Origin of the sequence: Streptomyces sp. V2I9, from assembly GCF_030817475.1 — a bacterium.
Taxonomy (GTDB): Bacteria; Actinomycetota; Actinomycetes; order Streptomycetales; family Streptomycetaceae; genus Streptomyces.
The window spans coordinates 6666122-6778613 of sequence record NZ_JAUSZJ010000002.1 but is presented as its reverse complement, the minus strand read 5'-3'; the positions used below and the strand labels follow the sequence as shown (position 1 = coordinate 6778613).

General features: G+C 73.7%; 99 protein-coding genes and 5 pseudogenes (2 of these 104 cut by a window edge). 49 read left to right on the top strand and 55 right to left on the bottom strand.

All coding sequences use genetic code 11. The features are described 5' to 3' along the window. Together QFZ71_RS29350 and QFZ71_RS29345 are read right to left on the bottom strand one after the other, a co-directional pair. Nucleotides 1-2049, bottom strand: the 5' portion of a protein-coding gene (locus QFZ71_RS29350; RefSeq protein WP_307671175.1) for a SpoIIE family protein phosphatase. Its footprint begins 486 nt before the window's first position; only the first 2049 of its 2535 coding nucleotides appear in the window; it begins with the start codon at nt 2047-2049; its stop codon lies off the left edge, out of view. Nucleotides 2050-2219: 170 nt separating this feature from the next. Next, entirely contained in the window at nt 2220-2840 is a 621-nt protein-coding gene (locus QFZ71_RS29345; RefSeq protein WP_307671174.1) for a hypothetical protein, read from the bottom strand. Nucleotides 2841-3123: 283 nt separating this feature from the next. Here QFZ71_RS29345 and QFZ71_RS29340 point away from each other — a divergent pair, with 283 nt between their 5' ends. Then, nucleotides 3124-4596, top strand: coding sequence for a transcriptional regulator (locus tag QFZ71_RS29340; protein WP_307671173.1), 1473 nt, complete (start codon nt 3124-3126; stop codon nt 4594-4596). A 117-nt stretch (nt 4597-4713) separates the two neighbouring features. After that, entirely contained in the window at nt 4714-5721 is a 1008-nt protein-coding gene (locus tag QFZ71_RS29335; protein ID WP_307671172.1) for a PHP domain-containing protein, read from the top strand. A gap of 306 nt (nt 5722-6027) precedes the next feature. Here the strand turns inward: QFZ71_RS29335 and QFZ71_RS29330 are convergent, their stop codons facing one another. Next, nucleotides 6028-6219, bottom strand: a complete 192-nt coding sequence (locus QFZ71_RS29330) for a DUF6381 family protein (RefSeq protein ID WP_307671171.1) — start codon at nt 6217-6219, stop codon at nt 6028-6030. A gap of 146 nt (nt 6220-6365) precedes the next feature. Continuing rightward, complete coding sequence (locus tag QFZ71_RS29325; RefSeq protein WP_307671170.1) at nt 6366-7571, bottom strand: aromatic acid exporter family protein; 1206 nt, start codon at nt 7569-7571, stop codon at nt 6366-6368. A gap of 125 nt (nt 7572-7696) precedes the next feature. Here QFZ71_RS29325 and QFZ71_RS29320 point away from each other — a divergent pair, with 125 nt between their 5' ends. Next, nucleotides 7697-7879 (top strand): DUF6480 family protein, encoded by a 183-nt coding sequence (locus tag QFZ71_RS29320; RefSeq protein WP_307671169.1) that lies wholly within the window; start codon nt 7697-7699, stop codon nt 7877-7879. Further along, nucleotides 7876-8547, top strand: a complete 672-nt coding sequence (locus tag QFZ71_RS29315) for an endonuclease (protein ID WP_307671168.1) — start codon at nt 7876-7878, stop codon at nt 8545-8547. Before QFZ71_RS29320 ends, QFZ71_RS29315 begins: the two co-directional genes overlap by 4 nt. Before the next feature lie 84 nt (nt 8548-8631). Here QFZ71_RS29315 and QFZ71_RS29310 read toward each other — a convergent pair whose 3' ends face one another. The 5 genes from QFZ71_RS29310 to QFZ71_RS29290 all read right to left on the bottom strand — a co-directional run bounded on the left by QFZ71_RS29310 (nt 8632) and on the right by QFZ71_RS29290 (nt 11404). Further along, the gene (locus tag QFZ71_RS29310) at nt 8632-8811 is read right to left on the bottom strand and encodes a hypothetical protein (protein ID WP_307671167.1); all 180 of its coding nucleotides are present in this window, start codon (nt 8809-8811) and stop codon (nt 8632-8634) included. 76 nt (nt 8812-8887) lie between these two features. Further along, nucleotides 8888-9277 (bottom strand): hypothetical protein, encoded by a 390-nt coding sequence (locus tag QFZ71_RS29305; protein WP_307671166.1) that lies wholly within the window; start codon nt 9275-9277, stop codon nt 8888-8890. Between the two features lie 121 nt (nt 9278-9398). Beyond that, nucleotides 9399-10139 carry a hypothetical protein gene (locus QFZ71_RS29300; protein WP_307671165.1) on the bottom strand — a complete coding sequence of 247 codons (741 nt, stop codon included), beginning with the start codon at nt 10137-10139 and terminating at the stop codon, nt 9399-9401. Between the two features lie 69 nt (nt 10140-10208). Further along, nucleotides 10209-10403: a hypothetical protein gene (locus QFZ71_RS29295; protein WP_307671164.1), complete on the bottom strand. Its 195-nt coding sequence runs from the start codon at nt 10401-10403 to the stop codon at nt 10209-10211. A gap of 125 nt (nt 10404-10528) precedes the next feature. Next, the gene (locus QFZ71_RS29290) at nt 10529-11404 is read right to left on the bottom strand and encodes a phosphatidylinositol-specific phospholipase C/glycerophosphodiester phosphodiesterase family protein (RefSeq protein ID WP_307671163.1); all 876 of its coding nucleotides are present in this window, start codon (nt 11402-11404) and stop codon (nt 10529-10531) included. A 212-nt stretch (nt 11405-11616) separates the two neighbouring features. On the opposite strand from QFZ71_RS29290, the gene QFZ71_RS29285 reads away from it, so the two are divergent. Continuing rightward, on the top strand, nt 11617-12819 hold the full coding sequence (locus tag QFZ71_RS29285) for an IS110 family transposase (RefSeq protein WP_307671162.1): 1203 nt from the start codon (nt 11617-11619) through the stop codon (nt 12817-12819). 543 nt (nt 12820-13362) lie between these two features. Here the strand turns inward: QFZ71_RS29285 and QFZ71_RS29280 are convergent. Continuing rightward, nucleotides 13363-13509 carry a hypothetical protein gene (locus QFZ71_RS29280; protein ID WP_307671161.1) on the bottom strand — a complete coding sequence of 49 codons (147 nt, stop codon included), beginning with the start codon at nt 13507-13509 and terminating at the stop codon, nt 13363-13365. 322 nt (nt 13510-13831) lie between these two features. On the opposite strand from QFZ71_RS29280, the gene QFZ71_RS29275 reads away from it, so the two are divergent. From QFZ71_RS29275 to QFZ71_RS29265, 3 genes are read left to right on the top strand one after another with little or no spacing between them, the layout of a single operon-like run. Further along, entirely contained in the window at nt 13832-14248 is a 417-nt protein-coding gene (locus tag QFZ71_RS29275) for a phage holin family protein (RefSeq protein WP_307671160.1), read from the top strand. Then, nucleotides 14245-14610: a DUF3618 domain-containing protein gene (locus QFZ71_RS29270; RefSeq protein WP_307671159.1), complete on the top strand. Its 366-nt coding sequence runs from the start codon at nt 14245-14247 to the stop codon at nt 14608-14610. Before QFZ71_RS29275 ends, QFZ71_RS29270 begins: the two co-directional genes overlap by 4 nt. Further along, nucleotides 14607-14873: a DUF4235 domain-containing protein gene (locus tag QFZ71_RS29265; RefSeq protein WP_307671158.1), complete on the top strand. Its 267-nt coding sequence runs from the start codon at nt 14607-14609 to the stop codon at nt 14871-14873. Before QFZ71_RS29270 ends, QFZ71_RS29265 begins: the two co-directional genes overlap by 4 nt. 214 nt (nt 14874-15087) lie before the next feature. Here QFZ71_RS29265 and QFZ71_RS29260 read toward each other — a convergent pair whose 3' ends face one another. The 3 genes from QFZ71_RS29260 to QFZ71_RS29250 form a co-directional block, all read right to left on the bottom strand. Continuing rightward, on the bottom strand, nt 15088-15645 hold the full coding sequence (locus tag QFZ71_RS29260) for a hypothetical protein (protein ID WP_307671157.1): 558 nt from the start codon (nt 15643-15645) through the stop codon (nt 15088-15090). 117 nt (nt 15646-15762) lie between these two features. Further along, the gene (locus QFZ71_RS29255; protein WP_307671156.1) at nt 15763-16665 is read right to left on the bottom strand and encodes a serine hydrolase; all 903 of its coding nucleotides are present in this window, start codon (nt 16663-16665) and stop codon (nt 15763-15765) included. Beyond that, nucleotides 16662-17558: a LysR family transcriptional regulator gene (locus tag QFZ71_RS29250; RefSeq protein ID WP_307671155.1), complete on the bottom strand. Its 897-nt coding sequence runs from the start codon at nt 17556-17558 to the stop codon at nt 16662-16664. The genes QFZ71_RS29255 and QFZ71_RS29250 overlap by 4 nt, the downstream gene beginning before the upstream one ends. 163 nt (nt 17559-17721) lie before the next feature. Here QFZ71_RS29250 and bla point away from each other — a divergent pair, with 163 nt between their 5' ends. Continuing rightward, complete coding sequence (bla, locus tag QFZ71_RS29245; RefSeq protein ID WP_307671154.1) at nt 17722-18657, top strand: class A beta-lactamase; 936 nt, start codon at nt 17722-17724, stop codon at nt 18655-18657. Nucleotides 18658-18748: 91 nt separating this feature from the next. Continuing rightward, on the top strand, nt 18749-19453 hold the full coding sequence (locus QFZ71_RS29240; RefSeq protein WP_307671153.1) for a GPR1/FUN34/YaaH family transporter: 705 nt from the start codon (nt 18749-18751) through the stop codon (nt 19451-19453). 75 nt (nt 19454-19528) lie between these two features. Here the strand turns inward: QFZ71_RS29240 and QFZ71_RS29235 are convergent, their stop codons facing one another. The 11 genes from QFZ71_RS29235 to QFZ71_RS29185 form a co-directional block, all read right to left on the bottom strand. Beyond that, complete coding sequence (locus QFZ71_RS29235; protein ID WP_307671152.1) at nt 19529-20203, bottom strand: ABC transporter ATP-binding protein; 675 nt, start codon at nt 20201-20203, stop codon at nt 19529-19531. Further along, nucleotides 20196-21125 carry an ABC transporter ATP-binding protein gene (locus QFZ71_RS29230; RefSeq protein WP_307671626.1) on the bottom strand — a complete coding sequence of 310 codons (930 nt, stop codon included), beginning with the start codon at nt 21123-21125 and terminating at the stop codon, nt 20196-20198. Before QFZ71_RS29230 ends, QFZ71_RS29235 begins: the two co-directional genes overlap by 8 nt. 65 nt (nt 21126-21190) lie before the next feature. Beyond that, entirely contained in the window at nt 21191-22048 is an 858-nt protein-coding gene (locus tag QFZ71_RS29225) for an ABC transporter permease (protein ID WP_307671151.1), read from the bottom strand. Then, on the bottom strand, nt 22041-23006 hold the full coding sequence (locus QFZ71_RS29220; RefSeq protein ID WP_307671625.1) for an ABC transporter permease: 966 nt from the start codon (nt 23004-23006) through the stop codon (nt 22041-22043). The genes QFZ71_RS29225 and QFZ71_RS29220 overlap by 8 nt, the downstream gene beginning before the upstream one ends. A gap of 23 nt (nt 23007-23029) precedes the next feature. Beyond that, the gene (locus QFZ71_RS29215) at nt 23030-24646 is read right to left on the bottom strand and encodes an ABC transporter substrate-binding protein (protein WP_307671150.1); all 1617 of its coding nucleotides are present in this window, start codon (nt 24644-24646) and stop codon (nt 23030-23032) included. A gap of 156 nt (nt 24647-24802) precedes the next feature. Continuing rightward, nucleotides 24803-25318: a hypothetical protein gene (locus tag QFZ71_RS29210; RefSeq protein ID WP_307671149.1), complete on the bottom strand. Its 516-nt coding sequence runs from the start codon at nt 25316-25318 to the stop codon at nt 24803-24805. A 147-nt stretch (nt 25319-25465) separates the two neighbouring features. Beyond that, the gene (locus QFZ71_RS29205; protein WP_307671148.1) at nt 25466-26584 is read right to left on the bottom strand and encodes an acyl-CoA dehydrogenase family protein; all 1119 of its coding nucleotides are present in this window, start codon (nt 26582-26584) and stop codon (nt 25466-25468) included. Next, nucleotides 26581-27774 (bottom strand): acyl-CoA dehydrogenase family protein, encoded by a 1194-nt coding sequence (locus tag QFZ71_RS29200; protein ID WP_307671147.1) that lies wholly within the window; start codon nt 27772-27774, stop codon nt 26581-26583. The genes QFZ71_RS29205 and QFZ71_RS29200 overlap by 4 nt, the downstream gene beginning before the upstream one ends. Beyond that, complete coding sequence (locus QFZ71_RS29195) at nt 27771-28736, bottom strand: NADPH:quinone oxidoreductase family protein (protein WP_307671146.1); 966 nt, start codon at nt 28734-28736, stop codon at nt 27771-27773. The genes QFZ71_RS29200 and QFZ71_RS29195 overlap by 4 nt, the downstream gene beginning before the upstream one ends. A 127-nt stretch (nt 28737-28863) precedes the next feature. Further along, the gene (locus QFZ71_RS29190) at nt 28864-29463 is read right to left on the bottom strand and encodes a helix-turn-helix domain-containing protein (RefSeq protein WP_307671145.1); all 600 of its coding nucleotides are present in this window, start codon (nt 29461-29463) and stop codon (nt 28864-28866) included. 72 nt (nt 29464-29535) lie between these two features. Beyond that, nucleotides 29536-30270, bottom strand: coding sequence for a PIG-L deacetylase family protein (locus QFZ71_RS29185; protein WP_307671144.1), 735 nt, complete (start codon nt 30268-30270; stop codon nt 29536-29538). Nucleotides 30271-30553: 283 nt separating this feature from the next. Here QFZ71_RS29185 and QFZ71_RS29180 point away from each other — a divergent pair, with 283 nt between their 5' ends. After that, the gene (locus QFZ71_RS29180; RefSeq protein WP_307671143.1) at nt 30554-31126 is read left to right on the top strand and encodes a rhodanese-like domain-containing protein; all 573 of its coding nucleotides are present in this window, start codon (nt 30554-30556) and stop codon (nt 31124-31126) included. A 53-nt stretch (nt 31127-31179) separates the two neighbouring features. Here the strand turns inward: QFZ71_RS29180 and QFZ71_RS29175 are convergent, their stop codons facing one another. The 3 genes from QFZ71_RS29175 to QFZ71_RS29165 all read right to left on the bottom strand — a co-directional run bounded on the left by QFZ71_RS29175 (nt 31180) and on the right by QFZ71_RS29165 (nt 35225). Beyond that, the gene (locus QFZ71_RS29175) at nt 31180-32475 is read right to left on the bottom strand and encodes an alpha/beta fold hydrolase (RefSeq protein WP_307671142.1); all 1296 of its coding nucleotides are present in this window, start codon (nt 32473-32475) and stop codon (nt 31180-31182) included. A gap of 210 nt (nt 32476-32685) precedes the next feature. Next, nucleotides 32686-34251 carry a serine/threonine-protein kinase gene (locus tag QFZ71_RS29170; RefSeq protein WP_373465216.1) on the bottom strand — a complete coding sequence of 522 codons (1566 nt, stop codon included), beginning with the start codon at nt 34249-34251 and terminating at the stop codon, nt 32686-32688. A 239-nt stretch (nt 34252-34490) separates the two neighbouring features. Continuing rightward, nucleotides 34491-35225, bottom strand: a complete 735-nt coding sequence (locus tag QFZ71_RS29165) for a hypothetical protein (protein WP_307671140.1) — start codon at nt 35223-35225, stop codon at nt 34491-34493. Nucleotides 35226-35447: 222 nt separating this feature from the next. On the opposite strand from QFZ71_RS29165, the gene QFZ71_RS29160 reads away from it, so the two are divergent. Further along, on the top strand, nt 35448-36611 hold the full coding sequence (locus QFZ71_RS29160) for an ABC transporter ATP-binding protein (RefSeq protein WP_307671139.1): 1164 nt from the start codon (nt 35448-35450) through the stop codon (nt 36609-36611). 69 nt (nt 36612-36680) lie between these two features. Here QFZ71_RS29160 and QFZ71_RS29155 read toward each other — a convergent pair whose 3' ends face one another. Further along, nucleotides 36681-36986: a DUF2087 domain-containing protein gene (locus QFZ71_RS29155; protein ID WP_307671138.1), complete on the bottom strand. Its 306-nt coding sequence runs from the start codon at nt 36984-36986 to the stop codon at nt 36681-36683. A 380-nt stretch (nt 36987-37366) separates the two neighbouring features. Here QFZ71_RS29155 and QFZ71_RS29150 point away from each other — a divergent pair. Then, nucleotides 37367-37870 (top strand): annotated as a pseudogene (locus QFZ71_RS29150) (hemerythrin domain-containing protein); the annotation flags it as partial. A 12-nt stretch (nt 37871-37882) separates the two neighbouring features. Here the strand turns inward: QFZ71_RS29150 and QFZ71_RS29145 are convergent. From QFZ71_RS29145 to QFZ71_RS29135, 3 genes are read right to left on the bottom strand one after another with little or no spacing between them, the layout of a single operon-like run. After that, nucleotides 37883-38839, bottom strand: coding sequence for an ABC transporter substrate-binding protein (locus tag QFZ71_RS29145; protein WP_307671137.1), 957 nt, complete (start codon nt 38837-38839; stop codon nt 37883-37885). Continuing rightward, a complete protein-coding gene (locus tag QFZ71_RS29140; RefSeq protein WP_307671136.1) occupies nt 38836-39507 on the bottom strand; it encodes an ABC transporter permease in 672 nt (223 codons plus the stop codon). Before QFZ71_RS29140 ends, QFZ71_RS29145 begins: the two co-directional genes overlap by 4 nt. A gap of 37 nt (nt 39508-39544) precedes the next feature. Continuing rightward, nucleotides 39545-40222 (bottom strand): ABC transporter permease, encoded by a 678-nt coding sequence (locus QFZ71_RS29135; protein WP_307671135.1) that lies wholly within the window; start codon nt 40220-40222, stop codon nt 39545-39547. 146 nt (nt 40223-40368) lie between these two features. Here QFZ71_RS29135 and QFZ71_RS29130 point away from each other — a divergent pair, with 146 nt between their 5' ends. The 14 genes and pseudogenes from QFZ71_RS29130 to QFZ71_RS29065 all read left to right on the top strand — a co-directional run bounded on the left by QFZ71_RS29130 (nt 40369) and on the right by QFZ71_RS29065 (nt 55149). Then, nucleotides 40369-41061: a hypothetical protein gene (locus QFZ71_RS29130; RefSeq protein WP_307671134.1), complete on the top strand. Its 693-nt coding sequence runs from the start codon at nt 40369-40371 to the stop codon at nt 41059-41061. Continuing rightward, entirely contained in the window at nt 41058-41738 is a 681-nt protein-coding gene (locus QFZ71_RS29125; protein ID WP_307671133.1) for a DUF4166 domain-containing protein, read from the top strand. The genes QFZ71_RS29130 and QFZ71_RS29125 overlap by 4 nt, the downstream gene beginning before the upstream one ends. Further along, nucleotides 41735-42400, top strand: coding sequence for a TetR/AcrR family transcriptional regulator (locus tag QFZ71_RS29120; RefSeq protein ID WP_307671132.1), 666 nt, complete (start codon nt 41735-41737; stop codon nt 42398-42400). The genes QFZ71_RS29125 and QFZ71_RS29120 overlap by 4 nt, the downstream gene beginning before the upstream one ends. Nucleotides 42401-42623: 223 nt before the next feature. Then, nucleotides 42624-43739 carry a tetratricopeptide repeat protein gene (locus QFZ71_RS29115; protein ID WP_307671131.1) on the top strand — a complete coding sequence of 372 codons (1116 nt, stop codon included), beginning with the start codon at nt 42624-42626 and terminating at the stop codon, nt 43737-43739. Next, nucleotides 43736-44785, top strand: a pseudogene (locus QFZ71_RS29110) (polyprenyl synthetase family protein). Before QFZ71_RS29115 ends, QFZ71_RS29110 begins: the two are co-directional and overlap by 4 nt. 393 nt (nt 44786-45178) lie before the next feature. After that, the gene (locus tag QFZ71_RS29105; RefSeq protein WP_307671624.1) at nt 45179-46336 is read left to right on the top strand and encodes a glycosyltransferase; all 1158 of its coding nucleotides are present in this window, start codon (nt 45179-45181) and stop codon (nt 46334-46336) included. Then, entirely contained in the window at nt 46333-47814 is a 1482-nt protein-coding gene (locus QFZ71_RS29100; protein WP_307671130.1) for a sugar transferase, read from the top strand. Before QFZ71_RS29105 ends, QFZ71_RS29100 begins: the two co-directional genes overlap by 4 nt. A 2-nt stretch (nt 47815-47816) precedes the next feature. Then, nucleotides 47817-49175, top strand: a complete 1359-nt coding sequence (locus QFZ71_RS29095) for an O-antigen ligase (RefSeq protein ID WP_307671129.1) — start codon at nt 47817-47819, stop codon at nt 49173-49175. Beyond that, nucleotides 49172-50977 carry a murein biosynthesis integral membrane protein MurJ gene (murJ, locus tag QFZ71_RS29090; RefSeq protein ID WP_307671128.1) on the top strand — a complete coding sequence of 602 codons (1806 nt, stop codon included), beginning with the start codon at nt 49172-49174 and terminating at the stop codon, nt 50975-50977. The genes QFZ71_RS29095 and murJ overlap by 4 nt, the downstream gene beginning before the upstream one ends. Then, nucleotides 50967-51779 (top strand): polysaccharide deacetylase family protein, encoded by an 813-nt coding sequence (locus QFZ71_RS29085; RefSeq protein ID WP_307671127.1) that lies wholly within the window; start codon nt 50967-50969, stop codon nt 51777-51779. Before murJ ends, QFZ71_RS29085 begins: the two co-directional genes overlap by 11 nt. Next, nucleotides 51776-52912: a glycosyltransferase gene (locus QFZ71_RS29080; protein ID WP_307671126.1), complete on the top strand. Its 1137-nt coding sequence runs from the start codon at nt 51776-51778 to the stop codon at nt 52910-52912. Before QFZ71_RS29085 ends, QFZ71_RS29080 begins: the two co-directional genes overlap by 4 nt. After that, the gene (locus QFZ71_RS29075) at nt 52909-53580 is read left to right on the top strand and encodes a lipopolysaccharide biosynthesis protein (protein ID WP_307671125.1); all 672 of its coding nucleotides are present in this window, start codon (nt 52909-52911) and stop codon (nt 53578-53580) included. The genes QFZ71_RS29080 and QFZ71_RS29075 overlap by 4 nt, the downstream gene beginning before the upstream one ends. Further along, nucleotides 53577-54725, top strand: a complete 1149-nt coding sequence (locus tag QFZ71_RS29070) for a GNAT family N-acetyltransferase (RefSeq protein ID WP_307671124.1) — start codon at nt 53577-53579, stop codon at nt 54723-54725. The genes QFZ71_RS29075 and QFZ71_RS29070 overlap by 4 nt, the downstream gene beginning before the upstream one ends. A gap of 139 nt (nt 54726-54864) precedes the next feature. Then, nucleotides 54865-55149, top strand: a complete 285-nt coding sequence (locus QFZ71_RS29065) for a chaplin (RefSeq protein ID WP_307671123.1) — start codon at nt 54865-54867, stop codon at nt 55147-55149. Nucleotides 55150-55216: 67 nt separating this feature from the next. On the opposite strand, the gene QFZ71_RS29060 is transcribed toward QFZ71_RS29065, so the two are convergent. Continuing rightward, nucleotides 55217-56080 (bottom strand): tyrosinase family protein, encoded by an 864-nt coding sequence (locus QFZ71_RS29060; RefSeq protein WP_307671122.1) that lies wholly within the window; start codon nt 56078-56080, stop codon nt 55217-55219. A gap of 19 nt (nt 56081-56099) precedes the next feature. Beyond that, on the bottom strand, nt 56100-56573 hold the full coding sequence (locus tag QFZ71_RS29055) for a tyrosinase family oxidase copper chaperone (RefSeq protein WP_307671121.1): 474 nt from the start codon (nt 56571-56573) through the stop codon (nt 56100-56102). Nucleotides 56574-56805: 232 nt separating this feature from the next. Here QFZ71_RS29055 and QFZ71_RS29050 point away from each other — a divergent pair, with 232 nt between their 5' ends. The 3 genes from QFZ71_RS29050 to QFZ71_RS29040 all read left to right on the top strand — a co-directional run bounded on the left by QFZ71_RS29050 (nt 56806) and on the right by QFZ71_RS29040 (nt 62104). After that, entirely contained in the window at nt 56806-58095 is a 1290-nt protein-coding gene (locus tag QFZ71_RS29050; RefSeq protein ID WP_307671120.1) for a cytochrome P450, read from the top strand. Between the two features lie 122 nt (nt 58096-58217). Continuing rightward, nucleotides 58218-59426 (top strand): glycoside hydrolase family 26 protein, encoded by a 1209-nt coding sequence (locus QFZ71_RS29045; RefSeq protein WP_307671119.1) that lies wholly within the window; start codon nt 58218-58220, stop codon nt 59424-59426. Nucleotides 59427-59638: 212 nt separating this feature from the next. Then, nucleotides 59639-62104, top strand: a complete 2466-nt coding sequence (locus QFZ71_RS29040) for a SpoIIE family protein phosphatase (RefSeq protein ID WP_307671118.1) — start codon at nt 59639-59641, stop codon at nt 62102-62104. 69 nt (nt 62105-62173) lie between these two features. On the opposite strand, the gene QFZ71_RS29035 is transcribed toward QFZ71_RS29040, so the two are convergent. The 11 genes from QFZ71_RS29035 to QFZ71_RS28985 all read right to left on the bottom strand — a co-directional run bounded on the left by QFZ71_RS29035 (nt 62174) and on the right by QFZ71_RS28985 (nt 75877). Then, on the bottom strand, nt 62174-64021 hold the full coding sequence (locus QFZ71_RS29035; protein WP_307671117.1) for an ABC transporter ATP-binding protein: 1848 nt from the start codon (nt 64019-64021) through the stop codon (nt 62174-62176). Further along, entirely contained in the window at nt 64018-65757 is a 1740-nt protein-coding gene (locus QFZ71_RS29030; RefSeq protein ID WP_307671116.1) for an ABC transporter ATP-binding protein/permease, read from the bottom strand. The genes QFZ71_RS29035 and QFZ71_RS29030 overlap by 4 nt, the downstream gene beginning before the upstream one ends. A gap of 85 nt (nt 65758-65842) precedes the next feature. Continuing rightward, entirely contained in the window at nt 65843-67510 is a 1668-nt protein-coding gene (locus QFZ71_RS29025; protein WP_307671115.1) for a nitroreductase, read from the bottom strand. A gap of 14 nt (nt 67511-67524) precedes the next feature. Next, nucleotides 67525-68892: a YcaO-like family protein gene (locus QFZ71_RS29020; RefSeq protein WP_307671623.1), complete on the bottom strand. Its 1368-nt coding sequence runs from the start codon at nt 68890-68892 to the stop codon at nt 67525-67527. After that, nucleotides 68889-70487 carry a CocE/NonD family hydrolase gene (locus tag QFZ71_RS29015; RefSeq protein ID WP_307671114.1) on the bottom strand — a complete coding sequence of 533 codons (1599 nt, stop codon included), beginning with the start codon at nt 70485-70487 and terminating at the stop codon, nt 68889-68891. Before QFZ71_RS29015 ends, QFZ71_RS29020 begins: the two co-directional genes overlap by 4 nt. Then, nucleotides 70484-71464, bottom strand: a complete 981-nt coding sequence (locus tag QFZ71_RS29010; protein ID WP_307671113.1) for a hypothetical protein — start codon at nt 71462-71464, stop codon at nt 70484-70486. Before QFZ71_RS29010 ends, QFZ71_RS29015 begins: the two co-directional genes overlap by 4 nt. 150 nt (nt 71465-71614) lie before the next feature. Continuing rightward, nucleotides 71615-71749, bottom strand: coding sequence for a streptamidine family RiPP (gene amiA / locus QFZ71_RS29005; RefSeq protein WP_307671112.1), 135 nt, complete (start codon nt 71747-71749; stop codon nt 71615-71617). 68 nt (nt 71750-71817) lie between these two features. Beyond that, nucleotides 71818-72753, bottom strand: coding sequence for an ABC transporter ATP-binding protein (locus tag QFZ71_RS29000; RefSeq protein ID WP_373465215.1), 936 nt, complete (start codon nt 72751-72753; stop codon nt 71818-71820). A 27-nt stretch (nt 72754-72780) separates the two neighbouring features. Then, a complete protein-coding gene (locus tag QFZ71_RS28995; RefSeq protein ID WP_307671110.1) occupies nt 72781-73836 on the bottom strand; it encodes an iron ABC transporter permease in 1056 nt (351 codons plus the stop codon). Then, on the bottom strand, nt 73833-74879 hold the full coding sequence (locus QFZ71_RS28990) for a FecCD family ABC transporter permease (RefSeq protein WP_373465214.1): 1047 nt from the start codon (nt 74877-74879) through the stop codon (nt 73833-73835). The genes QFZ71_RS28995 and QFZ71_RS28990 overlap by 4 nt, the downstream gene beginning before the upstream one ends. A gap of 11 nt (nt 74880-74890) precedes the next feature. Further along, nucleotides 74891-75877, bottom strand: coding sequence for an ABC transporter substrate-binding protein (locus tag QFZ71_RS28985; protein WP_307671108.1), 987 nt, complete (start codon nt 75875-75877; stop codon nt 74891-74893). Nucleotides 75878-76069: 192 nt separating this feature from the next. Here QFZ71_RS28985 and QFZ71_RS28980 point away from each other — a divergent pair, with 192 nt between their 5' ends. From QFZ71_RS28980 to QFZ71_RS28965, 4 genes are all read left to right on the top strand, one after another. Beyond that, entirely contained in the window at nt 76070-77347 is a 1278-nt protein-coding gene (locus QFZ71_RS28980; protein ID WP_307671107.1) for a hypothetical protein, read from the top strand. A gap of 111 nt (nt 77348-77458) precedes the next feature. Next, complete coding sequence (gene rpmG / locus QFZ71_RS28975) at nt 77459-77623, top strand: 50S ribosomal protein L33 (RefSeq protein ID WP_307671106.1); 165 nt, start codon at nt 77459-77461, stop codon at nt 77621-77623. 61 nt (nt 77624-77684) lie between these two features. Continuing rightward, nucleotides 77685-77939, top strand: a complete 255-nt coding sequence (locus QFZ71_RS28970) for a type B 50S ribosomal protein L31 (protein WP_307671105.1) — start codon at nt 77685-77687, stop codon at nt 77937-77939. Then, nucleotides 77936-79090 (top strand): GTP-binding protein, encoded by a 1155-nt coding sequence (locus QFZ71_RS28965; protein ID WP_307671104.1) that lies wholly within the window; start codon nt 77936-77938, stop codon nt 79088-79090. Before QFZ71_RS28970 ends, QFZ71_RS28965 begins: the two co-directional genes overlap by 4 nt. A 140-nt stretch (nt 79091-79230) precedes the next feature. Here the strand turns inward: QFZ71_RS28965 and QFZ71_RS28960 are convergent, their stop codons facing one another. Continuing rightward, nucleotides 79231-79674: a subtilase-type protease inhibitor gene (locus QFZ71_RS28960; RefSeq protein ID WP_307671103.1), complete on the bottom strand. Its 444-nt coding sequence runs from the start codon at nt 79672-79674 to the stop codon at nt 79231-79233. A 581-nt stretch (nt 79675-80255) separates the two neighbouring features. Between QFZ71_RS28960 and QFZ71_RS28955 the strand changes: the two genes are divergently transcribed. From QFZ71_RS28955 to QFZ71_RS28945, 3 genes are read left to right on the top strand one after another with little or no spacing between them, the layout of a single operon-like run. Continuing rightward, nucleotides 80256-81053 (top strand): ABC transporter ATP-binding protein, encoded by a 798-nt coding sequence (locus QFZ71_RS28955; RefSeq protein WP_373465170.1) that lies wholly within the window; start codon nt 80256-80258, stop codon nt 81051-81053. Nucleotides 81054-81061: 8 nt separating this feature from the next. Beyond that, the gene (locus tag QFZ71_RS28950) at nt 81062-82036 is read left to right on the top strand and encodes an iron-siderophore ABC transporter substrate-binding protein (protein WP_307671102.1); all 975 of its coding nucleotides are present in this window, start codon (nt 81062-81064) and stop codon (nt 82034-82036) included. 2 nt (nt 82037-82038) lie between these two features. Further along, complete coding sequence (locus QFZ71_RS28945) at nt 82039-84210, top strand: iron ABC transporter permease (protein ID WP_307671101.1); 2172 nt, start codon at nt 82039-82041, stop codon at nt 84208-84210. Between the two features lie 162 nt (nt 84211-84372). On the opposite strand, the gene QFZ71_RS28940 is transcribed toward QFZ71_RS28945, so the two are convergent. The 6 genes and pseudogenes from QFZ71_RS28940 to QFZ71_RS28915 form a co-directional block, all read right to left on the bottom strand. Then, a complete protein-coding gene (locus QFZ71_RS28940) occupies nt 84373-84912 on the bottom strand; it encodes a TOPRIM nucleotidyl transferase/hydrolase domain-containing protein (protein WP_307671621.1) in 540 nt (179 codons plus the stop codon). 204 nt (nt 84913-85116) lie between these two features. Next, nucleotides 85117-86243, bottom strand: a pseudogene (locus tag QFZ71_RS28935) (MFS transporter); the annotation flags it as partial. 71 nt (nt 86244-86314) lie between these two features. Beyond that, nucleotides 86315-86788 (bottom strand): nuclear transport factor 2 family protein, encoded by a 474-nt coding sequence (locus QFZ71_RS28930; protein ID WP_307671100.1) that lies wholly within the window; start codon nt 86786-86788, stop codon nt 86315-86317. A gap of 115 nt (nt 86789-86903) precedes the next feature. Next, nucleotides 86904-87522 (bottom strand): annotated as a pseudogene (locus QFZ71_RS28925) (type VII secretion system-associated protein). Nucleotides 87523-87938: 416 nt separating this feature from the next. Beyond that, on the bottom strand, nt 87939-89105 hold the full coding sequence (locus QFZ71_RS28920) for a lonely Cys domain-containing protein (RefSeq protein WP_307671099.1): 1167 nt from the start codon (nt 89103-89105) through the stop codon (nt 87939-87941). A 145-nt stretch (nt 89106-89250) separates the two neighbouring features. Beyond that, nucleotides 89251-90567 carry a YncE family protein gene (locus QFZ71_RS28915; protein WP_307671098.1) on the bottom strand — a complete coding sequence of 439 codons (1317 nt, stop codon included), beginning with the start codon at nt 90565-90567 and terminating at the stop codon, nt 89251-89253. Nucleotides 90568-90842: 275 nt separating this feature from the next. Between QFZ71_RS28915 and QFZ71_RS28910 the strand changes: the two genes are divergently transcribed. Together QFZ71_RS28910 and QFZ71_RS28905 are read left to right on the top strand one after the other, a co-directional pair. Then, a complete protein-coding gene (locus tag QFZ71_RS28910; protein ID WP_307671097.1) occupies nt 90843-91214 on the top strand; it encodes a helix-turn-helix transcriptional regulator in 372 nt (123 codons plus the stop codon). A gap of 28 nt (nt 91215-91242) precedes the next feature. Continuing rightward, nucleotides 91243-91749, top strand: coding sequence for a GNAT family N-acetyltransferase (locus QFZ71_RS28905; RefSeq protein WP_307671096.1), 507 nt, complete (start codon nt 91243-91245; stop codon nt 91747-91749). 83 nt (nt 91750-91832) lie between these two features. On the opposite strand, the gene arsB is transcribed toward QFZ71_RS28905, so the two are convergent. After that, a complete protein-coding gene (arsB, locus tag QFZ71_RS28900; protein ID WP_307671095.1) occupies nt 91833-92945 on the bottom strand; it encodes an ACR3 family arsenite efflux transporter in 1113 nt (370 codons plus the stop codon). Next, the gene (locus QFZ71_RS28895; RefSeq protein ID WP_307671094.1) at nt 92942-93250 is read right to left on the bottom strand and encodes a helix-turn-helix transcriptional regulator; all 309 of its coding nucleotides are present in this window, start codon (nt 93248-93250) and stop codon (nt 92942-92944) included. The genes arsB and QFZ71_RS28895 overlap by 4 nt, the downstream gene beginning before the upstream one ends. 96 nt (nt 93251-93346) lie before the next feature. Between QFZ71_RS28895 and QFZ71_RS28890 the strand changes: the two genes are divergently transcribed. From QFZ71_RS28890 to QFZ71_RS28875, 4 genes are all read left to right on the top strand, one after another. Next, nucleotides 93347-93769: an arsenate reductase ArsC gene (locus QFZ71_RS28890; protein WP_307671620.1), complete on the top strand. Its 423-nt coding sequence runs from the start codon at nt 93347-93349 to the stop codon at nt 93767-93769. Between the two features lie 212 nt (nt 93770-93981). After that, nucleotides 93982-94782: an alpha/beta fold hydrolase gene (locus QFZ71_RS28885; RefSeq protein ID WP_307671093.1), complete on the top strand. Its 801-nt coding sequence runs from the start codon at nt 93982-93984 to the stop codon at nt 94780-94782. Further along, nucleotides 94779-96032, top strand: a complete 1254-nt coding sequence (locus tag QFZ71_RS28880; protein ID WP_373465169.1) for a PP2C family protein-serine/threonine phosphatase — start codon at nt 94779-94781, stop codon at nt 96030-96032. Before QFZ71_RS28885 ends, QFZ71_RS28880 begins: the two co-directional genes overlap by 4 nt. Before the next feature lie 607 nt (nt 96033-96639). Then, nucleotides 96640-98151 carry a hypothetical protein gene (locus QFZ71_RS28875; protein ID WP_307671091.1) on the top strand — a complete coding sequence of 504 codons (1512 nt, stop codon included), beginning with the start codon at nt 96640-96642 and terminating at the stop codon, nt 98149-98151. 113 nt (nt 98152-98264) lie between these two features. Here the strand turns inward: QFZ71_RS28875 and QFZ71_RS28870 are convergent. Next, nucleotides 98265-98429: pseudogene (locus tag QFZ71_RS28870) on the bottom strand (pirin family protein); the annotation flags it as partial. Between the two features lie 1304 nt (nt 98430-99733). On the opposite strand from QFZ71_RS28870, the gene QFZ71_RS28865 reads away from it, so the two are divergent. The 4 genes from QFZ71_RS28865 to QFZ71_RS28850 all read left to right on the top strand — a co-directional run bounded on the left by QFZ71_RS28865 (nt 99734) and on the right by QFZ71_RS28850 (nt 106437). Next, nucleotides 99734-100483 carry a type VII secretion system-associated protein gene (locus tag QFZ71_RS28865; RefSeq protein ID WP_307671619.1) on the top strand — a complete coding sequence of 250 codons (750 nt, stop codon included), beginning with the start codon at nt 99734-99736 and terminating at the stop codon, nt 100481-100483. Continuing rightward, entirely contained in the window at nt 100480-101733 is a 1254-nt protein-coding gene (locus tag QFZ71_RS28860; protein ID WP_307671090.1) for a ricin-type beta-trefoil lectin domain protein, read from the top strand. Before QFZ71_RS28865 ends, QFZ71_RS28860 begins: the two co-directional genes overlap by 4 nt. A gap of 133 nt (nt 101734-101866) precedes the next feature. Then, entirely contained in the window at nt 101867-105172 is a 3306-nt protein-coding gene (locus QFZ71_RS28855; protein WP_307671089.1) for a right-handed parallel beta-helix repeat-containing protein, read from the top strand. A 68-nt stretch (nt 105173-105240) separates the two neighbouring features. Continuing rightward, nucleotides 105241-106437 (top strand): S8 family serine peptidase, encoded by a 1197-nt coding sequence (locus QFZ71_RS28850; protein WP_307671088.1) that lies wholly within the window; start codon nt 105241-105243, stop codon nt 106435-106437. A 217-nt stretch (nt 106438-106654) separates the two neighbouring features. Here QFZ71_RS28850 and eccCa read toward each other — a convergent pair whose 3' ends face one another. Beyond that, nucleotides 106655-110587, bottom strand: a complete 3933-nt coding sequence (eccCa, locus tag QFZ71_RS28845; protein ID WP_307671087.1) for a type VII secretion protein EccCa — start codon at nt 110585-110587, stop codon at nt 106655-106657. 417 nt (nt 110588-111004) lie between these two features. Between eccCa and eccD the strand changes: the two genes are divergently transcribed. Then, complete coding sequence (eccD, locus tag QFZ71_RS28840; RefSeq protein ID WP_307671086.1) at nt 111005-112405, top strand: type VII secretion integral membrane protein EccD; 1401 nt, start codon at nt 111005-111007, stop codon at nt 112403-112405. Between the two features lie 51 nt (nt 112406-112456). Further along, nucleotides 112457-112492 carry the 5' portion of a type VII secretion protein EccB gene (eccB, locus tag QFZ71_RS28835; RefSeq protein ID WP_307671085.1) on the top strand. Its footprint extends 1488 nt past the window's final position, so 36 of the gene's 1524 nt are visible here — the first part of the coding sequence; the start codon lies at nt 112457-112459; its stop codon lies beyond the right edge, outside the window.

The following is a 112492-nucleotide window of genomic DNA, read 5'->3' as shown; positions in this document are numbered from 1 at the left end:
GGCGATGTAGCAGCAGCTCGCGAACTGGCCGGGGTCGAGGTCGATGAGCAGCCGGTTGGTCCCGCTCATCACTTCCTGCGGATCGTGATTGCTCAATGCGAACGCCCTTACCGCACTGCGGAGTTGCCCCATCGTCGCGGCGGCGGAGACTCCGTGCCCCTGTACGTCGCCGATGATCAGGGCGAGTTCGTGTCCGGTCTCGATGACGTCGTACCAGTCGCCGCCCACGTCCATGCCCTGGGTGCCGGAGAGATAGCGCCCCAGGGTGTCCACCCCGTCCACCTCGGGCAGCCGGTGCGGCAGCAGGGCGTCCTGGAGCCCGCGGGCGAGCGCCGACTCGCTGTCGTAGCGCTGGGCGCGCTGCAGGGCCTGCGCGATGAGCCCGGCCAGGGCGGTGAGGACCGTACGCTCCTCCGGGCTGAAGCCGCGCGGCCGGTCGAAGCCGAGGATGCAGGAGCCGACGGGCCGCCCCGAGGCGATCAGCGGCAGGAACGCCCGTGCCCCGACGTCCGCGTCGATCGGGATGCCCGGATACGCCTCGGCCAGGCGTTGCATGGACTCGAAGAAGATCGGCCGGCCCGTGGTCAGGGTCTCCACGCCGGGGATGCTGACGTCGAGCCCGACCCCGTCGAAGCGGTCGAGGAACCCCTTGGGGAACCCCGTCTCCCAGGCCAGGTGGAGATGGCGGTCGTTCAGCAGGTAGATGGCGAGCTGGCGACCGCCGAACGCGGGAAGCAGTTCCTCGGTGACCACCGCCGAGACCTGGCGGGCCGTGACCGCCTCGGTCAGCGCGATGGCGAGGGCCACCGGGCGGTACAGGGCGGAGGAGCGGTCGGCGGTCGATCCGATGCCCAGCCCCGGCACGGTGATCGAGCCGGGGGCGTAGGCCGGCCGGTCGGTGTCCTGGAGGACGACGCTCACCCCGTCGTGGCTCGGGTACAGCGACACCGACAGCCAGTGCGAGGGCGGGCGGCGGGCGAGGAAGTGGACGGGCTCGTCGGCGATCATGGCGGCCCGGTAGTGGTCCGCGTACGCCTCGTGCCCGAACCACGGCAGGGCCCGCCACACGAGGTGGCCCACCAGCTCCGTACGGGAGTGGCCGAGGAGTTCCTCGGCGGGGGCGTTGGCGTACGTGATCCTGCCCAGCCGGTCCAGGGAGAGAACGCCACGGGGCAGCCGGTCCGCGGCCTCGGCCACGACGGGCCCCGTTCCGAGGTCGACCAGGAAGCCGGCCAGATGGGCGGCGGACGCCTCGCCGTCCGGGTGGGTCCAGCGGCCGGAGAGCTCCAGCAGATGGGACCGGCCGTCGGGGCCGCGCAGCCGCATCCGGCGGACGACCGGTTCGGCCGACTCCACCGTCTGCCGGGCCAGGGCCCAGAGCCCGAACACGTCCTCCGGCACCAGCCGTTCGGCGAGCGCGTCGACGGTGCCGGGGAAAGCGGCGGGCTCGAAGCCGAGGATCGCGCAGAGTTCGCCGTCGGCGGCGACCCGTCCGGAGTGCAGGTCCCAGTCGAAGCGGCCGACCCGCACCGGGGGCGCGGTGGCCACGGGCAGCTGCACGGGGACCGGCTCGCCCTCCCACACGCACGCGACGCCCCGTCGCTCCAGGTCGGTGAGCGCACCGCCGAGCCGGCGACCGAGCCGGTGCAGCCGGTCGCCGTCGGCCGGCGCGACGGGCCGCCCCGGCGTGGAGGCCCGCAGGACCACCAGGACGCCCACGCTGTCCCGAGTCCCGGTGACCGGCACCCACAGCGAACCGAACGGGAACGGCAGTCCGGCCATGAGCTGCGGAAACCGGCGCATCGCCTCCTCGGCGTCGGACAGCAGCACGGGCCGGCCCGAGCGGTACGCCTCGGAGACCGGGAAGGGCCGGTTCACGTGCATCCGCCACCAGGGCCGGAACAGCGGGCCCGGCAGTCCGGCCAGCACCGCGAGCCGCAGGAGCCCCGGCGTACCGCTGCGCAGATAGATCCCGCCCGCGAAGCCGTCGCTGGACTCGACGGCGCCGACGAGGGCCTGCGCGAGGACGAGGGAGAGCTCGTCGGGCACCCGGCCAGCACCCTCCGCCCCGGCCGCGGTCCCGTTTCCGGCGGGCGGGGGGTGCCGGGTCGTATCGTGCCGGGTCACCTTGTCAGGATGCTCCGGCCGGAGGTGCCCCGCACCTCCGGCGACCGGCCGCCCCCCGACGGCCGGTCGGGGGGCGCTGGGGCCCGGCGGGGTCAGTACAGCTTGGCGACGGCGGTGCGCGTCGTCTTCCTGAACCCTTCCAAGGGCGCGCCGTCCAGCTCGCCCATCTGCCCCCACTCGACGACGGTGACCGCACGGCCGTCACGGCCCACGGAGTACAGCCCGATGTCGGTGGAGCCGACCTCCGGGTAGGACGTGTCGATGCTGTACAGGTACGCGCCCTCCTCGACGTCGATCCTGCCGTGGTGGAACGCCTCCCCTTCCAGACCGGGGTCCTGCTCCTTCATCCGGTCGAGGCAGGTCTCCAGAGCGGTGCGCAGATCGGCGGCGAGCTTCCTGGCCCGCGCGGTCGTGGTGGCGACCGTGATGGTCTGGCGGGCGCCGGTGTCCAGCTCGGTACGGAAGTCGCGGTGGCGGGTACCGGCCGCCGGTGCGATCCCGGCGGTGCACACGGATCCCTCCTGCGGTGCTCCCTGGCGTACCGGACCGGCCGTCCAGGGGGTGAGGGAGGCGGGCAGCTGGCCCGCGCTCAGGAACTTCGGCGGGACGGGAGCCGGGGCCGGAGCCGCCGCGGCGGGTGCCGGTGCCAGGGCGGTGAGGGCGAGGCCGGCCGCCGCGGCGGCGGTCAGGAGTGCGGTACGGAAGGTGCGCATGGTGAGGTTTCCCCGTTTCGGACGGTGCGTCGAAGGGCGCGGTCGGACGGTGTTGCGTCGGGTCGGCCGTACGGCCCGGCGCCGGGCGTACGAAGCCCGCTCAGGAGCTGTACGGCGGCGGTGCGGAGGGCGGTACGGGAACGGGGTACAGCCTGGGCCGCCGTGCCGGACCCGGACAAGCCCGACACGGCTTCCCGCCGGGGTGGAACCGTCCCACCCCCGGTGACGTGGGTGTTCTCAGGGGGCTGGAACGCCCTGGAACGGCACGGGGGAGGTCGAGCGGGTGGTGGGTGGGACCGGGGGCACGGCACGGGCGGCGCTGGCGGCACGGCTGAGCGCACTGCGGGAGGGATCGGGCCGGACGTACGCGTCGCTGGCCCGGCGGATCGGGGTCAGCGGCTCGACACTGCACCGGTACTGCACGGGGCGGACGGTCCCCGCGGAGTTCGCCCCGGTGGAGCGGCTGGCCCGGTTGTGCGGCGCGTCGTCCGGCGACCGGGCGGCCCTGCACCGCCTGTGGCTGCTGGCGGACGGGGAGCGGGTGGACCGGCAGGGGATACGGGAATCGGCGGACGACGGCGCGCCCGGCCCGGTGCGGGACGGCAGCGGTCCCGCGGACCCGGCGGACGGCGGTGTGTCCGGCCCGGTGCGGGAGGACAGCGGTCGCGGGGCGGCTGCGGACCGGCGCGGGGCCGGGCCGTCGTCGCCCGCCGCCCTCGGGCGACCGGGCGAGGTGACGACCGGCCATGGGACACCGCGGGAGACGGCCGCGGTGGGGAAGGGCGGGGCCTCCCGGGATGCGGCGCTCCGGCCCCGTCGAGCGCGCCGGTACGGGCACGCCATCGGCGGCCTCGCCGCCGCCTCCCTCGCCCTGGTCGCGGCCCTCGGTGGGACGGCACCCCCCGGCCCGGACAGGAGCCCGGCCATCGCCCACCGTCCGGGCCCGCCCCCGGTGGAGGACCCGGCTCCCGTCCCCTCGGGCTCCCCCACCCCCGTCACGCCGCGCGCCACGCCGCGTACGGCCCCGAGCGGGACCCCACCCGGCGGCGGCACGGGGTCGCCCGCGCCGCCCGGTGTCGGGACGCGCGACGAGGCCGGGACCGGAGCCGCCGGGCGACCGGCGGCCGGGTCCGCGCCCTTCACCTGGACCGGTGACGACCACGTCTGGAAGAACGGCTGCGACCACGCCTACCGCGTCGACCGGGTCCCCACCGCCGTACCGCCGCCGCCGACGGAAGCCGACGCGGCCCCCTGGGCGGCGGCGCTCGGCGCGGTGCACGCGGGCGAGACCGGGGTCCGGATCACCGTGCAGGGCCGGGACGACCGGGCCGTGGTGCTGGAATCGCTGCGCATCCGGGTCGTCGAGCGGCGCCCGGTGGCTCCGGGCCGGATCTACCGCATGAGTTCCGGCTGCGGCGGGTCCCTCACCCCGAGGATGTTCGACGTGGACCTCGACGCGCCGCGCCCCGTCGCCCGCTCGGTCGCCGGAAACGACTCGGGCGAGGCCATCGGGGCGGTCGCCTTCCCGTACCGCGTCTCCGTCACCGAGCCCGAGGTCTTCCTGATCACCGGCCGGACGGCCGGCTGCGACTGCGACTGGTTCGCGGAACTGGGCTGGAGCGGCGGCGGGCGGTCCGGCACCGTACGGATCGACGACGAAGGGCGGCCGTTCCGTACGGGAGGGACACGGGGGCGGGCCCTGCTCGACTACGACACGGCCACCCGCCGCTGGGTGTTCGCGGAGACCGGGTCGTGAAGCGGTGGGCCGCCGCGCGGAGGCGGCCGGGGGCGGATGCGCCCATGCTGGGGAAACGGGCGGCGTGCCCGGCGGCCCGGTCCGATCCGGCCGCAACCGCTCCTGGTGGAGGTGCCGATGGATCCCGTCACCGCCCTGCGGCGGATCGCTTTCCTGCTGGAACGCTCCCAAGCCGCCACGTACCGGGTGAAGGCGTTCCGTACGGCTGCCGCCGCCGTGGACGCGATGGCTCCCGGTGAGGCGGCCGAGCGGGTGGCCGCGAAGTCACTGGAACGGGTCTCCGGGATCGGACCCCGCACGGCCGAGGTGATCAGCGAGGCGCTGGCCGGGCGGACACCCGGATACCTGGAGCGGCTGGAGCGGGAGGCCGCGGCGGAGCCTCCTCCCGAAAGAGGCGAGGAGCTGTACCGGCGCCTGAGGGGCGACTGCCATCTGCACTCGGACTGGTCGGACGGAGGCAGCCCCATCGAGGAGATGGGCAGGACCGCGGCGGAGCTGGGGCACGCGTGGGCCGTTCTCACCGACCACTCGCCCCGCCTGAAGGTGGCGGGCGGCCTGTCGCCGGATCGGCTGCGGGAGCAGCTCGCGGTGGTGGCGCGGCTGAATGAGGAGTGGGCCCCGTTCCGACTGCTCACGGGCATCGAGTGCGACATCCTCCCGGACGGTTCCCTCGACCAGGAGGACGCGTTGCTGGAGCGCCTCGACGTGGTGGTGGTCTCCGTCCACTCCAAGCTGCGGATGGACCCGGAGCCGATGACACGACGTCTGGAGGCGGCGGTCCGCCATCCGCGGGCGCATGTGCTCGGTCACTGCACGGGACGCCTGCTGTCCGGACGGGGCAGGCCGGAGTCGCGGTTCGACGCGGAACGGGTCTTCGCGGCCTGCGCGGAGGCCGGGACGGCGGTGGAGATCAACTGCCGCCCGGAGCGGCGCGATCCGCCTCTGCGGTTGCTGCGCGCGGCCGTCGCGGCGGGAACGCTGTTCGCTATCGACACGGACGCACACGCTCCGGGGCAGCTCGACTGGCAGCGGTCGGGATGCGCCCGCGCCGAGGAGTGCGGGGTGCCGGCGGACCGGGTGGTGACGACCTGGAGCGCGGAACGGCTCCTGGAGTGGGCCGGCTGACGCGGGGAGCCTCTCGGCGGGGTCGGCCACGATCCCGCCCTCGTACGGAGGCGCCGTGTCCTCCGGACGGAGGGCGGGGCCCGTCGGAATCGACGGGGACTTCGCCGGGCCGCGTCCGGGTACGCGGTCTCCTCCGGGCCGCAGGCTCCTCCGGCTCCTCCGGCCCGCAGGATCACACCCGCGCGTTCACGCCTCGGGCGCGCCCACCGGCTCCGCTCCCGCTCCGCAGGGTTCACTTCCCGGTCCGCGGGTTCCTTCCCGGTCCGCAGGCCCGCCTGCCGGCCCGGCCCGCTCCCCGGCCCCGGCCTACTTCTCGGGGTAGACGTCCCCCGCCGCCATCGCGCTCTGCTGTTCGCTCCGGTCCCGGATCGTCCGGGACTTCTTCTCCAGCCGCTCGCGTTCGTGCGGGTCGCTCGTGTGCTCCGCGGCCTCCGCGAGCTGCCGGGCCTTCTCACGCATCTGCCGGGCCAGGTCGGCCGGCTCGTCCGAACCGCTCATCATTACTCCTTGGACGCAGGGAACCTCTGTCCCCCAGCGAACCAGCGACCGGCCGCTTCCGCATCCCACGCGGCCGCGGCGCGGACGGTCCCGCCCACCGGGGCACGTAACAGCGCGATCGGGGTGCCCGGACCTCCGGGACGCGCTCAGGCGGGCTGCCGACCCAGTCGGCGCATCAGTGCGCGCAGCCGGGGATGCCGGGCATGCGCCTCCGCCGAGCGCCGGTCCAGCTCCTCACCGAGACGCTTGGTGCGCTCCTCGATGTCGAGTTCGTCCAGGATCCGGTCGATCTCGGCGAGCAGAGCGCCGTGCAGCTGCCACTGGCGCGGGTGCTCCTGGACGTCCTCCAGCAGCAGGTCGGCCACCAGGTCGCGGGTGGCCCGGCTCCGGGCGAGCGCCTCGGCGAGCCGCTCCTCCGCCGCGTCGGCGTCGGCGGCGAGCTGGGTGGTGACCAGCACGGCGAAGCTCTCGATCGCCTCCGCGAGGCGTCCGAAGAGCTCCTGGAGCAGTTCCGTCACGTCGGACGGGAACAGCGCCTCCTCGGTACGGGCCTTCGCCAGGTCGGTGAGGGTGCGGGACAGGACGCGCAGAACGACGGCGCAGATCTCCAGCGTGTCGAGCCCGGTGCGCAGGACGACCCGGTGGAGCAGCCCATGCCTCACCCTAGGGTTGAGGGTGAGACTCTCTTCCGCCTGGCGCAGGGAGGCGTCCACCTCCACGATGTCGTGGTCGAGTCTGCGGGCCTCGTGGAGCCGGGCGGCGGCCCGTGGGACGGGGTTGTGCCCCACGACCTCCTCGCCCATGCCGCGCAGCATGCTCCCCATCCGCGCCGCCAGCGACTCGATGGAGGAACCCGCGGACCCGACCCAGACGGGCGGTGCGAGGAGCAGGTTGAACAGGAGCCCCACGACGGCCCCGATCAGCGTCTCCCACACCCGGTCCCAGGCGGTGTCCGCGACCTGGGAGACGCCGAGGACGAGCATCGCGCTGATCGCCACCTCCGGGACGAACTCGTTGACCCGTACCAGGCGTCCGATCATCAGTGCGGTGAAGATGGTCAGGCCCAGGCTCCACCAGCTCAGCCCCACGAGGGAGCTGAAGCCGATGGCGATCAGGACGCCCACGACGACCGAGTTCACCCGCCGGATGCCGGTGGTGAGGGTCGCGTAGAGGGTCACCTGGACGACCAGCAGCGCGGTCAGGGGTGCGGTCAGCGGGGCAGGTTCGGGCAGGAACCAGACGGCGACGGAGTAGGCGATGACGGCGGCCGCCGTCGAGCGCAGCGTCTGCACACCGACGGGTTCGGTGGTGCGCTGTACGAGTTTGACGACGGGGGCGGAGACTCGGGGCATTCCTTGACGGTGCCCCGAATCCCCCGGTGCGGCACTCCCCTTGTTCGGGCTCCGCCATACGGCCCTGCCCTCGCGGCGGTACGCGACGGGGTGCGCCGGGGCGCGGTCGGAGAGACGCTGGAGGTATGGCTGTTCTGCTGAATCCACCGGGAGAGACACCGCCTGCCGAAGGTTCCATCGGCGAGGCCCACGAGGAACGTGCGGACGGAGGGCTCTGGGAGCATCCGGGCGTATGGACCGGGCTGATCGTGCTCGGAGCGCTCATGGTCGCCGGGTTCTTCCTCGCGCGCGTCTTCGGTTTCGGATGAGCCGCGAGGTGTCCGCTTCGGCGCACCGGACCGCCGACGCGCTGGTGGAGGAGTGCGGGCGGACGTACGCGGCGGAGGCAGGCATCCGGCTGCGTGACACGCCGCAGCCGCTCTACCAGCTTCTGGTGCTGAGTCATCTGCTGAGCGCCCGCATCCGCGCCTCGGTCGCCGTGGCCGCGGCGCGGGCGCTGTTCGAGCACGGGATGCGCACGCCGCGCCGAATGACCGACGCGAGTTGGCAGCAGCGCGTGGACGCGCTGGGCGAGGGCGGCTACCGCCGCTACGACGAACGGACCTCCACCCAGCTAGGGGAGGGCGCGGAGCTGGTCCTCGATGTCTGGAAGGGCGACCTGCGCCGGTTGCGCGCGGAGGCGGACGGCGACGGGTCCGCGTTGCGGGCGGGCCTCCAGCAGGTCACGGGGATCGGACCGGCCGGAGCCGACATCTTCGTACGCGAGGTGCAGGGTCTGTGGCCGGAGACCGGGTTCCACGTCGGAGCGAAGGGCCTTCAGGGGGCCGAGCGGGTCGGTCTGCCCGCCTCCACCGCCCGGCTGGCCGAGGTGGCCGGGGACCGGGATCCGGCGGTGTTCGCCGCGGCACTGGTCCGGGCGGCCCTCGACCAGGAGATCGCCGAGACGGTCCGGGAAGTGGCACGAGCCCGGAAGTGAGCCACGTGAAGGCCGGGGGTCGGCGGACGTACGAGGGCGCCCGTGCCGTGTACAGCGGCGCGGGCTCCCTCGTACGTCCTCGGCTCAGCGGTCGGAGGCCGTCCGCGACGCGCGTGCCAGGGCCTCCTCGCGGCGGGCCTCGGCCTGTTCCTTCCGGCCCTCGGTCTTCAGCCGCTCGTTCTCGAGGGCGATGCCGTCCGATTCCTTGATCATGCCTTTGAGCCTCCGCGCCTTGGCGCGGGCGATATCGGTGCTCTTTGCCACAGCAGCCTCCATGCCGCGAGGGGGATACGCGCCTTCCCCCTCCACTATGCCTATCCGCGCGGCGGAACGCAGAGCCCTACAGCACCGGGTCCTCGCCCTCGTCCGTACCACCGCCCTCGACCCGCAGGGCGAGGTCCTGGAGGATGTCGGCCGAGGACACGTCGGTCTGTCCGGAGTCATGGACCTGGGCCAGCATCGTGAACGCGAGGGTGAAGGCGCTCACCAGTTGTTCGACCGCACCGCCGACCTCGCGTCCGACGACGGCGACCACCTCCTCGACGGTGAAGTCGTCGGGGATGGTGATGTGGGGCATCGTCTCGTTCAGCAGGGCGGTGACGGCGCCCGCTCCCGCGTCCAGATCTTCCCGTTCGAGGTCCGCCTCCAGCAGACGCTGCATTTCGCGCGCCTCTGTGAGGATGCCGATCACGCGCTTCACGACTTCCCGTTGCTCCATGGGCGCGAGCATAGGCCGTACGGGCCGTTCGCAGCGTCCGGTCGCGGTGACTCACATCCGGTTGTCGCGGTGCCGGCGCGGCCGGGAACGGCCAGGTCCACGGGGTGCGGCCAGAGATCGCCCAGCCGTCCGTTCAGCGCTGCGGACGCTTCGGCCGGGACCGGTTCTCCCGCATCGCCCGGCGGATTCCGGCCGCCGCGGAGCGTGCGTGCTCCGTGGTCGCCGTGCGGTCGGCGACCGAGGTGACGAAGCGGTGCAACGGCTCCCGGCAGTGGACGCACGGGGTGTCGGTCGTGATGTGGTAGCCGTCCTCGCACTGCGGGTCGGTGCAGGAGCCGGGCCGCAGGAGCTGCTCGGCGATGTCCTGGGCGCTCCACCGGCGGCGGCCGTCCTCGTCCAGTTCACCCAGCGCGTGGGACCAGCGCAGGTTCCAGCGGCGTTCGACCCGTTCGCGGAGCTGGGCGGCGCTGCGGACGGCGATCTCCTGGTGGATGAGGTCGTGGACGGTGCTCGGGACCCGGCCTCCGAGAGCCTGGAGGAGCTGGGGCGGCAGGGCCTGGAGGACGTAGCCGCGCGGGTTGCTGCGGGCGCTCTCCCGCCAGCGGTCGCAGGCACACGAACCGTCGGGACGCTTCGGAGCGTGGCAGCGGCCGCACAGTCCGCGGCACTCGGCACAGAGCCCGCCGTCGAGCCCGTCCAGATGGGGCGCGGGCGCCCGGCCGCAGGCGTGGCAGCAGGCGGCGCACGGTCCGCAGAGCCGTTCGTCGCCCGCCTTGGTCGTCCAGGTCCGCATCTGGCACCGGCAGCACAGGGAGGTGTTGCAGTACTCGTGGTGGGCGGCGCCCGAGTGCCGGCCGGGGGACGGAAAAGACATCTGTCCATTGTGCGTGATGACCGGGGTGGGTGCGGCCGGTCCCGCGCTACGGGACGGCCGCCGGATCCGTCAGGGGTTCAGGCTGCTGACCAGGTCGGCGGTGGCGCCGATGCCGTCGTGGATGGTCGGGGCCATGCTCGTACTGGCCATGAGGAAACCCAGCAGGCCGCAGACCAGCGCGTGCGAGACCTTCAGACCGCCGTTGCGCAGGAAGATCACCGCCAGGATCGTCAGAAGCAGCACCAGTGAGATCGAAATGGCCATGGCCAACCTCCTCCGCCGCGCCGGATCTGCGGCATTCGGCCGCCAGTGTGGCGCAGCGGGACGGCCGTTCGGCGCACTGGCGTGTCCGCCGAACGGGTACTCCCGGAAGGTCGCGCGTCAGCGCGTCAGAAGGTCGCGGCGACTTCTTCGCGGGTGCGCAGGAACGCTTCGAGCCCGGCCAGGTCGTCGGTGTTGAGGTGGTCGACCCCGGCGGCGAGCAGTTCGGACCAGACGGCCTCGCGTTCGGGGCCAGGCCGGTCGGGCGTGGCCCAGAAGCGGATGCGGCGGCCTTCGCGGTGGGCGGTGGCGACGAGGGTCCGCAGCCGGTCCCGTTCGGTCCGGGGGAAGGGGCCCGCGCCGAGCCAGCCGAAGCTCTGGGTCCAGTTGGCACTGACGAGCGGGGCGAAGGAGGCGGGGGCAGGGGTTCCGAGGTCGTCGAGGCGGCCGTCGTAGAAGGCGAGGCGGGTGGGCTGGGCCTCCATCGGCGTGCGGGCCGCGCGGTCTCCCGAGACGACGACGGTGACCGCTCCGGGCCGGACGCGGCCGTGCCGGTAGCGGGTGAGGTAGCGGTGGTGGCGCAGCTGCCGGTCCAGTTCGCGGTAGGCGGCGACGCCGTCGGCCTTGATGTCGACGAGAAGGTGCAGCGGTTCACGGTGGTGGGGGTGGACGCTGCCGTGGCCCGCGCGGACGAGGGCGGCGAGCGGGTCGAGGTAGAGCGAGGCGAGGGTGCGGGTGGGGTCGAGGGTGGCTGGCTCATGGGCGACGAGGAGGTCGCCGTCGACGAGGAAGACGTCCGCCTCGACGCTGGTGAACCCGTGGGAGAGCGCGTCGTGCAGCGGGCGCGGGTGGAGGTAGTCGTTGTGCGCGTGTGCGTGGCGTAACGGACGCGGGCGGTGCGGGCGGGCGGGTGCGGCGACCGCGGTCGCGGTGGGGACGGCGATGCCCGCGGCGGCGGCGGCAAGGGTGACCGTGAGCGCGTGGCGGCGGGTGGGATGCGTCATGGGGGCTCCGTAAGTTGTTGGGTGGCCCGGGAGGGCCGGGTGTGGCTTATGGGTCTCTGCTATCAGTGGCTTCGAAGGAGTGGCCGTCCGGCTCTCCGGGGCGCCCTGGCTGCTGATTGAGATGTGCGCGCTGTGTGCGGTCGCTGATTACGGAGATGACAGCGGGGTGTTCCTCGGGCCGACGGCATGCGGAACGGTGCGAGGAGGGGCGAGTGAGCGAGCGACGGGCCCGGGTATGGGCCGGAATCGATGCGGGCAAGGGGCATCACTGGGCGGCTGTGGTCGATGGGACCGGTGCGACCCTGTGGTCGAAGAAGGTCGACAACGACGAGTCGGCGATCCTGACCGCGCTCGGCGAGATCCTCGATCTGGCGGACCAGGTCCACTGGGCGGTGGACATCTCCGGTACGTCCTCCGCGCTGCTGCCGGCCCTGCTCGCGGCCCACGGCCGGCGGGCCGTCCACGTGCCCGGGCGCACGGTCAACCGCATGTCGGGGGCCTACCGGGGTGAGGCGAAGACCGACGCCCGCGACGCCTGCGTCATCGCCGAAACCGCCCGCCACCGCAGCGACTTCGCCGCCATCGGCGTGCCGGCCCAGCCGGCCGCCGACCTCGCGCTGCTGACCGCCCACCGCTCCGACCTGGTGGCCGACCGGGTCCGGATGATCAACCGGCTCCGCGACACGCTGACCGGCGTCTTCCCCGCCCTGGAACGGGCCTTCGACCACAGCTCGCAGAAGGGCGCACTGGTCCTGCCGACGGGCTACCGGACCCCGGCCGCGATCCGCCGCCGCGGCCGGGCGCGGCTGACGGCCTGGCTCGCCAACCGCAGCGTCCGCGGGGCCGACGCGGTCGCCGCGACCGCGCTGGAAGCCGCCCACGCCCAGCAGACCGCGCTGCCCGGCGAGGACGTCGCCGCCCAGATCGTCGCCGACCTGGCCACGCAGATCCTGACCCTGGACGACCGCCTGAAGCGGATCGACCAGCAGATCCGCGACACCTTCCGCAGCCACCCGCAGGCCGAGATCATCGAGTCGATGCCCGGCATGGGCCCGATACTCGGCGCCGAGTTCGTCGTCGCCGCCGGCGACCTGGCGGCCTACGCCGACGCCGGCCACCTCGCCTCGGCGGCCGGGCTCGTGCCCGTCCCGCGCGACTCCGGACGCCGCACCGGCAGCCTGCACCGCCCCAAGCGCTACAGCCGCCGCCTGCGCCGGGTGTTCTACCTGTCCGCACAGACCAGCATCATCCGCGAGGGACCGAACCGGGACTTCTGCCTCAAGAAGCGCGGCGAAGGCTGCAAACACGTCCAGGCCGTCATCGCCCTGGCCCGCCGACGGGCCAGCGTCCTGTGGGCACTCCTGCGCGACAACCGAGTCTTCACCCCCGCGCTGCCGGTCGCGCAAGCGGCTTGACTTCATCATTGAGACTCCCTGAGCGGCGGACGGGGTCGCCCGAGTATGGGGGCACGGCGGCCGCCTCTGGCAGGTGCCTGACAGGTTGTTCGATGATGTTTCACACCCCGGCCACCTCGGAGGCGTGCGGCCGGGACGGCACGACGCCACCACCCGTCCGCCCGTCTCCTGCTCCTGCTCCTGCTCCTGCTCCCGCCAGCGGCGACAAGGACGTCGCCGGAGGGGAAGCCTGCTCTCGCCCGCGCCGGGCAGGCACGCCTCGACGATGGGCAGCATCGCCGCTACCGGGAGCGCTCGTGATGGATCACACGCCGGACTGTCCGCCGAGGACGGCCGCATGATGTGGGCGGCACTCGACCTGGAGGACACGCAGTCTGCGGAGCTCGTCCTCAGGGGTGCGCGCTGGGCTCCATGAGCGGGCCGCAGGGGAGGTGGGTCCTGGGCCGTACGGCCGGGGGAACAGCCTTCTGTGACCAGCGGCTCCGCTCGGAGACGGTGTGGGCGCGACCGCCGGTGCTTCCTCTCGGGCGCCGAACCCGGCGGTCACCGGCGGCCGCGGAGCCGGCCGAACAGGCTGCGAGCCCGAGCGCGTTTGCGCGGGTCGGCCGCGGCGCGTCGGGCCGACTCGATGGTCCGCCGCCCCTGGGGGCTGCGAGTGAACCGCGTGATGCGGGCGATCAGTCCGGACATGGTTCCTCCTCGAAGGGGATATGTCCTCCGCCTACCCCGAGGAGGCGCGTCCGCACCTGCGCGGTAGGGCGCGGCACCGCCCCGAGATCCGGGGGTGGACGAACGGCCGGACCGGGGCGGTCCCCAGGGGGCCGGGGGGTGTCCGGCGCAGCATGCCGGGCGCGCGCCGGCGGGTGTGTTCCGCGATACCTCGCCGCAGGACGGGTGGGGGCGCGATCGGTGGGTAGCCGGGCGGCAACGGATCACATCCGGATGCGGAGGTTCCGCCACAGCGGTCCGCTTCCACGGGACGATCCCGCGAGAGAGAAGAGGTGAATGCATCATGAGCACGGCAGGACGGCAGGCTTCCGCCACGGGCGATGAGCCGGTGGGGATTCTCGTCTCGCGTGCCTCGCAGCAGATCTCGGAGCTGGTCCGCGAGGAAATGCGGCTGGCGCGTGCGGAGATGACGCAGAAGGGCAAGCGGTTCGGGAGGGGCGGCGGCCTGTTCGGCGCGGCCGGGCTCGTCGGCGTCCTGGCGGCGCAGGCGCTGGTGGCGACGTGCATCGCCGCACTCGCGCTGGCCCTGACCTGGTGGGCGGCGTCCCTCATCGTCACCGCGGTTCTGGCGGCGGTGGCCGGGGTGACCGCCCTGGCCGGGAAGAAGCAGATCGCCCGCGCCGGGACCCCCGTACCGGAACAGACCATCGACAGCGTCAAGGCCGATCTGGCCGAGGTCAAGGAGAAGGCTCACCGATGAACGACGCATCACAGAACGAGCTGGGAACGCCCACCCCCGAGGAGCTGCGGGAGCAGGTCGAGCGGACGCGCGACGAACTCGGGCAGACCGTCGAGGCGTTGGCGGGCAAGGCCGACGTCAAGGCACAGGTGAAGGAGAAGACGGCGGCGGTGAAGGAACAGGCCGCGTCGGCCTCCGCCCAGATCCGGGAGAAGTCCGGGCAGGCCGCGCGACTGCTGAAGGACAGGACCCCGGACCCCCTGGTGGAGAAGGCCGAACAGGGGGCGAAGGCCGCCCGCGCCAACCGCGTTCCGCTCCTCGCCGGTGGCGCCCTGCTGATCGCCTTCCTGCTGGTACGCCGCGGCCGGGGGCGCAACCGATGAAGGCGTCCAAGATCGCCTACAAGCCGGTGGGGTTCGCCCTCGGCGCGGTCAGCGGCATGATCGCGAGCGCCGTGTTCCAGCAGACATGGAAGCTCATCGAAGGCGAGGGCGACGCGCCCGACGCTCTCGACGAGGACCGCTCGTGGCGGCAGATCATCCTCGCCGCCGCCGTGCAGGGCGCGATCTTCTCCGTGGTCAAGGCCACGGTCGAACGCTCGGGGGCCAAGGCGACCCGGCGCGTCACAGGCGCCTGGCCGGCGTGACCCGTCTGCGGGTCCGCGACCGCCCGGCCACGACCGCCGCGCCGGGCGGTGCGCCGCCCGGCCGGACCCGCCGTCACGCGTCGGACCCTGCCCGGCAGGACGTCCAGGCGGAAGGATCCGGAAGAAGCGCCCTCCGGTGAACGTCCCACGGCCGAACCGGCCCGCCTGATCCGCACCGGCGGCCACGCCCCGGACCGGGACCGGGAGTGTGCGGTCAGGTGGCCGTGCCGGCCCGTTGCGCGGGCGCTCGCACCAGCTGTTCCACCAACGACCACCTGCCGTCCGCCGCGGAGTTCGGGGCGCCCGGAGGTACGGTCCTCCACAAGGAGCCGTCGTCCGCGACGAACAGCAGGCCCCGCGCGTGAAGCGCGTGCGCCCGGGCGCGGACGTCGTCATCGGTGAGGCCGCCCTCGGGGGAGAGCCGGGCCGCCAGGTCCGTCTCGTTCAGCAGGAGTTCCAGTTGACCGACGGCCTTCATCGGGATGCTCGGTCCGTAGGTCTCCCGGTAGTGCAGCAGGACCCGCATGACGGCGACCGCGTGGGAGTCGGCTCCGAAGTCGTCGACGACCTTCGCCAGGAACCGTTCGCCCGCGCCGGTCGGCTGCTCCCAGTCGGTGTAGAAGGCTCCGGGCGGCTTGAGATCGAAGAGGTACTCCGTCCGCCGGGGACGCGGAGTTCTGGGCGGTCGGGGGCCGATGCGCTGCGCGGCCGCGGCGCGACGGGTCGCCTCGCGGGCCCGCCGGACGGCCGGATCTGCTTGTCTGCGTGCCATACCCGGCCCAACGACCGCGCGCCGACCAGGTTTCGCCGCTCCGCCGGAGCCGGCGGGAAGCGCCGGGGCGGGGCCGGTACCGACCGTGCCGGCCTCCGGCTCGGGACATCCACAGTCCTAGAACTGGCGGAGGTGGTCGCGCATCCGCCGGGCGGCCTCGGCCATCAGCGCGTCGACACCGGGCTGCGCGCCGGCGGGGACCGATGACTCGGTGAGCACGGCGATGGCGAAGGTCTGTCCGTCGGCGTGCTCCACGACACCGATCTCGTGGCGCAGGTTCAGCAGGGTGCCCGTCTTGGAGGACCATCGGCTCGCGTCGGAGCTGAAGTCGGGGGCAAGCCGGTGGCGCAGCACGTTGTGGGCCAGGAGGCCGCGCATGCGCTCGGCCACCTCCTGGTGGATCTTCGACGGGGTCCACACGGCCTGGAGGAGGTCGACGAAGGAACGTGCGCTGCCGGTGTTGGCGCGGGTCGTGTCGAGCTGCGCCACCCGGTGGCCGCGCCCGCTGGTGCCCGCGTCGATGGCCAGCGCGTGGGCGAGGTGCACCTGGTCGGCGTCGAAGCGCTCGACGGGCGTGTCGGACAGCTCCTCCGTCCGGTGCCGGACGGCGATGCCGCGCAGACCGGCTTCCCGGAGGAAGCCGGCTACCCGGTCGGGCGGGGTGAGGGCGAACAGCGCGTCGGCGGCCGTCCCGTCGCTCAGGCAGGTACTGAGGTAGAGCAGATCGTCGACCGCGATCCGGGCGGGGTGCCGGAAACGGCTGAGGCCGGTCGGTCCCGGCGTGGTGACGCGACCGGGAGCCACGTCCAGCGAGGTCGCCCCGTCCAGTTCGCCGCGCCGGATGCGTTCGAGCGTGGCCAGCGCGAGCGGGACCTTGACCAGGGAGGCCGACGGCAGCTCCGTGTCCGGGTCGATGCCCAGTTCCTCACCCGTGTCCAGGTCCCGCACCAGCAGGCACGCCCGCAGGCCACCGTCGTGCAGCCGTTCCCGCACATCCCGCAGCAGGGCTTCGGTGTTCATGCCGCCGTCCCTCCCCCGGCCAGGTCGTCCGCGCCCAGGCAAAGGGCGACGGCGTCGCCCAGGCGTGCCTCCACGGGCAGGGGGTTGCCGTCCGCCGCGACCGTGAGAGCGTAGCCCCGGATCGGGGTCAGCTCGCCGATCGGCCGCCAGGTCAGGGCGAGTTCGTCCGCCTGTGCGCGGGAGCACAGCAACAGGTCCTCGGAGCAGAGGACTTCGGCGGTGGCTGCCGTCAGATCGGGTGCGGTGACCACCTGCGCGGGCCGCAGGCCCACCGCGTCCCGCAGCCGTGTCAGCGGGTCGCGGATGTGCGGCACGTCGTCCTCCGGCTGGATCCAGATCCGGCGGGCCGGCCCGTGCGGGGCCCGTCCGAGCCGCAGCGTCTCGACGTGGATCCGCCGCATGCCGGTGTCCCGTACTCCGGCCAGCCCCAGCGGGACGGCCCAGGACGCCTCCCCCGACGGCACGGCGAGCAGAGCGGCCCGCACCTGGTGCGCGTGGAGCAGTTCCTTGCGCCGTGCGGGCCCGGCGGTCCGGACGTCGAGCCGGACACCGTGCCCCCGCGCCTCGGCGACCAGGCGGGCCAGGGCGGCCGGGGAGCAGGTGGCGGGGACGGCCAGCCGCCAGGGCTTGTGCTTGACGGCTTCGGCCTCCTCCAGCAGGACGTCCGCGGCCTGGACGAGCTGTGCCGCGGCGGTCAGCATGTCGCGGCCGAAGGGGGTGAGCACCGCCCGCCGCGAGGTGCGCTCGAACAGCCGCTCGCCGAAGCGCTCCTCCAGTGCCGCGACACGCCGGCTCGCCACCGACTGGGACATCCCCGCCGCGGCGGCCCCGTCGGTGAAACCGCCGTACTCGCTGACGCTGACGAACGCCCGGCATGCTCCGACCAGATCCACCCCTCGACCCTATGCGGTTTCGGCATGGAAACGCGCACAACCGTATTGGACCGCATGCCGACGGGAGACGAAGGTGGCTTCGGCACGCACGACCACGTACCGGTACGGCCCGTGCCGCCCGTCCGCGATGCGCTCCGGTCCGGGGCGCGAGGAGGTTTCGCCCATGCATCACCCCCGTGTCAGGACCGCCGTCGCCGGTGCGCTCGCCGCACTGTCCCTCGTACCGCTGGTGGCCTGCGGGCAGAACGCCTCCACCTCGCCGTCCACGTCCGCCGGGCCCGGCAGGCGCACGCCGGCCCCCGCGACCGCGCAGCCGTACACCGCCGACTTCACCGCGCTGGAGCGCGAGTTCGACGCGCGGCTGGGCGTGTACGCGATCGACACGGGCACCGGGCGCGAGGTGGCCCACCACGACCGGGCCCGGTTCGCCTACAACTCGACCTTCAAGGCGCTCCAGGCCGGGGTCGTCCTCAGCACCTTCTCCCTGGACGGGCTCGACAAGCGGGTGACCTACACCCGGAAGGACCTGGTCGCCAACTCCCCGGTGACCGAGAAGCACGTGGACACCGGGATGACGCTCGAGGAACTGTGCGACGCCTCCGTGCGCTACAGCGACAACACCGCGGCGAACCTCCTCTTCGACCACATCGGCGGGCCCGAGGGGATGGACGCCGCGCTGGAGAAGCTGGGCGACGGCGTCACGCGGATGGACCGGGAGGAGCCGGAGCTGAGCCGCTGGGTCCCCGGGGAGAAGCGGGACACGTCCACACCTCGGGCCCTGGCCGGGGATCTGCGCGCGTTCGTCCTGGGCAAGGCCCTGCCCGCGCCGGAGCGCCGGCAGTTGACGACGTGGCTGCGGACCAACACCACCGGGGACGCGGTGATCAGGGCGGGCGTGCCGGAGAACTGGGTCGTCGGCGACAAGACCGGGACGGGCAGCCACTACGGGGCCCGCAACGACATCGCCGTGGTGTGGCCTCCGGACTCCGCGCCCATCGTGATCGCCATCCTGTCGCACCGCGCCACGAAGGACGCCGAGCCGTCCGACGAGCTGATCGCCGAAGCGGCCTCCGTGGTCGTCGACTCGCTCTCCCCCTGAAGTCCGGCCACGGCTCGGGGCGTCGGACCGAGCCGACGCACCCGATCGTGTCGGTCGCCACCACCCGGTCCGGACCTCGTACGCTTGTGCGGTGACCCAGCAATCCGGCCCGAACAGCCCCGCAGAACCGCTGACGACCGATGCCGTGACACGCATCGTGCTGCGCCCGATCGCCAGCCCGCTGCCGCTGGGCTTCTTCGCTCTCGGCATGGGCAGCACGGTTCTCTCCTCCCTCCAGCTCGGCTGGGTACCGCCCGCGCAGAGCGGCATCCTGCTGCTCCTCGTCCTCATCTTCGTCGTCCCGCTCCAACTCGTCGGCGGGATCTTCGCCTTCCTGGCCCGTGACGCGGGGGCCGGTACGGCGCTGCTGCTGCTCGGCGCCGCCTGGGCCGGGACGAGCGTGACCTCCCTGGACTCGCCGCCCGGCAAGCCGGTGGTGGCCCAGGCCGTCTTCCTCCTGGCCCTTGTGCCGTTCGTGCTGGCCCTGGCCGGGGCGGCCGCGCAGTCCAAACCGCTGTTCGCCGTCCTCCTCACCCTCACCGCGGGGCGCTTCGCCCTCACCGGTCTCTACGAGGCGGGTCTCGGGAACGCCTTCCAGACCGCGGCGGGCTGGACCGGTCTCGGCATCGGGGTCTTCGCCCTCTACGGCGGGCTCGCCCTGCTCGTCGAGGACGGGAAGCAGCGCACCGTCCTTCCCCTCTTCCGGCGCGGCAAGGCCCGCGAGTCCATCGAGGGCGATCTGCGCGAACAGCTCACCGAGGCCCAGCAGGAGGCCGGGGTCCGCCACCAGCTGTGACGGCTTCCGCCGGGCGCACCGGACCGGGCGGACGCGCCGGAGGAGGCAGGAGCGGGACGCTCCGGCCGGGACCCGTCACCCGGCCGGAGCGTTCTCCGTCTCGTGCCCGCCCCACCGGACCGTACGGTCGCACCAGCGCTCCAGCAGCACCCGGTCGTGGCCCACGGCCAGCAGTGCCGCCCCGGACTCCGCGCGGTAGCGCTCGACGACCGCGACCAGCGCGGCGGTCGTGGAGGCGTCGAGCATCGCGGTCATCTCGTCGCAGATCAGCAGCCGGGGCCGCAGGACCAGCGCCCGCGCCAGGCAGGCCCGTTGCAGCTGGCCGTCGCTCACCGCGTGCGGGCGGCGCTCCAGCAGTTCGCCGGAGAGGCCGACCAGCCGGGCCAGCTCCGCCACCCGCGCGGGGACCTCCCGGCGGCGGCCGGTGGACCGCAGCGGCTGGGCGATCAGTTCGCGCAGGCTGAGGCGGGGGTCGGCGGAGAGCCGGGGCTGTTGGAAGACGACGCCCACGGCGGTGCGCTGCTCGCGTGGGGCGCGATGGCGCCAGCCGCGTACCGCCGTACCGTCGAGGGTCATGGTTCCGGCGTCCGGGCGGTGCAGGAGGGCGGCGACCTTGGCCAGGGTGGATTTGCCGCAGCCGCTGGGGCCCAGGAGCCCGACCGCCTCGCCCGCCGCGACGTGCAGGGACACTTCGCGGACGACGGGAGCGCGGCGGTCGTATCCCGCGGTGATCCGGTTCAGCTCAAGCATCGGCGGCCTCCTTGAGCGGGTGGGTCCGGCCGGCCGGCGCGTGGTGGCAGGCCAGGTCCGCGTCGAAGGCCGGGCGTTCGGCGGTGCAGCGGCCGTCCGCGTACGCGCAGCGGGCGGCGAAGGCACAGCCCTCGGGCAGGGCGCCCAGCTCCGGCGGCATGCCGGGGATCGGGAGGAAATCGCGTTCGGGCAGGGCCGCCAGCAGGCCACGGGCGTACGGGTGGCGGGGGCCGGGCGCTCCGAAGAAGCCCGCCGCCTCCGCGATCTCGACGATGCGTCCCGCGTACATCACGGCGACCCGGTCCGCGATGCGTTCGGCGGCGGCCAGGTCGTGGGTGATGATCAGCAGCGCCCGGCCCTCGTCGGTGTGGCGGCGCAGTTCGTCCACGGTCCGCTCGACGAGGTCCCGGTCGAGGCCGGTGGTCGGTTCGTCGGCGAGCAGCAGCGGGGCGTCGCCGATCAGGGCGAGGGCGGTCGCGGCGCGCTGGGCGAGGCCGCCGGAGAGCTCGTGCGGGTAGCGGTCGAGGTGTCCCTCGGGGAAGGAGGCGCGGGCGGCGGCCGCGACGGCGGCCTTCGGCAGCGCGTTCCCCCGCACCCCGGTCAGCTCGCGCAGGCTCTCCTCCAGTTGGGCGCGGACGGTGCGCACGGGGGTGAGGTGGGCGGCGGGGCTCTGCGGTACGAGGCCGATGCGCCGTCCCCGTACGGTGCGGGCGAGGGTGCGTTCGCCGGCGGTGAGCAGGTCCGTGTCCCCGCCGAGGACCGCGCTGCCGGTGGTGGCCGCGTTGGCGGGCAGCAGGCCGAGCAGGGCGGAGGCCAGGACGGACTTGCCGCAGCCGCTCTCGCCGACCAGGGCGAGGCACTCCCCCGGCGCGACGGAGAAGCGGGCGTCGGTGACGGCGGCGATGTCGCGGCCGCCGCGCATGCGGAAGCGCACGGAGAGGTTCCGGACGTCCAGCACGGGGGTTCCGGCGGGTTCGGGGGCGCGGGTCACAGCATCAGCTCCGATTTCCGGCGCGGGTTGATCCGGTCGCGCCAGGCTCCGGCGAGTCCGGCGAGCGCGAGGGTCGGGATGATCAGGAAGAGGCCGGGGAAGAGGGTCGGCCACCAGTCCCCGGCGAGCAGCGAACCGCGTGCGGACTGGACGAGGTTGCCGAGGCTGGCCTGGTGGGCGGGGAGTCCGAGTCCGAGGAAGGAGAGCGCCGACTCGTGCCACATCGCGTGCGGCACCATCAGCACGGCGGCCAGACCGGCTTGCGGGAGCACGCCCGGCAGCAGGTGGCGCACGGCGACGCGGGTGCGGGAGGCGCCGCCGGAGACGGCGGCGTCGACGAAGGGGCGCGAGCGCAGCGAGAGGACCTCGGAGCGGACGATGCGGGCGGTGGAGATCCAGTGTGTCAGGGCGACCGAGATGATCACCGGCCAGACGCCCGGCCGGAACATCGCGACGATGAAGATGCCGAGCAGCAGGTGCGGGATGGAGGACAGGGCGTCGACGACGCGCATGACGATGCGGTCGGTCCAGCCGCCGACCGCCCCGGCGAGCGCGCCGATCGCGGTGCCGACGACGGTGGCGGTGAGGGCCGCGACCAGGCCGACGAGCAGGGAGACGCGCAGGCCGTAGACGCAGCGCAGCAGGAGGTCGCGGCCGACGTCGTCGGTGCCGAAGGGGTGGGCGAGCGACGGCGGGGCGAGCTTGTCGGCCAGGTCGACGGCCTGCTGGTCGAGCTGGGTCAGCGGCGGGACGACGAGGACGGCCAGCGCGACGGCGATGACGATCGCGGCCGAGGTGGCGACCCGGACGCGGCGTGTGGCGCGGCCCGGCAGGGCGATCGCGGTGTCAGCCATCGAAGGCCACCCGGGGGTCGGCGAGTCCGTAGAGGAGGTCGGAGAGCAGGTTGCCGAGGAGCACGGCGGCGGTGGCGAGGACCGTGAGCGCGGCCAGCAGGGAGAAGTCCACGGAGGTGGCGGCCCCGACAGTGGCGGCGGCGATGCCCGGCCAGCTGAAGACGGTCTCCACGAGCAGGGCGCCGGTGATGAGTTCGGGGACGCGGGAGCCGATCAGGGTGAGCATCGGCAGCATCCCCGAGCGCAGGGCGTGGCCGAGGAGCACGGTGCGCTCGCTCAGTCCTCGCGCGCGGGCGCCGCGTACCGGGTCCTCGGCGAGGGCGTCGGCGACTCCTTGGCGTACGTACAGGAAGAACCACGGCAGTTGCGAGACACCGAGCACGGTGGCGGGCAGGACCAGGTGGGAGGCGACCTGGCCGAAGGTGACGACCTCGCTGGCGGCGTCGGTCAGTCCGCCGGCCGGGAGGACGTCGAGTTTCAGGGCGAAGAACCAGATGGCGAGCAGCCCGAGCCAGAAGGCGGGGGCGGCTTCCAGGGTGTACGCGACGGAGCTGACGCACCGGTCGAGCCAGCCGCCGGGCCTGCGGGCGGCGAGGACGCCGAGGCCGGTACCGAGCAGGATCGCGACCAGGAAGGCGGTGGCGGCGAGCAGGACGGACCAGCCCATGCGCTCCGCGATGACGTCGGCGACCGGCTGGCGCATCAGGCTGGAGTCCCCGAAGTCACCCTGGAGGGCGGAGGTCAGCCAGTCCCACCAGCGGGCCACGAGCGGCTGGTCGACGCCGAGGTTGGCGCGGAGCTGGTCGAGGTTCTCCTGCGAGGCGGTGAGTCCGGCGGTGCCCGCGTAGGCCTTGACCGGGTCGAAGGGGGAGGCGGCGGCGACGGCGAAGACGCCGAAGGTGACGACGCCGAGGACGGGGACGGCGAACAGGGCCCGCCGTCCCGCCATCCGCGCCATCGGCCCCCAGGGGAGGCGTCGGCTCACTTCTCCGAGCCCCCGGCGCTCTCGGTGGACCACTTCTCGACGTTCCACCACGGGCCGGAGGCCAGCCCGTGGTCGTGCGGTTCGACCTGGGTGGTGAGGGGGCCGAAGCGGTCGTCGACGACGTAGAGGTGGTCGATGTGGGTGAGGAAGGTGTAGCCCGGATTCTTCACCAGTTCGCGCTGGACGGTGTCGTACGCCTTCTTCCGCTCGGCCGCCTCGCCGCTCCTGCGGCCCGCCTCGATGGCGGTGTCGACGGCCTTGTTGTCGTACCAGGCCATGTTGTTGAAGCCGTCGCCCGCGAGGGAGGACTTCAGCAGCGTGTACTGGTCGAAGTCGGGATCGGCCGGGGAGCCGCCGCCCGCGAGCACGGCGTCGTGCTTCATGCGGGGCTCGATGACCTCCCAGGTCCCGGCCTCGGTGCGGATGTCGATGCCCGCCTTCTTGGCGTCGGAGGCGTAGGCGAGGGCGTGCTCCTGGCGGAGCTTGTCGCCGCTGAGGTACCAGAGCGGGAAGGAGGCGCGGACCCCGTCCTTGACGCGGACGCCGTCCTTGCCGGGCTTCCAGCCGGCCTCGTCCAGGATCTTCCGTGCGGCGGCGAGGTCGTGCGTGCGCTCGGTGCCGCGGGTGAACCACTCGCTGTCGGTGGGGACGGGCCCGTAGGCGGGCTTGCCCGCGCCGTTGAGGATGGCCTTCACCATGGCCTCCCGGTCGACGGCGATGTCGAGGGCGCGGCGTACGGCGGTGTCTCCGGCGACCTTGTTGTGGGTCGGGAGCGTCACCGTGCGGTAGTCGTAGCTGGTGGCGGCGTAGGTCTTCCTGTTCTTGTCGTCCGCGAAGCCCTTGGCGAGGTTGGGCGGCAGGATCGCGCCGTCGAGGTCGCCGGAGCGCAGCCGGGTGGCGCGCACGTCGTCGTCCTTGATGATCGCCATGGTGAACTTCTTCACCTCGGGTTCGCCGCCCCAGTAGTGGGGGTTGGCGGTGAAGCTGATCTTCTCGCCGCGGGACCACTGGGTGAGGACGTAGGGGCCGGTGCCGATGGGCCGGGTGGTGAAGGCTCCGGTGTTGACGTCCTGCTTGCCCGCGATGTGCTCGGGGGCGATCGGCAGGACGGTGCGCTGGGCGAACGGCGCGTAGGGGTACTTGAGGGTGAAGACGACCGTGTCCTCGCCACGGGCGGTGATGTCCTCGACGGCGTCCAGTTCGGTGCGGGAGGCGTTGTTGGTCTTCTCGTCGAGGATCGTGCGGTACGTGAAGACGACGTCCTTGGCGCCGAACGGCTTCCCGTCGCTGAACTTCACGCCCTGGCGCAGCTTGTACGTGTAGGTCAGGCCGTCGGCGCTGACCTCGGGGAGTTCGGCGGCGAGGGCGGGGCGGAGCTTCATGTCCGCGCCCAGGGTGAGCAGTCCGTCGAAGATCTTGGAGTTGCCGTCCTTGCCGTAGCCGAGAAGCGGGCTCAGGCTGTCGGGCTCGTAGGCGATGCCGACGACGGCCGAGGCGGAGGACGATCCGGAACCGCTGGTGGCGCTGTCCGGATTCGAGCAGGCCGCGGCGGTGAGGGACAGTGCGGTCACCAGTGTGGTGGCGACCGCCACCCGTATCGATCGGCCCGTCATACGCTGCACATCCCTGTCCAAGATCGACTGTAATTGCGAACGGGTTGCAATTAAACAGCACATAAAAGACCCCGGTACACCCCGCCTCGACCGGCGAGACGGGTGCACCGGGGCCGGCCCGTACAAGGACGCGCTCGCGGGGGGCGAACTCGCCCTCTACGGCGCGGCGTCGGCCAGGTCGAGCGTGAGCACGTCCTCGTCCCTCGTCCGGTGGTCGATCGTGATCGAGCCGGCTGCTCCGGCGTAGGCCCCCGTCCCTCCGGTGACCGCGAAGACGTGGGACCACGGCCGTGCGCTGACCGGGGACTCGGTCACGGCGGGAAGCGGCCGCCGGAAGGCCGTGGCAGCCGTGATCAGGCCGTCGTCGAGGCTCAGGACCAGCGTCGCCAGGACGAACGAGCCGTCCAGGTCCACGGCGACGGGCAGGCAGTGCGCGTTCTCGGTGCCCACGATCTCGCCCTGCCCGTCCGACAGCTCGTACCGGACGAAGTACGGGACCCCGGCCGTGAGGACGTCCGGGATGTTCGCGCCCGTGCGGCGACCGGTCAGGACGATCCGGCGGGCCGCCCTCCGCGCCCCGTGGGCGGCCCCGCCGGCTCCGACGACCAACCCCCCGGCGACGGCCGCCGCCGAGCTCAGCTGGAGAACACTCCTGCGATCCATGTCCGTCATCGCCTGCCTCACACCCTTGTCGCTCGTGTCCCGGGGGCGCACGCGCGCCCCCGGGGACAAACGCCCACCGGGGCGGAACGGGTCGCCTCGCTCGCGTACGTCACCGGATCGGACCAGCGGGCCGATGCGCCCGAAGGCGGCCACGGGCTACGGCGCCGGCAGCTCCGCCAGCTCCGCGACGGCCTGGCGGTGGCTTCCCGCCGTGCCGTACGCGAGGGAGTCGGCCTTGGCGCGCTTGAGGTACAGGTGCGCCGGGTGCTCCCAGGTCATGCCGATGCCGCCGTGCAGCTGGACGCACTCCTCGGCGGCGTGGACCGCGACGCCCGAGCAGTACGCCTGGGCGACCGCGACGGCGAGCGGGGCGTCCGGGCTGCCGGTCGCCAGCGCGTCGGCCGCGTTGCGGGCGGCGGCGCGGGCCGAGACGACCTCCAGCCAGAGCTGTGCCATCCGGTGCTTGAGCGCCTGGAACGACCCCACGGGCCGGTTGAACTGGCGGCGTTCGCGGGTGTACCGGACCGTCTCGGTCAGGCACCATTCGGCGATGCCGAGCTGTTCGGAGGCGAGCAGACCGGCTCCGGCGAGCAGACCGCGCCGTACGGCGGCGGCGCTCGCGCCCGCGTCGGCCAGCGGGCTTCCGGCCGCCCCGGTGAGGGTGACGGAGGCGAGGGGGCGGGTCAGGTCCAGCGGGACGAGCGGTTCCACGGCTACGGCCGGGTCCGACGCCTCGACCGCGTACAGCCCTTCGGAGGTCGGCACCAGCAGCACGTCCGCGGCCCGCGCGTCCGCCACGCCGCGTACCGTCCCGCCGAGCGGGCCGAGCGCCGGGCCCGGACCGGCGGGCGGGGTGGCGAAGGGCACGGCGAGCACGGCCGTACGCGCTCCGGAGGCCAGCTCACGCAGGAGGGCCGCGGCGGGGCCGTCCTCGCCGGCCAGGGCGAGCAGGGTCTCGGTGGCCACGACGGAGCTGGTCAGGTACGGAGCGGGGGCCACGCTGCGGCCCAGCTCCTCCAGGACCACGGCGGCCTCCCGGTGGGACGCGCCCTGTCCGCCGAGCTTCTCCGGGACGAGGAGCCCGGCAGCGCCGATGGAGCCGGCGAGGGAGGCCCACAGCTGCGGGTCGTACGGCGTGTCGGACTCGGTGGCGGCGATCACCGTCGGCGCGGCGGCCCGGTCGGCGAGGAGGGCGCGGACGGCGGAGCGCAGGTCCTCCTCGTCCTGCGAGTAGAGCAGGTCGGGGGTGGCGGGAGGCTGGACGGGGGCGGTCATCGGCTCAGGTCCTTCCAGGCGGCGTCCTTGTCGTTGCGGGGTTCGGCGGGCAGCCCGAGGACGCGTTCGGCCACGATGTTCAGCAGGACCTCGCTGGTGCCGCCCTCGATGGAGTTGCCCTTGGAGCGCAGATAGCGGTAGCCCGCGTCCCGCCCGGTGAAGTCGACCAGCTCCGGGCGGACCATGGTCCAGTCGCCGTACAACAGACCCTCGTCACCGAGCAGTTCGACCTCCAGGCCGCTGATCTCCTGGTTGAGCCGGGCGAACGCGAGCTTCATGCCCGACCCTTCGGGCCCCGGCTGTCCGGCGACGAGTTGCTGGCGCAGCCGCTCACCGGTCAGCCGGGCGACCTCGGCCTCCACCCAGAGCTCCAGAAGGCGCTGATGGGTGTCGGGGGTGCGCAGCTCGGGCCGTTCGCGCCACGTTCTTGCGACCGGGCCGATCATGCCGCCCTCGCGCGGGATGCGGGAGCCGCCGATGGAGACGCGCTCGTTCATCAGGGTGGTCAGGGCGACCTTCCACCCCTCGCCGACGGGGCCGAGGCGGTGGCTGTCGGGGATGCGCACCCCGGTGAGGAAGACCTCGTTGAACTCGGCCTCGCCGGTGATCTGGCGCAGCGGCCGGACCTCGACACCGGGGTCGGTCATGTCGCAGATGAAGTAGCTGATGCCCCGGTGCTTGGGCTGGTCGGGGTCGGTACGGGCGATGAGGATGGCCCAGCGGGCGAGGTGGGCACTGGACGTCCAGACCTTCTGGCCGTCGACGATCCAGTCGCCGGTCTCGTCCTGGACGGCGCGGGTGGCGAGGGCCGCGAGGTCGGATCCGGCTCCGGGTTCGCTGAAGAGCTGGCACCAGACCTCCTCCCCCACCCACAGCGGGCGCAGGAAGCGGCGCTTCTGCTCGTCGGTGCCGAAGCCGAGGATGGTGGGGGCGGCCATGCCGAGGCCGATACCGATGCGGCGGGGGTCGTTGTCGGGTGCGCCGGCGGCGGCGAGTTCGGCGTCGACCACCTGCTGGAGGGAGCGGGGCGCGTCCAGTCCGCCGAGGCCGACGGGGTAGTGGACCCAGGCGAGACCGGCGTCGAAGCGGGCCCTCAGGAAGTCGGTGCGGCCGGTGGTGGCGGGCGGGTGCGCGGCGAGCAGGTCGCGGGTGCGGCGGCGCAGTTCGGCGGCGTCGGTCGCGGGCTTCATCGGGCGCCTCCCGGCAGGACGACGATCCGGCCGGTGCTGGTGCCGTCCGCGACGCGCTGGACGGCGGCGGCCGCGCCCGCCATCGGAACGCGCTCGCTGACCAGCGGTTTGACGAGGCCCTGCTCGGCCAGCTCGGTCAGCTCGTCGTGGCAGGCGCGGACGGCCGCCGGGTCCTTGGCGTTGTAGAGGCCCCAGTGCAGCCCGAGGACGGAGTAGTTCTTGACCAGGGCATGGTTGAGGGCCGGGGTGGGGATGACGCCACTGGCGAAGCCGACGACGAGAATGCGCCCCTCGAAGGCGACGCACTTGGTGGACCTGGTGTAGGCGTCGCCGCCGACCGGGTCGTAGACGACGTCCGCGCCGCGCCCCCCGGTGGCTTCCTTCACGGCGGCGGCGATGTCCTCGCTCCGCCGGTCCACGACCACGTCGCAGCCGAGTTCGCGGGCGACGGCCGCCTTCTCCGGACCGCCGACGACCCCGATGACCTTCGCCCCGGCCGCCCTGCCGAGCTGGACGGCGGCGCTGCCGACGCCCCCGGCCGCCGCGTGGACGAGGAGGGTCTCGCCGGGCTGGAGGCGGGCGCGGCGGTGCAGGCCGAACCAGCCGGTCTGGTAGCCGATGTGCAGGGCGGCCGCTTCGGCGTCGTCGAGGGCGTCGGGGGCGGGCAGCAGGGCCGCCTCGTCCGCGACGACGTGGTCGGCGAAGCCGCCGTGCGGCAGGGTGGGGGTGGCGAGCACGCGTCGTCCGTCCTCGGTGGTGCCGCACACCTCGACGCCCGGAGTGAACGGCAGCGGGGGCCGCACCTGGTACTGGCCCCGGCAGAGCAGGGCGTCGGGGAAGTTGACGTTGGCGGCGCGGACCTCGACGAGCACCTGCCCGTCGCCGGGTGTTGGCCGGTCGGTCTCCTCCAGCCGCATCACCTCGCCCGGCTCGCCGTTCCGGTGTACTCGCCATGCCTGCATGAGGGGCCTCCACAACACTGTCGGCGTCAACCGCCGGAGCGGTCGGCATTACCACTGCCGCCCGCATACTAAGCGGTCGCTTGCCTGTCTGGGAACACCTCGATCCGCCCGTGGAGCGGTACGGCCGTCAGCCGCGCCTGGGCTTCGCCCGTACGTGCATGCGCTCGCCCTGCGGCCCGAACAGGCTGAGGAACTCCACCGTCTCGTCCTCGGCCGGACCGAACCAGTGCGGCAGCCGGGTGTCGAACTCGGCCGCCTCGCCCGGTTCCAGCACCAGATCGTGCTCGGCCAGCAGCAGCCGCAGCTTTCCGGAGAGCACGAACAGCCACTCGTACCCCTCGTGCGTGCGCTGTTCCGGCGGGCCTCCGCTGCCCGGCTCCTGGATCAGCTTGTACGCCTGGAGGCCGCCGGGCCGGGCGGTCAGCGGCAACATGGTCCGGCCGTGCTGAACGATCGGCTTGGCCCGCACCCGTGGGTCTCCGACCGGCGCGGCTCCCACGAGGTCGTCGAGCGGCACCTCATGGGCGCGGGCGATCGGCAGCATCAGTTCCAGGCTGGGGCGACGGCCGCCGGACTCCAGCCGGGAGAGGGTGGAGACGGATATGCCGGTGGCGGCCGAGAGGGCGGCGAGGGTGACCCCGCGGTCCTTGCGCAGGCGGCGCAGGCGGGGTCCGACCCCGGAGAGGACGGCGTCCAGGTCCGGGTCGCCCCGGTCGTGTTCTTTCATGCGGACATTGCAGAATCGGCAATCCGGTTTGTCAACCGGCCGACGCGCGCGACGGCGGACCGCCCGGCCGCCTCAGTGGGAGAAGACCTCGAAGGTGACCGCCGGACGGCCGCCGAACCGGTCGGCGGCTGCCTCCACCATGCCCGTCAGGAAGGTCCGGCAGTACCGCTCCGGGTCCTCCCGGGTCAGTGCCCGGATGTATGTGCGGTGCTCCAGGAGCGACCGGACCGAGCGTTCGAGACCGGCGGTCGCGTCGACCGCGTGCGTGGGCCGGTCGCTGCCGGCCACGGCGGTCCACCGCACCCCGCCCCACGGCCGGAGGCCCCGCTCGGTGAGTTCCGGGAAGATCCATCGGTTGCCCGCGTCGGCCACCGCGTCCAGGGCGGCACGCCCGACCGCGCGGTGGTCAGGGGTGTTCCAGGCGGTGCCGCCCCAGGTGTCCCGGTGGTTGAGGGTGACCACCAGCTCGGGGCGATGGCGGCGGACGGCGGCGGCGATGTCGCGGCGGAGCGCGGTGCCGTACTCGATCACCCCGTCGCGGTGGTCCAGGAACTCCACGGTCCGTACGCCGACGACGGCGGCGCTCGCCCGCTGCTCGCGCTCGCGCACCTGGGCGCACTCCTCGGGCGGCAGGGTGTCGATCCCGGCCTCGCCGCGGCTGGCGAGCAGGTAGACGACCTCGCGCCCGCCGTCGGTCCACTCGGCCACGGCGGCGGCGGCCCCGTACTCCAGGTCGTCGGGGTGGGCGACCACGGCCAGGGCGCGCTGCCAGTCGGAGGGCATGGGTTCGAGTCGCTGCGAGCTCATACCGGCAGGCTACCCACGTACCGTCACGGCGGCAGGCGCGCCGGTCCGGGCCGGGCGGCCACCCCGGCACGGCACGGGGGACGGCCGGGCATGCCTGGCACGGGTACGGGGAACGCGTCCGGGACAGGTCCGGGGCCGGAGGCGACCCTCCGGGACCCGGCAGCGCTCCCGGACGTGCGACGCTGGAGGCCGGTGACGGTCACCGCGCACCCGCCCGGCCCGTCCGGGTCGGACGGGAGGCCCCCCTCTCCCCGCCGCCCCGGCGAACGAAAGGAAACCGCTCGTGCCCATCCCCGCCTCCCTCTCCCCCGCCCAGGCCGCAGCCCGTCTGGAGGAGTTCACCGTCATCGACGTACGGGCGCCCGGTGAGTACGCCTCCGGGCATGTGCCCGGCGCCCTCAACATCCCGCTCGACAAGCTGCCGGACGCGCTGGCGGCGCTCAAGTCCGCCTCCGCGCGCGGTTCGCTGCTGGTGGTGTGCGCCTCCGGGGTCCGGTCCACGCGGGCCTGCGAGATCCTCGCCGGCGCCGACATCGAGGCCGTGACGCTGAGCGGCGGCACGTCGGCATGGGAGGGCGACGGCCGCGGCCTGGACCGCCCCGAGGGCGCCCGCACCACCTGGCCCCTGGAGCGTCAGGTGCGCCTCGCGGCGGGCTCGCTGGTGGTGGCCGGGCTGGTGGCGGGCGTCCGCTTCCCGGCGGCCCGGTGGCTCTCCGCGGGCATCGGAGCGGGCCTGGTGTATTCGGCGGTCAGCGACACCTGCGGGATGGCGGCGGTCCTGTCGAAGCTGCCCCACAACCGGACCCCGCGCGCCGTGGGCGACCTCGACGCGACCCTGGCGGAACTCCAGCGCTGATCCGCCCGCGCCGGCGCCGGTCCGGCCCCGGCGAGCGCGCGCGGCCCGGCCCGTCACACCTCGTCGCGCACCAGCGCCAGCAGCCGGTCCAGGACACGGGGGCCGCCCGCGCGCACCCCGTCGTGCTCGTACTCGTTCGTCACCCAGGTCCGCAGTCCCCTGATGGCCGCCGCCGTGCGCAGCGAGTCCGCCGTGTCGACGTACATGTCGTCGTGGTAGACGGCCGCCGCGACCGGGACCTCGTTGGCGGCCAGCCGCTCGGGGTCGTACAGCACGGGCCAGTCGGTGCGCCGCGCCAGCAGTTCGGCGGTCTCGCGGAGCGGGCGCAGGGCCGGGTCGACGTCGAAGTGCCAGGGGTGGATGGTCTCGCCGGTGAAGAGCACGGGGCCCTCGCCCGCCAGCGCGGCCGCCGCGTCGAACTGCGGGAACTCACCGCGTACGCGTTCCGCCGCCCAGGCAGTGGCGCGTTCGCCCTGCCCGTAGATGGCCTCGTGCAGCAGGGCGTAGAGCGGGTGCCCGGCGAAGGAGGAGGCGGTGCGCATCGCTTCCCGGAAGACGTCGGAGAGTTCCGTGCCGTGCGGGGTGCGGACGAAGGCGTTCTCCAACAGGTAGTGGAGCTGGTGGCTGCCGCTGCCGGAGCCGAGCAGGATGCCGAGCGACTGGAAGCCCTCGGGGGTGAGCCGGTGGCCGGCGCTCTCGGGGCGGTGCTCGCCGAGGTACGCGGCGATGGCGCGGGCGCGCTCGATGTCCTGCGGGTAGCGGGCGTAGTGGGCGGCGACCTTCCGCTCGATGCGCGGGTACGCGGCCCGGTAGACGTCGTCGGCGTGAGCGTCCAGGGAGGGCAGCCCGCCGGTGATCAGGACCGCCGCGAGGCCCTCGGGCGCCGAGGAGAGGTAGCGGACGGCACAGAAGCCGCCGAAGGACTGGCCGAGCACGGTCCAGGGCGCTCCGCCGGTGAGCCGCGGCCGGATCAGCTCGCAGTCGCGGACGATGGAGTCGGAGCGGAAGTGGGCGAGGTAGTCGGCCTGTTCGCGCGGGCCGCCGCGGAGCGGGAGGGTCTGCCGGTTGGCCGGGGTGGAAAGACCGGTGCCGCGCTGGTCGAGCAGGAGCACGCGGAAGTCGCGCAGGGCCCGGCCGAGCCAGGCCTCGGCGCCGACGAACCGGCGCGCGCCGAAGCCGGGGCCTCCCTCCAGGTAGACCAGCCAGGGCAGTTCCTCACCGGCCCGCGAGGCGGCGACGGCTTCCCGGCCGAACACCTCGATCTGCTCGCCTCCGGGGTCGCTGTGGTCGAGGGGCACGGTGAAGCGCCGGTCGGTGAGGACGACACCGGGCTGCCGGTAACTGTGCACGGGGAACTCCTGAATCCGGGGTGCGGGCTGATCCGAGGGAAAAGCCCAGTTCAGCACATGGCCGCGCCCGCTGGAGCATTCGCGGACCTGTTCCTGTCACACCCGAGGAAGCAGCGGCTCCACGCACACCGACCGGTGTTGCCCAGGGGCGAGGCCGGCCGCCGGTGCCGACCGAGGCGATCCGGCGGCGGCATCCGGCGGGGGAGCCGTTCATGGTGCGGACCCGCCGGGGGTCGCAGTCCTCCTGGCGTGCCGGAACCGCAGGACGGCACCGAACAGCACGACGGGGGTCGCCACCAGGCACGCGATCTTCGCCGGTGCCACCAGCGAGGCGGAATGCCAGCTGGTGATGAAGAGTCCGGTGTAGCGAAATGACTCGACGTCCCCGGACTCCTGGACGACCGGCTGGATCGCGTCGTCCAGGGCCGTGAAGCGGGCGGCGTGCAGCCACCAGGCGGCACATACGGTGATCCAGAAGACCCCCACCGCCACCGACCAGGCACGGGTGAGCGCGGTGTCTGCCGCGTCGAGGCGGAGGCGGACGTACAGAAGAGCGGCCGCGGCAGCCGGCAGCAGCCCGTACAGGGGAAGGCCCCACCAGTCGTCCTCGGCCCAGGCAGGGATCGCGGTGCGAATGTCGCCGAGGACCTCCGGCGCGAGGACGGGCGTCCGCAGATGCGTGTCGTAGTGGTCCAAGACCATCCCGTACACCCCGAGCGGGACGAAGGCGAGCAGCCACAGGAGGGGGTGGCCGAGCCCTCGTTTCATCCGGCGGAGGACGTCCCCCGAACCGGCGGGTGCGGGAGGCGGTCCCGGCGGAAGGGGTGGGACGAAGGCCGGCCGGTTGAGGACGGCAGCCGCGGGACCGGTGGGCGCGTTCGCTGCGGCGGCGGCCGGGGCGGGCAGTACCGGGCCCGGAGGGACGGGGTGCCCGGAGGACGGACGGTCGACGACGGTGACCGGATGTCCGGTGCCGGGCGTACCGGCGGAAGCCGCCGTGCGGCTGACGCTCAGCACCTGGTCGCGCATGGCCCGCGCGTTCGGGAAGCGCTCAGCAGGATTCTTGGCCAGCGCTCGGGTCAGCAGCGCCTGCACCTCGGCAGGGACCCGGGCACCGAGGGTCGTGAGGGCCGGCGGGTCGGCCGTGACGTGGAGGTAGCCGATCCGGAATCCCGAGTCCGCGGTGAACGGTACGGAGCCGGTGAGGAGTTGGAAGAGGATGATGCCGACGGCGTACAGATCGCTGCGGGCGTCGACGAGGTTGCCGGACTCGAATTGTTCCGGGGCCATGTAGTGCGGCGTTCCGACGATGAAACCTGTGCCGGTCAGTGCGGTGTGCTGCGCGTCGAGGGCCCGCGCGATGCCGAAGTCCATGACCTTGACGGACCCGGTCGCGGTGACCATCACATTGGCCGGTTTGACATCCCGGTGCACCAGTCCGCCGTCGTGGCTGGCCGCCAGCGCGTCCAGGATCTCCGCGGTGTACCGCAGAGCCTCGCCGAGCGGCAGCCCTCCGGGCGCGGAGGGCACGAAGCGGCTGAGGGGCCGGCCCTCGACGTACTCCATCACCAGATAGGGCACCCGCGTGCCGGCCACCTCCTCCTCCAGCACGTCATGCACCGCGACCACATGCGCGTGGCTGAGCGCCGCGGCAGCACGTGCCTCACGACGGAACCGTTCCCGCCCGGTCGGATCCCCGGTCGATGCCGCGTTCATGGTCTTGATGGCCACCGTTCGACCCAGCACGGTGTCCCGGGCACGATGAACGGAAGCCATGCCTCCGGTTCCGAGCAACTCCTCGATCACGAATCGCCCCTGAGCGAGGCGCACGCCGCGTGCGATGACCTCGGTCATCGGCCGGTCCCCGTGCTCCGTGCGCCTCGACGGACGTTCCGGTACCGCGCGCCCCGCGACCTGATCATCGGTCCTCCCACTTCGTATGTTCTTCCCGCGGCCCTTGCCCTCTCACGCTTCCGCCGTACCCGGCCGCGGCGGGTCCGGCCGGTGTCCGGCCGTCAGGACAGGCGTGCGGCGACGGTGCGTGTGACCTCCGCCAGGACCTCTTCCGTCCACAGTCTCCTGCGCTCCGCCGCGGCGGCGAGGTTCTCGGACGCCTTCGCGCCCGGATCCGGCATGTCCACCACGCCGGCGGCACTGGTATCACCGTCCACTTCGAACAGATAGGCCCCTTGAAGGCACGTCACCTCGTCGTCCCCCGTCGCGGCGGTGAGGTAGCAGTCCTCGGCCCCCCAGGAGCCGGCCAGGTCGGTGTAGCCCTTCTCGGTGCCGTCCTCGTCCTTGTCCTCCCGATAGTTCTTCTCCACGAGAGCGGGATCCGCGATCGCGGTCACGACGACGGTGAAGTGGCTGTTGGCGAACTCGTCGTCGCCGTGGTCGGGGAGGTGGAAGTCGTAGGTGCAGCCGCCCCGGTCCACGTCGCCGGTGGTACCGGGTACGGCCTCGGCGAGCGGGTTGAAGTTCATGATCGTGACCTTCACCGGCTCATGCTCCAGGGCCTTCGCCCGGGGCACGATCGCCCGGAGCTCCGCCTCGGTCACCAGCTTGCACGCGTCGGGCCATTCCGCCAGGGGGAGCGCCGATCCCTCGGGCGGCCGCAGGCCGAGCGTGTCTCCCGCGGGCCGGGCCGCACCGTACTCGACCGGCGTCGGCGGCTCGTCCTCTCCGCATCCCGTCAGCAGCGCCGCTCCCGCCACCACGGACAGCAGGAGTCCACCCGTTCGGAACATCATGCTTCCCCTCGTTCCTCCGCACCGCTGCCGTTCCGCCTTCGCCCGGCAACTCCTGAATCCTGGAAGGCCCTTGGCCGGGCCCCGGGCGGCCACAGTATGCACGACGCACATGAACCCCTCTCGGGTTGCCGCGATCACGCGCGGGCCCGGACCGTGGGCTCGGTGAGGCGCCCGGCGGCGGCCGGCAGGCGGGAAGGCGACGACTGGGCCTATCGTTCAGAAATGATCCGGTTCGAGCAGGTCGGGAAGGTCTTTCCGGACGGGACGACGGCGGTGGACGGGCTGTCCTTCGAGGTGGCGGAGGGCGAGCTGGTCACCCTGGTGGGGCCGTCGGGCTGCGGCAAGACGACCACCATGATGATGGTGAACCGGCTGATCGAGCCGACCTCGGGCCGGATCCTGGTGGACGGCGAGGACATCGCGGGAATCGACCCGGTGAGGCTGCGCCGCCGGATCGGTTACGTGATCCAGCAGGTCGGCCTCTTCCCGCACCGGACCGTCCTGGACAACACCGCGACCGTCCCGGCGCTGGTCGGCTGGAAGCGGTCGCGGGCACGGGAGCGGGCTGCGGAGCTGCTGGACCTGGTGGGCCTGGACCCGGCGACGTACGGATCGCGCTATCCGGCGCAGCTCTCCGGCGGTCAGCGCCAGCGGGTGGGCGTGGCGCGGGCGCTCGCGGCCGACCCGCCGGTCCTGCTGATGGACGAGCCGTTCGGCGCGGTGGACCCGGTGGTGCGGGAGCGGCTGCAGAACGAGTTCCTGGCCCTCCAGCAGCAGGTGCGCAAGACGGTGCTCATGGTGACGCACGACATCGAGGAAGCGGTGCGGATGGGCGACCGGATCGCGGTGTACGGGGAGGGGCGCATCGAGCAGTTCGACACCCCGGCCGCCGTGCTCGGCGCCCCGGCGACGCCGTACGTGGCACGGTTCGTGGGCTCGGACCGGGGGCTGAAGCGGCTGTCGGTCACCGCGATCGAGCCGGAGGACCTGGAGGAACCGCCGGTGGCGCTGCTGGAGGAGCCCGCCCGCGAGGCGGCGGCCCGGCTGGCGGCGGCGGGGGCCCGGTGGGCGGTGGTGCTGAACAGTACGGGCGAGCTGCACGGCTGGGTGTCGGCGGACGCGCTGCGACCGGCCGGGGAGGGCGAGAGCGTGGGCTCGCTGGCCCGCCGGATGGACGCGTGGGTGCCGGTGGGCGCCCCGCTGAAGCAGGCGTTCAGCGAGATGCTCCAGTACGACGCGGGGTGGGTGGCTGTGCTGGACGGGAACCTCTTCCTGGGCGTCCTCACTCCGGCGAAGCTGCACGAGGCGCTGCGCCGGTCGGTCGACGCGGACGCCCAGGGGGTGGGGCGCGAGGAGGTGGACTTCGACTCCGTGTCGGACGCCTGAGCCACGGAGCCACCGCCGCCCGCCGCTCCCGCGACCGGCGCGGGGGTCACGGGCGGCGGAACCGCCCGGTCAGCGTCCGCGCCGGTAGTCGGCCCCGTCGCGGGTGCGGACCATCAGACCCGCGACGACCAGATGGCGGCGCAGGGCGGAGCAGTCCTCGTGGACGGTGAGCAGCGCCTCGTTCACCTCGCGTTCGGTGTACGAGCGCTCGCGCTCGAACAGCGTCTCGGCGAGGTGCGTGAGCAACTGCTCGCGCCGGGCCGGCTTGCGCGGGATGGCGACCAGGCGGCCGCGCGAGAAGAGCGCCTCCACGGAGCGCGTACCGGAGGAGGATGACGGCGTCCGGGACGGCAGGGTGTCATGTGCGGTGGGCATGACCGGAAGAGTCGCAGGCTTCCCGAGGGCGGGCAACGCGTTTTCCGCGCCTCCCCCGTCGTCCCGGCGGCCGCCCCTGCCCCTGGCCCGGAGCGCGTTGACACAGGGGCGCCGCCCAGGTTGTGATGGGCCCGTGCAGCGCGGCGTCGGCCAAAGAGATCTGGGCCGGCCGGCAGTCGAGCCGGCACCTTCATCCAGGGAAGCCGCCATGAGCCGACTCATCGCCCCCTGTCTCTGAACAGTCCGCTCGGGACCGCGCACATCGACGCGTCCCCCCGCCCGGACCACCGTTCCGTCCGCGGGCCCTCGTGCGCCCGCTCTCTTCCAGGAGACCCAGAATTCCCCTGCACCCTGCCACCCGGCCCACCGCTTCCGAGGAGGCGGCCCCCGCGGTCACCAACCTCGCGGACAAGATCGTGGAGGTACACACCTGGCTCCGCGACCAGCTGCGCCACGTGCACGCCGAGACCGAGGCCCACTTCGCCGCACGGGCCGCCCGCCACGACCCCGGACATCCGGACGCCGGACAGCCACCCGCGCCGCCGCTCGGCCTCCAGATCAGGCAGCGCTGCCTGGAGTTCTGCCAAGCGCTGGAATTCCACCACACGGCCGAGGACGGCCATCTGTTCCCCACGGTGGAGGGCTACCATCCGCACCTGGCCCACGTCTTCGACCGGCTACGGGAGGAGCACAGGTCGATCGGGGCCGTGCAACGGGCGCTCTCGGCGCTGCTGGCCGATGTCGCCATCGCGGAGCCGGACCGATTCCGCAGCGAACTCACTCGCCTGACCGAGGAGTTGACGGTGCACCTCGCGTACGAGGAGGAACAGCTTCTGCCGCTGCTGGCCGATGTGCCCTGGCCGCCCGCGCCGCCCGCCTCCTGACCCCGGAGAGGCTCAGCCCTTCGGGAGGAGCTTCTTCGACTCCAGGTAGGCGCGCGCGACGTCCTCGGGCAGCCTGCGCCAGCTGTCGACCTGCTCGTTCATCGACGCCAGGTCGGCGGTGGTCAGCACGGTGTTGAGCCGCCCCAGGGCGTCGCGCACCCCGACGCTCCCGGCGCGGGCGCGGTTGACGACGGGGACCACGTAGTCGGCGTTCTGGAGCTTCTTGTCGTCCTCCAGCAGCACCAGACCGAACCGGTCCAGGGTGGCGTCGGTCGTGGTGGTCAGGACCATCTGGTCCTGACCGCTCCGGACCGCCTGTTTGGCCTGGGTGGTGCCGACGCCCTTCGGGTCGACGGCGACCACGTCGATGCCGTACGTCGCACGGAGGCCGGGGGCGCAGTAGGGGCGCTGGACGCACTCGTCGCCTGCCGCGAGGCGTACGGGCAGCTTCGCCGCGCCCACGTCGCTCAGCGTCCTGAGCCCGTGCTTCTCCGCGTACGCGGCGGTGACGGCGAAGGCGTTCTGGTCGACGGCCCGGCCGGGGTCGAGGACGGCCAGCCCGCGGGGAGCGGCGAGCGCGCGGAGCGCCTTCATGGTGGTGGCGAGGTCGGGCGATCCGACCGGGTCCGCGTCGTCGCCGGCGGCCTTGGCGTTCAGCCAGTCGGCGAAGGTCGCCGCGTACTCCGGGGCCACGTCGATCTGCCCGTTCTCCAGGGCGGGTTCGTAGATCTCCCGGTTGGTGACGGAGATGACGTCGGCGGAGTATCCGGCGTGCTCCAGGAGCAGCGCGTACAGCTGGGCCAGCAGGTCGCTCTCGGTGAATCCGGCCGAGCCGACCGTCAGTTCCCTGCTGTCGCCCGGCGGGGCGGTGACCTCGCCCTGGTTCTCCAGGGACGGGCCGGTGGCGCAGCCGGTGGCGGTGGCGGCGAGGAGGGCCAGCGCGGTGAGCACCCGGCGGACGCGGCTCATGCCGCCTCCCGGCCGCGCCGCGGAGCGAGGCGCAGACCGGCCTCGAAGGCGCATTCGACGAGGAGGGCGAAGGCGGCCACCAGGATCGCCCCGGCCACCACCTGCGGGGTGGAGGCGAGGTTGAAGCCCGCGGTGATGATCCGGCCCAGTCCCCCGCCGCCGGCCAGCGCGGCGATGGTGGCCGTGGCGACCAGTTGGACGGCGGCGATCCGCACGCCGGTGAGGATCATGGGGAGGGCGAGGGGGAGTTCGACGCCCAGCAGCATCTGGCGTCCCGTCATGCCCATGCCGCGAGCCGCCCGGACGACGTCCCGGTCGACCTCGCGCATCCCGACGTAGGCGTTGGCGAGGAGCGGCGGCACGGCGAACAGGACGAGCGCGATGATCGTGGACCACGGGCCGTACCTGCCGATGGGCGTGAGCAGCAGCAGGACCAGGACGGCGAAGGTGGGCACGGCCCGCCCGATGTTGGAGAGGTTGACGGCGAGCGCGCCGCCCTTGCCGAGGTGGCCCAGGACGAGGGCGACGGGCAAGGCGATCAGGCAGCTGATGAGCAGGCAGACGACGGTGAGGAAGAGGTGCTCGCCGAGCCGGTGCCAGACGCCGTCGGGACCGGACCAGTGGGCCGCGGTGGTGAGCCAGGACCAGGTGGCGGAGACGGTGTTCACCGCACCCTCCCCTTCCCGGGCACCCGCGCGCAGGCGTTCACGCCCGCCTCCGGGTCCAGGGGGTCAGCAGCCGTCCCGCGCCCAGGAGCAGCAGGTCGGCGGCGACGGCGATGAGGACGCACAGCAGGGAGGCGGTGAGCACCTGGGCCTTGAAGTAGGTGTTCATGCCGGAATAGATGAGGTTGCCGAGTCCGCCGTGGCCGACGATCGCGCCGATGGTGACCAGGGAGACCGCGGAGACGGTGGCGATGCGCAGCCCGGCCATCGCGGCGGGCAGTGCGAGCGGGAGTTCGACGGCGAGCAGCAGGCGCAGCGGCCCGTACCCCAGGCCGCGCGCGGCCTGCCGGGTCTCCTCGGGGACGGCCCGGAGCCCGGCCAGGATGTTGCGGACGAGCAGTGTCAGGGAGTACAGGACGAGCCCGGTGATCACCAGAGCGGCGGAGAGCCCGTAGAGGGGCAGCAGCAGCGAGAACATCGCCAGCGACGGGACCGTGTAGAGGATCGTCGTCAGTCCGAGCACCGGCCCGGCCGCCCAGCGCCATCGGCGTGCGGCGAGCGCGAGGGGGACGGCGATCAGGACGGCGACGGCCACCGACGCGCCTGTGAGCTGGAGGTGTTGCAGCACCGCGTCGACGAGGATCTCGCGGCGGCTGGAGAGGTAGTCGCCGCAGATCCACTCGTTGCGGGCGAGGCAGTCGTCCGGGGGCGCCGTCATCCGTCCATTCGAGCGCGGCAGTCCTCCCCCCGCCTGCCGCGGGCCGCCGTTCGGGGGGGTGTTTGAGCGGTCGCTCAACCCTCTGGTAGCGTCCCGGCGCAGAGGTTGAGCAGTCGCTCAACCGCTCGCGCCTACCGGGGACACGCATGCGGCTGTACATAGAGGCCTTGATCCGCACCGATCCGGAGATCCTGTGGGAGCGGACCCAGGAGCCCGCGCAGCACCAGCGGTGGGATCTGCGGTTCACCGAGATCACGCCTCTGCCCGGCCCACCGGAGGGCCCTCAGCGGTTCCGCTACGCGACGCGGGTGCTGCCCTTTCTGACCGTGTCGGGGACGGGGACGAGCGCGGGCGAGCGGCTGCGGGCCGACGGGGAGCGGGTCTCGGCCCTGCGTTTCACCTCCGCGCAGCGACTGTCCCCGTTGGCCGAGGGCAGCGGGTACTGGCGCTACGTCCCCACCGCCGAGGGGATTCGCTTCCTCACCGGATACGACTACCGGCCCCGGTGGGGGCGTTGCGGCGCGGTCGTGGACCGGCTGGTGTTCCGGCCGCTGATGGGCTGGGCGACCGCCTGGTCCTTCGACCGGTTGCGACTGTGGTGCGAACGCGAGGTCGGCCCGGCCCGTTCGCTGGCGTACGCCCTGGCGGAGGTGGTGGCGCGGGCCCTCCTGGTGGTGGCGGCCCTCCCCTTCGGTCCGGCGGCCGTGCTGCCGGCCGCCCTGGCCGCGCTGCTCCTGCCCCCTTCCCCGCGCACGCCCGCCGCCCGGCGCTGTCTGCGCCGCCCGCCCGGCCGTCCGGCCGCCACCCCGTCCCTCCTCACCCGTCTGGAGCGCCCGTGACCTCGATCTTCGCCCGTGCGATGGGAGCCGACTTCGAGCGGCTCCATCCCCAGCTGCGACGGCGCTTCTCGGTCGGCCTGGAGAGCGGGGAGGCGTGCGTGGGACGCGGTTCCATGGACCGGATCTGGCACGGCCGCGCCTTCGTGAAGCCGTTCCTCGCTCTCGGGGCCACCCGCAACATCCTGGTACCGAAGACCGGCCGGAACGTTCCGTTCACCATCGAGAACGTGCCGTACACCGACGCCTCCGGCCGGGAGACGGTCACCTTCGTCCGGACGTTCGCGCTGCCGGGCGGCCCGCGCCGCTTCGACGCCACGATGGTGCACAGCCCCGAGCGGTCCTGCGTACTGGACTATCTGGGCACCCACCAGCATCTGGCCACCGATCTGCGGCTGACGGCCGAGCCCGACGGTTCGCTGCTGATCCGGTCCGGGGAGCACCGCTTCCGCGAGGGCCCCGTCGACGTTCGCGTTCCCGGCCTGATCGGGGGTGACGCCGAGGTGCGCGAGTCCTTCGACGACGCCACGGGCCGCTTCCGCATCCGGGTCTCGGTGACCAACCGCCGCTTCGGCCCGCTGTTCGGGTACGAGGGGACGTTCCGCGCCCGCTATGTCGACGCCCTGCGTCACGGCGTACGGGCGGGCCTGCGCCCGGTCCGCGAGGAGAGCCGGGCATGACGGGGAGCGCGGGTGGCGCGGAGACCGCGGGGGCGGCGGACACCCGAACGAAGCTTCTGGAGGGTGCGCTGCGGACCCTCGCCGCGCAGGGCATCGCCAAGACGTCGGCCCGCTCGGTGGCGGCCTCGGCCGGGGTCAACCAGGCCCTGGTCTTCTACCACTTCGGATCGGTCGACGAGCTGTTGGCGGCGGCCTGCCGGTACGGCGCGGAGCAGCGGGTGGCCCGCCACCGCGACCGCTTCGCCGCCGTCACCACCCTCGCCGAACTGTTGCGGTTCGGGCGGGAACTGCACGAGGAGGAGCGCGAAGGCGGCCATGTGGCCTTCCTCGCCCAGCTCCTGGCGGGAGCGCAGACCCAGCCCCGGCTGGCGCCCGCGACGGCGGCCGGGCTCGACCTGTGGACCACCGAGATCGAGAAGGTCCTGGTGCGGGTGCTGGCGGACTCGCCGCTCGGCGAGTTCGCCGACCCGGTGGGGCTGGCGCGAGCCGTGACCGGGGCGTTCGTGGGTCTGGAGCTGTACGAGGGGGTGGACCCGGAAGGGGCGGGGCGGGCCTTCGAGGCGCTGGAGCAGCTCGCCGCGCTGGCCGGGGCACTGGACGAACTGGGCCCGATGGCCCGGCGTGCGGTACGCCATCGGCTGCGGCGCACGGAACGGATGTGACGGCAGATGTACGGGCGGCCCGGAACGAGCCGGGTCGCCCGAGCAACCCCCCGCGCCCGGCCGCCACCTTGATCGCCGACAGGACGGTTCGCCGCGCACGACGAGCGGCGGCCCCACACCCCCCTATGTTCCGGGCCTGCACGACCGGCCAGCTATACCACCCGTGTATACATGGAAGGCATAGTCTCTCCGCTCCGGGCCCGGCACCGCGCGGAAGGCGCCCATGCAGACCAAGGCACTGGCGCCCGAGTACCAGGGAGCTCTCACCAAGATGTCGGTGAACGCCTCACTCACCGACGCACTGGCCGAAGGCGTACGCCACTTGAGGCAGGCCGAACGCTCCGGATCACAGGAGGAGGGGGCACGGGCGGGGCTCGCCGTGGCCGAGGCGCACCTCAGGCTCGGACAGGTGGCGGAGGCCGACCGGGCCTGGAAGGCCAGCTACCGGGCCGCGCGGGCGGCCGGGAACACCGGGGCGATGGCCTGGGCGCTGTGGAGCGGCGGCACGCTGGCGCGTCAACGCGGTTCGCTGCGCCTCGCGTTCCGGCTGCTCGGGCTCGCCGCCGAGGCGGGAAAGCAGGGCGGCGACGTGGTCGCCCGCGGCTATTCGCTGGCCGGGCTGGCCGAGACCGGGCGGATCCAGGGCGACTACGCGACCGTCGCCACACTGCACGAACAACTGCTCGCCGAGGCTCGCGCCCGCGGCGAGGCCCGGCACACCGTCTGGGCGCTGGAGGGCATCGCACAGATCCACCGCAACACCGGTTCGCTGGACTCGGCGTTGGAGATGTTCGAGGAGGCGGCGGCACTGGCGGGCGAGGCGGACGACCGCCGGGGCCGGGCCTGGGCATTGCGCGGCATCGCCGACATCGTCTCCCTCCGGGACGGCGCGACCGCCCGCGCTCTCGACCTCCTCGCCGAGGCCGAGGTCGCCTGCCGGGAGATGAACCTCTCCAGCGCGCTGGCGTACAACCACAAGATGCGGGCCAATGCGCTGTTCCGCGCCGGGCGGTACGAGGAGGCGCACGAGGTCTACGAGCAGGCGCTCGGCGAGTTCCGCGCCATGGACGAACCCCGCGGCGAGGCGCTGGCCTCCCTCGGCCTGGTGAAGGCGCGGGCCCGGCTCGGCCGGGACCGCGGCGCCACCGCCGCCGAGCTGGACGAACTGCGCGGCAGGCTCGACCGGATCGGGCTGCTGAACGCCCGCGAGATGGTCGAGAGGGCCTACACCGAACTGGGCGTGGAACCGGCGTCGGCCGGTGCCCGGAGCGCGGGGCCCGCATCGGCCGACGCCTGCGGCGCCGAGCGCGCGGCCGGTGGCCGGGACGGCCGCCGATGACGCTCTCCACGACCCGCCGGGCGAGCGCCCCGCAGATACTGGACCGGTGCCGCGAGCTGGTGCGCCCGGCCCTGGTGGAGTCGGTGGGGCGGTTGCACCCCTTGCACGCGGAGACGGCCGCGTTCTCGCTCGGCTGGCGAGGAACGGACGGTGAGCCGCTGGCCGGGTCGCAGGGGAAGGGGGTCCGCCAGGCGCTCGCGGTGCTCGGCGCGGAGGCCGTTGGCGGCAGCGCCGCGGACGCGGTCCCCGGCGCGGTGGCCGCCGAACTGATCCACACCTTCTCACTGATCCACGACGACATCATGGACGGCGACGAGACCCGCCGCCGCCGGCCGACGCTCTGGAAGGCGTACGGCACCGGCCCGGCGGTGCTCGCGGGGGACGCGCTGTTCGCCCTGGCTCGTCTCCACGCCGGCGGAGGCGCCGGGTGCCGGCGGCGCGACGGCGGTACGCCACCTGGCGCGCGCCCTGGGTGACCTGGTGCACGGCCAGGCGCAGGACCTGCTCTTCGAGTCCCGGCCGTGGACCGGGCCGGGGGCGGTGATGCCGCAGGAGTACCGGTCGATGGCCACCCACAAGACGGGCTCCCTGCTCGGCTGCGCGGCAGCTCTGGGCGCGGCGCCGGCGGGGGCCCCGGCGGACACCGTCGAGGCGTTGGACCTGGCGGGCCGTCATGTGGGCGTGGCGTTCCAGGCGGTGGACGACCTGCTCGGGCTCTGGGGCGATCCGCAGGTGACCGGCAAACCGGTGCGCTGCGATCTGCGGCGGCTCAAGAAGACGTACCCGGTGCTCGCGGCACTGTCCGCCGACCACCCGGCGGCACGCCGCCTCGACGTGCTGCTCTCCTCCGCCGTACCGCTCGACGACCCGGCGGCACGCCGTGCGGCCGCCTGATCGAGGAGGCCGGCGGGCGGGCGGCCGCGGTCGCCGAGGCGCATGAGCAGCTGGCCGCCGCCCGCGCCCGCCTGGACGGGGTGCCGCTGGCCGGGAACGCGCGGGAGGAATTGCTCACGCTGATCCCGTACCTCGTGGACCGTACCGGCTGATCCAGGGCCGAGGCCCGACGCCGGGGGGCGTCGTGGCGGGAGGACCGCGACCGCGAGGCCGGTGGGTGCGGCCGGGCGGTGGATGGTGTGGCCATCGATTGCGGCGAACGGTGGCGCGTGCTCGCCGGAAGGGCTGACGGTACGCCCGGCGCGGATCGTCAGGGCCACCCGTCCCGATCCGCCAGGAAGCCCCCGGAACGCCTCTCCCCCACCGGCTCTCGAAGGGTCCCACCCTGCGCCGCGCCCCCGCGCGGCCACCCGGAAGGCCCTCTGCACACGCAATCCCCATGTGGTCGTATGAGCGAGTCAAACGCACGATTTCGCCACATATCTGTCAAAGTGCACCTCGGCTTTACTCACCGGATTGAGCGAAGAGAGCCGTGCGTGCTGCACATGCGTCGTACCGAAGAAAGACAACTGACGGTCCTTCACCTGGTTCAGCCCGTGGACGGCGGAGTGGCCCGAGTGGTCATCGATCTCGTCAGGGCCCAGGCCGGGTCCGGGCTGCGCCCCGTGGTGGCCTGCCCGCCCGGAAGCCCGCTGGCGGCGGGGGCCGCGAAGGCCGGTGCCGAGGTGCACGGCTGGCACGCCACCCGCGCCCCCGGTCCGGGACTGGCCGGAGAGGTCGCCGCCGCGCGCCGCATCGTCCGCACGAGCCGCCCGCACGTGGTGCACGCCCACAGCGCCAAGGCCGGACTGGCCGGCCGCATCGCGGTGCGCGGCCGGGTCCCCACCGTGTTCCAGCCCCATGCCTGGTCGTTCGAGGCCGTCGACGGCCGCACCGCCGGGTTCGCGCTCGGCTGGGAGCGGTTCGGAGCGCGCTGGGCCGACCACATCCTGTGCGTCAGTGAGTCCGAACGCCGCACCGGTCAGGAGGCGGGGATCGCCGCCCGCTGGTCGGTCGTCCACAACGGCGTCGACCTCGACCGCTTCCGCCCCGGCGGCCGCGCGCGGGCCCGCGCCTCGCTGCCCGTGCCGGAGGGCGCCGACCGTAAGGCCCCGCTGGTCGTCTGCGTCGGACGGTTGACCCGCCAGAAGGGCCAGGACGTCCTGCTGCGGGCCTGGCGCCGGATGACGGTGGCCGGGGCCCGGCTGGTGCTGGTGGGCGATGGGCCCGACCGGGAGGCGCTGGAGCGGTCGGCCCCGCCGGGCGTGCTGTTCACGGGAGCCTGCGAGGACGTCCGGCCGTGGCTCCACGCGGCCGACGTCCTGGTGCTCCCCTCCCGCTGGGAAGGCATGGCCCTGGCCCCGCTGGAGGCGATGGCCTGCGGCCGTCCCGTGGTGATGACCGATGTGAACGGCGCGCGGGAGAGCCTGCCGCCCGGCCAGGAGGAGCACTGCCTCGTGCCGCCGGAGGACCCGGCGGCACTGGCCGCGGCGCTGACCGCGCTGCTCACCGACCGTGATCTGCGCGAGGCGGTGTCCCACCGGGCCCTGCGCCACACCCGCGCGGTCTTCGACGTCCGGCGGACCGCCGGGGCGATTGCCGGTCTCTACCAGGAACTGGTCGGCATGACCGTCCCCACGACGAGGGAGCGCACCGAGCGATGACGATGGAGAGTGCACCGGCTCCCGGAGCCGGCCCGGCGACAGCCGTCCAGGCTCACACGGTCCATCCGCCGCGAAGAAGCGGCGGCGGTGCACCGGTGCGGACCGGTGGACGCCGTGCCGTCCGGTGCGGCCGGCTCGCACCGCTGCTGTGCGCGGACGCGCTGGCCCCCGCCGTGGCGTTCGTCCTGGTCGTCCCGGCCGCGTGGACCTGGCCGCCGGTGGCCCTCCAGGCGATGGCACAGCTCCTGCTCTTCGCCCGCCGGGGCCTGTACCGGGCACGGCTCTCCCCCTCGGCCCTCTCCGAACTGCCCACGCTCCTCGGCCTCGCCCTCCTCCAGTGGTACGTGGCCATGGAGGTGCTGGCCGCCTGGGCCCCGCAGCAGGCGATCGGCTGGACGGCGCTCGTGTACGGGGCCGGTGCGCAGACCGCGCTGGGCTGTGCGGCGCGAGCGGCGGTGTACCGGGCGGGGCGACGGGCCGCCGTCCGCCGCCCGCTGTCCACGCTGATCGTGGGTCAGGGCCCGCAGGCCCGTCAGGTGACGGCCGCGCTGTACGACCACCCCGCGTACGGGCTGCGGCCGGTCGGTCTGGTCGCGGCTCCGGGGACCGGGGGCGAGGAGCGGGCCGCTGGTTCCGCGGCCGTGCCGCTGCCGGTCCTGGTCTCGCCCCAGGAGGCGGGGCGGGCCGTCGTGCAGAACAGCGTGCGGCACGTGGTCTTCACGGCCCCGCCCGAGGCGATCCCGGACGGTCCCGCTCTCCTCTCGCTGTTCGCCCGGCACGGGTGCCAGATGTGGCTGGTCACCGGGCCCGGCGCGGTCGCGTCGCTCCCGGCCGGCGGGCGCCCCGACCATCTGTGGGGCTTCACCGCCAGGCCCTTGCGCAACGGGACGGCCCGCCCCTTCGGCCACGGGGTGAAGCGGGCGATGGACGCGGTCCTCGCCACTCTCGGCCTGCTGCTGGCATCCCCGGTGATGGCGGCCTGCGCCCTGGCCGTACGGCTCTCCGACGGCCCCGGAGTGATCTTCCGGCAGGAGCGCGTCGGCCGCCACGGACACACCTTCGTGCTGCTGAAGTTCCGTACCCTGCGGCCCGCCGATGCCCAGGAGTCGGCCACCCGCTGGACCGTCGCGTCCGACGAGCGGATGAGCCGGGTCGGCAGGGTGCTCCGGCGGTCCTCCCTCGACGAGCTGCCCCAGCTGTGGAACGTGCTGCGCGGCGACATGAGCCTGGTCGGCCCACGGCCCGAACGCCCCTTCTTCGTCGCACAGTTCAGCCGCGCACACCCCGGCTATCAGGCCCGCCACCGGATGCCCGTGGGCATCACGGGGCTGGCCCAGGTCCACGGATTGCGCGGAGACACCTCCATCGAGGAGCGGGCCCGCTTCGACAACCACTACATCGAGACCTGGTCGCTGTGGCAGGACGCGTGCGTGCTGGCGCGGACCGCGAGCTCCCTCTTCCGGCTCGGAGGCAGCTGACCATGGCGGCAGTCCTCACCCCGCCCGCACCGGCGCGGTCCGGGCCCGGCGCCCTCCCCCGTCCCCGGTGGCGGGGCGGCCGGCGCGACCGCTGGCCGCTGCTGCCCCTGGTCGCGGCGGTTCTGCTGCCCGCCCTGCCGTACGGGACCTCGGGCGGGGGCGGCCCGGCCGACATGGCGTCGGGCGTCGCGGTCCTCGTCTGCGTGGGCCGCCTGCTGTATCTGCGCCGCCGCCCGCTGAGCGCGACCGCGGCGCTGGTCCTGGGACTGCCCGCGGTGGGCTTCGCGGTGGCCACCGTCACGGCGGCGGACCCGGCTGCGGCCCTGCCTGGTCTCGTGCGCTACCTCCAGGTCTTCGTCCTGGTGCCGGTCGCGGTGTTCCTCCTGCTCGGGGACGCGTGCGGGTTCCGGATCGTGGCCGGTTCGCTCGTCCTCCTGGCGGTCGTCCAGGGCGCCACGGGAGTCCACCAGTACGTCACCGGGACCGGCGCCTCGTACATGGGCGAGAACGTCCGCGCGGTCGGCACGTTCGGCCCCAGCGACATCATGGGCATGGCGACGGTCGTCGCCTACGGGCTGCTGGCCGCCGCGGCCTGTGCCCTGCGCACGCCCCGGTCCGCCCCGGCCTGGCTGCGGCCGTGCGCCGCCTCTCTCGCCGCCGTCCTGGTCGTACCGCTGACGCTGTCGTTCAGCCGGGGCGTGTGGATCGCCACGGCCTTCGCTCTCCTGGTGGCCCTCATGCTGGCGGGGCGGCGGCAGGCGCTGACGTCACTGGCCGTGCTGGGGGCCGCGGGCGTGGTCCTGGTCGGCGGGTTCGGCGTCGGCTCGAAAATGATCGCGGACCGGGCCGCGAGTGTGACCCAGGTGACCCGGTCCCCGGACCGGTCGGTCAGCGACCGCTACGCCATGTGGAACGCGGCGGGCGCGATGTGGCGGGAGCAGCCCGTCGCCGGGGTCGGTCTGAAGGGCTTCCCCGCCCACCGCGACGCCCACGCCTCCATCGGGCTCTCCTCCGGCAGCGACACGGCCGGGGCGGGCCAGGAGTTCCGCCGGCAGGCCCTGCTCTCCCCGCACAACATGTACCTCCTCGTTCTCGGCGAGCAGGGCCTCATCGGCCTGACCGCGCTCGTCGGCAGCTGGGCGGCGATCCTGGCCGGCGCGGTCCGCAGACTGCGCCTCGCCCGGTCGCGCGGCCCCGCGGCCGTGGACTGCGGTCTGACGGCGGTCGCCCTGATGACCTGGCAGAGCGTCAACTTCCTGTACGCGGACATCGGCGGGCCCACCACCGTGCTGAGCGGCGTCGTGCTGGGGCTGGCCGCCTGGTGGGCACTGGCCGAGCCGGACCGGGTGAGCGCCGCATGAGCGACTCCGGTACGGGCACGGAGGCCGAGGCCCGCCCGTCGGCCGGGCCTTCCCGGCTCCCCGCTCCCGCACCCCGCGCGCCCGGTGCCGCACCGGGGGCGGCGGGCGGCGATCCGCCCCGGCTCGGGTCGTTCCTCGCCCGCGCGGCGGCGGCCACGGCGGTGCTGACCGTGCTGGGGGCCGCCCTCGGTCTGGTGCGGGACCAGGCCATCGCCCGGTACTTCGGGGCGAGCGACGCGAGCGACGCCTTCCTGATCGCCTGGACCGTGCCGGAGATGGCCGCGACGCTGCTGATCGAGGACGGGATGGCCCTCCTCCTCGTCCCCGCGTTCAGCCTCGCCCTCGGCCGCCGGGACGGGGCCGACCGGACGCGGAACGGTCGGGCGGACACCGGGGCCGCGCACCGCGTCGCCTCCCGCACGGGCACCGCCGAGGCGGGGACCATGCGGGCCGCAACCGCCGCGTGCGACACCGCGAGGGGCGCGGTCCCCGACCCCGTACGCGAGTTGGTCGCGGCCACCCTCCCCCGCCTGTTCCTGCTGCTCTCCGGCGGCGCCGCCCTGCTCGTCGCGGGCGCCCCCCTGGTCGTGGGCGTGCTCGCCCCCGGACTCGCCGATCCCCGGCTCGCGGTGGACTGCACCCGGCTCACCGCCGTCACCGTCCTCACCTTCGGGATCACCGGCTACTTCAGCGCAGCCCTGCGCGCGCACCGCAGCTTCCTGCCGCCCGCCGGCGTCTACGTCGCGTACAACGTCGGCATCATCACCACGACGCTGGTCCTGCACTCCGTGTGGGGGGTGCGGGCAGCGGCGGCCGGGGTAGCGATCGGCAGCGTCCTGATGATCCTCACCCAACTGCCCGTCTTCCTGCGGCTGGTACCGCCAGGGCGCCCCCGGTCGCCCCGCTTCCGGCGGCTCGGGAAGCGCGCCGCGCGGACCGCTCCGCTGCTGGGGTTCACGGTGCTGGCCCCCGTGGTCCTCTTCGTGGTGAGCCGTCAGTCCCAGGTGCTGGTGGAGCGGTTCCTCGCCTCCACGCTGCCGGCGGGCGCGATCTCGCACCTGAACTACGCGCAGAAGGTCGCGCAGTTGCCGATGGTGCTGTCGCTGATGATCTGCACGGTGACCTTCCCGGTCGTGGCGCGGGCGATGGCGGCAGGGCAGCGGGAGCGGGCCCGCCTCCGCGTCGAACGGGATCTGGCGCTGGCCGGGACGGTGGTGCTGACCGGGGCGGCCGTGGTGCTCGGTTACGCGCCCCAGATCGTCGAGGTGCTCTTCCAGCGCGGTGCGTTCGACGCCTCCGACACCGACGCGACCGCCCGGGTCATGCGGGTGTACGCGCTGGGACTGCTCGGGCACTGCCTGGTGGGCGCGCTGAGCCGCCCGTTCTTCTCGTCGGGGCGGCCCACCTGGTTCCCGGCGTTCGCCATGGGCACCGGGCTGCTGGTCACGATGGGGGCCGGGTACGCGCTGACGTTCCGCTTCGGCGTGGACGGCATCGCTGCCGCCAACGCGCTCGGGATCAGCACGACCGCCCTGCTGCTCCTCATGGGTCTCGGCCCCCGCGTCGTCCCGATCCGGACCCGTGCCGTGGCGCTCTCGCTCGGACGGCTCGCCGGGGCGTCCCTGGCGGCGGGCGCGGCCGGCTGGGCGTGCGCCCCGCTGGTCGCGGACCCGGTGCTGAGCCTGGCCGCCGGATGCCTCCTCGTCCCCGCCGTGCTCTTCCTGACCGGCCTCGCCCTGCGCTCCCCCGAGGCCGTCTCCCTGCTGGCACTCATCCGACGGAGGTTCCTCGATGGCCGCTGACTCCCCGGCACCCTGCGCCGACGGCCCCCCGTCCCGGCTCCGCCCGCACGCCCGCCGTCAGCCGTGGATCCTCACGTACCACTCGGTGGCGGACCCGAGCGACGACCCGTACGGCATCACGGTCTCCCCCGCGCGGCTCGACGAGCAGCTGTCCTGGCTGCGCGGTCGGCGTCTCAGCGGCGTAGGGGTCTCCGAACTGCTGCGCGCGGACGCGGCCGGGCGGCGCGGGCTGGTCGGGCTGACCTTCGACGACGGGTACGCGGACTTCCTCGACGAGGCGCTGCCCGTGCTGCGCCGCCACGGCTTCCGGGCGACGGTCTTCGTCCTGCCGGGCAGACCGGGCGGCGTCAACGAGTGGGACCCGCTCGGCCCGCGCAAGCCGCTGCTGACCCACGACGACCTCCGGCAGGTCGCCGCGGCGGGCATGGAGGTCGGCTCGCACGGCCTCCGCCACCAGGATCTGACGGCGCTGCCGGACGAGGAGCTGCGCCGCGAGACCCGGCACAGCCGGGAGCTGATCGGCGACCTCACGGGTGTGCTCCCGGAGGGCTTCTGCTACCCGTACGGCTACCTCGACCGCCGGGTCGCCGAGGCCGCGCGCACGGCCGGATACGGCTACGCGTGCGCGCTGGCTCCGGGACCGCTGCTCAGCCGGTTCGCCCTGCCCCGCACCCACATCAGCCAGGCCGACCGGGGGGTGCGGCTGTGGGCGAAGGAGGTGCGGCACGGGCTGCGGCAGGTGGCGTCGCCCGGTGCGGGCCTCCGGGTCTCCGGACCGGTGCGCGCGGGCGGCCCGCGATGAGGGCGCTGCACGTCATCACCGGGCTCGGGGTCGGCGGAGCGGAGCGGCAGTTGCGTCTGCTGCTGCGTCATCTGCCGGTGGAGTGCGACGTCGTGACGCTGACCAATCCGGGGGCGGTGGCCGAGGAACTGCGGTCCGACGGCATCCGGGTGACCCATCTCGGGATGCGCGGCAACCGCGACCTGTCGGCGGTGGGCCGGCTGGCGCGGCTGATCCGGGACGGCCGCTACGACCTGGTCCACACGCATCTGTACCGGGCCTGTGTGTACGGCAGGATCGCGGCCCGTCTGGCGGGGACGCGGGCGACGGTGGCGACCGAACACTCGCTGGGGCGCGCCGAGATCGAGGGCCGCCCGCTCACCCGGTCCATCCGGGCCCTGTACCTCTCCACCGAGCGCCTCGGGGCGGCGACCGTCGCGGTCTCCTCCACCGTGGCCGGGCGGCTGCTGGACTGGGGTGTGCCCGCCGACCGGATCCGGCTGGTGCCCAACGGCATCGACGCGGACCGGTTCCGCTTCGACGCACGGCGGCGGGCGGACGTCCGGGCCGCACTGGGCGTCCCCGAGGACGCGTTCGTGGCCGGCGGGGTCGGCCGGCTGGTGCCCGGCAAGCGGTTCGACGTGCTGATCCGCGCGGTCGCCGCCCTGCCCGAGGCCCGTCTGCTGCTGGCCGGGGACGGGCCGGAGGCCGGGGCGCTGCGGACGCTGGCGCTGCGGCTCGGGGCGGTGGACCGTATCCGGTTCCTCGGGGAGTGCGACGAGGAGGGGGACGGACCGGTGCCGGGTGTCCCCGCGCTGCTGAGCGCCCTGGACGTGTTCGTGTCCACGTCACGGGAGGAGTCCTTCGGCCTCGCCGCGGTGGAGGCGCTCGCCGCCGGGCTGCCGGTCCTCCACGACGCCTGCCCGGCCATCGACGACCTGCCCGCCGCGCACGCTCCGGGGGCCACCCGGATCGCCGGGAGCCCCGAGGAGCTGACGGCCCGGCTGCGGCAGCGGATACAGGCCCCCACGGACCGCCGCCCGCCGCCCAGGGCCGTCGGCCACTACGACATCCGGCGCAGCAGCGAGCGCCTGATGGACGTGTACGCGTACGCCCTCGACACCGCCCCACCGAACCGGAGAGCCTTCTCATGACCGACTCACCCGAGCAGCAGCGGCACCTCGTCGTCCAGCGGCTGCGCACCGCCCTGACCCGGCTGCCGCAGTGGTGGCCGCTGCCCGTCTCCGTGCTGATCGGCGCCGCGTCCGGTCTCTCGTACGGCGCGTTCGCCCCCCCGCAGTACGAGGCGACCAGCTACGCGATGGCGGTGGCGCAGGGGGAGACGGACCCCTCGGCGGCGCTGGGGTACGCCCAGTCGTACGGGCGGCTCGCCACGAGCGACGCGACCCTCTCGTACGCCCGGGGCGCGGCCGGTGAGCCGGTGCGCGAACTGCGCTCCCACGTCCGGTCGGAGACCTCCCCCGACTCTCCGATGATCGCGGTGACCGGCGTCTCCGAGGACCGGCGCAAGGCCGCCGACATCGCCAACGCCGTCATCGAGGCGGTCGTCGTGAGCAGCGGCCATGTCGCGGAGGACACCGGGGTCAAGCTGATCGAGTTCACCCACGCGATGACGCCGGACCGACCGGTCTCGCCGTCCGTGCCGCTGGGCACGGCCGTGGGGGCCGCGGCGGGCGGACTGCTGGGCGGTCTCGTGCTGCTGGTACGGCCGCGCAGGGCGGGTTGGAGCGTCTCGGCGCAGGTGCCGGGGCCGACGGCCGAGGGCGGCGTCGCCCAGGACGAACGGGAGCTGGTCCGATGACGCCCCGGCGGGCGGGCGGTCTGGCCGTCACCCTGTGCCGCGACTTCGGGGAGTTCGGCGCGCTCGCCGCCGACTGGGACGCGCTGCACCGCCGCTGCGCCACCGCGACCCCGTTCCAGAGCCACGCCTGGCTGCACTCGTGGTGGATCTCCTACGGTCAGGAGGGCCGGCTGCGGGTGCTGCTGGTCCGCCGGGCGGGGCGGCTGATCGGGGCGGCGCCGCTGATGCTGGTGCACCGCCCGATGCCGCTGCTCGTACCGATGGGTGGGGCGGTCTCCGACTTCTTCGACATCCTGCTGGACGAGGAGGAGGCCGGGTACGCGGTGGGGGCGCTGGGGCGCGGTCTGGACCGGGCGGCCCGGCACACGGTGGTGGATCTGCGGGAGGTCCGGCCGGACGCGTCGGCCCAGTTGCTGTTCGGGCGGTGGACGGGGGTCCGGAGCCGGCTCGCGGACTCCACGTGCATGGAGCTTCCGGCCGTACCGCTGGCCGAACTCGTGGCGCCGCTGACGGGTTCGCGGGGGCAGCGGCTCCGTTCCAGGCTGCGCAAGATCGAAGCCCTGGGCGTCGAGGCGTACCGGGTCCCCGGGGACGGGGTTCCCGCCGCGATCGGCACGCTGCTGCGGCTGCACGCGCGGCAGTGGGAGGGGCGGGCGGTCAACCCGGAGCATCTGCGGGCGCGGTTCTCGGACCATCTGATCCGGTCGGTGGGCCGGATGGTGGGGGACGGCACGGCGGCCATGACCGAATTCCGGCTGGGCGGCGAAGTGGTGGCGTCCAATCTGTCGTTGGAGTCCGGGCGCCTGGCGGGCGGTTATCTGTACGGTGCGGATCCGGCGCTGCGCGAGCGCAAGGTCGATGTGTCGACGATGCTGCTGCGGGAGGTCGCGCGGCAGGCCGCGGACGGCGGGCGCGAGGTGTTGAGCCTGCTGCGCGGTGCGGAGACGTACAAGAACCACTGGCGGCCCACACCCGTGGTCAACCAGCGGTTGCTGCTCGCCCGGCCGGGTCTGGAGCCGCTGCTGCGGCTGCGCGAGTCGCAGGTGGCGGTGCGGGAGCGTGCGGCGGAGACGGTGAAGGCCCGCTTCCCGGCGGCGCGGACCTGGCACGAGCGGCTGACCGCGCTGCCGGTGATCGGCCGCTGACACGCCGGGGGTACGCCGGACGGCGGTGTCGGAAGGATCTCCTGCGCGTTGATCCGTTACCGTCCGGCGTCTTTCGCGTTGTCAGGGGGTGCGGGCCTCGTGCCCGCGGCACACCCCCCTTCTGTACAAGGAGTTCTTCATGTCTCGTATGACGAAGGTCGCCGCTGTGATGGCCGGCACCGGCGCCCTGATCGCCGGCGGCGCCGGCATGGCGTCCGCGGACGCCGGCGCGCAGGGCCTCGCCGCCGGCTCCCCCGGTGTCGGCTCCGGCAACGTCCTTCAGGTTCCGGTGCACGTGCCGGTGAACCTCTGCGGCAACACGATCAACGTGATCGGCGTGCTGAACCCCGCCTTCGGCAACACCTGCGTCAACGCCGACGCCCCGGACAACGGCCACGGCGGCGACTACGGCTACGGCCGCTGATCACCCCTAGCACCGGAGCGGCCGGTCTCCTCCTCGCGGAGGGGGCCGGCCGCTTCGTCGTGCGGGTTCAGGCGTAGCGGTAGATCTTCCCGTGGTCGAGGAGCTTCCTCGGGGTCACTCCCCAGGGCGGCATCGCCTCGTCGAGGCCGAACACGTGGTCGCGTTCGCGGCCGGGGTCGGCGGGTTTGCGGCCCGGCACGTAGGCCGACTCCGGGTGGGCCTTGCGCCAGCGGTCCCAGATCAGGTCGATGAACGAGTGGTGCAGCCAGAACACCGGGTCCTCGGGGGAGGCCGCGCCCGCCATGGGCCCGCCGACCCACTGGTGCACGCGGTTGTGGAGGCCCACCGGGCGCACGCCCCGGATGCCCCACCCCTCGACCCGGTTGCGGAAGCCCCGCGTACAGACGCTGTTCCACGGCGCGGTGTCGTAGACCGGGTCCGTGAGCGCCCGCGCCAGGTCGTCCCTGGTGGGGAGGGAGACCGGGTCGCGGCCGGGGCGGCCGAAGTTGCGGGTGAGGTAGTGCTGGTCGGTGACGCCCCGGCCGACGCTCCAGTTGCCAGCCGCGTAGGCGAACGGTCCGGTGGTGACGCGGCGGTCGCCGGGCCGGCCGTTGCCGCCGAGGAAGTCCTCCGCCCAGAGGGACGAGGTCGGGCTGTTGTCCCGCGTCCAGTCCCAGTAGGGGACGCTGACGCCCGCGTCGATCCGTCGGAGCGCCTTCTCGAACTCCAGCAGGTACTGGCGGTGCCAGGGGAAGAAGGAGGGCGTCATGTGCGCCGGGCGCGGCCGGCGTTCGGTGTCCATGACGTAGTACTCCCGGTGCATGACGACGAAGTCGTCGTAGCGGCCCGAGCGTTTCAGTTTCAGGATCGCGTCGACGAGGCGGCGCTTCTCGGTGCGCGTCAGGTCGCGCTGGTTCTTGCGGGTGTACACCGGTGCGGGTCCTCCTGGTTCACATGTGGTGCGCGGCGGGGGGCGCAAGCCGGGCGTCGCCGAGTTCGTCGACTGCGGCGCGGGCCGTCTCCAGCAGCGTCGGGTAGGACTCGTAGTGCCGGACGTCGCTCACGTAGGTGCCGTCCGCCCGCCTCATGACGTGCAGGGGCATCCCGTCGATACGGATCTCGGTGACCGGCTCGACGGCGACCGACACACGGTCGTCCTCCGTGGCTCCGGCGGGGACGACGGAGGTCGCCGTTCCCCGGATATCCCGTCCCCGGTACATCTCGGCGAACTCTTCCGCCGGGGAGCCGGATCCGCCGTGCTCAGGCCCGGGCGCGGGGCGGGCTTCGGCGGTCCCCTCGTGGTCGAGCAGCGGGAGCAGGGCTCCGGTGGTGCCCGTGGCGACGGCGGCGGTGAAGGCGCCGCGCAGGACGATCCTGCGGGTGGGAGTGCCGGGGCCGCCCGGTGGCGCAGGGGTGGGGCTCATGGGATGACTGCCTGCCTCTCGTTAACTCGTCCGAGGTGCTTCTGATGGCGATGTTGACAACGAGGCGCCGCCGAAACAGTTCTCGTGTGTGAGGCGTACGGCGCACAGCCGGGGCTCACGTTCCGGCAAACGTGTGAGGGCGCGGGGCCATCCGCGGCGACGGGCCGCGTCGAACGGTCCACCGCTTCCCGGGGCCCGGACCATGGTCGGGCGAACCATGGAGGTGATGGGCATGACCGTCCCGTACCAGCTGTCCTCGGGCCGTGTGCCGCGGGCGGCGGACGTCGATCTGGCCGATCCGGCGTTCTGGCGGCTGCCGCGCCCGGAGCGGTTGCGCGCCTTCGCCCTGCTGCGGGCGGCGGACGCGCCGATCCTGTTCACCCCCCGGCCGGGCGCCGCCCGTACCTCCGGAAAGCCGTTCTACGCCTTGGTGCGCCACGCCGACGTACGGGCCGCGAGCCGTACGCCGCGGGTGTTCGCGAGCGCGCCGGGGGTCACCACCCCGGAGCCGGCGGGCTGGGCGAAGGCACTGTTCGGGAACTCGATGGTGAACATGGACGGGGCCGAGCACGCGGCGCTGCGCCGGATCATCTCCCGGCGGTTCACGCCCCGGCTGCTGGCGGACGTCGAGGAGAACGTCGGCCGGCTCGCCGGGCGGCTGGTGGACGAGCTGATCGCCGATCGCCCGCGGGACTTCATGCCGTCGGCGGCCGCGCGGCTGCCGCTGGAGGTGATCTGCGAGCTGATGGGCGTCCCGGTGGCATTTCGTGCGCGGATCGCCGAACAGATCGACCACGCGTCGGAGCAGGTCGGGGTGGAGCGCCGGGGCCGGGCCCGGCTGCGGATTCCGGGCCGGGGGCTGGCCTCCCTCGCCCGGATGCGGTACGTCATGGGGCGGCTCGCACGGGAGCGTCGCCGCCACCCGCAGGACGACCTCGTCTCGGCGCTCGTCCGGGCGGACGTCGACGGCGAGGCGCTCTCGGGTCGGCAGTTGGGAGCCTTCTTCTCGCTGCTGCTGGTGGCCGGGGTGGAGACCACCCGCAACGCCATCGCGCACGGAGTGTTCCTGCTCGACCGGCATCCGGACCAGCGGGAGCTGCTGCGATCCGATTTCGACCGGTACATCGGCGGCGCGGTCGACGAGATCGTGCGCCATTCGACGCCGATCATCCAGTTCCGCAGGACGGTCACGACGGAATACACCGTGGGCGGCCGGACTTTCCTGCCGGGGGAGAAAGTCGCGCTCATCTACGCGTCCGCGAATCGAGACGAGACCGTATTCCCCCATCCGGACCGCTTCGACATCACCCGGTCACCGAATCCCCACCTCGGATACGGCGGAGGGGGGCCGCACCACTGCCTCGGGGCGCATCTGGCCCGGCTGGAGATGACAGCCCTGCTGCGGGAACTGATCGAACGGCGTCCGGTCATCCGGGACACCGGGGACCTGGAACTGGTCGATTCGAATTTCGACAACCGGGTCGGCTCGCTCCCGTTCGCCTTCGGCCGCGCATTCACCTGAACGGCAGCTCCGCAACGCCGCGCACGATCGATGGACTCCTCCGGATGCCGCCGGTGCACCATGATGAAACTCTTTCCCCGCCGGCTGAATCCGCCGGAATTCATCGCAGCCAGGAGGAGCACATGCCGGCCAAGGGCCGTCTCATCGTCTCGTGCGTCGCGGCGCTCGCTCTCAGCCTCCTGGCGGGCGGCGGCATCGCGGGCCGGCCGGCGTCGGGCCCCGACGCCGTCGACGGAGCCGCCCCCGGACCGCAGCGTGCGGCGAGCGCTACGGCGCACGGCGCGTATCTGGACTACGGGCCCGACGGGATCAGCCGGATGGCCGAGCTGTCGCGCTGGCTCGGCGGGGCGGAGCTGCGGGTGGGGCACACGTACCTGCCGGGCGATCTGTGGGTGAACATCGAGGGCGCCCCCGCGTTCCTCGACGCCTGGGCGGAGTGGAGGCGGGCGGACGAGGACCGGATGTTCGTCCTGAACGTACCGATGCTGGAGCGCAACGAGGAGCGGGTCCCGGACGACGAGGTCCGCGCACTGCTGCGGGCGGGTGCGGCCGGGGAGTACGACGAACACTTCACCCGGCTCGCCGAGCGGTTGGTGGACCTGGGCGTCCCGGACACGGTGATCGTGCTCGGCTGGGAGATGAACGGCACCACGTACACGCACCGGTGCGGTCCCGATCCCGCGTCGTGGAAGGCGTACTGGGAGCGGATCGTCACGGCGATGCGCGCCGTACCCGGCCAGGAGTTCCGTTTCGACTTCACGCCGAGCCGCGGCCGGGACGCGGTGCCGTGGACCGCGTGCTATCCGGGCGACGACGTGGTCGACATCGTCGGGATGGACTCCTACGACCAGCCGCCCGGCGAGACCTTCGACGACCAGGTCGAGGACCCGTACGGGCTCCAGAAGCACGTGGACTTCGCGGCGGAGCACGGAAAGCCCATCTCGTTCCCGGAGTGGGGTCTCTTCCGCAACGGCGACAACCCGGAGTACATGCGCCGGATGCTGGAGTGGATCGACCGGCACCAGCCGCTGTACCAGACGGTCACGGACTACTGCCCGCACGGCGTCTGGCAGTGCGCGGGCAACCCGCGGTCCTCCGAGGTGTTCCGGACGATGATGACCGAGATGGCCGCACCGGGACCGAAGGCCACGCCCTCGGAGTCGTCCCCGTCCCCGGTCCCGGCGGACACGACGTCCGCACTCCCCTCCCCGCCGGCGCCGCCCGCGCCGGGGGCCGGGGCGCCGCCCTCCCGCAGGTGGTGCGTCACCGTGCCGTTCGTCGACTGGCTGGGGCCCTGGCTGCGGGAGCGCGAGATCTGCTTCCGTCCCTGATACCGGGCACGGCCCGGGCTCCGGATCTCCTGGCCGGGGCCGCAGCCGTCCCCGCACACGGGCCGAGCGCGGGGCAGGGGCGATCGGTCCGCCGACGGGGCACGGCCCGCGCCGTCGAACGGGGGCGGCGTGGGCCGGCCCCGGCCCTGCGCACCGGGCGCGGTCCGCGGCGACGCGCGACCATGGAAACCTACAGAGGGTGGTGAGGTGCAATGGCATCCGCCGATGAGGGCTCCCCGGCGGAGTCCGGCCCGCTGCCCTCCGGGGACGGGCCCGGCCCGGCATGGACGGCCGCCGACGCGGCGGCCGTGATCGCCGGGGACGGCACGGTCGTCGGCTGGACCCGCGGGGCCGAGGCGCTGCTCGGGTATCCGGCGTCCGAGGTGGTCGGCCGCTCGGCCGCGTTCCTGCTGACCGGCCCTCCGGACAACCGGCGGACGGCGGCGGTGGCCGCCCATTGCCGGGCGGGGGCCGGGTGGAGCGGCCTGCTGCCCCTGCGGGCCGGGGACGGCCGGTCGCTGGACATCGACGTACGGGCCACTGCCTCGTTCAAGATCGACGGGCGGGAGGCCTTTCTGGTGTCCGGCCGGGAGCTCGCCCCGCACTGGACGATGAGCGGGTCCGTGCTGGACGACTTCCTGAGCCGGTCTCCGGTCGGGATGGCGGTCCTCGACCCCGAACTGCGCTATCTCTGGCTCAACGACTCCCTGGAGCGGTTCGGCGGCGTGCCCCGCGAACAGCGGCTGGGCCGCAGGCCGGGCGAGGTGCTGCCCGGCCCGCTCGCGGCGCCGCTCGAACGCCTGATGCGGCAGGTCCTGTCGACCGGTCAGGCGGTCACGGACTACGAGTACCTGGGCTGGAGCTGGTCCGATCCGCATCGCCGCCGGGCGTACACCAGCTCGTTCTTCCCCCTGACGGACGCAAGGGACCGGCGGATCGGTATCGGATACATGGTCCTCGACGTCACCGACCGGTGGAACGCGCGCCGGCTGCTCGCGCTGGTGAACGAGGCCGGGGCCAGCATCGGCTCCACCCTCGACGTGCAGCGTACGGCGCAGGAGCTGGCGGACTTCGCGGTGCCCCGGTTCGCGGACTTCGTCTTCGTCGACCTGCTGGAGACCCCGTTCGGCGGCGACCTGCGCGGGGCTCCCCCGCCGGCCGAGGGTGAGCGGCCGACCATGCGCCGGGCGGGTATGCGCTCGGTGCGGGAGGGATGCCCGGAGGCTGTCGTCCGGGTCGGGGAGACGGTCGACTTCGTGCCGCCGCCGCACGACGCGCACTTCCTGCTGGCCGGCGACCCCGTGCTGCTGCCGGTGCTCGATCCGGAGAGCCACGCGTGGACGGTGGAGCAGCCGGCGCGGGCCGACCGGCTCCGGGAGTTCGGGCTGCACTCGCTCATCTCCGTGCCGATGCGGGCGCGCGACACCGTGCTGGGGCTGACCACCTTCATGCGGTCGCGGAATCCGGTGCCGTTCGACGAGGACGACGTGGCGCCCGCCCGCGAGCTGGTGGCGCGGGCCGCGGTGTGCGTGGACAACGCCCGGCGCTACACGCGGGAGCACACCGCGGCACTCGTGCTCCAGCAGAGCCTCCTGCCGCACACGCTGCGCGGCGGCACGGCGCTGGACGTGGCATCGTCGTATCTCCCGGCCGACGCGAAGGACGGGGTCGGCGGCGACTGGTTCGACGTGATCCCGCTCTCCGGGGCGCGGGTCGGCCTGGTCATCGGCGATGTGGTGGGGCACGGCATCGGCGCGGCCGCGACCATGGGCCGGCTGCGCACCGCCGTCCAGACACTGGCCGACATGGACCTTCCCCCGGACGAGTTGCTGGCCCGCCTGGACGACCTGGTCCTGCGGCTCAGCGAGGAGGAGCCGGTGACGGGCCCGGCGGAGCGCGGCGGTACGACGGTGGTCGGCGCCACCTGCCTGTACGCGGTCTACGATCCGGCGAGCGGCTTCTGCACGATGGCGCGCGCCGGACATCCCCCACCGGTCGTCGTCACCCCGGACGGGGCGGTCAGCTTCCCGGACCTGCCCTCCGGGCCGCCGCTCGGGCTGGGCGGGCTGCCCTTCGAATCACTGGAGATGGAGCTGCCCGAGGGCAGTCTCCTCGGCCTCTACACCGACGGCCTCGTCGAGGGGACCGACAAGGACGTCGAGAGCGGCATGGACCGGCTGGCCGTGGCCGTCTCACGGCGCGGGTTGCCGTTGGAGGACCTGTGCCCGGCGGTGGTCGAGGAGCTGCTGCCCGTTCCCCAGCCGGACGACATCGCGCTGCTCCTCGCCCGCACCCATGTGCTCAGCCCCGACCACCTGGTCTCGTGGGACGTGCCGCTGGACCCCGCGGCGGTCGGGGAGGTCCGGGCGAAGGTCGCCCGCCGCCTGGAGGCGTGGGGGCTCACCGAGCTGTCGATGACGACCGAGCTGATCGTCAGCGAGCTGGTGACCAACGCGATCCGGTACGCCTCGGGGCCGGTACAGCTGCGGCTGCTGTTCCAGGCGGCGCTCACCTGTGAGGTGTCCGACGCCAGCAACACCTCGCCCCGGCTGCGGCACGCGCGGACGACGGACGAGGGCGGGCGCGGGCTGTTCCTCGTCGCGCAGCTCGCCCATCGGTGGGGCACGCGGTACACCGACCGGGGCAAGATCATCTGGGCGGAGCAGCCGCTGCCCTGAGGACTCCGGGACGGGGCGGCGGCTCAGGTCCGGGACCGCTCCTAGGCGGCCCGGGCCGTGTGGCGGGGCTCAGGTGCGGGACCGCGAACCGGGAGCGGGTGCGGTCTCCGCGCGGGCGAAGAGGCGGGACAGCGGTCCGCCGGCCCCGATCAGTTCGTCCCAGGTTCCCTCCTCGACGATCCGTCCGCCCTCCAGGACCGCGATCCGGTCGGCCCTGCGGACGGTGGCCGGGCGGTGGGCGATGAGCACGGTGGCGCGGGTGGCGGAGCGGGTGGCGAGCGCTTCCGCCAGTTCCGCGTCGCCCCGGTGGTCCAGGTGGGCCGTCGTCTCGTCCAGGACGAGCACGCGAGGGCCGCTCAGCAGGGCGCGAGCCAGGGCGACCCGCGCGCGCTGGCCGCCGGACAGGGTCGCGCCGCGCTCCCCGACGGCCGTGTCCAGCCCGCCGGGGAGGGCGTCGGCGATGGCGGAGACACCGCAGAGCCGGGCCACCTCGCCCAGTTCGGCCGCCGTCGCGTCGGGAGCGCCCAGCCGGAGGTTCTCGGCGAGGGTGCCGTGGAAGAGCGGGGCCTCCTGTCCCACCACGGATACGGCCGCGCGCAGGTCGCCCTCGGCGAGGTCCCGCAGGTCCACGGGACGGGCCGGGGCCGGGGGCAGCAGCTCCACAGCTCCTTCGACCGGGTCCCAGTATCGCGCGAGGAGGTGGGCGCAGGTCGACTTGCCCGCACCGGACGCCCCGACGAGGGCCACGGTCTCGCCCGGCCGGACGGTCAGGTCGACCCCGTCGAGCACGGCCTCTCCCCCGTAACCGAACCGTACGCCGCGCAATCGCAGCCCCAGCGGGCCCGTCGGCAAGGGGTGCGGATCGGCGGGTGCGGGGGCCCCGGCGGGAGCGTGCACGGCGGACCGGACGCGGGCCGCCGCGGCGCGCAGCCCGCCCGCCCGGCCGAGCGCGGCAGCCGATTCCGCCACCGGAGCCAGTGCGCCCAGGGCCAGGGCCAGGGCGGCCGGGGCCCACGCCCCGTCCAGCCGCCCTGCGGACGCGGCGTGCGCGGCGGCCGCCACGACCCCGATGACAGCGGCGACGACGAGCAGGTCGCGGGCGGCGCCCGCCCCGGTTTCCCAGGCCTGTTCGGCCCGCTGGGCGCGGGCGAGCCGCCGTCCGGCGGAACGGAGCCGGGCCCGCCTGCGGTTCAGCGCCCCCGTCATCAGGAGTTCGCGCAGCCCGTCGACGCTCTCCACCGTCTCGGCCGAGAGCTCGGCGAGCGCGCCTCGGGTCCGGGCCCCGCGCCGGGCCCGCCCGCGCGCTTCGGCCAACGGCGACCAGGCGAGGAGCAGTGCGGCGGGCAGGACGGCGAGCAGCAGCCACGGACCGAGCGCTGCCAGCACGATGGCCGCTACCGCGAACACCACACCGGATGCCAGGAGTTGGGCGATGGCATGGGCGTAGAAGAACTCCAGGGCTTCCACATCCCCGAGCGCGGTGGCCGCCAGGTCGCCGCTGCGCCGGCCCGCGATCCGGGCGGGCGCGCTGCGGGCCAGCCCGTCGAAGACCCGGACGCGGAGTTCGGCGAGGACCCGGTAGGCGAGGTCGTGCGAGAGGTCCATCTCCCGCCATGTGGTGAAGGCGCGGAGCAGGACGAGCCCGACGAGGACGGCGACGGCTCCGGGGGCGGGAGGGCGGTGCGCGGTGACGGCGGCGCCGACCGAGTGCGCGGCGAGGCTGACGAGGGCGACCAGGGCCGCCTGGTCGACGAGGGCGGCCAGGCACGTGCGCAGCACGGTGGTGCGGTGCGCGCCGAGGACGGGAAGGAGCGAGCGGAGGGCGCCGGCCGGGACGTCTCGGGAGGGGGGGACGGCGGGACCGGGACCGGGTGGGCGGGCCGCATCGGTCGGGGCGGGGGTGGGGATCGTGGTCATGCGGCGTGGTCTTCCTGTGCGGTGCGGCCGGCCGCGACGAGCGAGGCGTACACGCCGCCGCCCGCGAGCAGGGCCGTGTGGTCCCCCGTAGCGGCGACGCGCCCGGCGTCGAGGACGACGATGTGGTCGGCGTGGCGTACGGCGTCGAGGCGGTGGGCGACGACGACGCAGGTGCGGCCACGGCCCGCCGCCGCAAGCTCGCGGACGATGCGTGACTGGCCTCGCTCGTCGACCGCGCTGGTGGCCTCGTCCAGGATCAGGACGGGGGCGTCGGCCAGCAACGCCCGTGCGAGGGCGACGCGTTGGCGCTGCCCACCGGAGAGTGTGGCGCCGCGTTCGCCGACGAGGGTGGCGTACCCGTCCGGGAGCCGGGTGATCTCCTCGTCGATCCCCGCGGCACGGGCGGCGGCGCGCAGTTGTCCGTCGGTGGCGGCGGGACGGGCGATGCGGAGGTTCTCCGCGATGGTGGCGTGGAAGAGGTAGGTCTCCTGCGAGACCACGGCGATGCCCCGGCGCAGCGAGTCGAGGGTGTAGGCGGTGGTGTCGGTCCCGGCGACGGTGAGGTGGCCGCTGTCGGGGTCGCGCTGCCGCAGCAGCAGGCTCAGCAGGGTCGACTTCCCGGCCCCGGACGGGCCGACGACGGCGGTGGTGCGTCCGGGGGCGGCGGTGAAGCTGACGCCGTCGAGCGCGGGCCGGTCGCTCCCCGGATGGGTGAAGCGCACGTTCTCGAAACGGATTTCGGGGGCGTCCGCCCAGACCGCGACCGTGCTCCCCCGGTCCGGCACGGCGGGTTCGGCGGTGCGCAGGGTGGCGATCCCGTCGGCGGCGGAAACCCCGAGGTAGCCGGCGTGCCACTCGCGTGAGAGGTCGCGGACGGGCCGGAAGCACTCGGAGGCGAGGAGGAGCAGGAGGTAGGTGCCGGTGGCGGCGGTACGTCCGGTGGCCGCCGAGGAGCAGGCCACGAGGACGGCGGCGACCGTACCGCCCTGGACGGCCAGGTCGGTGAGGCCGGTGTCGATGAGGGAGACCCGCAGTTTGGCGACGGTGCTCCGGTGCAGGGCGGCCGACCGCCGCTCCAGCCGCTCCCGTACGCGCCCCACCGCGCCGGCGGCTCGCAGGGCCGGCATCCCCTGGAGAGCTTCCAGGTAGTCGGCGGCGAGGGCCTCGTAGGAGTCCCAGTGCTCCTTGCCGCGCCGTGCGAGGAGGCGGTCCCACCAGCGCGGTCCGAACAGGGCGAGCAGCAGGGCGAGGCCGAGGGCGAGGGCCGCGTACGGTTCGACGAGGGCGACGGCGACGAGCAGCAGCGGCGGAACCGCGCAGGTGATGAGCGCCTGGGGCAGATAGCGCGAGATGTACGCGTCGACGCCCTCGACGCCGTCGACCAGCGTGGCCCGTACGGCTCCGGCCCGCGCACCGGTGACGGCGGTGGGGCCGAGTGCGCCGAGCCGCAGCAGCAGGGTGTCGCGAAGCCGCACCCGTACGGTGGCGCCCGCCGCGACGGCGGTCAGCCGCTGAGCCCGGCCGAGGGCGGCACGGGCCAGGACGACGGCGATGACGGCCGCGAGCAGCGGGGCCAGGGCGTCCGGTGCTCCCCCGGCGATCCGGGAGAGCACGAGGGCGAGCAGGACGGCCTGGGCCAGGTGCGTGATGGTGAGCGCCGCGAGCAGCGCGGTGGCGAGACAGAGGGGGCGGCGCGCGGTCCTCGCGGCACGGAGGAGTTCGGGGTGGAGCATCATGGGCGGTCTTCCTCGCCGGGAGGGGTGGTGCGGGTCGTGGTCCCGGGGACGGTCGGGGCCGTCGCCCGCGGTGCGGTCGGCGGTGTCATGACGGTCGTCGGACACCCCCCAGGGCGAGGCCGTGCACGATCCAGTCGCGTCCGGGGGCGTCACCCAACGCCGCGCCCAGGTCCGCCTGTTGCCAGGAGCCGACGGGGCGGGAGCGCAACCCCAGGGCGGTGGCGAGGATCTGGGCCACGCCGACCGCGTACCCGGCGGCGAGATGGCTGTGGCGGATCACGGCGGGCGGGGCGTCCTCGGGGCAGCCGTGAGCGAGCAGGACGGCGCCCGACGCGCCGATCCACCGTTGGCGCGCCGCCCAGTGGGCGAGGGTGGGACGCGCGTCACCGCGGGCGCGGACGTGGAGGCCCGGCCGCCCCGGAGCCACCGCGTGGAGGGCCGGGGTGTCGCCGCCGACCGCCAGGGTCCAGTCCGGCCCTGCCGGGCAGGCCGTGCGGGCGGTCGCCAGGACTCGGGCCAGCAGGCCCCTCTCGGGCGGGTGGCGCAGCTCGTCGGGCGCGGCGCTCCGGCGCGCCTCCAGGACGTCGTCGGTCACCCCTGCCGGGCGGGAGGACGGGTGCCACGTCCCGGCGGGGAGGCCGGGGGCTTCCGCGAGGTGGCGCAACAGGCTGTGCGTGGCCGCGAGTTCGCCAGACGGCGCGGTCGCTGCTCCGGGCGGTGGCGGGGGAGCCCCGGCGCCGGGCCAGGCGGCCCAGCCGCTCAGCGGATCGACGGAGTCCACGGCGGTGCCTGGCGGTGTGAACCACACGGCCGCGAGCGGCAGTTCGGGCTCGGAGCCGGGCCACACCTCCGGTCGGCACGAGGCGCGGGGCAGCCCCGCGGCGGCGGACAGCAGGGGGCCGTCCGCGTCGAAGGAGACCAGCACGTCGGCGGCCGGGGACCCGGCCTGCGTGAGCGCGGCGGCGGCATGACCCGCATCGAGCAGCAGCAGCGGCCAGGCGCGGTGGCCATAGTGGGCGACGGTGCGGGACGCGGTCACGGTCAGGACGAGGAGAGCGCCCGGGGGCACATCGTCGGGGGCGGGGCCACGTGGATGGGCCCGGTGGGCCCGCGGGTCGTAGGCGTAACGTCCGGGCGGCAGTGAACACCCCGGTCCGGTGAGCAGGTGGGCGCGCACGGGGTGCAGGGCGCCCGCCGAGGCGACGGGGCGCAGCCTGCCGGGCGTCCCGGCGGGCGCGGCGAGCGAGAGCCGCAGCGTGCGGGCGAGGTCGATCGGGGCGGCGGGTACGTGAGCGGCGCCGGGCGCGACCGTCCCGCCGGAGACGCCGGAGACGCCGGGAACAGCGCGGACGGAACCCACGTCCGACGCGGCCGCCCCGGCGCCTCCCCCGGAGACGCCGGGCCCGCTGACCGGCCCGGTCCCGGCGGGCCCGGTACTCGCTCGCGGCACCGGCCTCCCGGTGCCGGTCCGGCGGCGGGCCGTCCCCGTCTCGGCCCGCCGCCGGACGCCCCCGTCGGACAGCGGCAGCCCGGAGCGCCCGTTCCACGGAAACGGGTGCTCCGGAACGTACGGGGAGAGGGCCGGGACGCGCGGCGACCGGGCGTCCGCGAGCGCCCGGCGCAGGACGTCCGGTGCCGTCGCGGCGGGGGTGGCGGGCGGCGGCGTGGTCCTCGTCTCGGCGGCGAAGACGTCCGGCTGCTGCGCGCACGGCTCGTGTGCGGGCGCGACGGCTCGGTCCGGCGTATCGGGCATGGCGGCAGGCTCCTTCACATGTGCGGCGGCGGGGCGAGGGTGAAGTCCTGTGGCCCCGTGGGCGGTCGGGAACGCCAGCCCCGGTCGAGCGCCGCTTGCGCGAAGCGGGGGCAGCCGAAGTAGCCGAAGGCGGCCGGGGCGTTGGGCACGAGGCCGGAGACGAGGACGCGGGCGACGCGCAGCGAGGTCTCCGCGACGTCCTCCGTGGTGAGGTCCGCCGTGATCACCCGGTGCCCTCCGGCGGCGAGCGCCGCGTCGAGGGCGGCGCGGCTGCCGGGTTCGACCGCGGAGACCGGGCCGACCCCGAACGCGGGCTCGGTGAAGCGGCGGGCGAGCGGGGCCATGCGGTCGTCCAGCCAGACCTGGACATGTGCGCCCAGATCCCGTACGGCGGCGAACTCGGCCCCGCAGTCGTCGAGATACCGCCGGTCGGCCCGGTGGTCGAGGTAGAGACCGCGGGCGAGCATGCCGGCGTCGATCGCCCGGTACACCCAACCGTCGGCGTCCACCGCACCCTGGGTGAACACCCACGTGTGCACCGCCTCCAGGACGGCCTTGCGGGCGGCCTCCGCCGGGTCGTACCGGCAGGCGAACCCGGCCGCGTACACGCCGCGTTCGGGATCGTGTACGAGGGCCGCCGCACAGGGCGCGAACTCGGAGGGCAGCTCCACGATGTACGCGTCGAGACCACAGCCCGCCAGGTCCTCGGTGAGTCCGGGGACGGAGGCAGGGTCGATGCCACGGGTGGGCCCGTCCAGGTGCCACCACAGCTCCAGTGCGTCGCGCTCGACGACTTCGAGGAGTCCGCGCTCGACGGCGTCGTCGAGCCCCTGTCCGGTGGCGATGCCCGCGTAGTTGAGGTGATGGGTGCGGGGCAGTGAACGCCATGCGCCCTGACGCCAGTTGAGGTATGTCAGCGCCACCGGGACCCAGCAGGGACGTCCGTTCTCGGTGGCACGGGTCCACAGTGCCGGTGTGTCCGGGGTGAATTCGGCGTACGGGAAACCGGCGCGGCCGTACTGCCAGGGGGCGTACGCGGGCAGGGCGCCGGGGCCGTAGACGCGGTGGCCCTCGGCGGCCAGTTCGGCAGCGGTGGCACGCCGGGGTTCGCGGGGGTGGCCGGGCGGCGGGACGCGGTTGCCGCAGTAGCGCTCCACCCCCTCCGCCACGGCGGCGATCCACGCACCTGCGGGGTCGCCGAACGTCGTGCCGAGCGACACGCGGTCGGCCGGCCAGGCGCCGAGGCGGCGGGCGTCGGCGACGTCGGCAGTCATCGCGGTGTAGCGGGGCGGGGCCCCGGAGGGGTGCTCGACGGGTGCGACGCCCCGGAGGATTCCGCTGACGGGATCGACGAGGGCTTCGATGGGCAGGACGCTGGTCAACGGCATATCTCCGGTGCGGGCTCGACGTAACGGCGTCGGGCGACGACGGGCAGGTGGAGGGCACTGCCCCGCGGGTTCACGGTCCGGCGGGACGGGACGAGCCGGGTGGCGGTGACGGGGTCCTCGCCGGTGTGGGGGTTGCGGACGTGGGCGGGGAAGTGGTGTCCGGCGACCTCGGCCCGCAGCCGGGTTCCGGCGGGCAGCCGGCGGCCCAGCGTGCCGAGCGGCACGGTGACGCCTGTCGCCCGGCCGGGCGGGTCGGTGCGGCGGACGATGCCGAAGGCGAGGAGGTCCGCTCGGCCGGCCGGGTCGAGTGCGGTCAGGCGTACGGCCCAGTCGGCGGAGGGCGTGTCGGCCGTGACGTCGAGCCGGACGAGGGCGGGGCCCGCCAGGTCGAGCGGGCGGGGCAGGGGCGGTGAGAGGAGCAGACACCGGTCGGGCTGTGCGCCGCCGGCCGGGGCGGCGAGGCCGTCGGAGCGCACGGGCCGGTCCGGATCGGCCGTGAACGCGGCTCCGTGGAGCAGCCGGAGACCGGTGGGCGAGCCGAAGGGCCACCACCGCCCCGCCTCCGGCCGACCCGGCGCGGACGCTTCGGCGGTGATCGCCGCCCCATGGGCGCTGTGCCAACGGCCGCTGTCGCCCAGGGCGATGATCCCGCTCCGCGTCGGCTCCAGACGTCCGGCGAGTGCGGCGCGGGCCCACCGTACGTACAGCGCCCCGAGGTTGACGCGTGCGCGGGGCGGGGCGGCCGGGTCGGAGGTGAGCCGGTGGCCCCAGGGACCGAGCAGCAGGCGGGCCGGTCCGCCCCAGCGCTGCCAGAGGGCCACGGTGTCGTCCGCGAAGGAGTCGCGGGTGCCGCCCACGGCGAGCAGCGGGAGGCGGACGGTGGAGCCCGACGCGGCCGACTTCCCCCGGCCCCGTTCGGCCCAGAGGCGGGGCCACGAGGGCAACTCGCGCCCGAGCGCTTCGGCCAGGCGCTCCCCCAGACGGGCGACCGGGAGGTGGTCGAGCAGGCGGGGATCGTCCGCCAGGGCGCGGTGCAGCGCGTCCGGTTCGGAGTCGCGCCGGTCACCGTGGGCCGCCCACCAGCCGGCACGGGCCCACAGCCGTTCCGGGCCACCGGGCTCGCGCGCGGTCTCGGTGAGTCCGAGCGCGGGGACGGCGGCGATGACGGCGTCGGGGCCGTCGGCGCGGTGGACCGCATCCGGGCGCACAGGGTCGCGCTGCACGCCGCCGGAGTCGGCGAGCGCCGTGACGAGGGCGCAGTAGGCGGCGTAGGAGGCCCCGACCGCGACGACCTCTCCGTTGCTCCACGGCTGGGCCCGGACCCAGGCGATGGCGGCCGTTCCGTCCGGCCCCTCGTGCCCCCCGTAGGGGTGCCATTCCCCCGGTGAGCCGTGGCGGCCCCGTACGTCCTGGGCGAGGGCCGCGAATCCGTGCGCCGCCCAGCCGCGCAGCTCGGCACGGTGGGCGTCCCGTCCGTAGGGGGTTCTGATGATGACGGCAGGGCAGGGGCCGGCCCCGTCCGGAAGGCATACGTCGGTGGCGAGCGCGGTACCGTCCGGCGCGGGGACTCCCACGGTACGGATGTTCACGAGCCGTCCTTCGAGGCCCCGGCTTCGCGGCGCGCGCTCGCCGGGGCCGTGGCGGGCAGAGGCACGACGTCCGGGACGGGCAGCACGGGGTGCTCGGTGACGGTGAGGGAGCGCAGGTCGATCCGGCGCAGCCGCCGGCGGAGCGGCAGACCGGCACTCCGGCCCGCCGCGAATCCGCCTCCCGGCCCGGCTCCGGAATCCGCGCCGCTTCCGGGCCCCGGTCCCGTGTCCAGCTCCGCTTCGGCCTCGGCTTGTGCCCAGGCGATCAGGTCCGCGGTGAGCAGAGCGGCGATCAGCGCGGCGGAGGCATCCGTGGGGTGCGGGCCGGTGTCGGGGGTCCGGTGTCCGGCCCAGTACGCGGCGAGTTCGCGGTGGGCCGGGGTGGCCGCGAGTCTGCGGAGCCGCACATGGCGGGAGGTGACGTCGCCGGGGGCCGCGGCGAGAGGTTCGGTCCAGACGTGCGCGCCCTCGCGGTGGCAGCGCAGCCAGGCGACGCGCCGCTCCGGCAGTCGGTCCGCCGCGTCCCACAGTCCTGCGCGCACAGGCGAGTCGAGGCACCACACGACGGCGACGCGCCCCTCGGCGCGGTCGCCAGGGGTCACGCGGGCCAGTTCCGCCACGCGGTCCGGGGAGGCCGGGTGGACCTCGGCGCCCTCCGCACCCGCGCAGCGGGCCAACGGCTCCGCCAGCACCGGGTCACCGAGGACGTGGACGGCACACCCGGCGAGCGGGGGTCGGGGCGGGGCAGAGACGGCATACCCCGCGACCTCGAACGCCTTCACGAGTGGAGCGAGTTGCCGCTCCTCCGAATCTCCGGAGGCCGCCTCTGCCTCCCCCACGAGGCGGCGCACCAGGGCGTCGACGTCGGCGCCACCGGGGTCGATGCGCAGGAACTCCCCTCCCGAGGTGCGGAGTGCGGGGCCGGCACCGGGGACGGTGACGATCCCGGTGCCGGGAGCCAGTCGACTGCGGGTCACGAAATCCTCCGGAACGGAAGCGAGGGGCGGGAAGAGGGGGTGGAGCGCGAGGCGGGAGGTTCAGGGGGAACGGTGCGGGCCCGCCCGGGGTCTCACCGGGCGGGCCCGCCCGCTCTGTGCGGGGAACCTGCCGTCAGCGGCAGGTCCGGCCTACTTCTCGGCCGCGGTGTCGGCCTCGGCGGCGTCGTCGAAGGGGTTCTCGACGAGGGCGTTCGAGTGGGTGGCGGAGAGATGGGCCAGCTGCCCCTGGTCGGCGATCGGGCTGAACACCTTGTCCTGCTCCATGAGTTGAAGCCTCCATTCACATCGGGTGGGTGTCGGTCGCGGCGATGTTCCGTGCCGCACCACAGACACTAATGAATATGATTTTCATTCCGCAATAGCTGGGACGGGCCGACAGGGTGATCTGGGTAACAGACGGGCCACCCTCCCTCGCTGTCGATGCCCACCCGCCCCTCCACGCCGAGGACTTCGGCCAGCAGCTGTCGCGTGACCACCCGGCCCGGAGGCCCGTCGGCAGCGACACGCCCCTCGCGCAGGGCGACGATGCGATCGGCGAACCGGGCGGCGTGGTTGAGGTCGTGCAGCACCATCACCACCGTCAGCCGGCGCTCCGCGCGCAGCCGTACGACCGTCTGCAGAACCTCCAGTTGGTGCCGCAGATCGAGGTACGTGGTCGGCTCGTCGAGGAAGAGCAGCCGGGCGTCCTGCGCCAGCGCCATCGCCAGCCGCACCCGCTGGCGTTCCCCGCCGGACAGCGCGTCCACCGGGCGGTCGGCCCAGGCGGTGACGCCGACGTCCGCAAGCGCCCGGAACGTCACCTCGTCATCCCCCTCCCGGAGCATCCCGAGCGGCCCCCTGGCGGCGTAGCGCCCCTGTCGCACGAGCTGGCGCACCGTCAGGCCCGGTACCGCGGGCGCCGACTGGTGGAGGAGCGCCACCCGTCGGGCAGCGGTACGACGGGACAGCCGGGCCACGTCGTCGCCTTCCAGCAGGACGCGCCCGCCACTCGGGGCGAGCAGTCCGGCGGCGAGCTTGAGGAAGGTGCTCTTGCCGCATCCGTTCAATCCGATCAGGGCGACCAGTTCACCGGCCCGGACGCTCAGGTCCACCCCGCGCAGCACCGGCCGCCCCGGGTAGCCGAAGGACAGCCCTTCCGCGCGCACCACTTCCGGGCCGGTCCCCTCCCCCGCACCCGAGTCCGCCGACGTCCCCCCTTCACCGCGCGCTTCCGGACCGGGACGCTCCACCGCGCCCCCACCCGCGTGTCCGGTCAGACCTTCGACCATGTCAGCCTCCTCCATCCGTTCCCTTCCTCATCGCTCGTCCACCCGTCGCCGCGCCACGGCGAGCAGCAGTCCCGCACCCACGCAGGTGGTCAGGGCGCCGACCGGGAGCGTCAGCCGGTCGGCGTCGAGGGCGGTGGCCAGCAACCGGGACAGCAGTTGGGCGGACGCGTCGGCACCGCACACCACCACCGCACCGAGCAGGGCGGCGCCCGGCAGCGAGACCCGCAGATCGGCCCCGAAGACCGCCAGCGCCAGATGGGGCACCAGCAGCCCCACGAAGCCGAGCGCACCCACCGCCGAGACGGCTCCGGCCGTCAGCGCCACCGCACACACGAGCGCCGCCCCCCGCCCCCGGCCCGTGGCCAGCCCTGCGGCGGACGCCTGTTCATCGCCGCAGCGCAACAGGGTCAGGGGGCCGGCGAGCAGCCAGGCCGCCGCGCCCCAGAAGACCGCCCACGGCCAGAGCAGATGCGCGTGCTGCCACACCCGCCCCTCGGTGGAACCGATCAACCACTGGACGACGCTGCCGAGTTCACCCGGCGCCACCAGGAGGACGACCGCGGTGAGTCCCGCGAGCACCGCCGATACGAGGACCCCGTGGACGGCGGTCCCGTCCGGGTCGCCCCGGTCACGTCCGGCGAGGAGCCAGAGCAGCCCCGCCCCGGCGAAGCCGCCGAGACAGGCCGCCACGACCACCGCCACGGGGGAGTCCCAGCCCGCGAGGCCGAGGCCGGTCGCGGCCACCGCGCCGAGCACCGCACCGGGCGTGACGCCGGTGACCTCGGGGCCCGCCAGCGGGTTGCGCAGCGCCGACTGGAGCACCAGCCCGGCCACCCCGAGGGACGCCCCGGCGACCAGCGCCACCAGCAGCCGTGGGACTCGCAGGTGGAGCACGATGTGTTCGGTCGTCGGATCGGACCCGGCCCCGAGCAGTACGGCCCGTACGCCTTCGGGCGTGACGCCCCGGCCCGCGAACAGATCGGCGCACGCCACCACGGCGGCCAGCAGGACGAGCCCGCCCATCCGGGCGCCCGGCGCACGCGGAGCGCGGGCGGGGCGTCCGGGCGTTGCACCCCAGGTCATCGTTCCGCCTTCCGCAGGACGGGGGCGGGGAGGCCGGCCGGCGGGCCCGGCACGGCGGGGACGTCCTGTCCCCGCTCCCGTGCGGGCCCTCTCCCCCGTTTCAGCAGCAGGACCCCGGCCGGCACCCCGACCAATGCCGTCCACGCTCCGACGGGCGTCTCGACCGGGGCGAGCGTCAGCCGGGCGGGCTGGTCGGCGCAGAGGACGACCATCGCGCCGCACGCGGCGGACCGGAGGAGCCACCCGGCCGCGCCGGCGTCCGGGCGCAGGCGGCGGGCGAGGTGCGGGGCGAGGAATCCGACCCAGGCCACCGGACCGCAGACCGCGACGACGGGGGCGATGAGGACGACGGCGATGCCCAGAGCGGCCACCCGCGCCCGCTCCACCCGTACGCCCAGCGCGCGGGCGTCGTCGTCGCCGAGCCGGAGCACGCCGAGCACCGGCACGCACAGCACCAGCGCGGGAACGGCCACGGCCAGCCAGGGCAGCAGACCGGTGACGTCGTCCCAGGTGCGGGCGGACAGACTGCCCAGCAGATACCGGTAGATGAGCTGGAGGTCGAGCTGGTCGGCCATGACCATGAGCACCAGCAGGGCCGCCTGGAGCGCGGCGGCCACGGCGGCCCCGGTCAGCAGCACGGCAGAGGGGCTGCGGCCGAGGCCGGCGGCGACCAGGGTGAGCAGTCCGCCGAGTGCCGCCCCGGCCAGGGCGAGGAACGGCTGCAGTACGAGCGGGACGGCCAGGGTCAGGACGAGCGGTGCGGCGACGCCGAGCGCGGCCCCCGACGAGACCCCCAGCATCTCCGGCACGGCCAGCGGGTTGCGCAGGGCCTCCTGGAGGACGAGCCCCGCCGCGCCGAGGCAGGCACCGGCGATCAGTGCCAACAGCATGCGGGGAAGACGCAGTTCGGTGACGACGAGACCCGTGATCCCATCGGCCCCGAACGTGGCCGGGAGGTCGGCGGGCGGGACGTACGGAGTGCCGAGGCCGAGCGCGCAGACCGCGCTCGCCAGGGCCACCGCGCCCAGGCAGAACTGCGCCAGGAGCAGACGCCTCACCGCAGTGCGGCCGTCGCCTCGTCGAGGACGAGCCCCAGGGAGCGGGTGCCGCGCCCCTTGGCCCATACCTCGGAGTCCACCTCGATGACCTTGCCGTGCTCCACGGCGGGGATGCGGGACCAGAGGGGGTTCTTCGCCAGCTTGTCGGAGAGTCTGCCGTCCGGTGCGCCGAAGGACAGGGTCTCCACGAACAGGACGTCGACGTCCCGCGCGAGGATCTCCTCCAGGCTGTAACTGCCGTCGACCCCACGGCTCTTCCAGGGGTAGTGGGAGATCTTCGGGAGGAGTCCGGCCGCCACGTCGGTCTCCGGAGTGGCCACGCCGAAGTTCTCGTCGCTGCCGAAGACGATGAGGGCGGTCCTGTCGCTCTTCTGCTTCTCCGCCCGCGCCAGGCGGGTACGGAAGGACTTCTCCGCCTTTTCGCCCTGCTGGGTGCGGCCGGTGAGCGCGGCGAGGTCCCGCAGGTAGCCGACGCTGTCCTGCCAGGAGCCCGGCTGGACGGGCCAGAAGGTCGTGGCGCCCTTCAGCGCGGGGGCGAGTTTGCCGTGCGTGTCCTCCAGGCCGATGACCAGGTCGGGCCGGTGGGACAGGATCGCCTCGACCTCGGGGCTGAGGAAGCCTCCGGGCACGGCCGGTATCCTCGCCGCCTTCTCCTCGCCGAGGAACTTCGGGTGCGCCAGCACCTGCGAGTTGGTGGCAGCGGGGGTCATACCCAGCTCGACGAGGATGTCGTCGCAGAGGGCGACCAGGCAGACGATCTTCTCGGGCGGTTTCGGCAGGGAGACCGTGACCCCCCGGGCGTCGGTGATCCGGGCGGCGGCCTCGATGGGCCGCACGTCCGTGGCCGTACGGCCCCCGGCCCCCTTCCCCGGTGCGGCGGCCTCCCCTGCGGTGTCGGTCTTCTCCGTTCCGCAGCCGGCCAGCAGGCCTCCCAGGACGGCGATCGCCGCCCAACGGCGGAGTCTCAGCGCGGTTCGTGGCATCGGCGGTCCCTCGACGTTCCTGTGCGATCCCGGGGCATGCGGCAGCGACGGTGGCGGAGCCCCGGGAGCGTCCCCCGCCACGAGCCAAAACTCTACACATGATTATCATTTCCAATAAAGCGAGTGGAGATGCCGCCGAGACCCCAGCGGCCACCACCGCTCCATCGACCCCGCCCATCACAGGAGTTCGCCATGCCGTACCCCGCAGAACCCACCCCCGCCCCTCCGCCCCGCCTCCTCGTCTCCGACCATGTCGCCGGGCGCATCAGCCTGTTGGACCTCCCGGACGGAGCGGAGCGGGCGGAGGTCCGCCATCGGCACCCCTCCGAGCACGCGGGCTTCCTCGCCCTGCCGGGCGGCCTGGTCGCCTGCGTGGACGACCGGGCGGGCGAACTGCTGGTCCTCGACCCCTACGGGCCCGGCACGGGAGCCCCGTTGGTCCGGCGCCGGGTGCCGGTCGCGGTTCCCGCCGAGCATCTGGCGGCCGCTCCGGGAGGACGGCTCCTCGCGGTGACCACCGGCCTCGGCCGTAACGAGCAGGCGTGGACCGGGTTGCTGACGGCCGTCGATCTCGACGCACCGGACGGCGCGGTCGCCGTGCGCGTACGGGGACGGACCGGCGAGCCGGGTGTCACGGTCCTCGGCGGCCCCTCGCCACTCGTGATGCTGCGCCACCGGGAGCCGGGCGAGCTCCTGACGTACCGGCACGGCGAGTTGATGCGTTCGGCCCCGTCCTGCCCTCCGGCCGGCCCCGACCGCCGGATCGCCCTGCCGGACGACGACGGGCACGGCGACGCCCACGACCCGACCACCGGAAGAGTGTTCGCCGCCGCGGGATCGGGAGTGCATCGCGTACGGCGGGAGGGCGACGGCCTCACGGTGGAGACCCCGCTCCCCTGGTCCGCCGACGGCCGCTCCGGAGGGCGCGGCCACTACCTGCGGCTCGATCCCGTGCGGCGTATGCTCTGGTCCTGCGTGCGCGACGGCTCGGGCGATCCGGGGCGGTGGGCGGAGTGGTCCAACGACGCCTGGTGGCACCAGCTCGACACGGGAGTGACGGGGCGGCTGGAGGTCGGCCCCGGACTGGTCTTCCGGCTCGCGGTGGCCGCTCGCCATATCGCGTACACCCGGATCCACCCGGACGGCGACGAACTCGTCCTGCTCACCGCACCCCTGGACGCCGGGTCCCGCCCGGAGGTCTGCGCACGGCTCCCCCTGCCCGCCATGGCCGGAGCGCCCCGGCCCGGCGGGACACCGTGGGACGGGGCCCAACGGCGGGCGGTCGCCGCCTCGCCCGGCTCGGGCCTGGTCGCGGTGAGCCGGGGAGGCCACGGAGAGGTACACGTCTTCGACGCGGACCGGACGGCCGCGGTCACGACGCTGACCGTTCCGACTCCGCTGGACGACGGTGGCCACCTGGCCCTCGTCGCCCCCGGCGACGGAGCGCACGCCGACCCGGTGGGCCGCTGAGGGCGGCGGGGCGGCTGGTGGCGCGGCGAGGCCCGCCACGCCATCGGCCGGCCTCCCCTTCGGAACGGTGCCATTATTGAACATGGTAACCATTTCCATATAGTGGCGTCCGTGGCTCGCACCGAAGCACGCCCCGTCATCAAGCTCCGCTCCACGGCAGGAACCGGCCACACCTACGTCACCCGCAAGAACCGGCGGAACGACCCCGATCGGACGGTGCCGCACACGTTCGACCCGATCGCCCGCCACCATGGCGCCTTCCGCGAGGAGCGCTGATCCCGCACCGTCGCTCCCAGCCCTGCCGTACGCCCCCTCACCCCGCCCCGAGGACATCGCCATGAAGCCGGGAATCCACCCCGCCCACCGCCCTGCCGTCTTCCGCGACAACACCGCCGACTTCGCGTTCCTGACTCGCTCGACCATGACCAGCGACCGCACGGTCACGCGGGAGGACGGCACCACCTACCCGGTGGTCGACGTGGAGATCTCCTCCGCGAGCCACCCCTTCCACACGGGCACCGCCCGCGTCCTGGACACCGCCGGACGCGTCGAGCGGTTCGAGCGCCGCTACGGACGCGGGGAGGCCCGGTGAGCGGGCACCGTGCGAAGCTGCCCGTCGTCATCGTCTGCGGCCTGCACGCCGAGGTGCGCCACGAGGTGGTGGAGGGGCTGCTGCGGGTCGTGCCGCACAGCGCCGCCCTGCACCACGACCTGTCGACAGCCGCCGGAGGCACGGTCCGCCGCTCCCTGCGCGACGCCGGGGGCGCGCCGGCCGCGGGCGAAACGCCGCTCGTGAACGACTGCGCCTGCTGCGCGCTGCGCGAGGACCTCGTCCCCGAACTCGAACGGCTGGCGGGGGACGGAACGACCCGCCTCGCCGTCCTGGAACTGTGGGACTCCGTCGAGCCGAAGTCCATGGCCGAGGTGATCGCCGCGCACAGCGACGCCGCCGAGGTGACCAATGTGTTCACGGCGGTCGACCCCACGCTCGTCCTGCCCTGCCTCGCCAACGGCGACGACCTGGCCGAGGCGGGGCTCGCGGCGGCACCCGCCGACCGGCGGACCGTCGGCGACACCTGGGCCCGGCAGATGGAGTACGCACCCGTGCTCGCCGTGGCGCCGAACCCGGCGGCCGACGACGAGGACCACGCGCTCATCCGGCAGTTGAATCCGACTGCCCGTCAGCTCACGTCGGACTCTGGCGAGTTGTCCCGTCTCGCGTTCGCCGGGTTCGATGTGGAGGCGGCTGCGGCCGCCCAGCACCCCGCCTGCGCACTGCTTCCGCAGGAGGCGGAAGAGGCCGGGGTGGGCACGCTCGTCCGGCGGCGGCACCGGCCGTTCCACCCCGGCCGTCTTTTCGACGCGCCGGGGGAGCTGAGCTGCGCCGCGACCCGCAGCCGGGGACGGTTCTGGCCGGCGGACCGGCCCGACACCCTGCTCTCCCGGGACGCGGCGGGCGGCGCGCTCGGCGTGGAGAACACCGGCCCCTGGCTCGCCTCGCTGCCCGACGCCGCCCGGTCCTTGGCGCCGCCGTACCGGAGGGCGGCCGCCGCGCTGGACCGGCATCCCGAGCACGGCGACCGCTGCCAGCACCTGGTGTTCGTCTCCCCCGGCCTCGACCGCCACGGCCTGACCGCCCTGCTGGACTCCTGCCTGCTCACGGACGAGGAGTACGGATCGGGCCGGGAGGGGTGGAAGAGGCTGCCCGCCGCGTTCGACGTCCTCCTCGACCCGGTGCGCTGACCTCGCACCGGACCTTCGGCCCGCGACCACGCGACCGCCCGGCCCCGTGCGGCGCGCAGTCCACCGGCCCCGGCCCTCGTCATCGCCGTGCCGCCGGCCGAGCGGCTCGGCCGGGACCGGGCGGCGTGGATCGGAGCAGGTCAGAAGGCGAAGACGGCGTTGCCACCGGTGCCGCCCGCCATCTCGCAGGCGTTGCCGTACGTGGTGCTGAACTGGACCGGCTCACCCTGCCAGACACCGTGGGCGGTCACGACGACCGGGTCCCACTGACGGGTACAGGTCCGGTTCGACGGACCCGCGGTCAGCTCGGAGAACTCCCCCCGGACCTCGGCCAGCTCCTCGCACGCGGCAGCGGGATCGGGGTGCGTCCCCTCGGCGGTGGGGGCGCAGCTGAGCGTCACGGCCCGCTCGACGGTCGCGGTCAGCGGATCCTCGCCGCGGGCGACACCGAGGACGAGCGCGGAGGGCGCGTAGAGGCTCTTCTCCTTCGCGGGTGCCGCCTGCGCGGTGGCGGCGGCGAGGCCGCCCACCAGAAGCGTGCTCGCCGTGAAGGTTGCGAGGATGGCATGCAGGTTGCGTCGCATGAGTGAAGACTCCTTCGTCGGGTGCGTGATTGCGGTCAGGAGTCTTACGCATGCGGAAAGTAGGCGCACATCGACGGCTGGCTTCTGGCCGCAGATCTACGTTCGAACCGACCGAATGGTCATGCGGGCAGCTCAGGGACCCCGCACCGGCCGTCCAGCATATGGACGGACTTCGACGGTTCAATCCAAAACAACCGGCTGACCTGCACCGACGCAATGGCGGCGACAGGCGGCCCGCTGTCGCTTCGGCCGGAAAATGCCGCCGTTCAGGGGCCCGCACACCGCATCGACACCCTGCGGACCCCCCGACGACACCCGGGAGCCGTCAGGCGGAGCGGCCGGGAAGCACGCCCGAAGGATTACACGGAGGACACGATTCCGATTTCCCCTTGACCTCCATAATTTAGGTTAGGCTAACCTCGCTTCTCGTGATCGTTCCTGCTCTCGCCCGAGAAGACCCGTCATCGCGCGGCCGCCCGGAGTCCGCCGCCGGTGCCACCACCCTGTCCTCTGATGCCTGCCCCGGACAGGCCCCATCCGGTGCGGTTCCAGGACCCGTCGCGGGCCTCGACGCCCGCGGCATGACGATCGCGTACGACCGTACCGACGTCGTGCACGCGGCCGACCTGCGGCTCCCGCGCGGGCGGGTCACCGCGCTCATCGGCCCGAACGGCAGCGGGAAGTCCACCCTGTTGCGGGCCGTCGCCCGCCTGCACAAGGCCCGTACCGGCAGGGTGACCGTGCCGGGTGGAGGGGACGCCCCCGACGTGGACGCCCTCGCCCTGTCTCGTTCCGACTTCGCCCGCCGCGTCACCCTGCTCGCGCAGAGCCGGAACGCACCGGCCGGCCTCAGCGTGCGCGACGTGGTCGGATTCGGCCGCCACCCCTACCGGGGACGGCTCCGGGGCAACGACCCGGACGGCGCACGGATGGTCGAGCACGCGCTGGCCGTCACCCACCTCACCGACTTCGCGGACCGCGGGGTGGAGAGCCTGTCCGGCGGGCAGTTGCAGCGCGTCTGGTTCGCCTGCTGTCTGGCCCAGGACACCGACGTCCTCCTCCTCGACGAGCCCACCACCTATCTCGACCTGCGCTACCAGGTGGAGATCCTCGATCTGGTCCGCGACCTCGCGGACACCCACGGCGTCACCGTCGGGGTCGTGCTGCACGACCTGGACCAGGCCGCCGCCGTGGCCGACCAGGTCGTCCTCCTCTCCTCCGGGCGGGTCGTCGCCGCCGGCACACCCGCCGAGGTCTACGCCCCCGAGCGGCTGAGCGACGCGTACGGCATCCGTATCGACGTCGAAACCGACTCCTCCACCGGCGTCCCGCGCACCCGCGCGGTCGGCCGCCACCACCTGCGCTCCGAAAGGGCCTGAACACCCCCATGAAGAACCACCACCTGACGTGGCCCGTCCTCGCCGCCGCGGCCGCCCTCGCCCTCACGGCCTGCGGCACCACCGAGGCGCCGAAGAAGGAGTCCGCCGGAGACGGCGCGGTGACGTTCACCGACGCCCGCGGCAAGAAGATCACGCTGGACGGTCCGGCCGAGCGGGTCGTCGGTACCGAGTGGAACGTCGTCGAGACGCTGGTCACCCTCGGCGTCCAGCCGGTCGGCGTGGCCGACGTCAAGGGATACACCGCCTACGACAAGGCGGCCCCGCTCACCAAGGGCGTCAAGGACATAGGCACCCGCGGCGAGCCCAGCGTCGCCACCGTCGCGGGCCTCGAGCCCGACCTCATCATCGCCACCACCGACCTGTCCGAATCCGCCGTCGAGCAGCTGTCCAAGGCCGCCCCGGTCGCCGTGGTGCGTTCGGCCGACGCGAGCCGGCAGATCGACCAGATGATCGACACGGTCGATCTCATCGCCGAGGCCACCGGCACCGAGGACCGGGCGAAGTCCGAGATCGGCTCCTTCCGCACGGCGGTCGCCGACGGGAGGAAGAAGCTGGCGGACGCCGGACTCGACGGCGAGAAGGTCGCCTTCGCCGACGGGTGGCAGGAGGGCAACCAGGTCTCGGTCCGCCCGTTCGTCAAGGGGTCGCTGCTCTCCGACATCAACACCGAACTGGGCCTCGTCGACCCCTGGAAGCTGAAGGGCGACAAGGCGTACGGCCTCGCCGCGACCGACGTCGAAGGGCTCACGAAGATCGGTGACGCCCAGTTCGCCTACATCGCCAACGACTCCGACGGCGGCGACCCGTTCGCCGACGGCCTCAAGGACAACGCGGTGTGGAAGTCCCTCCCGTTCGTCAAGAACGACGAGGTCCACCGGCTGCCCGACGGCATCTGGATGTTCGGCGGCCCCGCGTCGATGCGCGCGTACATCGACGCCCTCGTCGGCGCGCTGACCGCCTGACGATGAGCACACGCACCACAACCACCGCGCCCGCGCCCGTGGAGCCGGTGGCGGGCGCGGCCGGTCCTGCCGGGGGCGCGGCTCCGGGGCAGGCCGGCCCCGCCGGGGGCGCTCTTCCGGTCGCGTCCGCCCGCCGCGGCCTCATGCTCGTCCTCGCGCTCTCGATGCTCGCCGCGCTGGTGGCGCTCACCGTCGTCCACCTGGGCCAGGGCACCGCCGCCGTCGACCTGCACACGCTCTGGCAGCTGGCCACCGGTTCCGCCGCCGACCGGAGCGCGGACGAGCAGACGGCCGCCGTGGTCCTGGACTCCCGGCTGCCCCGGCTCGCCGCCGGGCTCCTCGTCGGTTCCGCGCTCGGTGCGGCGGGCGCCGCCCTCCAGTCGGTGTCCCGCAACATGCTGGCCTCGCCCGACACGCTCGCCGTGAACGCGGGCGCGTATCTCGCGGTGGTCACCGTCGCCGCGTTCGGCATTTCGCTGCCGGCTCTGCCGGCCGGGGCCACGGCGTTCCTCGGCGGGCTGCTGGCGGCGGCAGTCGTCCTCGGCCTGTCCCGCGCGGGCGCCGGACCGATCCGGCTGGTGCTGGCGGGTTCCGCGCTCACCCTCGCCCTGACCGGACTGAGCGGGATGCTCCTGTTGCTGCGCTCCCAGCAGACGACCGGGCTGTTCGCGTGGGGCAACGGTTCGCTCGCCCAGATCGGCATGCAGTCCATCGACCGGCTCGCCCCGGTCGCGCTCGTGGCGTTCGCCGGACTGATGCTGCTGGGCAGGCGGCTGGACATCCTCGCGCTCGGCGACGACGGCGCCGCGGTCGTGGGGGTGAACCCCCGGCTGACACGCAGCATCGCGGTCGTCCTCGCGGTGCTGCTGGCGGCGGTGTCCGTGGCGGTAGCGGGACCGGTCGGCTTCGTCGGCCTGTGCGCACCCGCCGTGGTGCGGCTGCTCGGCACATGGATTCCGGGCCTGGTGCGGCACCGCGCGTTCATCCCCGCCTCGGCGCTGGCGGGGGTGCTCGTGGTGCTCGGCGCGGACGTGCTGCTGCGCGGGGTGTTCGGGGCGCAGGCGGGGGCCGAGGTGCCGACCGGGATCGTCACGACCTGCTTCGGCGCGCTCGTCCTGATCGTCCTGGCCCACCGGTCGCGCGACGTGGGCACGGACAGCGGATCGACGGCGTTCGCCCGGCTGCGCAGCCGCCGCGCTTTCGTCCTGACGCTGGCGGTGACGGTCGTGGCGTTGCTCGGCACGGTGGTGGCGGCGACGCTCATCGGTGACGCGACGCTGCTGCTGGGCGATGTGGGCAACTGGCTCGCGGGCCGGTCCGGGCAGTTCGTGACGTACGTCCTCGACACGCGGGTCCCCCGTGTCGCGGCGGCTCTGCTGGCCGGTGCGGCCCTGGCGGTGGCGGGCGCCGTCGTCCAGGCGGTGTCCCGCAACCCGCTCGCGGAGCCGGGCGTCCTCGGCGTGGTCAGCGGGGCCGGTGTGGGGGCGGTGGCCGTGCTCACCGTCGTACCGCTGGCGAGCTTCTGGCTGATCGGCGGCTCCGCGCTGGCCGGGGCGGCCGCCGCCGCCGCCCTGGTGTTCGGGCTCGCCGCGCGCCGCGGGCTGGAGCAGAACCGCCTGGTGCTGATCGGCATCGGGGTGCAGTCGGGTGCGGCCGGCTTCGTGAGTCTGCTGATCGTGCTCACCGACCCGTACAACGCGACGAAGGCGCTGGCCTGGCTGGGCGGCTCGACGTACGGGCGGACGTTCCCCGAGCTGGTCCCGGTCCTGGTGGGTCTCGCGCTCGCGCTGCCGGTCCTGGTGGTGATGCGCCGTGAACTGGACCTGATCGGGCTGGACGACGAGACGCCCGCCCTGCTCGGCCTCCGGGTCGGGGCCACCCGCCTGGCGCTGCTGAGCCTGGCGGTCCTCCTGACGGCGGGGGCGGTCGCGGCGGTCGGCGTGATCGGGTTCGTCGGTCTCGTCGCCCCGCACGCGGCACGTGCTCTGGTGGGCCGGAGCCATGTGCGGGTGATTCCGGTGAGCGCGCTGCTCGGCGCGCTGCTGGTGGTCGTGTCCGACGCGGTGGGCCGAACGGTCATCGCCCCGGCGCAGATCCCGGTCGGGCTGCTGACGGCCGTGATCGGCGCTCCGTACTTCATCTGGCTGCTGTGGCGGGCCCGGCGGGAGGGGTGAGCCCCGAGCCCCGCGAACAACGGAGCCGCGCGGTCGTCGACCGCGCGGCTCCGGCGTTTCCGGCGTCCGGAGGAGCCGTGCTTCCGGTGCGGGCGCGGCTCGGCGGGGAGCGGCGGACCCGGCGGTACGCAGGGCGGCGGTGGTGCGGGGGCGGGGCGCGCCTCAGAGGTGGGCGAGGAGCCCGTCCAGCGGCTTCGGCGCGCGTGCCGGGTCCAGGGCCTCGGTCAGGGCGCGGGCGTACTGCTCCTTGCGGCCCCCGATGGTACCCATGAAGCGCCGCAGCTGCGCCTCGATCGGCCGCTCCCGCTGGGCGGGCTGCTTCTGGAAGATCCGGAGGGTGCGCAGATCGCCCTGCCCGTCGATGACCCGCTGGACGCCGTCCGTGCCGAGTGCCCGTATCAGCTCGTCCTCCAGGTCGGCGTAACAGGTGAAGAAGCCCAGCCCCTCCAGTTCGTCGGGGGTCAGCGCGGTGCCGAAACCGGTGCGCTCCAGGCCCTGGAGGAAGAATCGCTGCTCGGCCGCGTCGCACAGTCCGGCGGGCCGGACGCCGAGACCGTCCGGGCCGAGCAGCCGCAGGAAGCGGGTGATGCTGGTGGCTCCGCCCAGGGGGACGACCACGACGCCTTCGGCGGTCAGCGAGCGTCCCCGGCGCTCGGCGAGGGCTTCGACCGCGGCGCGGTCGCTGACCCCTTCCACGAGCACCACCGTCCGCAGGCCCAGTTCGGCCGCCAGTTCACGGGCGGACCCGGCCGCCGCGGGCCGGGGGGTGTCCGCGTCGCCCGCCGCCCAGGAGATGACCGTCTGCCGGAAGCGCGTCACTGTGTCCACGGGGCCAGTCTCGCACCATGATCGGCCGGGGCGACAAGGGTTTTCGGGTCCGCGGTCCGGGGCTCGCCGGGTACGTCGACGGGGTGCGGGCGGCCTGCGCGCCACGTACACACCGACGCCCAGGGCAAGGGCCAGAACACAGGCGGAGAAGGTCAGTCCGGCGTCGCGGAGTCCGATGGCGAGGGTGAGCGCGCCGACGCCGACGACCGGCAGGGAGATGCCCAGGTAGGCGATGACGAAGAACGCGGACACGGTCGCCGCACGGTGCTCGGCCGGGGCCGCCGCGCTGATCGCCGTCACCGCGCCGCGGAACGCCAGACCCTGACCGAGGCCGCCGCAGAGCGCCCCGGCGACCAGCAGGGGCAGCGAGGCGCACAGCAGCGAGGCGCCGACCAGGACGAGTCCGCCGGCGAGGACGAAGCAGCCGCCCGGCAGGGCCCGGCGCTCCCCGACCCGCCCCATCAGCGCCTGCCCGGCCGTCGAGGCGAGGAAGACGGTGAAGACGACGAGTCCCGTCAGGCCCAGGTTGTGCACATCGAGCGTTTCGGCCACGAACGCGGGGGCCACCGCCGTGAAGAGTCCCAGCAGGGAAAACCCGGCGAAGCCGGCCAGCGCCGAGGTGACGAACACGCCGCGCATCGCGGACGGGACGGCGAGCCCACGAGGCCGAAGCCGCAGACCGCGGAGCCGGGCGGAGGCGACCGTCTCGGGCAGGAACCAGGTCAGGACGGCGGCCAGGGCGATCAGCGCCAGATGCACGACGAAGGGGAGCCGCAGGGGCCAGGGGGCGTACTCGGCGAGCAGCCCCGCCAGGAGCGGACCGCACCCCAGACCGCCCATGTTCGCGGCGGTCGCGGCCAGCCCGGCCCGCGCAGCGCGTTCCGGCGGGGCCAGTTCCATCACCGTCACGGTCGCCGCGCCGCTCAGCAGGCCGGCGGCGAACCCGGAGAGGAGCCGGCCGGCGAAGAGGGCGGGAAGCCCACCCTCGAAGAGGAAGCAGAACGCGCTGGCCGCCGAGAAGCCGAGGGCGGCCAGGAGTACGGGTCTGCGGCCCGCGTCTCGTCGGACACGTTCCCGGCGAGCAGCAGGGTGGCGATCACTCCCAGGGCGTAGACGGCGAACACCACCGTCACCATCAGCTCGGAGAAGCCGAGCTGGTCCCGGTAGAGGCCGTACAGGGGTGTGGGCAGGGTGGTGCCGGCCATGCCGACGGCGAAGACGGCGGCGGCTGCCGGGTAGCCCGCGCGCCACTTCCGGGTGGCGCCGGTCGGCCGCTTCACGCGGAGGACGCCGGGACCGTCGGCGCGGCGGGCGTGATGGGGGTGAGAACGCGCCGCCGACGGCCGTCGCGCAGGACGAAGACGTCCGTGCCCCGTGCGCCGGCGTCGCAACGGCGGCGGCAGCGGGCCGTGTTCGTCATCCGGGCGGTGACCGTCGCGGAGTCCCCGTGGACGCGGATCGTCGGCGTGCCGATGGCCGCCGTCGCCGAGTGGGTCGGGTTCCCGGACGCGACCTGGCCGGGGAACGCGTCCCGGTCCGTGATGCCGGACTCGGAGACGATGACCCACTCGTCCGCCGGGAGGGCCGCGATCCGGATCACGGCGTTCGGGACGATCGCGGCGGACCGTTGCTCCACCAGGACGGCGAGCCGGGCGTGTACCGCGGGGCCCCGGGCGTCCGGTGCCGACAGGTCCTGGATGTCCTCGGCGCCGTTCGTCCCCGGCCCGGAGCCGGCTCCGCTGCGATCCATTTCTCGAGCGTAGCCGTGAGGCTCGCGGGCCGCAGTTCACGGGAGGCCGGGCGGTCGTCGCCGGTTCGAGCGGGTGGTGACCCGCACCTGGCCGCACCGACAGGAGCGTTCGAGGTCAGAGGGTCGAGGCCGTGGCCCCCTCCGCCGCTTCCGCATGCACGTCCGCGAGCCCTTCCGCCGTCAGCACCATGCTGACCGGGGCCGAGCTGTTGAGGCAGAGACTGTGACCGGCGGGGACGCGGGCGAGCAGTTCCCTGAACGGAAGCGTCACGGACGCCAGCTGCCCGAGGCTTTGGAGGTAGCGCGGGGAGGTGTAGACGGGGACCACCGCCGTGCCGTCGGGGGCCGACGCGCTCACCGGGTCGCCGTCCGCCGTGACCGGCACGGCGACCTCGGCCCCGGCCAGTGCGGCGGTGACGTCCTCGACGGGGCCGTATCCGGTGGTGGCGAGCTGGGCGGCGCGGTCCACCGCGTCCGCGGGCTCGGGCCACCCCATCGCCTCCGGCGACCGGCGGTACTCCGGGTTGTCCTCCCACGCGACGATCTCGCCGGTGGAGTCGGAACGCCACTGACCGATGACCGCCCATTCCGGTGGCGGGCCCTCGCCGCGCCAGGCGGGGTCGGTCAGATAGAGCCAGTGGTCGGGCGCGAGCCGGTCGGCCGCGACGAACTCCTCCGGGGGCGGGGGGGTCCAGAGGGGAGAAGGCAGGGGGCTCGGTGCCGGGCTCACTCATCGTGTCCTCGTTCGCTGGGGGTGCTTGATTCCGGGCTCGGGCGGCCGGCGGTCCGGGCGGGGCTCCCGGTGCCGGCCCGGCGGCGTCCGCCGGGGCGAACGCCCGGCCGGGGCCGGCCGGTTCGGTGGGGGCGGCCCACCCGGCGGAACGGGCCAGTGGTGCCGGAACAGGGCGCGGGGCGTCCTCGGCGGGGGCGGGGTGCGCCGGCCGGGTCCGCTGCCAGGGGTCGGTCCCCGGCGTGGTGCCGTCGGCCGTCGGGTGCAGGGTGAGCACCGGGTCGCCGCCGTCACCGGTGCCGGAGAGGTCCACGGGGAAATCGGTCCACCACACGGTGCGGCCCAGTCGGCGGGCGATGCGGTCCGCGAGGCCGGCGGCGTCGGCGGCCGGGCCCGGAAGGGCGAGGACGACCGGCACGGTCAGCTCCGTACGGGCCAGCACCAGGTCGGCTGCCAGGAGTTCGGCGAACTCGTCGGCGGTCGCCTCGTACGAGTCGCCGTTCCAGGACACCTCGACGAGTTCGGGGTCGTCCGCGTCGGCCCCGACGCGGACCAGGTAGGGAACGGGGCGGTCTGCCCCCCCCCGGCCCAGGGCGCGTCCGCCGGGCCGGCGGACGTACGGAACCGGGCCAGGTCCACGTCACCCGGCGGCTCGTCGGTGTAGTCGCGGCCGGTGCCGCTCGACGCCCCCAGCACCGTGTCGAGTGCGGTGCCGTCGTACGCGCCCGCCTCCTTCAGGGCGTACGCCGCCGCGACGTCGGGATCGGACGCGTCCCGGCCCACCGCGAAGGCGCGGGTGAGCACGTCGAGCGCCTCCGCGCGGCGGGCGTGGGCGGCGCCCGCGTCCGGATCCAGATGGAGGATTCGGTCGGTGAGCTCCCGGTCGGCCCGGCCGGTCGCCGGCAGCGTCTCCCCGGCCTTGACCCGCGCCCAGAACATCCGGAACATCTCCGCCTCGCCCACCTCGTCGGTGCGCAGGCGCAGAACGGCGGCGGCCTCGTCCTCCGCATCGCCCTCCGCCAGCCACTGGGCGACGGCCTCCACCGCGGGCAGGTCGACGAAGCCGACGAGCCCCTCACCGGGGTACCGGGCCCAGTGCTCGGCGGCGGCCGCCAGCACCCGGCGGGTGCTCTGCCCGTCCACCCCGGCGGCGGCCTCCGCGTGCGCCGCGACGACCCGGTGCAGCAGGTCCAGCGTGAACGGACCGGCCTCCTCGACGTCGGGGTCGCTGCGCCACATCTGGTCCACCGCCGCCGCACCGCGCAGCAGGCTGCCGAAGCCGGGATCGCCGTCGATGTCGTGGCCGAGGGTGATCCGCAACGCCCGCACCAGGCGCAGCGTCGCCGTGCGCATCTCGTCCGACACCTCGCCGTCGCCGGGGCTGATGCCGGCCGCCTCCGCGAGCCGGTCCAGTTCGTCCGCTTCGGGCTCGGGGCGGGCCGGCGCCCAGGCCCGTCGGCGCCCCCGTGCGTCGGCGAACAGGGGCCGCAGGTAACGGCCGTTGCTCCGCCGGGTGCCCTGCGGGCCGTAGGCCAGGCGTACCGCGCGCCCGGTGGCGTTGGCCACGTGCCACGTGCTGGCCCCCATGGAGACGGTGGCCCGTCCGATCTGCCGGCCGCTGAGCGCGCTGACGAAGGGCCCGGCTCACCACCTGACTCGCGGGCCGCCGCAGCGGCCCGCGAGTCATCCGTCCCGGCCACGCGCGGATACGAGGCGCGGATGCCGAAGGGTCTCAGCCGGCGGCGGGACCGGTCCAGCCGGTGGGGACGTGGCCGATGCGGACCCGCTGCGGATGGTCGCCGACAGGGATGGAGGCGACCTTCTCGCCGGTGGAGAAGTCGATGGCCGTCACCTGGTCGGTGCCGCTCTCGGACACCACGCAGTGCTTGCCGTCTCCGCTGACGGTGGCCCAGTACGGCTTGGACGCGGTGACGAGCGGGCCTTCCTGAAGCGTCTCGCGGTCCACGACGGTGACGTAGTCGTCCATGGTGCCGGCGATGCAGAGCTTGTCCCCCCGAGGGTTCATGGACATGCCGTGATGCCGGGAGTCGTTGACGTAGGTGGTGCGGTCGTCGCTGGTGTCCGGGTTCTTCGGCAGCGTCTTCACTCGGGTGATCTTGTCGTTGTGCACGTCGTACTCGATGAAGCCGTTGAAGAAGGAGACCTGGAAGTACATCTTCGACTCGTCGGGCGTGAAGGCGACCGGGCGCAGCGCGTCGGAGAGGTCCTTGCGGCCGAAGGCGTCGAGCCGCTCGCGCATATCGATGATCTTCTTGATCCGGAAGGTCTTCGCGTCGGCGACGGTGATGCGGCGGTCGCCCTTGGTGAAGTCCTGCCAGGGCGCGTCCATATCGGTGTTGACCTCGCCGATGGCCATGTTCCAGAGGTACTTGCCGCCGTCGGTGTACACGTTCTCGTGCGGCTTGTCGCCCGCCTTGAAGTTGCCCGCCTCCTTGCCCGTCGCCATGTCGAGGACGTGCACGGTGTTGGAGGTGGAGGAAGAGACGGCGACCCGGGTGCCGTCGGGTGAGACGGCCATGTGGTCGGAGCGGAAGCCGGACACCGGGAAACGCGAGTTGATCCTGCCGGTCTCCACGTCGATGGAGACCACGTCGGCGAAGCTCGGCCGCGACGCGATCACGGCTTTGCCGTCCCTCGTGGTGTACATGTCGTCGACGTACTGGTCATGCCCCTCGCCGGGGCCGAGCCGGATGCCGAGGAAGAAGGCGAGCTTGACGGGGTTGAGGTAGATCTCCCTCAGGCGCTCCTTCTTGTCGGGGATCATGTCGATCCGGCCGATCTTGGCGTAGTCGCCACGGGAGTTGATGACGTCGGCGGTGCCCTCCCAGTTGTTGCCGACGAAGAACACCTCCCTGAGCCCCTCCGAGGAGGTGGCCCGAGCCTGCTCCCGTGTCTGCTGCGGGATCTCGCTCGCGCCGGCCGAACCGGAGGCGACGGGCAACGCACCTGCGGTCAGCCCGACGGCGGCCAGGACGGCCACGCCGAAGGGGTGCCGGCGGCGGGAGGGACGAGCGGGGGAACGCGTCATGGTGGACTCCAGAGGCAGGGGTGGGCGGCGCGGCGTCGGACACGGGCCCGCATCTGTTACTGGAGGTAACGTAGCCAGCGGGGAGAGCGTTGAACAGAGCTCGATCAGGATTCCCCGGCGGGTGCGAGGAGCCTTCCCGACGCAGCCGCCGAGTCGTCGCGCGCACCGCGCGGGGTGGGCCGGAGCACGGAGCGGACCACTTGTCGGCCGCCTGCCCGCCTCGGGCGCAGGTGACGGCTCCCGCGCACTGCTTCGACGTGTGTCAACATAGACGTATGTCGAATGCGAAGGTGTCACCCACGCTCGGACCCGACGGCCGGGGTGTGGCGCCGTGCTGCCCCCCGCTGACCGAGCGCCCGATGACCGCCGAGGAGGCCGATACGGCCTCGCGGATGTTCAAGGCTCTCGGCGACCCCGTGCGGCTGCGGCTGTTCTCCGCCGTGGCCTCGCACGAGGGCGGGGAGGCGTGCGTGTGCGACATCTCCGACGTCGGCGTCTCCCAGCCCACCGTGTCCCATCACCTGAAGAAGCTGAAGGAGGCCGGGCTCCTGACCTCCGAACGGCGCGGCACCTGGGTGTACTACCGGGTCGAGCCGTCGGTGCTGACGGCGATGGGCCGGCTGCTCGCCATGCCGTCCACGGCATGACGACCGGACGCGTGGAAGGGGGGAAGCGGTGAGCGGGGCGCGGAGCGCGGTCGTCGTACCGCTGACGGCGGACCACGCCGAGCAGGTGCTGGCGATCTACCAGGCCGGCATCGACGAGGGCGACGCCACCTTCGAGACCAGCCCGCCGTCGTGGGAGGCGTTCGACGCCGCGAAGCTGCCCGACCACCGCTTCGCCGCGGTCGACGGCAGCGGGGCGGTGCTGGGGTGGGTCGCGGCGAGCGCGGTCTCGGACCGGTGCGCGTACGCGGGCGTGGTCGAGCACTCCGTCTACGTCCACCCCTCCGCGCGCGGTCGCGGCGTCGCCTCCACCTTGCTGGAGGCTCTGGTCGACTCCACCGAGCGGGCCGGGATCTGGACCATCCAGTCCGGGGTCTTCCCCGAGAACACCGCCAGCCTCGCCGTTCACCGGCGGGCCGGCTTCCGTGTCATCGGCACCCGCGAGCGGATCGGACGCCATCACGGCATCTGGCGCGACGTCGTCCTCATCGAGCGCCGCAGCCCCGCCGTCACCTGACCGTCAACCCTGCGGTGGGATCGCACGGGCGGCTCCGCGGGCGGGGCGGCCGGTGCCGATCCGCACCACGTCGAAGCGGTTCGTCACGGAGCCGTCGACACCGCGTCGGCGGCGAACTTCCTCCGCCAGGCGAGCGCGACGTAGACCAGACCGATGAGCACCGGGACTTCGATGAGGGGTCCGACAACGCCGGACAGGGCCTGGCCGGAGGTGACTCCGAAGGTGGCGATGGCGACCGCGATGGCCAGCTCGAAGTTGTTGCCCGCCGCGGTGAACGCCAGTGTCGTGGTGCGGTCGTAGGCGAGGCCGATGCCTTTGCCGAGCAGGAAGGCACCGAAGAACATGATCGCGAAGTAGACGAGCAGGGGCAGTGCGATCCGCACGACGTCGAGCGGCTGCGAGGTGATGGTCCCGCCCTGGAGGGCGAAGAGGATGACGATCGTGAACAGCAGCCCGTACAGCGCCCAGGGGCCGATCCTCGGCAGGAACGTCGCCTCGTAGCGGTCGCGGCCCATCTTCCGTTCGCCGATGCGGCGGGTGAGGAAGCCGGCCAGGAGCGGGATGCCGAGGAAGAGGATGACGTTCAGTGCGATGTGCCGGACGGAGACGTCCAGGCCCTGGCCGTCGCCGAGGTTCATCCAGCGGGGCAGCAGGTCGAGGTAGAACCAGCCCAGCAGGCCGAAGGCGAGTACCTGGAAGACCGAGTTCAGTGCGACGAGGACGGCCGCGGCCTCCCGGTCGCCGCAGGCGAGGTCGTTCCAGATGATGACCATGGCGATGCAGCGGGCGAGGCCGACGATGATCAGGCCGGTACGGTACTCGGGCAGGTCCGGCAGGAAGATCCACGCCAGGGCGAACATGACCGCCGGGCCGACGATCCAGTTGATGACCAGAGAGGAGACCAGCAGTTTGCGGTCGCCGGTCACGCGGTCGAGCCGGTCGTAGCGGACCTTCGCCAGGACCGGGTACATCATCACGAGGAGTCCGAGGGCGATCGGCAGGGAGATCCCGCCGATCTCGATCTTCGCGAGTGCGTCGTTCATACCGGGAACGAGGCGGCCGAGGCCCAGGCCGACGGCCATGGCGAGCAGGATCCACACCGCGAGGTAGCGGTCGAGGGTGGAGAGCTTCCTGACGATCGAGTCGTCCTCGCCATCGGCCGGAGCGGGGGCGATGGTGGGCTCGGTGGAGGTCACGGGCAGGCCCTCCTGTTCTCGGACGCGGTGCGGGCGGTCTCGGCCAGCGCGGCGAACCGCTCGGACAGCCCGGCCAGGACCTCGGGCTTGAGCTTGTAGTAGGTGAAGCGGCCGCACGGCTCGGTCTCCACCAGCCCGGCCTCACGCAGCACCTTCAGGTGGTTGGACAGGTTGGTCTGCCTGGCTCCGGTCTCCTCGACCAGGTGCGTCGTGCAGAGCGTCTCGCGCGCCAGCAGGGTCACGATCTTCAGGCGGAGCGGATCGCCCAGCACCCGGATCACGTCAGGATCGACTGAAGTCAGCATGCACTGATACTGTCACATCACCGCCTGCTGATACCAGTGGGGGCTGAAGTGATGGGCGGGCCGGATTCCGCCATGCGACGAGAGAGAACGATCACCATGGCCGACAAGCCGTCCGTCCTGTTCGTGTGCGTCCACAACGCCGGACGCTCCCAGATGGCCGCAGCCTGGCTGACCCACCTGGCCGGCGACCGCGTCGAGGTCCGCTCCGCGGGCTCCGACCCCGGCGCACGGGTCAACCCGGCCGCCGTCGAGGCCATGGCCGAGGTGGGCATCGACATCTCCGCCCGGACGCCGAAGATCCTCACCGTCGACGCGGTGAAGGAGTCGGACGTCTGCGTCACCATGGGCTGCGGCGACACCTGCCCCGTCTTCCCCGGCAAGCTCTACCTCGACTGGCAGCTCGAGGACCCGGCCGGGCAGGGCCTCGAAGCCGTCCGCCCGATCCGCGACCAGATCAAAACCCTCGTCGAGGGCCTGATCGCCGACATCGCCCCGGAGCAGCCCGAGACGACGGCGTGAACGGGACGCGCGACGTCGTACGCGGCACACTCCCCTGCCACACGGGTGGACGCCTCGACGGCAGACGGGCGTGGGCCGCCCCCACCGACCCCCCGGGCCGGAGGGGCCCCTCTCGGACGTAGGTGCCGACCACCGGAATCGGGACCGTACCGATGGGTGGCGGCCGCCCGGCAGACCGGGCCGTCAAGGGCAAAGGGTGCCACCATGTCCGTGTGGACGTGTGCAGGAGAAACCGGGTACGGGTGACGGGCCGCGAGAACGCCCCGGTGGTGATGCTCGCCCACGGGTTCGGCTGCGATCAGAATCTCTGGCGTCTCGTCGCACCCGTGCTGGAGGAGCACTTCCGGGTGGTCCTCTTCGACCACGTGGGGGCGGGGCGTTCCGACACATCGGGGTGGAGCGCCGAGCGGTACTCCACCCTGGACGCCTATGCGCGGGACGTCATCGATATCTGCCACGAGCTCGGCCTCGGACCCGTGACCTTCGTCGGGCATTCCGTCAGCTCCATGATCGGTGTGCTCGCCGCCGTGCGGGAACCGGCCCTCTTCGAGAAACTGGTCCTCCTCACCCCCTCGCCGTCGTACATCGACGACGGCGACTACCGGGGCGGCTTCAGCGAGCAGGACATCGACGAACTGCTCGAGTCGCTGGACAGCAACTATTTGGGCTGGTCGGCGACCATGGCGCCGGTGATCATGGGAAACCCGGAGCGCCCCGAACTGGGAGAGGAGCTGACCAACAGCTTCTGCCGAACGGACCCCGAGATGGCCCGCGTCTTCGCACGGGCCACCTTCCTGTCCGACAACCGGGCGGATCTCCCCGAGGTGACCGTTCCGACGCTCATCGCCGAGAGCGCGCGCGACACGATCGCCCCGCGCGAGGTGGGCGCCTTCGTCCACGCGCAGATCCCCGGCAGCAAGCTGGTCACCCTGGACTCGACGGGCCACTGCCCCCAGCTGAGCGCCCCCGGGGAGACCGCCGAGGCGATCATCGCCTTCGTGCAGGGACCGTGACCGTGCGTCCGGGCGGCGAGGGGACCGACGGATCGTGGTCCGCGGAGGACCGTGGCCAGGAACCCCCGGTGCCCTCCGCCCTGCTGGAGGACAGCGCGGAGGACCTGTACGAGAACGCGCCGTGCGGCTACCTCTCCACGCTGATGGACGGGCGGATCGCCAAGGTCAACGGAACGCTCCTCAGATGGCTCGGCCGCCGTCGTGAGGAGCTGGTGGGCCACAGGCACTTCTCCGACCTGCTGACCATCGGCGGCAGGCTGTACCACGAGACGCACTTCGCACCCCTGCTGCGGATGCAGGGCGAGGTCAACGGCGTCGCCCTGGAACTCAAGGCCGCGGACGGCACCCGGCTGCCCGTCCTGGTCACGTCCACCATCAAGCGGGGCGAGGACGGCGAACCCCTGCTGATTCGCACCACCCTCCTCGACGCCCGTGACCGGCGTGCCTACGAGCGTGAACTCCTGCGGGCCCGGCAGGATGCCGAACACGACCGCGAACGCCTGCAACGCCTCGCCACCACCCTGCAGCGCACCCTCGTCCCGCCGGCCATCGAACCCGTGCCGGGCATGGAGGTCGCCGCGCACTACCACGTCGCGTCCTCCGACGAGGTGGGCGGGGACTTCTACGATCTGTTCCCGCTCGCCGCCGGAGACCGGGGGTTCTTCATGGGGGACGTGCGCGGCAAGGGCGCGGACGCCGCGGTGGTGACGTCGCTGGCGCGCTACACCCTGCGAGCCGCCGCGGTCTCCGATTCCGTGCCGGTCAGGGTTCTCGCCAACCTCAACACCGCGCTCAACCATCAGGTCCAGGAGGACGAACCGCACTTCTGCACCGTGATCTTCGGCCTGCTCACCCCCGAGGAGGACGGCACCGGATTCCACGTCGTCCTGGCCGGCGGTGGCCACCCACCCGCCGTGCTGCTCCGCGCCGACGGCAGCGCCGACTACGTGCACACTCCGGGCGGCCAACTGGTCGGGGTCGTACCGGACGCGCGGTTCACCACCGCCACCCTGGACCTGCGCCCCGGTGACACCCTGCTGCTCTACACCGACGGACTGACCGAGGCCCGTACCGGGAACGCGGGTGACCGCTACGGCGACGAAGCACTCCTGGACCTCGCGCGGTCCCTCGCGCCCACCTCGGCAAACGGAGTCGTCGGGGCACTCACCGCACTGCTGGACTCGTTCGGTGAGGGACTCGACGACGACACCGCACTCCTGGCCATGAGCGTGCCGCCGGACCTGCGGTGAGGGGCAGGGGCGGGTCGCCGCGACGGACGGACCGCGTCGTCGGCCCGGGGCGAGGCGGAACGATCACAGCCGCGGGTGGTGTGCTCCCGGCGCAGGAGCCGTCCTCCATTCCCCCCTGACGGGCCGTAGGAACTGAGGGCTGAGAACTTCGCGCCCCGGCCGGAGACTTCATTCACCCTTACGGGGTAGCGCTCGGCGGATCACAGGCTAGTACCTTGAGAAGGGTATCGGCGCTTCACATGACGGTGCCTCAGGTATTTCTCCGCTCATCCGCCCGGCGCGGCTCGTCCAGCACCAGCAGCAGAACGCCGCAGAGTCCGGCCGGGCCGCTTCTGTACGTCACTCCAGGGACATGACCGGCTGAGGGACCACCTGGCCGGATGACGATCGACGCCATGTCGGCCACGGCCCGGCGAACAGCCGCCGCACGGCCCCTTCCCTCCCCGATCGAGAGCCGCCTTCAGGCCCGTCGGGATCCCTCGCCCCCCGCCCTCTCGCCTTCCCCCCGTTTCGGCGCCGGGTCGACGTGCTGCCCTCGCGCTCGAACGGCCATGGGCCGTGGCGCACCGCCACTGCCATCGCTGCACCCCCCAGAAGGAGTTGACCCATGAGCACATGCGGCTGCGAGCGGTCACCGATCGTCATCGGCGACTGTCAGCCTTCCAAGCCGGGTTGCCCGCCCACTCCGTGTTCCTGTTCCCAGCGTTCCGAGCGCTGCGAGACGACCCCGCTGCGCGACTCCGCTCCCTACCGGGTGGCGGCGACCGCGAGGAGCACCGACCCGACGCCGTACTACACCATCGCCAACACCCACGCCGCTCTGGACCCTGTCGTCGCCCAGACCATCCTGAACAGCGGCAGGGGCACGTTCCCCGCCGACGACGGGACGCACAACGGGCAGCACACGTGGCTGGCCGGAGTCGTGCACATCGACCCCGAGTCCGTGCGCGGCAACCCCACCACCGTCACGATCAGCGCCTCGGTGCGTGTGCACAACGACGGCCCGGCAACGGCATGCCGGCTCTACGGACGCTTCGCGCTGTGGAACGGCACGACCTCGATCCGCACCGACCTCCTGGGCCCACCCGACCTGTCGGCGGGCGGTGACGACAACGGCGTCATCCCGCCGACCACCGTGCCCCTCGCGGACGTCCTCGCGGGAAAGGTCGTCGTCGAGCTCAACCTGGAGACGGGCAACGACGACGCCTGCCGAGTCGGCCCCAAACAGTGGACCGTCGACAGCTTCGTCCTCACCGTCCAGGCGTCCGCTCCGGGCTGCGGCAGGCCGTTCCTGCGTACGACCTGCCGGGACTGCGACGGCGCGATCACCTGCACGACCGACACCCTCGACGGCTCGTCCCGCCCCTACGCCCCGGTCCCGCCCGTCGTCCCCGTCTCCTCCTGCCAGGACGGTTGCGCCACCACCCGCCCTCCGTGCATCTCCACCGACCGGGGCAACGCCGTCACCCGCGGCAGTGACGGGTGTCTCTACGCACCCGACACGCCCGCTCTGGACCCGTCCCCGTGCAATGCCGCACGGCGCACGACCGGTGGGCTGCTCGTGCCGCGGATCGACGTCACGGGTATCGCTCCCGGCGGCAACACCAGCACGCACCGGTCGGTGGACATCGACGTCACCGGAACGCCCGGCTGCCCCGAACGGTGGCAGGTCGGCGCCCGCCTCACCCCGGTGAGCGCGTTCCTCAACGCCGAGCGGCAGCACGCCAACCTCCTGGCACGGGCCGGTACCGACGTGCCGATCCCCGAGTCCGACCTCGTGCTCCCGGAAGCCGGCGTCTACCACATCGACAGCGACGTGCGGTACGCGCTCGGTTCCGCCACCGGCGGCAGCGGCTACATCATCGGCTGGCTCCGGGACGAAACCACCGACACCCTCCTGACGAGTTTCACCCAGATCGCGGCGATCAACGCGGAGAGGCAGGAGCAGCAGGGCGGAACCACCCACATCATGACCGAGTACACGGTCGCCTCCGGCCCTCGGACAGTCCGCCTGCACCTGATGTTCGTCCTCACCGGCGGCAAGATCTCCAACGCCGAGGCCGGCGGCACCGACAGCAACGGCGCAACCCGGATGCGCTTCCTCAAGGTCAGGGATTAGGGGGCGTCCGGGTGGCGTGGTGATGACAGGAACCCGCCGGGGTCATGACCGCGCCTCACCCGTCCTCACGACCCCGGCGGCACGGGCTCCGCGCGCCGTGCAGGACCCGCGGGTCAGCGGAGCCTTCCACGCGGCTTCAGCGGTACCGGCGGCGATGCGGGGGCAGGCAGCCGAGCCCCGTCGTAGCCCTTGACCTCGCCGAACCGCTTCCCCTCCATCCAGTCCTCGCGGGCCTGGACGATCTCCTCCTGGGACCGTCCGATCCAGTTCCAGAACAAGGCAGCGGCTTTCCGTTTCACCCCAGCTCAGGGGCTTGATCGACCATCCGGGGTCAGTAAAAGGTCAGCAAGACGCCCGGGAGTCGACGAACGTGGCCACCGGCCTCGTCCGCGGCATGGGAAGTTCCTTCAAGGAGTGCGGGCACCCCGAGAGCCGATGGCCGAGGTGCCCGCACGATTACAAGATCCGCTACCGCAACGCGGCCGGCCGACAGGCCGAGGAATCCGGATTCTCCACCCAGGAAAAGGCCAAGGCCCGCCTCGCCAAGGTCTACCAGGACCGGAAGAGCAGCCCACCTGACCAGTACAAAGCCGAGCGCATCCAGAAGTACAGCCCGATGCGGTTCGAGCAGTACGCCACCGAGTGGAAGGCCAGCCAGCGCGACCTCGGCCCCAGCTCCATGCGACACCTCGACTCACTGCTCGTCCACCACCTCTACCCTGCTTTCCAGAGCCGCCGGATGGGCACCTTCGACCACAAGGTCGTCGAAGCCTTCATCCAGACCATGGAGCGCGACGGCATCGGCCCGGCCACCCGGTCCAACGCATTCGACAAACTCAAGTCGATCCTGCTGGACGCCCACCGGCTCGGCCTCTACGACGACAACCCGCTCGACGGCGTCGAGCCCCCGCAGTACGACCCCACGCGCGCCGTCATCCCCTCCCCCACCCAGCTCCACGGCATACGCACCGCCGCCGACGACGTGTTCCGCCTCGTCGCCGACCTCATGAGCGGCTGCGGCATGCGCAACGGGGAAGCGCTGGCCGTCAACATCAACAACATCGTGGCCGACGACGTGTACCGGATCACCGAGCAGGTCAACCAGCCCACGAAGGCCTACGTCCCCCTCAAGCGCCGCAAGGTCGGCGATCACCGCGACGTCCCGCTCCCGGCACGGGTCAAGCACTCCATCGAGTGGTACGCGGACACGTACGGCACCATCGACGGCTACCCGCTCCGCAGCCCGCGAGACCTGACCAAGCCGATGCTCAACTACTGGATCGGGAACCAGTGGCAGCGCATGAAGAAGGCCGGCCTCGTCGAGATCCCTGAAGGCATGGTCGTCTACGGCTTCCGCCACTTCTTCGCCTCCCACCGAAGCTTGGCATTCCGCCCGCTCCCGAACCTGTACGGAACGAGGCCCGCGCGAGCGGCTTCGCGATACACCCCACGACACCGACATGTTCAGATACATCGCGCTCCGGGAGCGTTCGAAGGCTCCGCCGACATGGCATCCTGTTGCCTTCCACGGACAGGTTGCGGCGCTCGCCGCCCGTGGACGACCCCCGAAGGCAGGTGCAGGATGCGGTCCGCAGAACGACAAGCGGATGCGGGGAGCGACGCCGTCGCGCCCTCCGGGACCACGGCCGGCGGAGAGCCGCCGGCGGAGGAGGCGCCCCCCGTCATACCCGACGCGGTGCGCGCCGCGGCGCGGGATGCTCCGGACCACTGGTTGGGCGCCGTCGATCCGCAGTGGCCGCAGGACCGGCCGCCGCCGGAGTGGGCGGTGGTCGGCGAGTGGCGCTCCGACGAGGACGGGGACATCGTCGCGTACCGGGCCAACCCCCTCTACCGGCCGTCCCCTTCGGTGCTCGGGTGGCCGGAGCCCACCGATCCGGTGGACGCGGCGGCGCAGCGGGCGGCGACGGGATACGGCTCCGTCGACGAGGCGTTGGCGGCCCTGGCCGCCGCGGAGGTCAGCGTGGTGCGCGGTCTCGACGGACGGCCGCTGACGGCAGCCGGAGCGGACGGCCGCCCCGTCATCCTGGTCTTCACCGATCCCACACATCAGTTCACGCCCGCGTCATTGATCCATGACACCCTGTCCGCAGCGGAGTTGGCGCGGGATGTGCGAGAATCACGCGCGCTGCTGCTGGTCAACGCCCTGGCCTCCGCGCCCCTGGCCGTACCGGCGGAGAGCCTGCCGGACCCCGTGCCCGGCGAGGACGAGGGCGCGCGCGAGACCGGTGCCCACGAATCCGGCATCTCCGCTCCGCTGCCCGAAGGTTCAGTATCGGCCCCCTGGCCCCCTACCTCGGTGAGGACCCCGTGACGCGTTCGACCCCTGCCCCCGCCGTGCCTCCGGCCGGTGAGGACTCCACCGCCACCTCCACGGCCGCGACCCGGACGGGCGGCGAGGAGAGCCGCGCCGGGGCCGCCGTGACGGCGACCGCGAGTACCGCCGACGCCGCGACGCCGGCCGTCGCGAAGGCCGCCGAGAAGTCCGAAGGCGTGGCGGGCTCCGGGAGCGGGCCCGTCGGCGAGGACGCCTCGGCAGCTCCCGGTGCCGAGAGCGGCGCGGAGGCCGGAGGCGGCGCAGCGGCCCTCCGCGCCCAGGACGCCCCGGACACCGGAACTGCCGGCGCGGACGACGCGTCCATACCCGACGGCGGAACCCGCGCCGAGGGCGACGCCGCGGTCACGGTGTCGCAGAGCCGGCTGCCCGCCTTCGTACGGAACCTGACGTCGACGGCGGCCGGCGACGAGTCGCCGAAGACCGCGGCGGTGGGCCGGCCCGGCAAGGCGGCGCTGGCCGGAGCGGCGGTCGCCGGAACGCTTCTGCTGTCGGTGCCGTTCCTGGTACTCGGCGGGGACGACGACGAACGGCCGCGGACGGCCAACGCCGCCGGGACCGTGCTGGGCGGTGACGAGCAGGGCAGGCCGGGCGAGTTCGGGGTCGCGGAGCCCGAGAAGTCCGGGGGCGGCGGGCCGAAGGGCGCCACCCCCTCGGTCGGCGCCTCCCCGTCCGGTGCTCCGGCCAAGAGCGCGCCCGCCCAGGCCGGCAAATCCCCCACCGCCGCCGCCCCCGCGGACAAGGCCGGCGGCACGAGCGCGGCACCGGCCAAGCCGAGGTCGCAGGCCAAGTCGAAGCCGGCGGGCGGGGGCGGCCAGGCGGCGCCCGCGTCCGGGGTGACGCTGGGCAACCCGGTGGTCATCCGCAACCATCTCTCGGGCCGCTGCCTGAACGTGCCCCACAGCATGTTCAACGACGGTATGCCGCTGGAGGTCTGGGACTGCAACGGCACCAACGCCCAGAGCTGGCAGTTCGCTTCGGACGGTACGCTGCGGATCGCCGGGAAGTGCCTCGACGTGGTCAACGCGAACTTCAACGACGGCACCCCCATCCAGCTCGCCCACTGCAGCGACAACGCCGCCCAGAAGTTCGTGCTCAACGAGGCCCACGACCTGGTGAACACCGTCGTCGGCAAGTGCGTCGACGTGAACCAGCACACCAGCTTCCGCATCGAGCTGCGGCTGTGGACGTGCACGGGCGCGGACAACCAGAAGTGGAGCTTCGTCTGACCGGCGCCGACCGGCGTCCTCGGCGGGAGCACGCGCGAACAACAGAGCGACGTACTGGCATGATCGTGGTTCCGGGTGCTCCCGGAAGCGGCGGGCGCATCGGATGGCGCCGCCCAGGCGAGGAGGTTCACGCGTGTCTCGGCAGGTACTGACGGTCGGTCCGACAGGTTCCGACCGCTTCCGGACGATCGGGGAGGCGCTGGCGGCGGCGCGCATCGGGGCCGTCGTCAGCATCCGTCCGGGGACGTACGTCGAGAGCCTGGTGATCCACACACGGGTCACGCTCACGGCGGCCGAGGGACGGGGCACCGTGGAGATCCGGCCGCGCTCGGGCAGCGCGCTGTCGCTGCGCGCCGACGCCGTGATGCTCTCCGAGCTGACGCTGCGCGGCACCGACCCCGACCAGCCGGTCGTGGACGTGCGGCGCGGCCAGGCGGCGCTGGACGGCTGCGAGATCAGCGGTTCCTCGTGGACCGCGCTGCTGGCCGGCGGCACCGGCTCGCTGGCGCTGCGCGACTGCCGGGTGAGCAACCCCCAGGGCGCCGGGATCGTGATCACCTCGGCGGCCGGCAGTTCGGTGGAGTCCTGCTCCGTGGAGCACCTGGCGACCAGCGGCATCGTCCTGGCCGAGCAGGGGGACGCCACGATCCGCGGCTGCACCGTCCGCGACGCCCGAGGCAACGGCGTGCTCGCCAACGGCGACGCGGCCGGCTCCGTCGAGGACTGCGACATCTCCTCCACCGACAAGCCCTCGATCGCGCTGGAGGAACGCTGCACGACCCGCGTCGTGCGCTCGGTGGTGCACGACACCAGCACCGGCGTCCACATCACGAGCGCGGGCCGCACCACGCTGGAAGACGTACGGGTCACCGGCACGTCCGCATCCGGCATCGTGCTGGCGCAGGGCACCGACCCGGTGCTCCGCCGCTGCCGCACCTCGCGCACACGGGGCAGCGGGCTGCTGGTGACCGACCGGGCGCGCGGCATGTTCGAGGACTGCTGGGTGGACACCGCCCAGGGCGCCGCGCTCAAGGTGAACGGCGCGGCTTCGCCGGCCCTGACCGGGCTGACCGTGCGGGACTGCGACGAGGCCGGTCTGCTGCTGGAGGAGGACTCGGCGGCGGAGCTGGACCGGCTGGAGGTGATCGGCGGGTCCCCCGCCGTCCTGGTGCGAAGCGGCGCCAATCCGCTCCTGCGCCGGGCGCGGCTGGTGGAGCCGGCCGGCGACGGCATCGCGGCGTCGAAGGACGCGCGGGGCCGGGTGGAGGACTGCGAGGTGGTCCGTCCGCAGGGCGCCGGGGTGCGGGCGAGCTCGGGCAGCACGCTGTACCTGGCGGGCGGCGGCGTCTCCGGCAGCGGGGGCAACGGGCTCCTCGTCGAGGACGGCGGCAACGTGACCGTGCGGGACTTCCGCGTCGAGACGCCCGCCGAGGACGGCGTGGCGGTCGACGGCGGCGGCGAGGTGACCGCGAGCCGGCTCACCGTGCACGCCCCGAAGGGGCACGGGTTCGCGTTCCGGGAGGGCAGCCACGGCTCGCTGAGCGCCTGCGAGGTGACCAGCGGCGAGAAGGACGGCTTCCGGGTGGAGACGACGGCCCCGGTCTCGCTGGTGAACTGCACGGCGCGCGAGAACGCGGGCGGCGGACTGGTGCAGTCGGCCCCCGGTGAGCGGCTGGCCGTGGAGGGGCTGACCAGCGTGGACAACGGCAAGCGGGACGCGTGGGGCACCGGCGCGGCGGAGAACACCGACCCGGCGGGGTCCGGCAGCGCCGAGGACTCCCCGCTCACCCGCGAGGGCGGCCCGTTGAGCGCGCTCAACGAGCTGATCGGCCTGGAGAACGTCAAGCAGCAGGTGCGCACCCTGGTGAACCTCACCCAACTTGCCCAAAAGCGCGAGCAGTTGGGGATGTCCGCGCCGCCGATGAGCCGCCATCTGGTGTTCACGGGTCCGCCCGGCACCGGCAAGACGACCGTCGCGCGGCTCTACGGCTCGATCCTGGCGGAGCTGGGCTCGCTGCGCAGCGGCCATCTGGTCGAGGTGTCCCGCGCGGACCTGGTGGCGCAGATCGTGGGCGGTACGGCGATCAAGACGACGGAGACGTTCAACCGCGCCCTGGGCGGGGTGCTGTTCGTCGACGAGGCGTACACGCTGACCGCGGACAGCGGGAGCGGCGGGGCGGACTTCGGCCGGGAGGCCGTGGACACGCTGCTGAAGCTGATGGAGGACCACCGCGACGACGTGGTGGTCATCGTGGCGGGCTACTCGCGGGAGATGGAGTCGTTCCTGGCCTCCAACCCCGGTCTGGCGTCCCGGTTCTCGCGGACCGTGGAGTTCGAGAACTACTCGGTCCCCGAACTCGTGGCAATCATGGAGAACATGTGCACCCGGCACCAGTACGAGCTGGGCGAGGGCGCCGCCGAGGCGCTGGCGGCTCACTTCGATCGGATGCCGCGCGACGCGGGGTTCGGCAACGGCCGTGCCGCGCGCGGGGTGTTCGAGGAGATGGTGGACCGGCAGGCGGTGCGGCTCGCCTCGCAGGCGGACATCGGCGAGCGTGATCTGCGCCTCCTGCTCCCGCAGGACGTGTCCGACGCCGCCGTGCCGTCGGCCGATGACCCGGTCCAGGACCCGCTGGCCGGCCTCGCGGACATGGTGGGGCTGGCGGAGGTCAAGCGGGACGTCACCGACCTGGTGAACCTGATCACGACGGCCCGGCACCGGGCGGCCGCCGGGCTGCCGGTGCCCTCGATCAGTCACCATCTGGTCTTCACCGGCCCGCCCGGTACCGGCAAGACCACGGTGGCCCGGTTGTACGGAGAGATCCTGACCCAGTTGGGCATCCTGACCAGCGGGCAGTTGGTCGAGGTGGCGCGGGCCGACCTGGTCGGCCGGTACATCGGCCACACCGCCCAGTTGACCAAGGAGGTCTTCGAACGGGCGCGCGGCGGTGTGCTGTTCATCGACGAGGCGTACACGCTCACCCCGGCGGGCGGCGGGGCCGACTTCGGCCAGGAGGCCGTGGACACCCTGCTGAAGCTGATGGAGGACCACCGCGACGACGTGGTGGTCATCGTCGCCGGGTACACCGAGGAGATGGAACGGTTCCTCGCCTCCAACCCCGGTCTGTCGTCGCGGTTCTCGCGACGCGTCGCCTTCTCCGACTACTCGTCCCAGGAGCTGGTCACCATCGTCCGCACCCATGCCGCCTCGATGGGCTACGAGTGCGGGCCGGGCACCGGTCCGCTGCTGGAGGAGTACTTCGACGCGCTGCCGCGGGACCGGACGTTCGGCAACGCGCGGTTGGCCCGCCAGGTCGTGGAGACGATGATCACGCGGCAGGCGGGGCGGCTCAGTTCGCTGGTCTCGCCCACGCTGGACGATCTGCGCACCCTCGTCCCGCAGGACGTCGTACCGACGCGCAGGGGGGCCGGACTGTGAGGGAGCGGGACTCGATGGACCATGCGGGCGCTACCGCTCGGGCATCCGGAGACGCACGTCCGGCGCACATGGCCGCACGTGCGGCCGGCGCGGGGCTGGCGGCCGGACTGGTGCTGCTGACAGCGGCGGTTCCGGCGGGGGCCTCGGTGCGCGCGGACGGGGAGCAGAAGCTTCCCGCCATGCCGTCGGCGCTCGGCGACGACCCGCAGCGCTCACCGTGCACGCCCGCGTCCAGAACCGCGGCGGAACAGGTGGACTGGTCCCGCCAGCGCCTGGACCTCGGCCGGCTGCGCGACCACGGCACGGGCGAGGGGGTGACGGTCGCCGTCATCGACACCGGCGTGGCGGCGGACGCGCCCGCCCTCAGGGGCCGGGTGACCGCTCACGGCGGGGCCGGCGAGGACTGCGTCGGGCACGGCACGTTCGTCGCGCACCTGGTGGCGGGCGCGGGCGGATCCTCGTCCGACCTCGCGGGCGTCGCACCGGGGGCCCGCGTGCTGGGGCTGCGCGGTACGGACGACCGTGGCAGGCCGGACGCCGCCCTGGTCGCGCGGGCGCTGCAGGACGCGACGGAGGCGAAGGCCGACGTGATCACGGTCTCCGTCGCACTGCCGCGGCGGAGCGGGGAGCTGACCCGTGCGGTCGAGGCCGCCGTGCGCTCGGGAGCGGTGGTCGTGGCCGCGGCCGTCCCCGACCCGCCCGCCGCCACCGAGGACCCGGTGCCGAGCCGGCCGTACTGGCCCGCGTCGGAGCCCGGCGTCATCTCGGTCCTGGACATGCAGCCCTCGGGCGCGCGGTCGGAGCGGGCCCTGCGGACGACGGGCGTCGACCTGGCCGCGCCGGGAGTCGGCGTGGTGGCCGGGGGGCCGCGCGGCTCGGGCCACTTCCTGGGCTCGGGGGCCTCGTTGGCCGCCGCGTACACCGCGGGCGCGGCGGCCGTCGTGCGTGCCGCGCACCCGGACGCATCGGCCGACGAGGTGGCGCGCCGCCTGGTGTCGTCGGCCTACCCGGCGGACGTCCCGCAGCTCGACCCGTACGCCGCCGTCACCGCCGTGGCCGACTTCGCGGCCCAGGAGGCGGCGCCGGCACCCGTGGAGACGGTGCGGATGCGCGACACCTCGGCCGCGGACCGGGCCACCGACCGGGCGACGCTGCTGGCGGTGGGCGGCGGGGCAGGTCTGCTCGCCGTGGTGTGGGCGGCGATGACGCTGCCCAGGGCGCGCGCCCGCGGCTGGCGCCCGGCGGAGCCGGAGCCGCGCAACTGACGGCGTACGGGCGCCCGGCTCCGGCTGCTGTCGGCACGCCGGGCGTCCCGCTTCCCGCCGGGCTCCCCCGGCACGGACCGCCGTCCGTACGGGCCGGGCCCGGCGACACCGCCGGGCCCGGCCCGTACGCGTCCGCGTCCCGTGGCCCGCGCCGGACGGCCGCCGACACGAAGAGGGGTCCGACCCGCGGGTCGGACCCCTCTCGCTCACCGGTTGCTCACTCCGTACCGTCCGCCACGGCGGTCTGCACGAGCTTCGCCTTGCGGCGCGCGATGTGGAAGGCGCGGCCCGGAGGCAGGTTCCTCGGCTTCACGTTACCGAAGAGGAATCCCTCGGTGGGCGGGCAGGACATCAGCAGCGCCGGGGTGTTCCCCTCGTCCAGCCGTCGCAGCAGCGCTTCGTTGAGCCCGCGGCCCGCACCCATGGCGCTGCGGGCGATGACCATGTGCAGGCCGAGCTCGAAGCCGAGCGTGAGGTGGTCGAAGAGCGGCTCGAAGGGGCTCTGGAACGAGTTGCCCGCCACCATGTCGTAGTCGTCCACCAGGACGAACAGCCGGGGCCCGGTCCACCAGTCGCACTGCCGCATCCGGGCCGGCGCGATGTCGGGGCCCGGCTGCCGGGTCTGTATCGCGCGGGCCGCGCCGTCGACGGTCTCCCGCAGGTTGTCCAGCGAGACGACGTGGCTGATGCGGTACTCGTCGGGCACGGCCTCCACCAGCTCACGGCGGTAGTCGACCACGATGATCTTCGCTTCGGCGGGGGTGTACCGGGCGATGATCCCCGCCGCGACGCTGCGTAGCAGGTTGGTCTTGCCGCTCTCCGTGTCGCCCACCGCGACCAGGTGCGGGGTGCGGCTGAAGTCGTGCCAGACCGGCTCCAGCGCGTCCTGGTCGAGGCCGAGGGCCATGCGCATCCCGCCGCCCTCGGTCGCCTCGACGGCGGGCAGTTCGGTGATCGACAGGCGGTGCGGCAGCATCCGCACGGCGGGCGCGGTCCGGCCCGGCCACTGGGCGGCGACCCGGCTGACCAGGTCGGCGACGCCGTCCCCCAGGTCCTCGGTGTCGCTGCTGCCGTCGATGCGGGGCAGCCCGGCGAGGAAGTGCAGCTTGCTGTCGGCGGTGAGGCCGCGCCCGCCGGAGCGCGGGACCGAGCGGGCCTTGCGCATGTCGACCTCGGAGTCCATCGGGTCGCCCATGCGCAGCTCCAGCCGGGTCGCGGCCTGGTCGCGGACCTGGGCGGACAGCTCGACCCAGCGGGCGGTGGTCACGACGAGGTGGATGCCGTAGTTGAGCCCGCGGGCGGCCAGTTCGTTGAACTTGGTGATGAGGTCGTCGTAGTCCTGGCGCACCGTGGACCAGCCGTCCACGACCATGAAGATGTCCCCGAACCGCTCGTCGGGGAACTCCCCCGCCGCCCGGCGGCGACGGTAGGAGGCCATGGAGTCCACGGTGTGGTCGGTGAAGAACTGCTCGCGGCGGGCCAGGACCGTCATCACCTCGGCCACCGTGCGGTTGACCCGCTCCGGGTCCAGGCGCGCGGCGACGCCGCCGACGTGCGGCAGCCCGGCGAGCTGCGCGAGCCCGCCGCCGCCGAAGTCCAGGCAGTAGAACTGCACTTCGGCCGGGGTGTGGGTGAGAGCCAGGGAGCAGATCAGCGTACGGGCGAGCGTCGACTTGCCGCTCTGCGAGCCGCCGGCGATGGCGACGTGGCCGCCCGCGCCCGCCAGGTCCACGACCAGCGGGTCGCGGCGCTGCTCGAACGGCTTGTCCACCAGGCCGACCGGCACGCGCAGAGTGCCGCGCTCCGTCCGGTCCGCGGCGGTCAGGCCGCGCTCGGGGTCCGTGACGAGCCCGGCGAGCAGCTCGTCCAGCGGGGAGGGCGAGTCCAGGGGTGGCAGCCACACCTGGTGCGCCGGGGGCCCTGAGTCGCGCAGCCGGTCGAGCGCCACGTCGATCAGGGCCTCCTCCGCCTCCGGCTCCTCGGCCTCGGGCTGTACGGCGGGCTCCAGCTCCGGCGCGACGGTGCGCGGCACCACCCAGCCGCTCGTCCACGGCACGACCTGGCTGGCGACCCGCGCCCGCACGACGGCTCCGGTGCGCCGGCGGTAGCCGCCGGAGGAGTAGGCGGCGCGGAAGCGGACCAACTGCTCCACTCCGGACTTCAGATAGCCGTTGCCCGGCTCGGAGGGGAGCTGGTAGGCGTCGGGGACGCCGAGCACGCCGCGGCTCTCCATGGCGGAGAAGGTGCGCAGGCCCACCCGGTAGGACAGGTGGCTCTCCAGTTGGTGCATCCGGCCCTCGTCCAACCGCTGGGAGGCGAGGAGGAGGTGGACGCCGAGCGATCGGCCGAGCCGCCCGATCATCACGAAGAGGTCCATGAACTCGCGGTGCGCCGCGAGGAGTTCGCTGAACTCGTCGACGACCACGAACAGGCTGGGCAGCGGGGTGAGGTCGGCCCCCTGGGCGCGGGCCCGCTCGTACTCCAGCGCCGAGGTGTAGTTGCCCGCCGCCCTCAGCAGCTCCTGGCGGCGGAGCAGTTCGCCGTGGAGGGCGTCCTGCATCCGCTCGACCAGGGCGACCTCGTCCGCGAGGTTGGTGATGACCGCCGAGGTGTGCGGCAGTTCGTCCAGTCCGAGGAAGGTCGCGCCGCCCTTGAAGTCGACGAGGACGAAGTTCAGGGTCTCGGAGGAGTTGGTGAGCGCGAGGCCGAGCACCAGGGTGCGCAGCAGTTCGCTCTTGCCGGATCCGGTGGCGCCGATCAGCATCCCGTGCGGGCCCATGCCGCCCTGCGCGGACTCCTTGATGTCCAGCTCCACGGGCCGGCCGTCCACGCCGACCGCCACGGGCACCCGCAGCCGACCGGAGCCGGTGTGCTTGTCCCAGAGGGTCTTCGGGTCGTGCCGGTGCAGGTCGGGTATGCCGAGCAGGGCGGTCAGCTCGATGTCCGTCTCCAGGGGCTGCGTGATGTCGCCGCCCATGCTGAGCCGGGAGGAGGACAGCAGCCGAGCGAGGGACTCCGCGGCGACGGACCCCAGCAGGTCGGCCCGGCCGAGCACCGCGGTGCGCTCCTTGCGGCTGCGGTCGGTGCGCACGAGGCCGACCTGGCCGTCCTCGACGGTCAGCCGCAGGGTGTTCCGGCCGGGCCGCCACCGCAGGGCCTCGGACAGGTCGAGGATGACGGCGTTGCGGTAGCCGGGGCCGTCCCAGCGGTGCCCCTCGGGCACGGTGGCGCCGTCGACGACGACGACGGTGTACGGCTCGTCGCGGCCGGGCGTCGCCTCCGGGTCGAAGTCCGGGCGTTCGGCGAACTCCGCGCCCAGCAGGTCGTCGAGTTCGGAGATGTCGGCGGTGATCCTGCGGACCGGACCGGCACCGTCCTCCTCGTACGGGTGCAGGGCGTGCGGGAGCCACTTGGCCCACTCCCACTCCGAGCGGCGCTCGTCGCTGGTGCACACCGCGATCCACAGCTCCTCGGGGGCGTGGAAGACGGCGAGTTGGCACAGGGCGGCGCGGGCCAGTCCCCGTACGGCGTCCTCGTCACCGCGCAGCAGGATGCGTGCGGAGGAGCGCAGGTACAGGCCGATGGGCTGCTCGGGGACGGTGGAGTAGGCGCGGATGAACCGGCGCAGCGCGTGCGCGCACAGCGGTTCCAGGTCCTCCACCGGGTGGGTGGACAGGGGAGTGAGGGTGAGCGCGAGCTGCTGCTCGCCGACGGCGAGGCGCACCTCGCCGAAGTCCTCGTCTGCGGGGCGGCGTTCCCACAGCCGGGTGGTGCGCACCATGGAGCGCAGCGCCGCCGGGTCGGGATGCCGCCAGGCGAGGGCGCGCTGCTGCTCGACGATGGTCTGCCGCACCCGCCGCCTGGTCTGGGACAGGTAGCGCAGGTAATCCCGGCGCTCGCCCTTCAGGCGCTGCTTGCGTTCGCCGGCGGTCCGCATGAACTGCCCGACCAGCATGGCCGCGGAAGCCAGCAGCATCATACCCATGGCGATGTACATGAAGACGCCGTTGGAGCCGCCGGGCCGCAGGAACATCAGCATCATCGACACCGACATCATCGCCATCGGGAGGTAGGTCCAGACGGCCGAGGTGTCGGGGACGGTCTCGGCGAGGACCGGCGGCTCCTGGAGCGTCAATTCCCCTTCGGGCATTTCCGGCCCCCGTCTACGCGCGGGCCGGCGAATCAGAACGACACTCAAGGGACGAAACCTCCGGTTCGATAAGCGATGGCTCCCGCGCCTTCTTTCACCGGTGCGGGGAATCCACGCACGAGATGCGCGACTCGGCGCACTCGGATCACAACTCTGCGGTGAAAGGCCGGTGAACAGTCCGGGAGAATCACACCGAGATCGGTCACCGGCGTACCGGGGAAACAGAGGTCCCCGGAACAATCAGGCCGGCAGCGGCAGTAGTCTGCACACGCAACATCTCACATGTCCATGTGCACCGGCCCGTCGCCGGCTCTTTCCGCACCGCCCCCGAGACCTCCGAGGCCCCGTGCCTCCGTCGCACCGTCTCGGCGCGCCCACCCCCGTTCGACCCCGTACCGGGAGACGAGAGTTCACACCATGACCGACAGCACGGTGGCAGAGCTGTGCCGCCTCACCGTACGCGCACCGGCCCGCTCCATAGATCTGGCGGTGCCGTCCGACGTGCCCGTCGCCGACCTGTTGCCGACCTTGTTGCGGTACGTCGGCGAAGAGGCCGAGGAGAGCGGCCTCGACCATGCCGGCTGGGTCCTCCAGCAGGCCGGCGACGCCCCGCTCGACGAGGAGGGCACGCTCGCGCAGGCCGGGCTCGCCGACGGGGCGGTGCTGTATCTGCGGCCGCACACCGAGGCGTTGCCCGAGGCCCGCCTGGACGACCTCGTGGACGGCATCGCCGACACCGCCGGGCGGCGGCTGCACAACTGGAGCCCGCAGGCGACCCGGATCTTTCTGGCCGGGGCCGCCGTGGCGGCGGTCCTGGCGGCGCTGGTCCTGCTGTTCCGGCCGGGCCTGCCCGCCGACTCCCGCGTGCTGTGCGCGGCGGTCGCGGGGCTGCTGATCCTGGCGGGCGCGGGGTCCGCGAGCCGTGCGGTGGGCGACCGGGTCTCCGCTGCGGCGCTCGGCTCACTGGTCGCCCCGTGCCTGGCGCTGGCCGGCTGGGTGCTGCCCGGCGGTGACGTGACCGGCCCGGACGCGGTGCAAGTGATCGGCGCGCGGCTGCTGGCGGCGGGCGCGGCGGGCGCCGGGGGCGCGGTGCTCGCGCTGGCGGCCACCGCGGTGGGCGCGCCGATGCTGCTGGCCACGGCCGTGGTGTCGGTGGCGGGGGCCGTGAGCGGGGTGCTCATGGGCTTCGCCGGGCTCGATCCGCAGGCCGCCGTGGCGATCGTGGCGACGGTGACGAGCCTGTGCGCCGGGTTCATGCCGGCGTTGGCGTTCAAGCTCGCCGGGATGCGGATGCCCGCGCTGCCCTCGTCGGCGCAGCAGCTCCAGGAGGGCATCGAGCCGTACCGCGGGGACGAGGTCGCCGAGCGTACGGAGTTGGCGGGACGCTGGATCACCGCACTGTTCGGGGCGACCGGGGTGATCGCCGCGGCAGCCCTGTTCCCGCTGACCCACCGCCCCGGCCTCGCCGAGGTGCTGACCTCCCTCGCCCTGTCCGTGCTGCTCCTCCTGCACGCCCGCGGCCTGGTGCACGTGGGGCAGCGGCTCACCCTGGCCGCGCCGGGCATCCTCGGGTTGCTGCTCCTCGCCCACGCCTGGGCGAGGAGCGCGGAACCGGGCGGCAGGACCGTGGTGTTCGCGGTGCTGCTGGGGGTCGCCGCGGCGCTGACCGTCGCGGCCTGGACGGTGCCGGGCCGCCGGATGCTGCCGTACTGGGGGCGGGCGGCGGAGATCGCGCACACCCTGTTCGCCGTGGCCCTGCTGCCGTTGGCGCTGTGGGTGGCCGGGCTGTTCGGCTGGTTGCGCGGCCTGTTCGGCTGACCGCGCGACCGCGGAGCCGTACCGAGAGAGAACGACGAGAGGGCAGAGGCAGTGCAGTCCAAGCGGGACCAGGTCCAGGCGCACGGA

Excerpts from the sequence above, each read along its gene's own strand:
- QFZ71_RS29345 (WP_307671174.1), bottom strand. The coding sequence starts at position 2,840 with ATGCGCACCTTCCGTACCGCACTCCTGACCGCCGCCGCGGCGGCCGGC.
- QFZ71_RS29335 (WP_307671172.1), top strand. The coding sequence starts at position 4,714 with ATGGATCCCGTCACCGCCCTGCGGCGGATCGCTTTCCTGCTGGAACGC.
- QFZ71_RS29330 (WP_307671171.1), bottom strand. The coding sequence starts at position 6,219 with ATGAGCGGTTCGGACGAGCCGGCCGACCTGGCCCGGCAGATGCGTGAG.
- QFZ71_RS29325 (WP_307671170.1), bottom strand. The coding sequence starts at position 7,571 with ATGCCCCGAGTCTCCGCCCCCGTCGTCAAACTCGTACAGCGCACCACC.
- QFZ71_RS29320 (WP_307671169.1), top strand. The coding sequence starts at position 7,697 with ATGGCTGTTCTGCTGAATCCACCGGGAGAGACACCGCCTGCCGAAGGT.
- QFZ71_RS29315 (WP_307671168.1), top strand. The coding sequence starts at position 7,876 with ATGAGCCGCGAGGTGTCCGCTTCGGCGCACCGGACCGCCGACGCGCTG.
- QFZ71_RS29305 (WP_307671166.1), bottom strand. The coding sequence starts at position 9,277 with ATGCTCGCGCCCATGGAGCAACGGGAAGTCGTGAAGCGCGTGATCGGC.
- QFZ71_RS29300 (WP_307671165.1), bottom strand. The coding sequence starts at position 10,139 with ATGTCTTTTCCGTCCCCCGGCCGGCACTCGGGCGCCGCCCACCACGAG.
- QFZ71_RS29295 (WP_307671164.1), bottom strand. The coding sequence starts at position 10,403 with ATGGCCATTTCGATCTCACTGGTGCTGCTTCTGACGATCCTGGCGGTG.
- QFZ71_RS29290 (WP_307671163.1), bottom strand. The coding sequence starts at position 11,404 with ATGACGCATCCCACCCGCCGCCACGCGCTCACGGTCACCCTTGCCGCC.
- QFZ71_RS29280 (WP_307671161.1), bottom strand. The coding sequence starts at position 13,509 with ATGTCCGGACTGATCGCCCGCATCACGCGGTTCACTCGCAGCCCCCAG.
- QFZ71_RS29275 (WP_307671160.1), top strand. The coding sequence starts at position 13,832 with ATGAGCACGGCAGGACGGCAGGCTTCCGCCACGGGCGATGAGCCGGTG.
- QFZ71_RS29270 (WP_307671159.1), top strand. The coding sequence starts at position 14,245 with ATGAACGACGCATCACAGAACGAGCTGGGAACGCCCACCCCCGAGGAG.
- QFZ71_RS29265 (WP_307671158.1), top strand. The coding sequence starts at position 14,607 with ATGAAGGCGTCCAAGATCGCCTACAAGCCGGTGGGGTTCGCCCTCGGC.
- QFZ71_RS29260 (WP_307671157.1), bottom strand. The coding sequence starts at position 15,645 with ATGGCACGCAGACAAGCAGATCCGGCCGTCCGGCGGGCCCGCGAGGCG.
- QFZ71_RS29255 (WP_307671156.1), bottom strand. The coding sequence starts at position 16,665 with ATGAACACCGAAGCCCTGCTGCGGGATGTGCGGGAACGGCTGCACGAC.
- bla (WP_307671154.1), top strand. The coding sequence starts at position 17,722 with ATGCATCACCCCCGTGTCAGGACCGCCGTCGCCGGTGCGCTCGCCGCA.
- QFZ71_RS29235 (WP_307671152.1), bottom strand. The coding sequence starts at position 20,203 with ATGCTTGAGCTGAACCGGATCACCGCGGGATACGACCGCCGCGCTCCC.
- QFZ71_RS29230 (WP_307671626.1), bottom strand. The coding sequence starts at position 21,125 with ATGCGCGGCGGCCGCGACATCGCCGCCGTCACCGACGCCCGCTTCTCC.
- QFZ71_RS29225 (WP_307671151.1), bottom strand. The coding sequence starts at position 22,048 with ATGGCTGACACCGCGATCGCCCTGCCGGGCCGCGCCACACGCCGCGTC.
- QFZ71_RS29220 (WP_307671625.1), bottom strand. The coding sequence starts at position 23,006 with ATGGCGCGGATGGCGGGACGGCGGGCCCTGTTCGCCGTCCCCGTCCTC.
- QFZ71_RS29215 (WP_307671150.1), bottom strand. The coding sequence starts at position 24,646 with ATGACGGGCCGATCGATACGGGTGGCGGTCGCCACCACACTGGTGACC.
- QFZ71_RS29210 (WP_307671149.1), bottom strand. The coding sequence starts at position 25,318 with ATGACGGACATGGATCGCAGGAGTGTTCTCCAGCTGAGCTCGGCGGCG.
- QFZ71_RS29205 (WP_307671148.1), bottom strand. The coding sequence starts at position 26,584 with ATGACCGCCCCCGTCCAGCCTCCCGCCACCCCCGACCTGCTCTACTCG.
- QFZ71_RS29200 (WP_307671147.1), bottom strand. The coding sequence starts at position 27,774 with ATGAAGCCCGCGACCGACGCCGCCGAACTGCGCCGCCGCACCCGCGAC.
- QFZ71_RS29195 (WP_307671146.1), bottom strand. The coding sequence starts at position 28,736 with ATGCAGGCATGGCGAGTACACCGGAACGGCGAGCCGGGCGAGGTGATG.
- QFZ71_RS29190 (WP_307671145.1), bottom strand. The coding sequence starts at position 29,463 with ATGAAAGAACACGACCGGGGCGACCCGGACCTGGACGCCGTCCTCTCC.
- QFZ71_RS29185 (WP_307671144.1), bottom strand. The coding sequence starts at position 30,270 with ATGAGCTCGCAGCGACTCGAACCCATGCCCTCCGACTGGCAGCGCGCC.
- QFZ71_RS29170 (WP_373465216.1), bottom strand. The coding sequence starts at position 34,251 with ATGGCTTCCGTTCATCGTGCCCGGGACACCGTGCTGGGTCGAACGGTG.
- QFZ71_RS29165 (WP_307671140.1), bottom strand. The coding sequence starts at position 35,225 with ATGATGTTCCGAACGGGTGGACTCCTGCTGTCCGTGGTGGCGGGAGCG.
- QFZ71_RS29160 (WP_307671139.1), top strand. The coding sequence starts at position 35,448 with ATGATCCGGTTCGAGCAGGTCGGGAAGGTCTTTCCGGACGGGACGACG.
- QFZ71_RS29155 (WP_307671138.1), bottom strand. The coding sequence starts at position 36,986 with ATGCCCACCGCACATGACACCCTGCCGTCCCGGACGCCGTCATCCTCC.
- QFZ71_RS29145 (WP_307671137.1), bottom strand. The coding sequence starts at position 38,839 with ATGAGCCGCGTCCGCCGGGTGCTCACCGCGCTGGCCCTCCTCGCCGCC.
- QFZ71_RS29135 (WP_307671135.1), bottom strand. The coding sequence starts at position 40,222 with ATGACGGCGCCCCCGGACGACTGCCTCGCCCGCAACGAGTGGATCTGC.
- QFZ71_RS29130 (WP_307671134.1), top strand. The coding sequence starts at position 40,369 with ATGCGGCTGTACATAGAGGCCTTGATCCGCACCGATCCGGAGATCCTG.
- QFZ71_RS29120 (WP_307671132.1), top strand. The coding sequence starts at position 41,735 with ATGACGGGGAGCGCGGGTGGCGCGGAGACCGCGGGGGCGGCGGACACC.
- QFZ71_RS29115 (WP_307671131.1), top strand. The coding sequence starts at position 42,624 with ATGCAGACCAAGGCACTGGCGCCCGAGTACCAGGGAGCTCTCACCAAG.
- QFZ71_RS29105 (WP_307671624.1), top strand. The coding sequence starts at position 45,179 with ATGCGTCGTACCGAAGAAAGACAACTGACGGTCCTTCACCTGGTTCAG.
- QFZ71_RS29100 (WP_307671130.1), top strand. The coding sequence starts at position 46,333 with ATGACGATGGAGAGTGCACCGGCTCCCGGAGCCGGCCCGGCGACAGCC.
- QFZ71_RS29095 (WP_307671129.1), top strand. The coding sequence starts at position 47,817 with ATGGCGGCAGTCCTCACCCCGCCCGCACCGGCGCGGTCCGGGCCCGGC.
- murJ (WP_307671128.1), top strand. The coding sequence starts at position 49,172 with ATGAGCGACTCCGGTACGGGCACGGAGGCCGAGGCCCGCCCGTCGGCC.
- QFZ71_RS29085 (WP_307671127.1), top strand. The coding sequence starts at position 50,967 with ATGGCCGCTGACTCCCCGGCACCCTGCGCCGACGGCCCCCCGTCCCGG.
- QFZ71_RS29080 (WP_307671126.1), top strand. The coding sequence starts at position 51,776 with ATGAGGGCGCTGCACGTCATCACCGGGCTCGGGGTCGGCGGAGCGGAG.
- QFZ71_RS29075 (WP_307671125.1), top strand. The coding sequence starts at position 52,909 with ATGACCGACTCACCCGAGCAGCAGCGGCACCTCGTCGTCCAGCGGCTG.
- QFZ71_RS29070 (WP_307671124.1), top strand. The coding sequence starts at position 53,577 with ATGACGCCCCGGCGGGCGGGCGGTCTGGCCGTCACCCTGTGCCGCGAC.
- QFZ71_RS29065 (WP_307671123.1), top strand. The coding sequence starts at position 54,865 with ATGTCTCGTATGACGAAGGTCGCCGCTGTGATGGCCGGCACCGGCGCC.
- QFZ71_RS29055 (WP_307671121.1), bottom strand. The coding sequence starts at position 56,573 with ATGAGCCCCACCCCTGCGCCACCGGGCGGCCCCGGCACTCCCACCCGC.
- QFZ71_RS29050 (WP_307671120.1), top strand. The coding sequence starts at position 56,806 with ATGACCGTCCCGTACCAGCTGTCCTCGGGCCGTGTGCCGCGGGCGGCG.
- QFZ71_RS29045 (WP_307671119.1), top strand. The coding sequence starts at position 58,218 with ATGCCGGCCAAGGGCCGTCTCATCGTCTCGTGCGTCGCGGCGCTCGCT.
- QFZ71_RS29040 (WP_307671118.1), top strand. The coding sequence starts at position 59,639 with ATGGCATCCGCCGATGAGGGCTCCCCGGCGGAGTCCGGCCCGCTGCCC.
- QFZ71_RS29035 (WP_307671117.1), bottom strand. The coding sequence starts at position 64,021 with ATGACCACGATCCCCACCCCCGCCCCGACCGATGCGGCCCGCCCACCC.
- QFZ71_RS29030 (WP_307671116.1), bottom strand. The coding sequence starts at position 65,757 with ATGATGCTCCACCCCGAACTCCTCCGTGCCGCGAGGACCGCGCGCCGC.
- QFZ71_RS29025 (WP_307671115.1), bottom strand. The coding sequence starts at position 67,510 with ATGCCCGATACGCCGGACCGAGCCGTCGCGCCCGCACACGAGCCGTGC.
- amiA (WP_307671112.1), bottom strand. The coding sequence starts at position 71,749 with ATGGAGCAGGACAAGGTGTTCAGCCCGATCGCCGACCAGGGGCAGCTG.
- QFZ71_RS29000 (WP_373465215.1), bottom strand. The coding sequence starts at position 72,753 with ATGGTCGAAGGTCTGACCGGACACGCGGGTGGGGGCGCGGTGGAGCGT.
- QFZ71_RS28995 (WP_307671110.1), bottom strand. The coding sequence starts at position 73,836 with ATGACCTGGGGTGCAACGCCCGGACGCCCCGCCCGCGCTCCGCGTGCG.
- QFZ71_RS28985 (WP_307671108.1), bottom strand. The coding sequence starts at position 75,877 with ATGCCACGAACCGCGCTGAGACTCCGCCGTTGGGCGGCGATCGCCGTC.
- QFZ71_RS28980 (WP_307671107.1), top strand. The coding sequence starts at position 76,070 with ATGCCGTACCCCGCAGAACCCACCCCCGCCCCTCCGCCCCGCCTCCTC.
- QFZ71_RS28970 (WP_307671105.1), top strand. The coding sequence starts at position 77,685 with ATGAAGCCGGGAATCCACCCCGCCCACCGCCCTGCCGTCTTCCGCGAC.
- QFZ71_RS28960 (WP_307671103.1), bottom strand. The coding sequence starts at position 79,674 with ATGCGACGCAACCTGCATGCCATCCTCGCAACCTTCACGGCGAGCACG.
- QFZ71_RS28955 (WP_373465170.1), top strand. The coding sequence starts at position 80,256 with ATGACGATCGCGTACGACCGTACCGACGTCGTGCACGCGGCCGACCTG.
- QFZ71_RS28950 (WP_307671102.1), top strand. The coding sequence starts at position 81,062 with ATGAAGAACCACCACCTGACGTGGCCCGTCCTCGCCGCCGCGGCCGCC.
- QFZ71_RS28945 (WP_307671101.1), top strand. The coding sequence starts at position 82,039 with ATGAGCACACGCACCACAACCACCGCGCCCGCGCCCGTGGAGCCGGTG.
- QFZ71_RS28930 (WP_307671100.1), bottom strand. The coding sequence starts at position 86,788 with ATGGATCGCAGCGGAGCCGGCTCCGGGCCGGGGACGAACGGCGCCGAG.
- QFZ71_RS28920 (WP_307671099.1), bottom strand. The coding sequence starts at position 89,105 with ATGGGGGCCAGCACGTGGCACGTGGCCAACGCCACCGGGCGCGCGGTA.
- QFZ71_RS28915 (WP_307671098.1), bottom strand. The coding sequence starts at position 90,567 with ATGACGCGTTCCCCCGCTCGTCCCTCCCGCCGCCGGCACCCCTTCGGC.
- QFZ71_RS28910 (WP_307671097.1), top strand. The coding sequence starts at position 90,843 with ATGTCGAATGCGAAGGTGTCACCCACGCTCGGACCCGACGGCCGGGGT.
- QFZ71_RS28895 (WP_307671094.1), bottom strand. The coding sequence starts at position 93,250 with ATGCTGACTTCAGTCGATCCTGACGTGATCCGGGTGCTGGGCGATCCG.
- QFZ71_RS28890 (WP_307671620.1), top strand. The coding sequence starts at position 93,347 with ATGGCCGACAAGCCGTCCGTCCTGTTCGTGTGCGTCCACAACGCCGGA.
- QFZ71_RS28875 (WP_307671091.1), top strand. The coding sequence starts at position 96,640 with ATGAGCACATGCGGCTGCGAGCGGTCACCGATCGTCATCGGCGACTGT.
- QFZ71_RS28865 (WP_307671619.1), top strand. The coding sequence starts at position 99,734 with ATGCGGTCCGCAGAACGACAAGCGGATGCGGGGAGCGACGCCGTCGCG.
- QFZ71_RS28850 (WP_307671088.1), top strand. The coding sequence starts at position 105,241 with ATGGCCGCACGTGCGGCCGGCGCGGGGCTGGCGGCCGGACTGGTGCTG.
- eccCa (WP_307671087.1), bottom strand. The coding sequence starts at position 110,587 with ATGCCCGAAGGGGAATTGACGCTCCAGGAGCCGCCGGTCCTCGCCGAG.
- eccD (WP_307671086.1), top strand. The coding sequence starts at position 111,005 with ATGACCGACAGCACGGTGGCAGAGCTGTGCCGCCTCACCGTACGCGCA.